This window comes from Kitasatospora sp. GAS1066B (assembly GCF_041262605.1).
In the GTDB taxonomy this organism is placed as follows: domain Bacteria; phylum Actinomycetota; class Actinomycetes; order Streptomycetales; family Streptomycetaceae; genus Kitasatospora.
The window spans coordinates 57,672-171,500 of the sequence record NZ_JBGCCO010000011.1 but is presented as its reverse complement, the minus strand read 5'-3'; the positions used below and the strand labels follow the sequence as shown (position 1 = coordinate 171,500).

General features: G+C 71.6%; 104 protein-coding genes, 1 pseudogene and 1 riboswitch (2 of these 106 running past the window's edge). Of the genes and pseudogenes, 64 read left to right on the top strand and 41 right to left on the bottom strand.

Annotated features, from left to right (window positions below; translation table 11 throughout):
- From ABH937_RS14980 to ABH937_RS14970, 3 genes and pseudogenes are all read left to right on the top strand, one after another.
- A protein-coding gene (locus tag ABH937_RS14980) for a helix-turn-helix transcriptional regulator (RefSeq protein ID WP_280687438.1) crosses the window boundary here: on the top strand, positions 1-830 show its 3' portion. 409 nt of this gene lie to the left of the window's left edge; the window shows 830 of its 1,239 coding nt (coding positions 410-1,239); its start codon lies off the left edge, out of view; it ends in the stop codon at positions 828-830.
- 67 nt (positions 831-897) lie between these two features.
- Complete coding sequence (locus ABH937_RS14975) at positions 898-1,395, top strand: NUDIX hydrolase (RefSeq protein WP_280687439.1); 498 nt, start codon at positions 898-900, stop codon at positions 1,393-1,395.
- Between the two features lie 24 nt (positions 1,396-1,419).
- A pseudogene (locus ABH937_RS14970) lies at positions 1,420-1,968 on the top strand (GntR family transcriptional regulator); the annotation flags it as partial.
- Between the two features lie 83 nt (positions 1,969-2,051).
- Here the strand turns inward: ABH937_RS14970 and ABH937_RS14965 are convergent.
- From ABH937_RS14965 to ABH937_RS14955, 3 genes are all read right to left on the bottom strand, one after another.
- Positions 2,052-3,116 carry a serine protease gene (locus ABH937_RS14965; RefSeq protein ID WP_280687440.1) on the bottom strand — a complete coding sequence of 355 codons (1,065 nt, stop codon included), beginning with the start codon at positions 3,114-3,116 and terminating at the stop codon, positions 2,052-2,054.
- A gap of 236 nt (positions 3,117-3,352) precedes the next feature.
- On the bottom strand, positions 3,353-4,831 hold the full coding sequence (locus tag ABH937_RS14960) for an MFS transporter (RefSeq protein ID WP_280688000.1): 1,479 nt from the start codon (positions 4,829-4,831) through the stop codon (positions 3,353-3,355).
- Positions 4,832-5,052: 221 nt separating this feature from the next.
- Positions 5,053-6,798, bottom strand: coding sequence for a DUF885 domain-containing protein (locus ABH937_RS14955; protein ID WP_370218421.1), 1,746 nt, complete (start codon positions 6,796-6,798; stop codon positions 5,053-5,055).
- Between the two features lie 142 nt (positions 6,799-6,940).
- Here ABH937_RS14955 and ABH937_RS14950 point away from each other — a divergent pair, with 142 nt between their 5' ends.
- Complete coding sequence (locus tag ABH937_RS14950; RefSeq protein ID WP_280687442.1) at positions 6,941-7,726, top strand: TetR/AcrR family transcriptional regulator; 786 nt, start codon at positions 6,941-6,943, stop codon at positions 7,724-7,726.
- A 34-nt stretch (positions 7,727-7,760) separates the two neighbouring features.
- Here ABH937_RS14950 and ABH937_RS14945 read toward each other — a convergent pair whose 3' ends face one another.
- From ABH937_RS14945 to ABH937_RS14935, 3 genes are all read right to left on the bottom strand, one after another.
- Positions 7,761-8,612 (bottom strand): fumarylacetoacetate hydrolase family protein, encoded by an 852-nt coding sequence (locus ABH937_RS14945; protein WP_370218420.1) that lies wholly within the window; start codon positions 8,610-8,612, stop codon positions 7,761-7,763.
- 156 nt (positions 8,613-8,768) lie between these two features.
- Complete coding sequence (locus tag ABH937_RS14940) at positions 8,769-9,974, bottom strand: serine/threonine-protein kinase (RefSeq protein WP_280687444.1); 1,206 nt, start codon at positions 9,972-9,974, stop codon at positions 8,769-8,771.
- A 20-nt stretch (positions 9,975-9,994) separates the two neighbouring features.
- Positions 9,995-11,182 carry a serine/threonine-protein kinase gene (locus ABH937_RS14935; protein WP_280687445.1) on the bottom strand — a complete coding sequence of 396 codons (1,188 nt, stop codon included), beginning with the start codon at positions 11,180-11,182 and terminating at the stop codon, positions 9,995-9,997.
- 162 nt (positions 11,183-11,344) lie between these two features.
- Here ABH937_RS14935 and ABH937_RS14930 point away from each other — a divergent pair, with 162 nt between their 5' ends.
- Positions 11,345-13,627, top strand: coding sequence for an FdhF/YdeP family oxidoreductase (locus ABH937_RS14930; protein ID WP_370218418.1), 2,283 nt, complete (start codon positions 11,345-11,347; stop codon positions 13,625-13,627).
- Positions 13,628-13,699: 72 nt separating this feature from the next.
- Here ABH937_RS14930 and ABH937_RS14925 read toward each other — a convergent pair whose 3' ends face one another.
- Positions 13,700-15,277 (bottom strand): C40 family peptidase, encoded by a 1,578-nt coding sequence (locus tag ABH937_RS14925; RefSeq protein WP_370218417.1) that lies wholly within the window; start codon positions 15,275-15,277, stop codon positions 13,700-13,702.
- Between the two features lie 348 nt (positions 15,278-15,625).
- On the opposite strand from ABH937_RS14925, the gene ABH937_RS14920 reads away from it, so the two are divergent.
- Complete coding sequence (locus tag ABH937_RS14920; protein WP_370218416.1) at positions 15,626-16,813, top strand: anion permease; 1,188 nt, start codon at positions 15,626-15,628, stop codon at positions 16,811-16,813.
- Positions 16,814-16,824: 11 nt separating this feature from the next.
- Positions 16,825-17,049 carry a hypothetical protein gene (locus tag ABH937_RS14915; RefSeq protein ID WP_370218415.1) on the top strand — a complete coding sequence of 75 codons (225 nt, stop codon included), beginning with the start codon at positions 16,825-16,827 and terminating at the stop codon, positions 17,047-17,049.
- Positions 17,050-17,159: 110 nt separating this feature from the next.
- On the opposite strand, the gene ABH937_RS14910 is transcribed toward ABH937_RS14915, so the two are convergent.
- Complete coding sequence (locus tag ABH937_RS14910) at positions 17,160-18,851, bottom strand: MDR family MFS transporter (RefSeq protein ID WP_370218414.1); 1,692 nt, start codon at positions 18,849-18,851, stop codon at positions 17,160-17,162.
- Between the two features lie 126 nt (positions 18,852-18,977).
- Positions 18,978-19,457 carry a MarR family winged helix-turn-helix transcriptional regulator gene (locus ABH937_RS14905; protein ID WP_280687451.1) on the bottom strand — a complete coding sequence of 160 codons (480 nt, stop codon included), beginning with the start codon at positions 19,455-19,457 and terminating at the stop codon, positions 18,978-18,980.
- A gap of 179 nt (positions 19,458-19,636) precedes the next feature.
- Between ABH937_RS14905 and ABH937_RS14900 the strand changes: the two genes are divergently transcribed.
- Positions 19,637-20,095: a hypothetical protein gene (locus ABH937_RS14900; RefSeq protein WP_370218413.1), complete on the top strand. Its 459-nt coding sequence runs from the start codon at positions 19,637-19,639 to the stop codon at positions 20,093-20,095.
- Positions 20,096-20,103: 8 nt separating this feature from the next.
- On the opposite strand, the gene ABH937_RS14895 is transcribed toward ABH937_RS14900, so the two are convergent.
- The 3 genes from ABH937_RS14895 to ABH937_RS14885 form a co-directional block, all read right to left on the bottom strand.
- Positions 20,104-20,631 carry a GtrA family protein gene (locus ABH937_RS14895; RefSeq protein WP_280687452.1) on the bottom strand — a complete coding sequence of 176 codons (528 nt, stop codon included), beginning with the start codon at positions 20,629-20,631 and terminating at the stop codon, positions 20,104-20,106.
- A 147-nt stretch (positions 20,632-20,778) separates the two neighbouring features.
- Complete coding sequence (gene lon, locus ABH937_RS14890; protein WP_370218412.1) at positions 20,779-23,190, bottom strand: endopeptidase La; 2,412 nt, start codon at positions 23,188-23,190, stop codon at positions 20,779-20,781.
- A gap of 191 nt (positions 23,191-23,381) precedes the next feature.
- Entirely contained in the window at positions 23,382-24,164 is a 783-nt protein-coding gene (locus ABH937_RS14885; RefSeq protein ID WP_370218411.1) for a rhomboid-like protein, read from the bottom strand.
- A gap of 495 nt (positions 24,165-24,659) precedes the next feature.
- On the opposite strand from ABH937_RS14885, the gene ABH937_RS14880 reads away from it, so the two are divergent.
- From ABH937_RS14880 to ABH937_RS14855, 6 genes are all read left to right on the top strand, one after another.
- On the top strand, positions 24,660-25,391 hold the full coding sequence (locus tag ABH937_RS14880; RefSeq protein WP_280687456.1) for a response regulator transcription factor: 732 nt from the start codon (positions 24,660-24,662) through the stop codon (positions 25,389-25,391).
- A gap of 140 nt (positions 25,392-25,531) precedes the next feature.
- Positions 25,532-26,620 (top strand): HAMP domain-containing sensor histidine kinase, encoded by a 1,089-nt coding sequence (locus ABH937_RS14875; RefSeq protein WP_280687458.1) that lies wholly within the window; start codon positions 25,532-25,534, stop codon positions 26,618-26,620.
- Positions 26,621-26,978: 358 nt separating this feature from the next.
- Positions 26,979-30,743, top strand: coding sequence for a multifunctional oxoglutarate decarboxylase/oxoglutarate dehydrogenase thiamine pyrophosphate-binding subunit/dihydrolipoyllysine-residue succinyltransferase subunit (locus tag ABH937_RS14870; RefSeq protein WP_280687459.1), 3,765 nt, complete (start codon positions 26,979-26,981; stop codon positions 30,741-30,743).
- 113 nt (positions 30,744-30,856) lie between these two features.
- Entirely contained in the window at positions 30,857-31,036 is a 180-nt protein-coding gene (locus ABH937_RS14865) for a DUF6104 family protein (protein ID WP_280687460.1), read from the top strand.
- Between the two features lie 208 nt (positions 31,037-31,244).
- Positions 31,245-32,231 (top strand): DUF4097 domain-containing protein, encoded by a 987-nt coding sequence (locus ABH937_RS14860; protein ID WP_370218409.1) that lies wholly within the window; start codon positions 31,245-31,247, stop codon positions 32,229-32,231.
- Complete coding sequence (locus ABH937_RS14855; RefSeq protein ID WP_370218407.1) at positions 32,228-33,229, top strand: PadR family transcriptional regulator; 1,002 nt, start codon at positions 32,228-32,230, stop codon at positions 33,227-33,229. Before ABH937_RS14860 ends, ABH937_RS14855 begins: the two co-directional genes overlap by 4 nt.
- 69 nt (positions 33,230-33,298) lie before the next feature.
- Here the strand turns inward: ABH937_RS14855 and ABH937_RS14850 are convergent, their stop codons facing one another.
- Both ABH937_RS14850 and ABH937_RS14845 read right to left on the bottom strand, forming a co-directional pair.
- Positions 33,299-34,261, bottom strand: a complete 963-nt coding sequence (locus tag ABH937_RS14850) for a zinc-binding dehydrogenase (RefSeq protein ID WP_280687466.1) — start codon at positions 34,259-34,261, stop codon at positions 33,299-33,301.
- Positions 34,262-34,368: 107 nt separating this feature from the next.
- Positions 34,369-35,565 (bottom strand): NADP-dependent malic enzyme, encoded by a 1,197-nt coding sequence (locus ABH937_RS14845; protein ID WP_280687467.1) that lies wholly within the window; start codon positions 35,563-35,565, stop codon positions 34,369-34,371.
- 553 nt (positions 35,566-36,118) lie between these two features.
- On the opposite strand from ABH937_RS14845, the gene ABH937_RS14840 reads away from it, so the two are divergent.
- The 5 genes from ABH937_RS14840 to ABH937_RS14820 all read left to right on the top strand — a co-directional run bounded on the left by ABH937_RS14840 (position 36,119) and on the right by ABH937_RS14820 (position 40,754).
- Positions 36,119-37,021, top strand: a complete 903-nt coding sequence (locus ABH937_RS14840) for an ABC transporter substrate-binding protein (RefSeq protein WP_280687468.1) — start codon at positions 36,119-36,121, stop codon at positions 37,019-37,021.
- Between the two features lie 268 nt (positions 37,022-37,289).
- Positions 37,290-38,207: an ABC transporter substrate-binding protein gene (locus tag ABH937_RS14835; RefSeq protein ID WP_370218406.1), complete on the top strand. Its 918-nt coding sequence runs from the start codon at positions 37,290-37,292 to the stop codon at positions 38,205-38,207.
- 36 nt (positions 38,208-38,243) lie between these two features.
- Complete coding sequence (locus tag ABH937_RS14830) at positions 38,244-39,218, top strand: amino acid ABC transporter permease (protein ID WP_280687472.1); 975 nt, start codon at positions 38,244-38,246, stop codon at positions 39,216-39,218.
- A gap of 32 nt (positions 39,219-39,250) precedes the next feature.
- On the top strand, positions 39,251-40,003 hold the full coding sequence (locus ABH937_RS14825) for an amino acid ABC transporter ATP-binding protein (RefSeq protein ID WP_280688002.1): 753 nt from the start codon (positions 39,251-39,253) through the stop codon (positions 40,001-40,003).
- Positions 40,004-40,148: 145 nt separating this feature from the next.
- Positions 40,149-40,754 carry a CGNR zinc finger domain-containing protein gene (locus tag ABH937_RS14820; RefSeq protein WP_280687474.1) on the top strand — a complete coding sequence of 202 codons (606 nt, stop codon included), beginning with the start codon at positions 40,149-40,151 and terminating at the stop codon, positions 40,752-40,754.
- Here ABH937_RS14820 and sodX read toward each other — a convergent pair.
- Positions 40,738-41,130: a nickel-type superoxide dismutase maturation protease gene (gene sodX, locus ABH937_RS14815; protein ID WP_280688003.1), complete on the bottom strand. Its 393-nt coding sequence runs from the start codon at positions 41,128-41,130 to the stop codon at positions 40,738-40,740. The genes ABH937_RS14820 and sodX overlap by 17 nt on opposite strands.
- A gap of 260 nt (positions 41,131-41,390) precedes the next feature.
- Between sodX and sodN the strand changes: the two genes are divergently transcribed.
- The 4 genes from sodN to ABH937_RS14795 all read left to right on the top strand — a co-directional run bounded on the left by sodN (position 41,391) and on the right by ABH937_RS14795 (position 44,246).
- The gene (gene sodN / locus ABH937_RS14810) at positions 41,391-41,786 is read left to right on the top strand and encodes a superoxide dismutase, Ni (RefSeq protein WP_280687477.1); all 396 of its coding nucleotides are present in this window, start codon (positions 41,391-41,393) and stop codon (positions 41,784-41,786) included.
- A gap of 89 nt (positions 41,787-41,875) precedes the next feature.
- Positions 41,876-42,352, top strand: coding sequence for a GNAT family N-acetyltransferase (locus ABH937_RS14805; protein WP_280687479.1), 477 nt, complete (start codon positions 41,876-41,878; stop codon positions 42,350-42,352).
- A gap of 215 nt (positions 42,353-42,567) precedes the next feature.
- Positions 42,568-42,999, top strand: coding sequence for an anti-sigma regulatory factor (locus tag ABH937_RS14800; protein ID WP_370145680.1), 432 nt, complete (start codon positions 42,568-42,570; stop codon positions 42,997-42,999).
- Positions 43,000-43,163: 164 nt separating this feature from the next.
- Positions 43,164-44,246 carry an RNA polymerase sigma factor SigF gene (locus ABH937_RS14795; RefSeq protein WP_370145678.1) on the top strand — a complete coding sequence of 361 codons (1,083 nt, stop codon included), beginning with the start codon at positions 43,164-43,166 and terminating at the stop codon, positions 44,244-44,246.
- 76 nt (positions 44,247-44,322) lie between these two features.
- On the opposite strand, the gene ABH937_RS14790 is transcribed toward ABH937_RS14795, so the two are convergent.
- On the bottom strand, positions 44,323-44,754 hold the full coding sequence (locus ABH937_RS14790) for a hypothetical protein (protein ID WP_280687481.1): 432 nt from the start codon (positions 44,752-44,754) through the stop codon (positions 44,323-44,325).
- A 51-nt stretch (positions 44,755-44,805) separates the two neighbouring features.
- On the opposite strand from ABH937_RS14790, the gene ABH937_RS14785 reads away from it, so the two are divergent.
- Both ABH937_RS14785 and ABH937_RS14780 read left to right on the top strand, forming a co-directional pair.
- Positions 44,806-45,777: a diacylglycerol kinase family protein gene (locus tag ABH937_RS14785; protein ID WP_280687482.1), complete on the top strand. Its 972-nt coding sequence runs from the start codon at positions 44,806-44,808 to the stop codon at positions 45,775-45,777.
- Positions 45,778-46,194: 417 nt separating this feature from the next.
- Positions 46,195-46,446, top strand: a complete 252-nt coding sequence (locus tag ABH937_RS14780; RefSeq protein WP_014138019.1) for a WhiB family transcriptional regulator — start codon at positions 46,195-46,197, stop codon at positions 46,444-46,446.
- A 494-nt stretch (positions 46,447-46,940) separates the two neighbouring features.
- Here the strand turns inward: ABH937_RS14780 and ABH937_RS14775 are convergent, their stop codons facing one another.
- The 7 genes from ABH937_RS14775 to ABH937_RS14745 form a co-directional block, all read right to left on the bottom strand.
- Positions 46,941-48,458 carry a sensor histidine kinase gene (locus tag ABH937_RS14775; protein WP_280687483.1) on the bottom strand — a complete coding sequence of 506 codons (1,518 nt, stop codon included), beginning with the start codon at positions 48,456-48,458 and terminating at the stop codon, positions 46,941-46,943.
- 309 nt (positions 48,459-48,767) lie between these two features.
- Positions 48,768-49,823, bottom strand: a complete 1,056-nt coding sequence (locus ABH937_RS14770) for an SIS domain-containing protein (RefSeq protein WP_280687485.1) — start codon at positions 49,821-49,823, stop codon at positions 48,768-48,770.
- A 71-nt stretch (positions 49,824-49,894) separates the two neighbouring features.
- On the bottom strand, positions 49,895-51,199 hold the full coding sequence (locus ABH937_RS14765; protein WP_370218403.1) for an extracellular solute-binding protein: 1,305 nt from the start codon (positions 51,197-51,199) through the stop codon (positions 49,895-49,897).
- 247 nt (positions 51,200-51,446) lie between these two features.
- Positions 51,447-53,021 (bottom strand): glycoside hydrolase family 3 protein, encoded by a 1,575-nt coding sequence (locus ABH937_RS14760; RefSeq protein ID WP_280687493.1) that lies wholly within the window; start codon positions 53,019-53,021, stop codon positions 51,447-51,449.
- A 9-nt stretch (positions 53,022-53,030) separates the two neighbouring features.
- Positions 53,031-53,870: a carbohydrate ABC transporter permease gene (locus ABH937_RS14755; protein WP_280687495.1), complete on the bottom strand. Its 840-nt coding sequence runs from the start codon at positions 53,868-53,870 to the stop codon at positions 53,031-53,033.
- A complete protein-coding gene (locus ABH937_RS14750; protein WP_280687497.1) occupies positions 53,867-54,850 on the bottom strand; it encodes a sugar ABC transporter permease in 984 nt (327 codons plus the stop codon). Before ABH937_RS14750 ends, ABH937_RS14755 begins: the two co-directional genes overlap by 4 nt.
- Positions 54,851-54,953: 103 nt before the next feature.
- Positions 54,954-56,222 (bottom strand): extracellular solute-binding protein, encoded by a 1,269-nt coding sequence (locus ABH937_RS14745; protein WP_280687499.1) that lies wholly within the window; start codon positions 56,220-56,222, stop codon positions 54,954-54,956.
- 342 nt (positions 56,223-56,564) lie between these two features.
- Here ABH937_RS14745 and ABH937_RS14740 point away from each other — a divergent pair, with 342 nt between their 5' ends.
- The 3 genes from ABH937_RS14740 to ABH937_RS14730 all read left to right on the top strand — a co-directional run bounded on the left by ABH937_RS14740 (position 56,565) and on the right by ABH937_RS14730 (position 58,279).
- Positions 56,565-57,374 carry a GntR family transcriptional regulator gene (locus tag ABH937_RS14740; RefSeq protein WP_370145672.1) on the top strand — a complete coding sequence of 270 codons (810 nt, stop codon included), beginning with the start codon at positions 56,565-56,567 and terminating at the stop codon, positions 57,372-57,374.
- A gap of 130 nt (positions 57,375-57,504) precedes the next feature.
- A complete protein-coding gene (locus tag ABH937_RS14735; RefSeq protein ID WP_280687501.1) occupies positions 57,505-57,870 on the top strand; it encodes a hypothetical protein in 366 nt (121 codons plus the stop codon).
- Entirely contained in the window at positions 57,842-58,279 is a 438-nt protein-coding gene (locus ABH937_RS14730) for a DNA-binding protein (protein ID WP_280687503.1), read from the top strand. Before ABH937_RS14735 ends, ABH937_RS14730 begins: the two co-directional genes overlap by 29 nt.
- A gap of 18 nt (positions 58,280-58,297) precedes the next feature.
- Here the strand turns inward: ABH937_RS14730 and ABH937_RS14725 are convergent, their stop codons facing one another.
- Entirely contained in the window at positions 58,298-58,483 is a 186-nt protein-coding gene (locus tag ABH937_RS14725; protein WP_370218400.1) for a hypothetical protein, read from the bottom strand.
- 69 nt (positions 58,484-58,552) lie between these two features.
- Positions 58,553-58,798, bottom strand: a complete 246-nt coding sequence (locus ABH937_RS14720; protein ID WP_370218398.1) for a hypothetical protein — start codon at positions 58,796-58,798, stop codon at positions 58,553-58,555.
- 125 nt (positions 58,799-58,923) lie between these two features.
- Here ABH937_RS14720 and ABH937_RS14715 point away from each other — a divergent pair, with 125 nt between their 5' ends.
- The 6 genes from ABH937_RS14715 (at position 58,924) to ABH937_RS14690 (ending at position 62,306) form a co-directional block, all read left to right on the top strand.
- The gene (locus ABH937_RS14715; RefSeq protein ID WP_370218397.1) at positions 58,924-59,805 is read left to right on the top strand and encodes a Scr1 family TA system antitoxin-like transcriptional regulator; all 882 of its coding nucleotides are present in this window, start codon (positions 58,924-58,926) and stop codon (positions 59,803-59,805) included.
- Positions 59,802-60,011 carry a DUF397 domain-containing protein gene (locus ABH937_RS14710; protein WP_280687510.1) on the top strand — a complete coding sequence of 70 codons (210 nt, stop codon included), beginning with the start codon at positions 59,802-59,804 and terminating at the stop codon, positions 60,009-60,011. The genes ABH937_RS14715 and ABH937_RS14710 overlap by 4 nt, the downstream gene beginning before the upstream one ends.
- A gap of 76 nt (positions 60,012-60,087) precedes the next feature.
- Positions 60,088-60,549, top strand: coding sequence for a DUF6879 family protein (locus tag ABH937_RS14705; RefSeq protein WP_370218395.1), 462 nt, complete (start codon positions 60,088-60,090; stop codon positions 60,547-60,549).
- Positions 60,550-60,685: 136 nt separating this feature from the next.
- Positions 60,686-60,928 (top strand): hypothetical protein, encoded by a 243-nt coding sequence (locus ABH937_RS14700; protein WP_280687513.1) that lies wholly within the window; start codon positions 60,686-60,688, stop codon positions 60,926-60,928.
- Entirely contained in the window at positions 60,900-61,424 is a 525-nt protein-coding gene (locus ABH937_RS14695) for a DUF6879 family protein (RefSeq protein ID WP_280687515.1), read from the top strand. The genes ABH937_RS14700 and ABH937_RS14695 overlap by 29 nt, the downstream gene beginning before the upstream one ends.
- Positions 61,425-61,454: 30 nt before the next feature.
- Positions 61,455-62,306: a helix-turn-helix transcriptional regulator gene (locus ABH937_RS14690; RefSeq protein WP_280687517.1), complete on the top strand. Its 852-nt coding sequence runs from the start codon at positions 61,455-61,457 to the stop codon at positions 62,304-62,306.
- Here the strand turns inward: ABH937_RS14690 and ABH937_RS14685 are convergent.
- Positions 62,299-62,496: a hypothetical protein gene (locus tag ABH937_RS14685; protein ID WP_280687519.1), complete on the bottom strand. Its 198-nt coding sequence runs from the start codon at positions 62,494-62,496 to the stop codon at positions 62,299-62,301. The two genes, ABH937_RS14690 and ABH937_RS14685, sit on opposite strands and share 8 nt — an antisense overlap.
- A gap of 197 nt (positions 62,497-62,693) precedes the next feature.
- On the opposite strand from ABH937_RS14685, the gene ABH937_RS14680 reads away from it, so the two are divergent.
- Positions 62,694-63,266, top strand: coding sequence for a hypothetical protein (locus ABH937_RS14680; RefSeq protein ID WP_370218393.1), 573 nt, complete (start codon positions 62,694-62,696; stop codon positions 63,264-63,266).
- A gap of 55 nt (positions 63,267-63,321) precedes the next feature.
- On the opposite strand, the gene ABH937_RS14675 is transcribed toward ABH937_RS14680, so the two are convergent.
- The 3 genes from ABH937_RS14675 to ABH937_RS14665 all read right to left on the bottom strand — a co-directional run bounded on the left by ABH937_RS14675 (position 63,322) and on the right by ABH937_RS14665 (position 67,621).
- Positions 63,322-64,305 carry a DUF6801 domain-containing protein gene (locus ABH937_RS14675; protein ID WP_370218392.1) on the bottom strand — a complete coding sequence of 328 codons (984 nt, stop codon included), beginning with the start codon at positions 64,303-64,305 and terminating at the stop codon, positions 63,322-63,324.
- Between the two features lie 50 nt (positions 64,306-64,355).
- Positions 64,356-67,109 (bottom strand): NACHT domain-containing protein, encoded by a 2,754-nt coding sequence (locus tag ABH937_RS14670; protein WP_370218390.1) that lies wholly within the window; start codon positions 67,107-67,109, stop codon positions 64,356-64,358.
- Between the two features lie 119 nt (positions 67,110-67,228).
- Positions 67,229-67,621: a hypothetical protein gene (locus ABH937_RS14665; protein WP_370218388.1), complete on the bottom strand. Its 393-nt coding sequence runs from the start codon at positions 67,619-67,621 to the stop codon at positions 67,229-67,231.
- A 458-nt stretch (positions 67,622-68,079) separates the two neighbouring features.
- Between ABH937_RS14665 and ABH937_RS14660 the strand changes: the two genes are divergently transcribed.
- From ABH937_RS14660 to ABH937_RS14620, 9 genes are all read left to right on the top strand, one after another.
- The gene (locus ABH937_RS14660) at positions 68,080-69,138 is read left to right on the top strand and encodes a phytanoyl-CoA dioxygenase family protein (RefSeq protein WP_370218387.1); all 1,059 of its coding nucleotides are present in this window, start codon (positions 68,080-68,082) and stop codon (positions 69,136-69,138) included.
- Positions 69,120-70,421, top strand: coding sequence for a DUF6271 family protein (locus ABH937_RS14655; protein WP_370218386.1), 1,302 nt, complete (start codon positions 69,120-69,122; stop codon positions 70,419-70,421). The genes ABH937_RS14660 and ABH937_RS14655 overlap by 19 nt, the downstream gene beginning before the upstream one ends.
- On the top strand, positions 70,414-71,631 hold the full coding sequence (locus ABH937_RS14650; RefSeq protein ID WP_370218384.1) for a type III PLP-dependent enzyme: 1,218 nt from the start codon (positions 70,414-70,416) through the stop codon (positions 71,629-71,631). Before ABH937_RS14655 ends, ABH937_RS14650 begins: the two co-directional genes overlap by 8 nt.
- Positions 71,628-72,188, top strand: a complete 561-nt coding sequence (locus tag ABH937_RS14645; protein WP_370218383.1) for a GNAT family N-acetyltransferase — start codon at positions 71,628-71,630, stop codon at positions 72,186-72,188. Before ABH937_RS14650 ends, ABH937_RS14645 begins: the two co-directional genes overlap by 4 nt.
- A gap of 5 nt (positions 72,189-72,193) precedes the next feature.
- Positions 72,194-73,390, top strand: coding sequence for an MFS transporter (locus ABH937_RS14640; protein ID WP_370218452.1), 1,197 nt, complete (start codon positions 72,194-72,196; stop codon positions 73,388-73,390).
- 154 nt (positions 73,391-73,544) lie between these two features.
- Positions 73,545-73,823: a DUF3311 domain-containing protein gene (locus ABH937_RS14635; RefSeq protein ID WP_280687534.1), complete on the top strand. Its 279-nt coding sequence runs from the start codon at positions 73,545-73,547 to the stop codon at positions 73,821-73,823.
- The gene (gene mctP / locus ABH937_RS14630) at positions 73,820-75,451 is read left to right on the top strand and encodes a monocarboxylate uptake permease MctP (RefSeq protein WP_280687535.1); all 1,632 of its coding nucleotides are present in this window, start codon (positions 73,820-73,822) and stop codon (positions 75,449-75,451) included. The genes ABH937_RS14635 and mctP overlap by 4 nt, the downstream gene beginning before the upstream one ends.
- A gap of 187 nt (positions 75,452-75,638) precedes the next feature.
- Positions 75,639-76,421 (top strand): histidine phosphatase family protein, encoded by a 783-nt coding sequence (locus ABH937_RS14625; RefSeq protein WP_370218382.1) that lies wholly within the window; start codon positions 75,639-75,641, stop codon positions 76,419-76,421.
- A gap of 195 nt (positions 76,422-76,616) precedes the next feature.
- Entirely contained in the window at positions 76,617-78,311 is a 1,695-nt protein-coding gene (locus tag ABH937_RS14620) for a ricin-type beta-trefoil lectin domain protein (protein WP_370218380.1), read from the top strand.
- 61 nt (positions 78,312-78,372) lie between these two features.
- Here ABH937_RS14620 and ABH937_RS14615 read toward each other — a convergent pair whose 3' ends face one another.
- Positions 78,373-79,089 (bottom strand): TetR/AcrR family transcriptional regulator, encoded by a 717-nt coding sequence (locus ABH937_RS14615; RefSeq protein ID WP_370218378.1) that lies wholly within the window; start codon positions 79,087-79,089, stop codon positions 78,373-78,375.
- 114 nt (positions 79,090-79,203) lie between these two features.
- Between ABH937_RS14615 and ABH937_RS14610 the strand changes: the two genes are divergently transcribed.
- From ABH937_RS14610 to ABH937_RS14560, 11 genes are all read left to right on the top strand, one after another.
- A complete protein-coding gene (locus ABH937_RS14610; RefSeq protein WP_370218376.1) occupies positions 79,204-79,716 on the top strand; it encodes a GNAT family N-acetyltransferase in 513 nt (170 codons plus the stop codon).
- 193 nt (positions 79,717-79,909) lie between these two features.
- Positions 79,910-81,148: a LamG domain-containing protein gene (locus tag ABH937_RS14605; RefSeq protein WP_370218375.1), complete on the top strand. Its 1,239-nt coding sequence runs from the start codon at positions 79,910-79,912 to the stop codon at positions 81,146-81,148.
- Between the two features lie 342 nt (positions 81,149-81,490).
- A complete protein-coding gene (locus ABH937_RS14600) occupies positions 81,491-82,399 on the top strand; it encodes a glycosyltransferase family 2 protein (RefSeq protein ID WP_280687546.1) in 909 nt (302 codons plus the stop codon).
- Positions 82,396-83,067: a hypothetical protein gene (locus ABH937_RS14595; RefSeq protein ID WP_370218374.1), complete on the top strand. Its 672-nt coding sequence runs from the start codon at positions 82,396-82,398 to the stop codon at positions 83,065-83,067. Before ABH937_RS14600 ends, ABH937_RS14595 begins: the two co-directional genes overlap by 4 nt.
- 17 nt (positions 83,068-83,084) lie before the next feature.
- A complete protein-coding gene (locus ABH937_RS14590; protein WP_370218372.1) occupies positions 83,085-84,248 on the top strand; it encodes a glycosyltransferase family 4 protein in 1,164 nt (387 codons plus the stop codon).
- Positions 84,245-86,731, top strand: coding sequence for a hypothetical protein (locus tag ABH937_RS14585; protein ID WP_370218370.1), 2,487 nt, complete (start codon positions 84,245-84,247; stop codon positions 86,729-86,731). Before ABH937_RS14590 ends, ABH937_RS14585 begins: the two co-directional genes overlap by 4 nt.
- A complete protein-coding gene (locus ABH937_RS14580) occupies positions 86,728-87,924 on the top strand; it encodes a glycosyltransferase family 4 protein (protein WP_370218369.1) in 1,197 nt (398 codons plus the stop codon). Before ABH937_RS14585 ends, ABH937_RS14580 begins: the two co-directional genes overlap by 4 nt.
- Positions 87,917-89,209 (top strand): lipopolysaccharide biosynthesis protein, encoded by a 1,293-nt coding sequence (locus ABH937_RS14575; RefSeq protein WP_280687554.1) that lies wholly within the window; start codon positions 87,917-87,919, stop codon positions 89,207-89,209. Before ABH937_RS14580 ends, ABH937_RS14575 begins: the two co-directional genes overlap by 8 nt.
- Entirely contained in the window at positions 89,206-90,408 is a 1,203-nt protein-coding gene (locus tag ABH937_RS14570) for a glycosyltransferase family 4 protein (RefSeq protein WP_370218367.1), read from the top strand. Before ABH937_RS14575 ends, ABH937_RS14570 begins: the two co-directional genes overlap by 4 nt.
- Positions 90,405-91,715, top strand: coding sequence for a polysaccharide pyruvyl transferase family protein (locus ABH937_RS14565; RefSeq protein ID WP_370218366.1), 1,311 nt, complete (start codon positions 90,405-90,407; stop codon positions 91,713-91,715). Before ABH937_RS14570 ends, ABH937_RS14565 begins: the two co-directional genes overlap by 4 nt.
- Positions 91,715-92,875 carry a glycosyltransferase family 4 protein gene (locus tag ABH937_RS14560; protein ID WP_370218365.1) on the top strand — a complete coding sequence of 387 codons (1,161 nt, stop codon included), beginning with the start codon at positions 91,715-91,717 and terminating at the stop codon, positions 92,873-92,875. The genes ABH937_RS14565 and ABH937_RS14560 overlap by 1 nt, the downstream gene beginning before the upstream one ends.
- On the opposite strand, the gene ABH937_RS14555 is transcribed toward ABH937_RS14560, so the two are convergent.
- Positions 92,845-94,077 carry a cellulase family glycosylhydrolase gene (locus tag ABH937_RS14555; RefSeq protein ID WP_370218364.1) on the bottom strand — a complete coding sequence of 411 codons (1,233 nt, stop codon included), beginning with the start codon at positions 94,075-94,077 and terminating at the stop codon, positions 92,845-92,847. The genes ABH937_RS14560 and ABH937_RS14555 overlap by 31 nt on opposite strands.
- A gap of 202 nt (positions 94,078-94,279) precedes the next feature.
- Positions 94,280-94,355: riboswitch (cobalamin riboswitch) on the top strand.
- 182 nt (positions 94,356-94,537) lie between these two features.
- Between ABH937_RS14555 and ABH937_RS14550 the strand changes: the two genes are divergently transcribed.
- A complete protein-coding gene (locus tag ABH937_RS14550; RefSeq protein ID WP_370145659.1) occupies positions 94,538-96,949 on the top strand; it encodes a ribonucleoside-diphosphate reductase subunit alpha in 2,412 nt (803 codons plus the stop codon).
- Positions 96,946-97,965 (top strand): ribonucleotide-diphosphate reductase subunit beta, encoded by a 1,020-nt coding sequence (locus tag ABH937_RS14545; RefSeq protein WP_280687564.1) that lies wholly within the window; start codon positions 96,946-96,948, stop codon positions 97,963-97,965. The genes ABH937_RS14550 and ABH937_RS14545 overlap by 4 nt, the downstream gene beginning before the upstream one ends.
- 82 nt (positions 97,966-98,047) lie before the next feature.
- Here the strand turns inward: ABH937_RS14545 and def are convergent, their stop codons facing one another.
- From def to ABH937_RS14505, 8 genes are all read right to left on the bottom strand, one after another.
- Positions 98,048-98,701: a peptide deformylase gene (def, locus tag ABH937_RS14540; RefSeq protein ID WP_280687566.1), complete on the bottom strand. Its 654-nt coding sequence runs from the start codon at positions 98,699-98,701 to the stop codon at positions 98,048-98,050.
- Between the two features lie 52 nt (positions 98,702-98,753).
- Positions 98,754-99,740 (bottom strand): hypothetical protein, encoded by a 987-nt coding sequence (locus ABH937_RS14535; protein ID WP_280687567.1) that lies wholly within the window; start codon positions 99,738-99,740, stop codon positions 98,754-98,756.
- A gap of 241 nt (positions 99,741-99,981) precedes the next feature.
- Positions 99,982-101,553 (bottom strand): HD domain-containing phosphohydrolase, encoded by a 1,572-nt coding sequence (locus ABH937_RS14530; RefSeq protein WP_280687568.1) that lies wholly within the window; start codon positions 101,551-101,553, stop codon positions 99,982-99,984.
- On the bottom strand, positions 101,550-103,037 hold the full coding sequence (locus tag ABH937_RS14525) for an HD-GYP domain-containing protein (protein ID WP_280687570.1): 1,488 nt from the start codon (positions 103,035-103,037) through the stop codon (positions 101,550-101,552). Before ABH937_RS14525 ends, ABH937_RS14530 begins: the two co-directional genes overlap by 4 nt.
- A gap of 264 nt (positions 103,038-103,301) precedes the next feature.
- Complete coding sequence (rsrA, locus tag ABH937_RS14520) at positions 103,302-103,658, bottom strand: mycothiol system anti-sigma-R factor (protein ID WP_280687571.1); 357 nt, start codon at positions 103,656-103,658, stop codon at positions 103,302-103,304.
- Positions 103,655-104,305 (bottom strand): sigma-70 family RNA polymerase sigma factor, encoded by a 651-nt coding sequence (locus tag ABH937_RS14515; RefSeq protein ID WP_266300795.1) that lies wholly within the window; start codon positions 104,303-104,305, stop codon positions 103,655-103,657. The genes rsrA and ABH937_RS14515 overlap by 4 nt, the downstream gene beginning before the upstream one ends.
- A 434-nt stretch (positions 104,306-104,739) precedes the next feature.
- The gene (locus ABH937_RS14510; protein WP_370218450.1) at positions 104,740-105,363 is read right to left on the bottom strand and encodes an alpha/beta family hydrolase; all 624 of its coding nucleotides are present in this window, start codon (positions 105,361-105,363) and stop codon (positions 104,740-104,742) included.
- Between the two features lie 59 nt (positions 105,364-105,422).
- The gene (locus ABH937_RS14505) at positions 105,423-106,175 is read right to left on the bottom strand and encodes an SOS response-associated peptidase (protein ID WP_370218363.1); all 753 of its coding nucleotides are present in this window, start codon (positions 106,173-106,175) and stop codon (positions 105,423-105,425) included.
- A 205-nt stretch (positions 106,176-106,380) separates the two neighbouring features.
- On the opposite strand from ABH937_RS14505, the gene ABH937_RS14500 reads away from it, so the two are divergent.
- The 6 genes from ABH937_RS14500 (at position 106,381) to hisN (ending at position 111,460) form a co-directional block, all read left to right on the top strand.
- Positions 106,381-107,088 (top strand): M50 family metallopeptidase, encoded by a 708-nt coding sequence (locus tag ABH937_RS14500; protein ID WP_280687574.1) that lies wholly within the window; start codon positions 106,381-106,383, stop codon positions 107,086-107,088.
- 82 nt (positions 107,089-107,170) lie between these two features.
- Positions 107,171-108,502, top strand: a complete 1,332-nt coding sequence (gene aroA, locus ABH937_RS14495; protein WP_280687575.1) for a 3-phosphoshikimate 1-carboxyvinyltransferase — start codon at positions 107,171-107,173, stop codon at positions 108,500-108,502.
- Between the two features lie 16 nt (positions 108,503-108,518).
- Entirely contained in the window at positions 108,519-109,574 is a 1,056-nt protein-coding gene (rsgA, locus tag ABH937_RS14490) for a ribosome small subunit-dependent GTPase A (RefSeq protein WP_280687577.1), read from the top strand.
- 86 nt (positions 109,575-109,660) lie between these two features.
- Positions 109,661-109,984, top strand: a complete 324-nt coding sequence (locus tag ABH937_RS14485; protein ID WP_370218361.1) for a multidrug efflux SMR transporter — start codon at positions 109,661-109,663, stop codon at positions 109,982-109,984.
- 61 nt (positions 109,985-110,045) lie between these two features.
- The gene (locus tag ABH937_RS14480; protein WP_280687582.1) at positions 110,046-110,591 is read left to right on the top strand and encodes a Uma2 family endonuclease; all 546 of its coding nucleotides are present in this window, start codon (positions 110,046-110,048) and stop codon (positions 110,589-110,591) included.
- A 71-nt stretch (positions 110,592-110,662) separates the two neighbouring features.
- Positions 110,663-111,460: a histidinol-phosphatase gene (gene hisN / locus ABH937_RS14475; protein WP_280687584.1), complete on the top strand. Its 798-nt coding sequence runs from the start codon at positions 110,663-110,665 to the stop codon at positions 111,458-111,460.
- 108 nt (positions 111,461-111,568) lie between these two features.
- Here hisN and ABH937_RS14470 read toward each other — a convergent pair whose 3' ends face one another.
- Positions 111,569-113,050 carry a catalase gene (locus tag ABH937_RS14470; protein ID WP_370218360.1) on the bottom strand — a complete coding sequence of 494 codons (1,482 nt, stop codon included), beginning with the start codon at positions 113,048-113,050 and terminating at the stop codon, positions 111,569-111,571.
- A gap of 100 nt (positions 113,051-113,150) precedes the next feature.
- Here ABH937_RS14470 and ABH937_RS14465 point away from each other — a divergent pair, with 100 nt between their 5' ends.
- Positions 113,151-113,570, top strand: a complete 420-nt coding sequence (locus ABH937_RS14465; protein ID WP_280687588.1) for a Fur family transcriptional regulator — start codon at positions 113,151-113,153, stop codon at positions 113,568-113,570.
- A gap of 7 nt (positions 113,571-113,577) precedes the next feature.
- Here the strand turns inward: ABH937_RS14465 and ABH937_RS14460 are convergent, their stop codons facing one another.
- Positions 113,578-113,829, bottom strand: the end of a protein-coding gene (locus ABH937_RS14460; protein ID WP_370218358.1) for a tetratricopeptide repeat protein. 1,704 nt of this gene lie beyond the right edge of the window; the window shows 252 of its 1,956 coding nt (coding positions 1,705-1,956); the start codon falls outside the window, past its right edge; the stop codon is at positions 113,578-113,580.

The window sequence follows — 113,829 nt, the reverse complement described above, 5'->3', positions numbered from 1 at the left end:
GCTTCGCCGAGCTGAGCGTCACCGTCGGGGCACTGCTCCCCCAGATCGAGCACGCAGTCCGCACTGCTCCTGCTGAGGAACGGCCTGAGCTCTGGCTGCTGCTCAGCCGGACCTACCAGGCTCTGTCGGCCGCTTTCGCCCGTCAGGACGAAGGCGACGCTGCTTGGGTCGCGGCCGACCGCGCGATTCGGGCCGCCGAGCAAGCCGGCCAGCCACTTCAGGTTTTCGCAAGCGTCTCCCGGCTGGCGCAGGCCTTCGTACGGCTGCGGCGCCTGGATCAAGCCGAGCGTGTGGCGACCACCGGGGTCAGTGCGCTACTTCGGTTGGGTGACAGCGCGGAACCCGAAGCTCTCTCCTTGCTGGGCGCTCTGCAACTGGTCCTGGCCCTCACCCATGCCCGCGCTGGGGAACGCGGCAAGGCCCGCGAAGCACTCGGGCTCGCCAGGCAGGTGGCACAACGCATCGGGGAGGACCGCAATGACTTCAACACGGAGTTCGGCCCGACGAACGTCGAGATCCAGGCCGTAGCCCTCGCGGTGGAACTCGGTGATGCCGGTGAGGCCATCGAAATCGGACTGCGGATCGATCCCGGTGATCTGTCCGTCGAGCGTCGAGCCCGCCTGTTCCTGGACATCGGACGCGCGTACGCGCAGCGGCGTCAGAGCAGCGAGGCCCTCGCATGCCTGCTGAAGGCCGAGGAGATCGCCCCCGAGCTGATCCGCACTCATACGGTTGCCCGGACCACGGTTCGAGAACTTCTCCTGCTCACCGGTCAAACCGCTCCCCCGGAGCTTGTCGCGTTGGCTGAGCGTGCGGACGCACAGCCCTAGCCACGTAGGAGCTCTGCTGAGCCAAGGGCATCGCCGTAGCTCTGCGCCATCTCCTAGGCTCCTGTAGATGAGCAGCAGTCCTCCGCAGACCCCGTCAACGCCCCTCCACTCCGTTTCGGTGGCCGGTGCCGTCGTCCGCGAGGACGGCCGGGTCCTGGTGATCCGGCGGGCGGACAACGGAATGTGGGAACCACCGGGCGGGGTGCTCGAACTCGGCGAGACGGTGGAGGACGGCGTACGTCGCGAGGTGTTCGAGGAGACGGGCGTCGAGGTCAGCGTCGAACGCCTGACCGGCGTCTACAAGAACATGGTCCGGGGTGTGGTCGCGCTGGTCTTCCGCTGTCGCCCGGAGGGTGGCACGGCGAGGACGTCCGAGGAGTCGACGGCCGTGCGGTGGTTCACGGCCGAGGAGGTGCACAGGCACCTGAACGAGGTCTACGGCGTTCGCCTGCTCGACGCGTTGGCAGCCTCCGGTTCAGTCGCTCCCTGCATCCGCGCCCACGACGGGCATGAGCTGATCGATGTGCGGCAGAGCGGCCCTGACGGTTCGTCAGCCGTACGATGAAGGGCCGGGCCGGTTCAGCCCTACGGGGTGTTCGTCCGAGACTTCCGGCCGTTGCGGCGTCGGAGCATCCAGCGCCTGACCGAGGGCCAGCGGGGATCGGGCCGGTCGATCTGGTGGGCGGACATCGAGAACCGCACGCTGGTCGTCGACCAGGTCGCGGTCTCCGAGCAGGCGGCGCCGGAACTGATCGCCGGCGTGCTGGGCCTGGAGCCGGGTGAGCCGACCTGTGTCCGGCATCGGCGCTTCGTGCTCGACGGCAAGCCGGTCCTGCTCTCCACCTCGTACCTGCCCGCCTCGCTGGTCACGGGTACCGCGATCACGCAGCCGGACACCGGCCCGGGCGGCAGCTACGCCCGCCTCGCCGAGATCGGCGCGAAGCCGGTGCACTTCCGCGAGGAGATCCGCTCCCGGATGCCCACCCAGGAGGAGAGCGCCCAGCTGGAGTTGGGTGCGGGCACGCCTGTGGTCCTGGTCTGCCGCACCGCGTATGCCTCAGGAGGACGGGCGGTCGAGGTCAATGAAATGGTGCTCGACGCGGCGTCCTATGTGCTGGAGTACGACTTCGACGCGTGAGGTCCACCCTGGTGGCGCGCACGCTCCTGGTAGACGCGAAGGCCCGGGTCAGGTGACCCGGGCCTTCGGGCAGCACGCACCGCTCACCCCGAGGACGAGACCGCCAGCTGGTACAGGTTGCCGATCGTCGAGTCGAAGTACGCGCTGTACGAGATGTCCGGCGAGTTGCCGCCCTGCTGGTAGCCGCCGATGATGCCGATCAGGTTGCCGTCGGCGGTGTTGATCCAGGGACCGCCGCTGGTGCCGCTGGGGTAGGCGGGGCAGGCGATCTCGCGTTGGTAGGTGGACTGCTGGGTGGTGGCGTTGGAGCAGAGGATGGGGGCGTCGCTGCTGTTGGGGTAGCCGTAGAGGCGGACGGTGGCGGTGAAGGACTCGTTGAGGCCGAGCGGGTTGCCGCCGACCACGTCCTGGATCTGCTTGCCGTTGAGGGGGGCGACCTCGAGGAAGGCGAAGTCCTGGTCGGGGTCCTGGCTCTGGTTCCAGCCGTTGGTGGTGTAGAGCTGGGTGACCTGCCAGACGCCGTAGGGGGTCTGGCCGTTGCGGAAGGCGGGGGCGAAGACCAGGCCGTTGGTGTTGCCCACGCAGTGGGCGGCGGTGACCAGCAGGTTGCGGGTGGCGCTCTGCACCACGCTCGCCGTGCAGAAGTGGTTGCCGTCGGTGGCGCTGCCGCTGAACAGCGCGCCGACCCGGTCGGTCTCGGGGCCGGCGGGGGCCGTGGCCGTGGTGGGCGTGGCACGGTCGGTGGCGGTGTCGGCGGGGGACGGGGTGTCCGAGGCGGTCGGGCTGGGGGTGGGCGTCGGGGTCGGGGTCGGCACCGGGGTGGGTGTGGGAGTGGGCGACGGGGACGGCGTCGGCGTGTTCAGCGGCGGCAGCTGGGCCAGCGGCGCGGTCGCGGTGGACTTCGGGCCCGCCGGGGCGGCGGCGGACGGTGCCGGCGTGGGCGTGGGCGTGCCGGGCTTGGTGCCCTTGAGGTCCTTGACCTTGCCGGCGGTGGTCGCGGCCCGCGGTGAGGCGATCGCTCGCGCGGTGACCAGGCTGACGCACGCGACGGCGACCAGCACGGCGAGGGCGAGCGAGACGCCCAGGAGCATCGGACGGTTGACGGGACGGTGCTGCTGCCTGCGGAGGTCACGCTGCTGACTGGTCATCAGGACGGTGCTCCTGCCCGCTATCGGCGGCCTGGGGGCCGGCTGGTCGACACCCTCGGTGGGGCGCCTCGACTACCTGACGACTATCTCCCGCCTGGTTGGAAACGCGATGATGCTCGGCTGAGAGGCGTCTGAGAATCCACCAGGCGGCGGACGTCCGACGACCAGGCAACATCATGGCGGACGGTTCGTGGCGAGAGAAGCCCCAGCTGGGAGCGGATCCCGTGAGGAAATCGTCAGGCCGCCGCCCGGACCGCCGCCTCGGTGTCCTCGCCCGCCTCCGGCTCCGGGGCCGGCCGGTGGTTGATCATGAAGAAGGCCAGTACCGCGGCGAAGATCAGGATGCCGAACGCGACCGTGGTGGCCACCGTGTAGCCGTGCACGCTGGCGGTGGCCTGGACCAGTTTGTTCCCGGCGTCCTTGCCGACCAGGTAGGCGGTGGTGACGCTGGCGGCGATGGTGTTGAGCAGCGCGGTCCCGATCGAGCCGCCGACCTGCTGGGCGGAGTTGATGGTGGCCGAGGCCGCACCGGTCTCGCGTGGCGCCACGCCCAGGGTCGCCAGGCTCATCGACGGCATGAAGACCAGGCCCATGCCGACGCCGAGCAGGATCTCGGCGGGCAGCACCGTGGTCGCGAACGCGCTGCCCACCTTGAGCTGGGTGAGCCAGGCCATCCCGCCCGCGGCCAGCAGCAGGCCGGGCACGACCAGGTTGCGTGACGGCACCCGGTTCATCAGCCGGGCGGCGAAGCCGGCGGAGCTCGTGACGATCGCGGCGGTCATCGGCAGGAACGCGACGCCGGTCTTCAACGGCGAGTAGCCCTTGATCACCTGCAGGTAGTAGGTGAGGAAGAGGAAGAGGCCGAAGAGTCCGACCACGGCCAGGCCGACCGAGAGCGCGGCGCCACCCCGGTTGCGATCCTTGACGATGTGCATCGGCAGCAACGGATGGTCGGTGCGCTGCTCCGCGAGAACGAAGACGGCGAGCAGTGCGGCGCCGCCGAGCAGGCAGGCCAGGACCAGCGAGTCGCCCCAGCCGCGCGACTCGGCCTCCGAGGTGCCGTAGACGATGGCCAGCAACCCGCCGCAGCCGAGGAACGCGCCTGGCAGGTCGAGTGGGATCCGGGAGCCCTTGGCGATGAAGTCGCGGTGCAGCAGGCGCGACGCGCCCACGGCCGTGGCCAGCGCGATCGGCACGTTGACGAACAGGCACCAGCGCCAGTTCAGGTACTCGGTCAGCAGCCCGCCGGCGATGAAGCCGATCGCGCTGCCACCACCGGCGATCGCACCGAAGATGCCGAACGCGGTGGCGCGTTCCTTGGCCTCGGTGAAGGTGGTGGAGAGCAGCCCGAGTGCCGAGGGCGCGAGCAGCGCGCCGAAGGCTCCCTGGAGGGCGCGGGCGGCGAAGAGCATCGTGCCCGACGCCGCCGCGCCACCCAGGGCGGAGGCGGCGGCGAACCCGAGCAGTCCGATGATGAAGGTGCGCTTGCGGCCGTAGAGGTCCCCGATCCGTCCGCCGAGCAGCAGCAGTCCGCCGAAGGCCAGGGTGTACGCGGTGATCACCCACTGCCGGTCGGCGTTGGAGATACCGAGGTCGCGCTGGGCGGTCGGCAGCGCGATGTTCACGATCGTGATGTCGAGCACGATCATCAGCTGAGCGACGGCTATCACGGCCAGCGCCCGCCAGCGGCGGGGGTCCGGCACCGGAACGGCCATGGCAGGTTGCGCGGACACGGGAGGAGCCTTCCGGACGGGGGTGCCGTCGGCGTGCGCGGACGGCACTTCTCTCCAGCGAAGCTCGCGGTCGGGGGCAGGGCAAGCAGAAAAGGGGGTAAAGACGGATAAAAAGGGATGTTTTGTGCAAGCTTTAACAGTGCGCAAGCTGTAACAGCCGGCCGGGGCCCCGCAGGTGCGGTGGACGCGGGGCCCCGCCAACCTCACAGCTCGGCGAGCACCGCCGCCAGGTCGTCCAGCCCGAGCGAGCCCTGGGAGAGCGCCGCCATGTGCCAGGCCTTGAGGTCGAACTCCTCGCCGCGCGCCTCGTGCGCCGCCCGCGCCGCCGCCCGGCCGCGCAGCCAGGCCCGCTCGCCGAGCTTGTAGCCGATCGCCTGCCCCGGCATGCCGAGGTAGCGGACCAGCTCGCTGTCCAGCATCTCCTCGCCCAGCCCGCAGTACCGGCCGAAGAACTCGCGACCCAGCTCCGGGGTCATCAGCTCACCGGGGTGGAACGGCGCGTCGGCCGGGAACTCCAGGCCGACGTGCATGCCGATGTCCAGGATCACCCGCAGCGCCCGCAGCATCTGGGCGTTCAGGTAGCCGAGCCGGTGGCCGGGGTCGGTCAGGTAGCCGAGCTCGTCCATCAGCCGCTCGGCATAGAGCGCCCAGCCCTCCATGTTGGCGCTCACCCCGCCCAGGCTGACCTGGTAGGTGGAGAGGCTGCCCGCCACGTAGTTCCACTGGGCGAGCTGCAGGTGGTGGCCGGGGACGCCCTCGTGGTACCAGGTGCTGACCAGGTCCCAGATCGGGAAGCTGTCGCGGCCCATCACCGGCAGCCAGGTCTGGCCGGGGCGGCTGAAGTCCAGCGAGGGGGCCGAGTAGTAGGGGGCGCTGGCGGTGCCAGCCGGGGCGAGCTTGGACTCGACCCGGGTGATCGGCTCGGCCAGGTCGAAGTGGGCGCCCTGCAGATCGCGGATCGCCTGGTCCATCAGGCCCTGAAGGTACTCGCGGGCCGCCTCGGCACCCTCGATCGCGGGGCCTTCGGTCTCCAGCCAGCGCATCGCCTCCATCGGCGTGCCGCCGGGCAGCACCTTCTCGGCCTCGACCCGCATCTGCTCGGCGATGTCCTGGAACTCGGTCCAGGCCCACCGGTAGGCCTCGTCCAGGTCCAGGTCCGCGCCGTTCCACAGCCGCGCGAAGCGCAGGTAGCGCTCGCGGCCGACGGCGTCCGGAGTACCGGCGGCGGCCGGGGTGTAGACCTCGGCCAGCCAGTCGCGCAGCACGGCCAGCTCGGCGGAGGCGGCGACCGCATGGCCGGTCAGCTCGGCCCGCAGGCCCTCGGGGGCCGGGGTGACCAGGGCGCCGAACCAGCCGGCCGCCCGGCTCGCCTCGTCGGCCGCCGGGTCGGCGGCCAGCCACTCGGCGAGCTGGCCGATCACCGTCTCGACCTGCTGCGGCCCGGCCGTCAGGCCGCGCTCCAGGCCCTCGGCCAGGGCGGCCCGGTACTGCTGGACGGCCAGCGGGAAGCGGGCCAGCCGTCGCCCGAGCCGGGCCCAGTCGTCCTCGGTCTCGGTGGGCAGCAGGGTGAAGACCTCGCGGGTGTTGTGCAGCGGCGAGCCGAGGTTGCGCAGCGCGCGCAGGTCCTCGCCGGCCTCGTGCACCGCCAGCTCGGCGGTCAACCGCTCGCGCAGCAGCCGGGCGCAGCGGCGCTCGGCCTCGGGGTCGGTGGCCGTGGCGAGCAGCTCGGCGGCCTCCGCCAGGTCGAGCTCGGCCAGCGTGCGGCGGGCCAGCTCTGCGGTGGCGGCGTGGCCGGCCGGGGAGAGGTCGGGGAGGCGGTCGTCCTCCGGGTTGAGGCCGAGGTAGACCGCGGTCAGCGGGTCGAGGTCGGCGAGTGCCTGGACGTACGCGTCCGCGATGGTGCGCGGCGTGCGGACGTCGACGGCGGCAAGAGTCGGTTCGGAAGCCATCCGGCCATCCTTTCGCAGCCCGGACGCTTTGCAACAGGCTTTCCGCACCCGGGTCGCGAGATCGACGACGGGAGCCGGCCCGCACGATCCCGGCCCACCGCGCGGGGTTCCACCGGCGCTGTCGCGCACTACGCTGACCGCCATGAAAGCCACCGAGCCGGCCGCGCCCAGCCCTTCGCCCGCCCCTGGTTCGGCCCGGGTCGCGGCCGACGGCCCCGCCGAGCGACCCCGGCGGGCCGGCTACCGGCGGCTGCCGGTCCAGCAGCGCCGCGAGCAGCTGATCGCCGTGGCACTGGAGCTGTTCAGCACCCGCCCGCCGGACGAGGTGAGCCTGGACGACGTGGCCGAGGCCTCCGGCGCCTCCCGGCCGCTGGTCTACCGCTACTTCGCGGGCGGCAAGCAGCAGCTCTACGAGGCGGCGCTGAGCAGCGCGGCCGAGGAGCTGATCAGCCGCTTCACGGTCCCGCCGCGCGGCACCCCGACCGAGCAGCTGGGCGCCGTGCTGGACGGCTACTTCTCCTTCGTCGCCGAGCACGACGCCGGCTACGGCGCGCTGCTGCGCGGTGGCTCGGTGGTGGAGACCGCGCGGACCAGCGCGATCGTGGACAAGGTGCGCCGTGCCGCGCTCCGGCGCACCCTGCGCTACATGGGCGTGGGCGAACCCGGGCCCCGGCTCACCCTGCTGGTGCGCTCCTGGATCTCGGTGGTGGAGGCCTCCTCGCTCAGCTGGCTGGACGAGGGCCGGCAGATCCCGCCCACCCAGCTGCGCGACTGGCTGGTGGACGAGTTCGTGGCGATGACCGCGGCCACCGCCGCGCACGACCCGCAGAGCGCCGAGGTGCTGACCGGGCTGCTGGCGCTGGAGGCGCCGGACGGGCGCGCCGCCGCGCTGCTGGCCCGTCTCGGCACGCTGCGCACCGGTCGCTGACGGTCCGTCAGGACGACTGCGCGGCGGCGACCCGTCAGGCCTTGCCGAGCACCTGCCGCTGCCGCCCCAGCCCGGTGACCGCCAGCTCCATCACGTCACCGGGCTGCAGGAACGCGGTGCCCGGGTGCCCCATGGTGACGCCCGCCGGGGTGCCGGTGGTGACCACGTCACCGGGCTCCAGCACCATGAACTGGCTGATGTACCGCAGCACCGGGTAGATCGGGAAGATCATCTGCGCGGTCTGCCCGTCCTGCCGCAGCTCGCCGTTGACCCAGAGCTGGAGCTCCAGCGCCTGCGGGTCGCCGACCTCCTCCGGGGTGACCAGGTAGGGGCCCAGCGGGTTGAAGGTCTCGCAGCACTTGCCCTTGTCCCACTGGCCGCCGCGCTCCAGCTGGAAGGCGCGCTCGGTGACGTCGTTGGAGATGGTGTACCCGGCGATCACCGCCGCCGCCTCCTCGTCCGTCTCCAGGTAGCGGGCGGTCCGCCCGATCACCACGGCCAGCTCGACCTCGTAGTCGGTCTTGGTGGCGCCACGCGGCACCAGCACCTCGTCGTCCGGGCCGACCACGGTGTTGCTGGCCTTGAGGAAGAGCACCGGCTCGGCCGGGATCGCCGCGCCCGCCTCGGCTGCGTGGTCGCGGTAGTTCAGGCCGACGCAGACCACCTTGCCCGGGCGGACGACCGGCGCGCCGATCCGCTGCCCCGCGATGTCGACCACGGGCAGCTCACCCTGCGCCACCGCGGCGGCCAGCTCGGTCACGTCCAGTCCGGACAGGAACGCCCCGTCGAGGTCGGGGGTACGCCCCGAGAGGTCGTACGCGGTGCCGTCCTGGCCGAGCACGACCGGGCGCTCGGCGCCCGGGGGGCCAACACGGAGGAGCTTCATCTGCCCATCACCACCTGTGGTGTCGCATCTGCGCGCAGCGGGCCGCACACCCGCTTCGCCTATGCGTCCGAGGTATATCAACATTTTGTGGAACGGAGCCAGGGGGCGGTCGTCGGCCAGTTCCTATCAATTCCACCAAACGCCCGGGGGGTCGAATCAGCTGCCCGTACGGTTGACACCGGTGAGCAGCGCCGCGAGCAGTCCGGCCGGGCAGGGGTGCTCGGGGACGGGGGTGCGGGCCAGCCGGCGCTGGATGTCCTCGACGTCCGGGTGGCCCTCGCCGAGTGCAGCGGTGGCGTGCGGGAGCAGCTCGTCCAGCAGGCAGTACGCCTGGTCGTGTGCGCCGACCCGGGCGAGCAGCACGGCGAAGTCGTGGCAGCCGCGCACCGTACGGCCGTTGTCCGGGCCGAAGGCGAGGGCGAACTGCTCGATCAGCGGCCGCAGCCGCTTCAGCCCGTCGGCGGCCCGGCCCTCGCCGGCGGCCTGGAAGGCGGCGTCCGCCTGCCGGCGCAGGTCCCGCACGGCCTCGGCGGCCGCCGCCAGCCGGCGGCCCACCTCCCCCGCGCCGGTCGGCCGCTCGGCGGGGTCCTTGGCCAGCAGTTCGAGCAGCAGCCGGGCCAGGTCCCGGGGCAGCGCGGTCGGCCGCGGGGGCGGCTCGTCCACGTGCTGGACCATCAGCGCGTAGGTGCCGGAGGCGCTGAACGGGCGGACACCGGTGAAGAGTTCGTAGAGCACGCAGCCCAGCGCGTAGAGGTCGCTGCGCACCGTGCCCGGCTCGCCGCGCCAGCGCTCGGGGGCCAGGTAGGGCGCGCTGCCGATCACCGCGCCGGCCGTGGTCAGGCCGCCCTCCTTGTTGTCGCCGATCTGCGCGATCCCGAAGTCCAGCACCTTGAGCAGCTGCCGGTCGGGGCCGGTGAACATGATGTTCTCCGGCTTGATGTCGCGGTGGATCACGTCGGCCGCGTGGGCGGCGGCGAGCGCGGCGCACAGCTGGCGGCCCCACTCCAGCGCCTGCGGCAGCTCGGGACGGGAGGTGGCCAGCACCTGCTTCAGGGTCAGGCCGTTGAGCAGCTCCATCACCAGGTAGCGGTAGCTCTCGCCGCCCTCGGCGGCCTCGCCCTGGTCGAAGATCAGCACCACGTTCTGGTGCACAAGACGGGCCAGCACCGCCATCTCGCGGCCGAACCTGGCCCGGTCGGTGGCGGCTTCCGGGTCGTACTGGCCGGGCTCGTGGCGCAGCGTCTTGACCGCCACCTGCCGCCCGACCACCTGGTCGTAGGCCTCCCAGACCACCCCGAAGCCGCCCCGGCCCAGCTCGCCGACCAGTCGGTAGCGCTCCCCCAGCAGATCGCCGGCTCTCATGTCTCCCCCTACTTCGGCTGTCAGTAGACGGGGAGGCCGAGCAGCATCGCCAACTCGCCGGGGCGGGCGATGCCGCGCCTGCGCTCCAGGTCGCGGCTGTAGGACCAGAGGTCTCGGGTCGCCTTCGCCACGTCCTCGTCCCCCGGTCCCAAGGTGGCGGTCATCAGCGGCACCAGCTCGCCCAACAGGCCTACCGCTCCAGCGATATCGTCAGCCATCCCCCGCCAGATGGCAAGGTCATAGGCGACCTGCAGGGTCTGCGGACGGGTCTGCCCGAGCGTGCGGGCCGCGTGGGACACCAGTACGGTCAACTGGCGTACCGCCTCGGCACTCTGGCCCGCCTCGCCGTAGGCCCAGGCCTGGTCGACCTGGGCCCGGATCAGCTCCTCGGGGCCGGGCCCGACCGGGCCCTGGTAGCCGGCCGCCACCGCGCCCAGCCGGGCTCCGGCCTCGGCGGCGTCCGCCGGGCGGGCGGCGGGGTCCTTGGCCAGCAGGCTGAGCACCACCTCGTCCAGGCCGCCCGGCAGGTCGGTGCGGAACTGGCCCAGGTGGGGGACCGCGTCGTTCAGGTGACGGTGCATCAACTCCGGTACCGAGGCGCCCAGATAGGGCGGGCGCCCGGCGCAGAGTTCGAACAGCGCGCAGCCCAGCGCGTAGAGGTCCGCCCGACCGTCGGCCGGGGCCTGGCGCCACTGCTCGGGCGCCAGGTACGGGGCGTTGCCGGTCTCGGTGGCCGGGGCCAGGTGGGCGGTGCCGAAGCCGAGCAGCTTGATCCGGCCCTGGTCCGTAAGGAAGAGCCGGCTCGGCTTGAGCCCCCAGTGCACCACACCGGCCGCGTGCGCGGCCTTCAGGCCGAGGCAGGCCTGTTGGGCCCAGATCAGGATGTGCCCGAGGTCGGCGGGCCCGGCCGCGATCACGGTGTCCAGGGTGCGGCCGCTGAGCAGCTCCAGGACCAGCGCGCGGTCGGCGCGGTGCTCCACCTCGACCAGGTGCGGGTGGCCGAGCCGGCCGGCCCGCTCGGCCTCGTCCAGGAACCGCTCGACGGCGGCCGGCGGTGCGGGCGACTGCGGCGGCACCAGGTGGACGGCGACCCGGTGGCCGTCCGATCGGTCGAGCGCCTCCCAGCGCGACCCGGTGACCGACCGACCCAGCTCGCGCAGCAACTGGTAGCGGCCGTCGACCAGCGGCGGCGGCTGGAGATCTGACATGCGGATCAGCCTATCGGGCCGCTGACCCGGTTGACCCTGAGTCGACCGAGCCGGCTGAGGAAGGCCCCACCTCGACCGCACCTGCCTCCACCGGCCAGGGTGCGAGGATGGTGGCCGGGCTGACGACGGCGTGGCCCGGATCCCCGTTGGAGGTGGGCGACGATGGCCAAGCAGGCCCCGCAGAGCGACCCGGCGCAGGACGCCCCCAAGGTGGGCGCCCCGCAGCGCGCGGCCGCCGGACTGACCGCCGTGCGGCAGAGCCTGAAGCTGGCCCATGAGCAGATGGGCCCGGCCCGCACCCTGGCCACCCTGGCCAAGGTCAACCAGCAGGGCGGCTTCGACTGCCCCGGCTGTGCCTGGCCCGAGCCGGACAAGCCGCACACCGCCGAGTTCTGCGAGAACGGCGCCAAGGCGGTCGCCGAGGAGGCCACCGAGCGCCGGATCACCCGCGCCTTCTTCGCCGAGCACTCGGTGGCCGAGCTGGCCGGGCGCTCCGGCTACTGGCTGGGCCAGCAGGGCCGGCTCACCGAGCCGATGCTGCTGGCCGAGGACGCCACCCACTACGCCCCGATCGGCTGGGACGAAGCCTTCGCGATCATCGCCGAGGAGCTCGAGGCGCTGGCGACCCCCGACGGCGCCGCCTTCTACACCTCGGGCCGGACCAGCAACGAGGCCGCCTTCAGCTACCAGCTGTTCGCCCGCAAGCTGGGCACCAACAACCTGCCGGACTGCTCCAACATGTGCCACGAGTCCTCCGGCTCGGCGCTGGTGGAGACCCTCGGGGTGGGCAAGGGCAGCGTCAGCCTGAAGGACCTCTACCAGGCCGACCTGATCATCGTGGCCGGGCAGAACCCGGGCACCAACCACCCCCGGATGCTCTCCGCGCTGGAGCGGGCCAAGCGGGCCGGCGCCACCATCGTCAGCGTCAACCCGCTGCCCGAGGCCGGCCTGGAGCGGTTCAAGAACCCGCAGCACGCGCGCGGCCTGGTCGGCGGCGGCACCAAGCTGACCGACCTGTTCCTGCAGATCAGGCTCGGTGGCGACCTGGCGCTGTTCCGCGCGCTCAACCAGCTGATCCTGGCCGCCGACAGCGGCGTGGACCGGGACTTCGTCGCCGAGCACTGCCACGGCTTCGACGAGTTCGCCGCCGAGGCGAAGTCGACGGACCGTCAGCAGGTGCTCGCCGCAACCGGGTTGCCCTGGGAGCAGATCGAGCAGCTGGCCGAACTCGTACTGAAGTCGAAGAAGGTCATCGTCTGCTGGGCGATGGGCCTGACCCAGCACCGGCACTCGGTGCCGACCATCCGCGAGGTGGTCAACTTCCTGCTGCTGCGCGGCAATATGGGACGTCCCGGGGCCGGCGTCTGTCCGGTGCGCGGGCACAGCAACGTCCAGGGCGACCGCACCATGGGCATCTTCGAGCGGCCCGCCGCCGCCTTCCTGGACGCGCTGGAGCGGGAGTTCGGCTTCGAGCCGCCGCGCGAGCACGGCTTCGACGCGGTCGAGTCGATCCGGGCGATGCGCGACGGGCGGGTCAAGGTCTTCTTCGCGATGGGCGGCAACTTCGTCGCGGCCACCCCGGACACCGAGGTCACCGAGGCCGCGATGCGGCAGTGCCGGCTGACCGTGCAGGTCTCCACCAAGCTGAACCGCTCGCACCTGGTGACCGGCCGCCGGGCGCTGATCCTGCCCACCCTGGGCCGCACCGACCGGGACCACACCGAGGCGGGCGGCCAGTTCGTCACCGTCGAGGACTCGATGGGCATGGTGCACTCCTCGCAGGGCCGGCTGCGCCCGCCGGCGCCCGGCATCCTCTCCGAGGTCGCGATCGTCTGCCGGCTGGCCCGCGCGGTGCTCGGCCCCGCCGACCCGACGCCGTGGGAGGAGTTCGCCACCTCCTACGACACCGTCCGCGACCGGATCGCCCGGGTGGTGCCGGGCTTCGCCGACTTCAACACCAGGGTCCGGGCGCCCGGCGGCTTCGCGCTGCCGCACGGTCCGCGCGACAGCCGGACCTTCCCCACCGCCACCGGCAAGGCCAACTTCACCGTCAACACGATGACCGCCCCCGAGGTGCCCGCCGGCCGGCTGCTGTTGCAGACGCTGCGCTCGCACGACCAGTACAACACCACGATCTACGGCCTGGACGACCGCTACCGGGGCATCACCGGCGGGCGCCGGGTGGTGCTGGTCAACCCGCTGGACGCGGCCGAGCTGGGCCTGACCGAGGGCGGCTACGTCGACCTGGTCAGCGAGTGGCGGGACGGGGTGGCCCGGCGGGCGCCGCACTTCAAGGTGGTGCACTACCCGGTGGCGCGCGGCGGGGCGGCGGCCTACTACCCGGAGACCAACGTGCTGATCCCGCTGGACTCCACGGCGGAGATCAGCAACACGCCGACCTCCAAGGCCGTGGTGATCCGCTTCGAGCCGGATTCCGGCGTCTGAGAGCGGCCGGCCCGAGTCCCGATCCCGATCCGCCGGCGGCCCGAACTTCCAGGGGCCGCCGGCGGATCGGGCTCACGGCGTGGTGCTGGTGGACCCGGACGGGCTCGGCGGGACCGAGGACGACGGCGAGGTGCCCGAAGGCGAGCCGTTCGGGGCGGACGGCGAGGGCGAGCCGCTCGGCGGGACCGAGGCGCTGCCCGAGGCACTGGCCGTCGGCAGCGGCGAACCCGAGGCGGCACCGGAGGCGGACGCCGGGGCGCTGCCCGATCCCGAAGCGGACGGCGAGGGCGGGCCGGTGGGCACCGCCGAGGGCGGGATCACCGGCGGCGCGGGCGGGCCGATCGGCAGCACCGGCAGCAGCGAGGGCAGCGGCGGTTCGCTCGGCAGCCCGGGCACCGCGGCCTGCGAGGGCGCCGCGAGCGGCGTCACCGTCTCCGCCTGCTGCAACGTGGCGGGCACCTTCCAGGCGCCACCCCTGTCGTCCGAGGCGTCCTGCGGGTCGGGCCGCACCGCGCCCAGGATCGGCGCCATGCCGATCGGCGAGACCCGGACGAACGCACCGGTGTGCGGAGCCTGCACGACCAGCCCGCCGCCGATGTACATCGCCACGTGCTCGGCGCTGCTGTAGTAGATCAGCAGGTCGCCGGGGCGCAGCTGGTTCAGCGGGACGTGCTGCAGTTGGGCCCACTGCTCCTGGCTGGTGCGCGGGATCTGGACGCCCGCACTCAGCCAGGCCTGCGAGGTGAGGCCGGAGCAGTCGAAGGAGGCGGGTCCGACGCCGCCCCACAGGTACGGCTTGCCGAGCTGCGCGAGCGCGAAGGCGACCGCCTGCCGGCCGGCCGCCGAGGGGGTGCGCTCACCCTGGCCGAGCGCACCGCTGGCCAGGAAGGCCAGTTGGGCCTGGTCGACCTGGTTCTGCTCCAGCTGCTGCAGCTCGGTCTGCTGGGCGCCGGTGAGCGAGGAGACCAGCTGCTCGACGGTGGCCAGCTGGCCGGCGATCTCGGCCTTGTTCTGGTCCTGCTGGGTGAGCAGCGACTTGGTGCCGTTGGCCGCGTCGGTGGACTGCTTCCTCAGCTGCTCCAGCGCCGCCTGGTCGCCCTTGAGCTGGGCGACGAAGGTGGCCTGCGAGCGGCTCGCGGCGGAGAGCAGCGCGGCGAGGTGGGCGGCCTGGTACGGGTCGTTGGTCAGCAGCAGCTCGCCGAGGCCGGAGACGTCGCCGTTGCGGTACTGCTCGGAGGCCAGTTCGGCGGCGACGTCGACGCCCTGGTCGACCAGCTTCTGCTGGGCGTCGATCTTGGCGTTGACCGCGGCCACGCCGCTCTGCTGGGCGGCCAGTTGCTGGGCGGTGGCGTTGTACTGCTCGGTGGCCGCCTCGGCGTTCTGGTAGAGCAGGTGGATCTTGTCGAGCAGCGGGCCGAGGGTGGCCTCGGCGGCGGCCAGCGGGTCGCCGCCAGCGGCCGCGCCGGACGGTACGGCGCCGGGGGCGGTCGGCGTCGCGGTGGCCGAGGGCGACGGCATGGGGGCGGCGAAGGCCGTCTGGGCGGCCATCGGCAGCGCGAGCGCGGCCACCGCCAGCACCGCACCGCAGCGCAGCGCGGCCCGCAGCCATGGCTGCGTCCCGACCAGTCGTTCACGGCTCACAGCCCGCATCGGCTCGCCTCCCCCTCGTTCGATGACTCCCCCGGCACCGCCGCCGGCAGGCCCTTGCCGATCCTGCCACGCGAACGGCCGGATCCGGCAGGGTGCCTCGAAGCATCTGATGAATTCTCAGCTGACAGGCCGTCGTGACACAGATCTCACGAATCCGACCCCAAACCGGACGTTGTTCGCATAAGACCAGGCCAAGACACCTGAGAGACTCGTGGAGGCCAAGTGCAGGACATGAACGGACCCGGAAATCCCGGTCTAGTTAACCTCCCGTTCACTCGACCTCCCTACGGTCGCGCTGAACACAGCTGACGAAAACAACAGTCCGACTACTACGACGATTGTTTGGTAATGGAACACATCACGTTCCTGGTCGCGGTGGTGATCGTCACCGCTCTTGCCTTCGACTTCACCAACGGCTTCCACGACACCGCCAACGCGATGGCCACCTCCATCGCCACCGGCGCGCTGCGACCCAAGGTCGCCGTCGGCATCTCCGCGGTCCTCAACTTCGCGGGCGCCTTCCTCTCGGTGAAGGTCGCGAGCACCATCTCGGGCGGGATCGTCAATGAGAAGGCGGGCATCCACCCGTCGGTGATCTTCGCGGCACTGGCCGGTGCCATCCTCTGGAACCTGGTGACCTGGCTGCGCGGCCTGCCCTCCAGTTCCTCGCACGCGCTGTACGGCGGCCTGATCGGCGCCACCGTCGTGGGCGTCGGGCTCGACGGCGTCAACTTCAGCACCGTGGTCACCAAGATCCTCATCCCGGCCGTCGCCTCCCCGATCGTGGCCGGCCTGGCCGCCTGGGGCGCCACCAAGGTCGCCTACCTGATCACCCGGCGCGGCGGCGAGAAGACCACCACCAAGGGCTTCAAGATCGGCCAGATGTTCTCCGCCTCGCTGGTCTCGCTGGCCCACGGCACCAACGACGCCCAGAAGACCATGGGCATCATCACCCTGACCCTGGTCTCGGTCGGCGCGCTGCCCAAGCACGCGCTGCCCCCCACCTGGGTGATCGCCAGCGCCGGCCTGGCCATCGCGCTCGGCACCTACATGGGCGGCTGGCGGATCATCCGCAGCATGGGCAAGGGTCTGACGGACGTCCAGGCACCGCAGGGCTTCGCCGCCGAGGCCGCAACGACCGCGGTGATCCTGACCTCCTCGCACATGGGCTACGGCCTCTCCACCACCCAGGTGGTCTCCGGCGGCATCATGGGCGCGGGCCTCGGCGGCCCGAAGGCCCAGGTGCACTGGAGCATGGCCCGCCGCATGGTCTACACCTGGGGCCTGACGCTGCCCGCCGCCGCCGTGGTGGCCGGTGCCGCCGCCTTCGTGGCCGACCAGGGCACCTGGGGCGTCGTGCTGGTCGGTGCCGCCCTGGTGGCCGGCTCGGGCACGATGTGGCTGCTCTCCCGCCGCCAGCCGGTGACCGCGAGCAACGTCAACGAGGTCCCGGAGCTCACCGACGTCACGCCGGTCCCCGTTCCCGGCAGCGCCGCCTCGCCCGCCACCACCCCGACCACCACCGTCGCCGCCTGAGGGGCTCTGCCATGCACATCAACTGGAGCGCCCTGGCCGACACCGCCGGCGTCAGCTTCGTGGTCACCGTCGCCGTGGTCGCGGCCTTCGCCCTCGGGGTGCTGGCCCTGGGCCGGCGGGAGGCCGCTGTCGAGGCCGGATCGGGCCGCGGCACCGCCGCACTGGCCAGTGCCGGCGTCTGCTTCGCCGCCTGCGCGGCGGCGGTCGGCTACGGACTCACCCTGATCGCGGGCTGAGACCGGCCTGACCTGGACAGGCAGCGCGAACGGCGAAGGCCGCGAGGTGGATGTCCACCTCGCGGCCTTCGCCGTTGCCCGCCCCCGTGGCGAACCGGGCGCGCTCCGCGCTACACCGACTCGCCGACCGAGGGGTCGGCCACCGGCTCCGGCTGGACGGCCTGGAGGCCATCGGTGGCGTGGGCAGCGTGGGCGGCGTGAGCGCCGTGGGAAGCGTGGGCGCCGTGGCCGGCCTGCGCGGCGTGGGCGGTGCGCAGCGGTACCTCGCGGATGAACAGCACCACCAGGAAGGCCACCGCCGCGAACGGCGCGGCGACCAGGAAGACCGTGCCCACCCCGTGCCCGAAGGCGTCGGTGACCAGCGGGACCAGCGGCGCGGGCAGCGCGTGCAGGTCCGGCAGGTCACCGCCGCCCAGCGCGCTCGCCCCGGCCGCCGGGATGTGGGCGGCCAGCAGATTCTGGGTCAGGTAGTGGGTGACCCGGGTGCCGAGCAGTGCGCCCAGGGCCGAGACGCCCATCGCGCCGCCCATGGTGCGGAAGAAGGTCACCGTCGAGCTGGCGGTGCCCAGTTCCTTGGCGGGGACCGTGTTCTGCACCGCCAGCACCAGGTTCTGCGAGGTCAGGCCGAGGCCGATGCCGGTGGCGGCCATGTAGAGCGAGAGCACGCCGTAGTTCGTGTCGGCGCGGGCGGTGCCGAGCAGGAAGAAGCCGAGGGCGAGCAGGAAGGTGCCGGCCACCAGGTAGCGCTTCCACTTGCCGTGCTTGGTGATCAGCCGGCCCGCGATGGCGGAGGCGAGCGCCAGGCCGAGGATCATCGGCAGCGTCAGGATGCCCGCCATGGTCGGCGTCTTCCCCTTGGCCAGCTGGAAGTACTGGCTGAGGAAGGTGGTGGCGCCGTACATCCCGATGCCGACGAAGGTGCTGGCCACCGCGGCCAGGCTCACGGTGCGGTGGCGGAACAGGCCCAGCGGCATGATCGGCTCCGCCGCCCGACGCTCGGTCAGGACGAAGAGCAGCACCAGCAGCAGCCCGCCGCCGACCATCAGCGCGGTCTGCCAGGAGCCCCAGGCGTAGTTCTTGCCGGCCAGCGTGACCCAGACCATCAGCAGGCTGACCGCGCCGGCGATCAGGATCGCGCCGAGATAGTCGATCTTCGCCTTCCGCTTGACCACCGGCAGGTGCAGGGTGCGCTGCAGCACGATGATGGCGATCACCGAGAACGGGATGCCGACGTAGAAGCACCAGCGCCAGCCCAGCCAGTGGGTGTCCACGATGACCCCGCCGATCAGCGGCCCGCCGATGGTGGCCAGCGCGAAGACGGCACCGAAGTAGCCGCTGTAGCGGCCTCGTTCGCGCGGCGGGACCATCGCCGCCAGGCAGATCTGCCCTAGTGCCACCACGCCGCCGGCGCCCAGGCCCTGCAGCACCCGGCAGCCGATCAGCTCGGCGGTGTTCTGCGAGAGGCCGGCCAGGGTGGAGGAGACGATGTAGATCACCAGCGCCAGCTGGACCAGCAGCTTCTTGCTCACCAGGTCGGAGAGCTTGCCCCAGATCGGGGTGGAGGCGGTGAGCGAGAGCAGCGCCGCGGTGATCACCCAGGTGTAGGCGGACTCGCCGCCGTGCAGGTCGTTGAGGATGGTCGGCAGCGCATTGGAGACGATGGTCGAGGAGAGCACCGCGACGAAGAGGCCGAGCAGCAGCCCGGAGAGCGCTTCGAGGATCTCACGGTGCGTCATCGGGCGGTCGGGGGCGGCGGCACCGTGGTGATGGTGCTGCGGGTGCGCCGGCTGGCTGCTGGTCATGAAGGTCCTTAGAAATCGTTGCCTAAGGCAACCATAAGCTTCGATAGTTGACCTAGGCAACCTTCTCTGTGGACGTTGACGCGGACTGCGGCCCGGACCTTGGCCCGGACGTCGGCACTCGCTCGGCTACTCGTCCCAGTCCTCACGCCGGCTCACGCTGGCCACCGTCTCGTTGAACCGCGCCAGCAGGTGGACGAACTGGTCGAGTTCGGCCGGATCCCAGCTGGCGAGCATGGCGCGGAACGAGGCGATCCGGTACTCGTGCGCCCGCAGGAAACGCCGGGCGCCGTCCTCGGTGAGCGAGACCAGCGAGACCCGCCCGTCCAGCGGATCGGACTCGCGCGCCACCAGGCCGAGTTCCTCCAGCGCCTTGATCTGCCGGCTGATCGTCGCCTTGCCGACCCCGAAGTGCGCGCCGACATCGGTCACCCGGACCTGCCCCGCTTCGCTGAGGTGGGCGAGCAGGCTGTAGGCCAGGCCCTCCAGCTTGGGATGCACCATCCGCGACATCTCGGCGGACCTGGCCCGCCCGCGGCGGAACATCACCGCGACCTCGCGCTCCACCGCGCGGAAGACCGCTTCACTGCCCGTCAGATCCTCGACCACACCAACCCGCCGCTCTGCCGCAGAGCGCCGCCCGCCGACGCGTGATCAGTATCCACCAGCCCCGGCGCGGGAGGGACTACCCCAAATGCCTCGAATGGCAGGAAGAAACGGTCATGCTGTGATCTGCCATTTGCATCGCTTTCGAGCTTTCGAGCTTTCGAGAGTCGCTTCCGATCGCGGTGCTGGCGCTCTACTCGATCGCGGCCGGACTCGGCGGCGTGCTGATCGCCGGGCCGATCCTGAACGCGCTGCCCGGCAGCGTCGCCGCGCTCTGGGGCGTGGGCAGCCTGGTGGTCTTCGCGGTCGGCACCATCACGATGGCGCTGGAGTGCCTCTTCGACGTGGTCGGCATCGGGCTCGCGGTGCTGGTCTTCGTGGTGCTCGGCAACCCGAGCGCGGGCGGGGTCTTCCCGCCGCCGCTGCTGCCGCCGTTCTGGCGGGCGATCGGCGCCTGGCTGCCGAACGGCGCGGGGACCAGCGCCACCCGCTCGATCGCCTACCTGGGCGCCACCAGGCTCACCATGCCGCTGCTGGTCCTCGCGGTCTGGGCGGTGGTCGGAGTGGTCGTCTCGCTACTCGCGGTGCACAGCAGGGCCCGGGGCGGCCGGCCGGTGGTCGCCCCGCCGGAGCGGGGCTGACGCTTTCCTCAGTGCACCCGTGACGGCTCGGTGGCCGAGTCCGATACCGCCGAGTCGTCACGGGTGTTGGTGAAGACGAACTTCTTCATCGCCCAGTAACGGAAGCCCATCGCCACCAGGGTCCCGATGATCATCCCGCTCAGGAAGTCGGAGACCTCCTGGGTGAACTTGCTCACGTGCGGCGTGTGCAGGTCGAACAGATAGCGGCTGATCAGCAGCGGGAGGTCGTTGACCCCGACCGCCACGGCACTCACCGCGAAGAAGGGGATCACCTCCTTGTGGCTGCCCTCCGAACGGAACGACCACTGGCGGTTCAGGATGTACGAGAACACCGTCGCGACACCCGTTGCGATCGTCAGTGCGACGACCGGCTTGTTCTGGCAGACGGTGAGCTTGAGCCCGTAGTTGATCAGCAGCGTCAGCAGGAAGCACGAGCCACCCACCACGAGGAACTTCACCAGGCTGCGGTGCTGCACCACGAAGGGGCGCAGCGGCCCCGGCACCTTGGCCAGAGCTTTCTGTGTTCGCGACGGCATTGGCGCAGTGTCGCACGAGAGTCCTCACAAGCCCGTCACCCGACTCCCCGGAACGGACGAACCCGGGGCCCACCCGAGCCCCGTCGCAGCCCGCCGAAGCGCCCGACGGACCGTCAGGTCCGCCGGGCGCCAAGGCAGTTCACCGCGTCACGCGGCCGCCACCAACACGTCGGCCGACTCCAGGGCCAGCGCCAGCACCTCGCGGACGTCCGCCACCGGGTGCACGGTCAGCCGCTCCAGCACCTCGGCCGGGACCTCGTCGAGGTCGGGCTCGTTGCGCTTGGGGATGATCACCGTGGTGATCCCGGCCCGGTCGGCGGCGAGCAGCTTCTGCTTCACCCCGCCGATCGGCAGCACCCGGCCGGTCAGCGAGACCTCGCCGGTCATCGCGACATCCGTGCGGACCTTGCGCCCGGAGAGCAGCGAGGCCAGCGCCGTGGTCATCGTGATGCCCGCGCTCGGTCCGTCCTTGGGGACGGCGCCCGCCGGCACGTGCAGGTGGATGCCGCGCTCCCGCAGACCGGTGACCGGCAGCTCCAGCTCCGCACCGCGCGAGCGCAGGTAGGAGAGGGCGATGTGGGCCGACTCCTTCATCACGTCGCCCAGCTGGCCGGTCAGGGTCAGGCCGGTCGAGCCGGTCTCGGCGTCGGCCAGCGAGGCCTCGATGTAGAGGACGTCGCCACCCGCGCCCGTGACGGCCAGGCCGGTCGCCACGCCGGGCACCGCGGTGCGCCGCTCGGCCGGCTCCTGGGCCGACTCGGGCGTGTGGTGCGGGCGGCCGATCAGCCCGCGCAGGTCCTCGGCGCCGATCGCGGCGGGCAGCTCGCGCTCGCCCAGCTCGGTCTGCGAGGCGACCTTGCGCAGGATCCGGGCCACCGCGCGCTCCAGGTTCCGCACCCCGGCCTCCCGGGTGTACTCCCCCGCGAGCCTGCGCAGCGCCGACTCGTCCACCGAGACCTCCTCGGCGGTCAGACCCGCGCGCTGCAGCTGCCGCGGCAGCAGGTGGTCGCGGGCGATGACCACCTTCTCGTCCTCGGTGTAGCCGTCGAGGCGGACCAGCTCCATCCGGTCGAGCAGCGGCTCGGGGATGGCCTCCAGCACGTTGGCGGTGGCCAGGAAGACCACGTCGGACAGGTCCAGCTCGACCTCCAGGTAGTGGTCCCGGAAGGTGTGGTTCTGCGCCGGGTCCAGCACCTCCAGCAGGGCGGCGGCCGGGTCTCCTCGGTAGTCCGAGCCGACCTTGTCGATCTCGTCCAGCAGGACCACCGGGTTCATCGAGCCGGCCTCCTTGATGGCCCGCACGATCCGGCCGGGCAGCGCGCCGACGTAGGTGCGCCGGTGGCCGCGGATCTCGGCCTCGTCGCGCACGCCGCCGAGCGCGACCCGGACGAAGTCGCGGCCCATCGCCCGGGCCACCGACTCGCCGAGCGAGGTCTTGCCGACGCCGGGCGGGCCGACCAGCGCCAGCACCGCGCCGCCGCGGCGGCCGCCGACCAGGCTCAGGCCCTGGTCGGCCCGGCGCTTGCGGACCGCCAGGTACTCGACGATCCGGTCCTTCACATCGGCCAGGCCCGCGTGGTCGGCGTCCAGCACGGCGCGGGCGCCGGCGATGTCGTAGCCGTCCTCGCTGCGGTTGTTCCAGGGCAGCTCCAGCACGGTGTCCAGCCAGGTGCGGATCCAGCTGCCCTCGGGCGACTGGTCCGAACTGCGCTCCAGCTTGTCGACCTCCTTGAGGGCGGCCTCGCGCACCTTCTCGGGCAGGTCGGCGGCCTCGACCCGGGCCCGGTAGTCGCCCTCCTCGTCGGCGGCCTCGCCGTTCAGCTCGGCCAGCTCCTTGCGCACCGCCTCCAACTGCCGGCGGAGCAGGAACTCCTTCTGCTGCTTGGCCACGCCCTCCTCGACGTCCTTGCGGATGCTGTCGTTGACCTCCTCCTCGGCGAGGTGGTCGCGCAGCAGCTGCAGGGCGTACTCGAGGCGGGCCAGCTGGTCGGCCTCGAGCAGCACCTTGAGCTTCTGCTCGGCGGTGGCGAAGGGCGCGTACCCGATGTTGTCGGCCAGCTCGCCGACGCCCTCGATCGCGGCCACCCGGTCGACGATCTGCCAGGCGCCGCGCTTGCGCAGCCACTCGGTGGAGAGCGCCTTGTACTCCTTCACCAGCTCGGCGGCGCGGCCGGCCGGCGGCAACTCGATCGAGGACTCCTTGAACGGCGTGGTCTCCACCCAGAGCGCGGCGCCCGGCCCGGTGGTGCCGGCGCCGATCCGCACCCGGCGGACGGCCCGGACCAGCGCGGCCGGCTCGCCGTCGGCCAGCCGGCCGACCTGCTCGACGGTGGCGAGGGTGCCGGCCGCGGCGTACGAGCCGTCCAGCCGCGGCACCAGCAGGACCTGCGGCTTGCCCGCGACACCACTCACCGACGCCCGCGCGGCGGCCCTGGCGGCCTCCACGGCGGCGCGCACCTCGGTGTCCTTGAGGTCCAGCGGCACCACCATGCCGGGCAGCACGACCTCGTCGTCGAGGGGCAGCACGGGCAGAGTGAGCGAAGCGGACGTCGATGCCATGATCTCTCCCCAGTCAGTGAACTTGAGTCGACATGACTAAGGCTTCCTCGGAGCCGAATGTTCCCGGGGCCCTGTTCGCTCTGAGCGATCAACGAAATGCCCCCTCGGGAGGACCCGAGGGGGCACACGGCGGAACCGGCCGGCGAAGGGACCGGAGGAGATGGGACCGGAGGAGATGGGAAACGACGGCGCTACACGCGCTCCAGGGCCGGCTCGGCGGCCCGGCGCGGCAGTCGGCGCGGCAGGCCCCGCACGGGCGAACCGCGCCCGGGCCGCCGTGGTCGCCGCAGCACGCCCCACAGCGCCACCCCGGTGAGCAGCGCGGTCGGATGGCCGACCGCGGTGATCAGGTCCTGGTCGGTGATGATCTGGTGCGCCACCAGCAGCACCGCGCCGCCCAGCGTCAGGTACCGCCCGCGCACCGACAGCAGCCCGGCCAGCGCCCCCAGGCTGGCCAGCACGCCGTAGCTGACGCCGATGTCCAGCTCGTCCAGGATGCTCGGCCCGACCTTCCCGGTGGCCACCGCGATCGCCACCACGGCCTGGGAGAGCAGCGTGCCCACCACGTGCCCGGCCGCGAAGACGCCGGCGGCCCGCAGCGGACCGACCCGCCGTTCCAGCGGGGCGACGGTGAACGCGAAGGCCCACAGGTAGGGCATCCAGACCGGCCCGGCGACCCAGAGCCCGCTCATCAGCAGCGAGCGCAGGGGGGTGTGCAGCAGGTGGTGGCCGTCCGTGCTGGACATGGTCTGCAACTGGTGCACCAGGTCCTGGTTGGCGAACTGGGCGAAGACCGTGGTCCCGGCCAGCACCACCAGGTAGCCGCACGCGAAGGGGTTGCGCCGGGGCGTCGGCAGCCGGTTCAGCACCCAGCGCAGCGGCACCGAGCGCAGGCCGAACCGCAGGCCGGTCAGGGGCGTCACCGCGGCGGGGCGTGCACCGCTCCGGGCCGCGTTCGCCGTCGCGTCCGCCATGGCGCCTCCGTCCCTCGGTCCGTGCTCGCTGCGCGTGCACACCGTGCCATCATCCGTCCGTTTCGTCCACGGTATGCGGCATCCCTGAGAAGACGCTGAGTACCGGGTCACGGTCCCTGTCAGGGCAGTTCAGAAGTTGGTCTGGACCAAAAGTCGGCTGGGTCGGACCGGGACCCGCGCGCGGATTCGTGCATACTCACCGTTACCGTGAGACGACATGGACGGGTAAGGTAGCGGCCCGTGCTTGGTCCCCGGGGCGCGCGCTTCGGCCTGTGCTCCGGAAATCTGCGGTCCACCTGCCGGTGCTCGCCGGGTGTCCGTACGCTGCGAGGTATGCATGTCGGGCCGGTGGTCGGGAAGCCGCGGCCCACCCGCGCTAGGCGGAGCCCGGGGCGTCAAATCAGCACGCGAAATTAACGACGGAACAAGACTACGAGCGGTGCCCGCCACTCCCACAGGTGGCGGCCCGCAGGCCCTGGGGGCGGTGGCGTGACCGTGACAGAGATTCAACAGGACACCAGCAGCAGCGGTGTGATTGCCCAGCGACGGGTACTCGTGGTGGAGGATGAACCCACCATCGCCGAGTCCATCGCGGCCCGACTGGGCGCGGAGGGCTTCAAGGTCGCCGTGGCGCACGACGGCCCCGGCGCGGTGGACGGATTCCACACCTGGCAGCCCGATCTAGTGGTGCTCGACATCATGCTGCCCGGCTTCGACGGACTGGAGGTCTGCCGTCGGATCCAGGCGCAGCGCCCGGTCCCGGTGCTGATGCTGACGGCCCGCGACGACGAGACCGACCTGCTGGTCGGCCTGGGCGTCGGCGCCGACGACTACATGACCAAGCCCTTCTCGATGCGCGAACTGGCGGCCCGGGTCAACGTGCTGCTGCGCCGGGTCGAGCGGGCCCAGCAGGCCGCCAGAACTCCGGCGCTGGGCAGCCTGCGCTTCGGCGAACTGGAGATCGACCACGTGCAGCGCCGGGTCCGGCTCGCCTCCGGCGACGTCCACCTGACGCCCACCGAGTTCGACCTGCTGGCCTGCCTGGCCGCCCAGCCGCGCGCCGTGCTGACCCGCGAGCAGCTGCTGGCCGAGGTCTGGGACTGGACCGACGCCTCCGGCACCCGGACGGTGGACAGCCACGTCAAGGCGCTGCGCCGGAAGATCGGCGCGACCTGGATCCGCACCGTGCACGGCGTGGGCTACGCGCTCGAGGCGCCGGTGGGGTGATGCGCGTCCAGTCCGGTGACTGGGGAGCCGCGGGGGCCACGGGGGCACAGGAGTACGGGGATCAAGTACCGATGAACACCTCACCACGGGCTCGCACCGAGCCCGATCCACCGGCGCGCCCGCAACGGTGGCCCGGACGGATGGCCGCGCGGATCTGGCTGGACATCCGGCCGCTCGACCCGGTCCGCTCGATCAAGGGCAAGCTGGCCCTGCTGGTCATCGTGTCGGTGGTGGTCGCCACCGGCCTGGTGGTGATCGCGATCCGCTCGGAGACCCAGATCCGGGTGATCATGGCCTTCTCGATGATCGCCTCGCTCCTCTTCATGCAGCTGCTGGCGCACACCCTGACCGCCCCGCTGCGCGAGATGACCGTGGCGGCCCGGGCGATGGCCGGCGGCGACTACAGCCGCCGGGTGACCACCGGGTCGCGGGACGAGATCGGCGAACTGGCGGTGACCTTCAACAAGATGGCCGCCGATCTGGAGGCCGCCGACCGGCACCGGCGCGAGCTGGTGGCGAACGTCTCACACGAGCTGCGCACGCCGATCGCCGCACTGCAGGCGGTGCTGGAGAACATGGTGGACGGCGTGGTGCCGCCCGAGCAGGGCACGCTGGGCGCCGCGCTGGAGCAGACCGAGCGGCTCGGCCGGCTGGTCTCGCACCTGCTGGACCTGTCCAAGCTGGACGACGGCGTGGTCCCGCTGGACGCCCGCGAGTTCGAGGTGGCCCCGTTCCTGGCCGGCGTGCTGCGCGGGCTGACGGTGGACGGCGCCACGGCCGGCGGCGCCTGGAGCCGGCGCGACGACGTGCGGCTGCGGATCGACGTGCAGCCGCAGGCGCTGACCGCGCTGGCCGACCCGGAGCGGCTGCACCAGGTGGTCGCCAACCTGGTGGACAACGCCTGCAAGCACTCGCCGGCCGGCGGCACCGTGACGGTGCGGGCCCGGACCGGTGACGCGCCGCTGGCGCTGCTGCTGGAGGTGGAGGACCAGGGTCCCGGGATACCGGCGCAGGACCGCACCCGGGTGTTCGACCGGTTCAGCCGCGCCGGCACCCCGACCGCCCAGGGCCCCGGCAGCGACGGCGGCACCGGCCTGGGGCTGGCCATCGCCCGCTGGGCGGTGGACCTGCACGGCGGGCGGATCGAGGTCGCCGACGCCTCGGGCGGCTGCCTGATCCAGGTCGCGCTGCCGGGCAGCGCCGCGGTCGTCCCGCACCCCCGATTGTGAACCGAGCGGGCCCGGGCACCGCACCTGGGCCACACACCGAACCGCCACACCCTGTCCAGCTCGGCCAGCTTTGTCACAGAACTGGGACAATCCGGTAATCGACAGCCCTAGATCGGTCACAATCGGTCGATCTAGGGACATTTTGCCCGATTTAGCGCCGTTACGACGGGCGATCGAAGCCGCCCGTTTCCCTCTTTTGGCGGCTTTCTAACGTCTTTTTCCAGCCAATGTGGCCTACGGCACTGTGATCTGGGCGACGCCGACCCCCAGGGGACTGCGCGATGACTGGTCAGGGGCGTAGCCTTAATCCCCGCTGTCCAAACATCCCAAAAGGAAGCGGAAGAGGGCGGTTGCCGCCGTGTCGCCACACCCTGAAACCCCCAGCTCGGCAAGCACCACTGGCTTCGGCCCCAATGAGTGGCTCGTCGACGAGATCTACCAGCAGTACCTCCAGGACCCCAACTCGGTCGACCGAGCCTGGTGGGACTTTTTCGCCGACTACAAGCCCGGTACCGAGGTGACCCCAGTGACCCAGGCCGCGACCCAGGCCGGCCCCGCGCCGACCACCGTTGCTGCCCCTGCCCATGCTGCTCCCGCTCCTGCGGTTGCGCCTGCCCCCGTCGCCGCCCCGGCAGCCCCGGCCCCCGTTGTGGTCGCGCCTGCCGCCGCCGCGCCGCCGGCAGCCGCCCCAGCAGCGCCGCCGGCCCCCAAGGCCGCCGCAGCGAGCGCAGCGCCCTCGGCCCCCGCGGCCGAGCGCACCGGGCCCGAGCTCGTCCCGCTGCGTGGCCCGGCCAAGGCCGTGGCCACCAACATGGACGCCTCGCTGGAGGTGCCGACCGCCACCAGCGTGCGCGCGGTGCCGGCCAAGCTGTTGATCGACAACCGCATCGTCATCAACAACCACCTGCAGCGCGCCCGAGGCGGCAAGGTCTCCTTCACCCACCTGATCGGCTACGCGCTGGTGCAGGCCCTGAAGGCGACCCCGGGCATGAACCACAGCTACGCCGTGAAGGACGGCAAGTCCTTCCTGGTGAAGCCGGACCACATCAACCTGGGTCTGGCCATCGACCTGGTGAAGCCGAACGGCGACCGCCAGCTGGTCGTCGCGGCCATCAAGAAGGCCGAGACGCTGGACTTCTTCGGCTTCTGGCAGGCCTACGAGGACATCGTCCGCCGGGCCCGTGCCAACAAGCTGACGATGGACGACTTCACCGGTGTGACGGTCTCGCTGACCAACCCGGGCGGCATCGGCACCGTGCACTCGGTGCCGCGCCTGATGCAGGGTCAGGGCACCATCCTCGGTGTCGGTGCGATGGAGTACCCGGCAGAGTTCCAGGGCTCCAACCCGGGCACCCTGGCCCGGCTCGGCGTCTCCAAGATCATGACGCTCACCTCGACCTATGACCACCGGGTCATCCAGGGCGCGGCGTCCGGCGAGTTCCTGCGCTCGATCCACCAGCTGCTGCTGGGCGAGCACGGCTTCTACGACGAGGTCTTCGAGTCGCTGCGGATCCCGTACGAGCCGGTCCGCTGGGCCACCGACGTCGCCACCACGCACGAGGACGACGTCAACAAGACCGCCCGCGTCATGGAGCTGATCCACTCCTACCGGGTCCGCGGCCACCTGATGGCCGACACCGACCCGCTGGAGTACAAGCAGCGCAAGCACCCCGACCTGGACGTGGTCGAGCACGGCCTGACCCTCTGGGACCTGGAGCGCGAGTTCGCCGTCGGCGGCTTCGGCGGCCAGAAGATGATGAAGCTGCGCGACGTCCTCGGGCTGCTGCGCAACACCTACTGCCGCACCGTCGGCATCGAGTACATGCACATCCAGGACCCCAAGCAGCGCAAGTGGCTGCAGGAGCACCTGGAGAAGCCGTACACGAAGCCGGAGCGCGAGGAGCAGCTGCGCATCCTGCGCCGGCTGAACTCGGCGGAGGCCTTCGAGACCTTCCTGCAGACCAAGTACGTCGGCCAGAAGCGCTTCTCGCTGGAGGGCGGCGAGTCGCTGATCCCGCTGCTCGACGCGACCATCGACTCGGCCGCCGAGCACCGCCTGGACGAGGCCGTGATCGGCATGGCCCACCGCGGCCGCCTCAACGTGCTGGCCAACATCGTCGGCAAGCCGTACGGCAAGATCTTCGGCGAGTTCGAGGGCAACCTCGACCCCAAGTCGATGCACGGCTCCGGCGACGTCAAGTACCACCTGGGCTCCGAGGGCACCTTCGCCGGCATGGACGGCGAGACGATCAAGGTCTCGCTGGCCGCCAACCCCTCCCACCTGGAGACGGTCGACCCGATCGTCGAGGGCATCGCCCGCGCCAAGCAGGACGTCCTGGACCAGGGCGGCACCACCTTCCCGGTGCTGCCGATCCAGATCCACGGCGACGCGGCCTTCGCGGGCCAGGGCGTGGTCGCGGAGACCCTGAACATGTCGCAGCTGCGCGGCTACCGCACCGGCGGCACCGTGCACATCGTGGTGAACAACCAGGTCGGCTTCACCGCCGCCCCGGCCTCCAGCCGCTCCTCGATGTACTGCACCGACGTTGCCCGGATGATCGAGGCCCCGATCTTCCACGTGAACGGCGACGACCCGGAGGCCGTGGTCCGCGTCGCGCGCCTGGCCTTCGAGTTCCGCCAGACGTTCCACAAGGACGTCGTGATCGACCTCATCTGCTACCGCCGCCGCGGTCACAACGAGGCCGACAACCCGTCGTTCACCCAGCCGCTGATGTACGACCTGATCGACAAGAAGCGCTCGGTGCGCAAGCTCTACACCGAGGGCCTGATCGGTCGCGGCGACATCACGATGGAAGAGGCGGAGTCCGCGCTCCAGGACTTCCAGGGCCAGCTGGAGAAGGTCTTCGCGGAGGTCCGCGACGCGGCCTCGGCGCAGGCCGGCGCGCCGGGTGGCAAGCCGGTGGCCGACTTCCCGGTGAACGTGCGGACCGGCATCTCCCAGGAGATGGTCAAGCGGATCGCCGCCTCGCAGGTCAACCTGCCGGACTGGCTCACCGTCCACCCGCGACTGCTGCCGCAGCTGCAGCGCCGCGCCGCCTCGATCGAGGACGGCACCATCGACTGGGCCACCGGCGAGACCCTCGCCATCGGCTCGCTGCTGATGGAGGGTCACCCGGTCCGGCTGGCCGGCCAGGACAGCCGCCGTGGCACCTTCGGCCAGCGCCACGCGGTGCTGATCGACCGGGTCACCGGCGAGGACTACACCCCGCTGCTGTACCTGACCGAGGACCAGGCCCGCTACACCGTCTACGACAGCCTGCTGTCGGAGTACGCGGCGATGGGCTTCGAGTACGGCTACTCGCTGACCCGCCCGAACGCGCTGGTCATGTGGGAGGCGCAGTTCGGCGACTTCGTCAACGGCGCGCAGACCGTGGTCGACGAGTACATCGCCTCGGCCGAGCAGAAGTGGGGCCAGCACTCCGGTGTCACCCTGCTGCTGCCGCACGGCTACGAGGGCCAGGGGCCGGACCACTCGTCCGCGCGTCCCGAGCGCTTCCTGCAGCTGTGCGCCGAGAACAACATGACGGTCGCGATGCCGACCCTGCCGTCGAACTACTTCCACCTGCTGCGCTGGCAGGTGCACAACCCGCACCACAAGCCGCTGGTCGTCTTCACCCCGAAGTCGATGCTGCGTCTGAAGGCCGCGGCCAGTGCGGCGGAGGAGTTCACCACCGGCTCGTTCCGCCCGGTGATCGGCGACACCACGGTCGACCCGAAGAACGTGCGCAAGGTGGTCATCACCGCGGGCAAGTTCTACTACGACGTGGCCGCGGCCCGCACCGAGCGCGGCGTCACCGACACCGCGATCGTCCGGGTCGAGCGCCTCTACCCGCTGCCGATCGCCGAGCTCCAGGAGGAGCTGGCGCGCTACGGCGAGGACGTCCAGTTCATCTGGGCCCAGGAGGAGCCGGCCAACCAGGGCGCCTGGCCGTTCATCGCGATGAACCTGGTCGACCACCTGGACGTGGTGATCGGTCGCAAGGCCAGCGGCGGCCGACTGCGCCGGGTGGCCCGCCAGTCCGCCTCGGCCCCGGCCGTGGGCTCGGCCAAGCGGCACGCCGCCGAGCAGCAGGGGCTGATCGACGAGGTCTTCAGCCTCTGACGTCGGCTCAGCAGCACCCCCGGAAGGGCCCGGTCCGCGCGCGGACCGGGCCCTTCCGGCCGCCTATCCTGGCCCGTGAGCACCACCCGACCCATCTCAAACCGGAGCGCACCGTGTACTTCACCGACCGCGGCATCGAGGAGTTGGAGAGCCGGCGCGGCGACGAGGAGGTCACCTTCGAGTGGCTGGCCGAACGCCTGCGCGAGTTCGTGGACCTCAACCCCGACTTCGAGGTTCCCGTCGAGCGGCTGGCCACCTGGCTGGCCCGGCTGGACGATGAGGACGAGGACTGAGCAGACCGGACACTCCGGCCGCGCGACACGCAGCAGGGCCCGGCAGGCAACCGCCTGCCGGGCCCTGCTGCGTTCTCGGCACGGAGAAGTACTTGACTTCGCCGCCACGCGATATATCGTGTGTCTTGGAAGACGCGATACATCGCGACTCGCCGGATCGTCGCCCCTCCAGGGTACGACGGCGGCCGCCAGACGGGAGGACGAACAGATGAGCCAGTGGACAGTCAGCGAACCCGACCGGATCACGCTCGACGAGGCGGTGCGGGCGTTGGAGGTGCGGATCATCGGCGGCGCGGTCAACGTGGTCGCCGCCGAGGGTCCGGCCCGGCTCGAGGTGACCGAGCTGGACGGCGAACCGCTGCAGGTCACGCTGACCGACGGCGTGCTGACCGTGACCTACCCCGACCTGAGCTGGAGCGACTTCGGCGACCGGGAGCGGTTCAAGTCGGTCGACTCGGTCAAGGGCATCCTGGACTCGCTCTTCCGCAAGCGCCGGGCCCGGGCCGTGGTCTCGCTGACCGTGCCGGCCGACGCCGAGGTCAAGGTCGGCACCGTCTCCGCCGAGGCCACCGTCTCCGGCGTGCGCGGCGGCACCTCGGTGGGCGGGGTGGCCGGCAGCACCACGCTGGTGGGCCTGGCCGGGCGGATCGAGGCCAAGTCGGTCTCCGGCGACATCGACGCCCTGTCGGTCTCCGGCGACCTGCTGGTCAAGACCGTCTCCGGCGGACTGACCGTCATCTCCGGCACCCCCGCCTCGCTGCACGCCAGCACGGTCGGCGGCGGCGTCACCCTGGACCTGGCCGGCACCGGCTCGGCCGACGTGCGGATCAACACGGTCAACGGGGACGTCGCGGTCCGCCTGCCGCAGCCGGCCGACACCACGGTCGAGGCGGGCAGCACCAACGGCCAGTTCGCCACCGCCTTCGAGGAGTTGACGGTCGGCGGCAGCTGGGGCGCGAAGAAGCTCACCGGCAAGCTCGGCGCCGGCACCGGCCGGCTCCAGGTGACCACGGTCTCCGGGGCGATCTCGGTGCTGCGCCGCCCGGAGCCCGAGGACGAGGGGCCCAACCTGGTCAAGGAGCTGACCGCCCCCATTGACGAGGCCGACGAGGCCGACGAGGCCGACGAGGCCGCCGAACAGGCCACGACCGGCCCGACCGATGCGACCGACGAACCGAAGGGTGAGCAGGCATGAGCAGCGTCTTCGCGCACGGCCGGCTGCGGCTCTACCTGCTGAAGCTGCTCGACGAGTCGCCGCGGCACGGCTACGAGGTGATCCGCCTGCTGGAGGGACGCTTCCACGGGCTCTACGCGCCGTCCGCCGGCACCGTCTACCCGCGACTGGCCAAGCTTGAGCAGGAGGGGCTCGTGGAGCACAGCACCGAAGGCGGCCGCAAGGTCTACCGGATCACCGAGGCGGGCCGCCAGGAACTGACGGATCGTCAGGACGACCTGGCGGAGCTGGAGGTGGAGATCAGCGACTCGGTCGCGCAGCTGGCCGGGGCGATCCGGGAGGACGTCCGGGACTCCGCCAAGGACCTGCGCGAGCAGCTGCGCGACGCGGCTCGCAGCGCGCCCAAGGCGGCCGACCCGGCTGCCGCCTGGCGCGGCGCGACGGCGGGCGGCGACTCGGGCTGGCAGCGCACCAAGGAGGAGTTCTCCGAGTTCAAGGCCCAGGCCAAGCGGGCCAAGGAGCAGGAGCGGGCTGCCAAGGAGCAGGCCAAGAAGGCCAAGGAAGAGGCCCGCAAGGCCCGCGAACAGTCCCAGGCGGTCCGGCAGGCGGCCCAGCAGGAGGCCCTGCGGATCAAGCGCAAGGTCGAGCAGCAGGTCCGCGAGCACGTGAGCAAGGGCGACTGGCCGACCGGCCTGGCCGAGGGCCTCTCCGAGCTGACCCGGGGTCTGGCGGGCCTGGCCGACCCGTCCCGCTGGGGCGACACGGCGGCGGCCGGCTCGGCCGCCAAGGTCGACCTGGGCAAGGACGCCCCGAGCGACCTGCCCGACTGGGCCCGCACCGAGCCCGACGCCGACCCGGCCCGTGAACTGGACCGGCTGCTGGACCGGTTCCGCGACCAGGTCCGCGACGCCGCCAGGGACGCGGCCCGAGACAGCGGCCGACTGACGGCCGATCAGCTGGCCGAGGCCCAGTCGGTGCTGGCCGGCGCCGCCGAACGCCTGCGCCGCCTGCTCGGCTGATCCGCTGATCGGGCATCAACTGGTGGCCCGTTGCCCGCGCCCCGGCGCGCGCAACGGGCCACGCGCCGTTCAGGGCTCCAGTACGACCTTCCCGAAGACCTCGCCCTTGGCCAGGCGCGCGAAGCCGTCGCGCGCCTCGGTCAGCGGCAGGACCGAGTCGATCACCGGGCGCACGCCCGCGTGCGCACAGAGCGCGAGCAGGCCGGCGAGCTCCTCCTTGGTCCCCATGGTCGAGCCGACCACCTTGAGCTCCAGGAAGAAGATCCGGTTCAGCTCCGCCGACTTGGGGCTCGGGCCCGAGGTGGCACCGGAGATCACGATGGTCCCGCCGGGCCGCAGCGACTTCACCGAGTGCGACCAGGTGGCCGCCCCGACCGTCTCCATGACCGCGGCCACCCGCTCGGGCAGCCGCGCGCCGCTCTCGAAGGCCGCGTCCGCGCCGAGTTCCACGGCCCGGGCCCGCTTGGCCTCGTCCCGCCCGGTCACCCAGACCCGCAGCCCCGCGGCCTTGCCCAGCACGATCAGCGCGGTGGCCACCCCGCCGCCCGCGCCCTGCACCAGCACGGTGTCACCGGGCTTGACCCCGGCGTTGGTGAAGAGCATCCGGTAGGCGGTCAGCCAGGCCGTCGGCAGGCAGGCCGCCTCGGCGAAGGAGAGTTCGGCCGGCTTGGGCAGCAGGTTCCAGGTCGGCACCGCCACCCGCTGGGCGAAGGTGCCCTGGTAGCGCTCGGTCAGGATGGAGCGCGGCTCGTCCGGCCCGACCCCGTGGCCGCTCTGGCCGATCACCGAGTGGATCACCACCTCGTTGCCCTGCTCGTCGATCCCGGCCGCGTCGCAGCCCAGGATCATCGGCAGCCGCTCGGCGGGCAGGCCCACCCCGCGCAGCGACCAGAGGTCGTGGTGGTTGAGGGTGGCGGCCTTGACGGTCACCACGCTCCAGCCGGGCCGGGCCTCGGGCTCGGGCAACTCCCCCAGCTCCAGGGCACTCAACGGGTCGTCAGCATCGATGCGGGCTGCGTAGGCGGCGAACATGGACCGGACACTAGCCAAGAACGGCCGCGGCCCGGAACCACGCGAGGGTGTGACCTCCACCGCGTGTTCCGGGCCGACCGGTCCGACCAGTCCGTGCTGTCGGCGGATCAGATCCGCGCGACGCCCTCGCGCCGGGCCGCCTCGGCGACCGCCTTGGTGACCGCCGGCGCCACCCGGGCGTCGAACGGCGAGGGGATCACCTTCTGCGCCGTCAGCTCGTCGGCCACCACGGCGGCCAGCGCCTGCGCGGCGGCGAGCTTCATGCCCTCGGTGATCCGCGAGGCCCGCACCTGCAGCGCACCGGCGAAGATGCCGGGGAAGGCCAGCACGTTGTTGATCTGGTTCGGGAAGTCCGAGCGCCCGGTGGCCACCACGGCCGCGTACTTGTGCGCGACCTCCGGGTGGATCTCCGGGTTCGGGTTGGCCATCGCGAAGATGAAGCAGTCCTCGGCCATGGTGGCCACCGCCTCCTCCGGCACGGTGCCGCCGGAGACGCCGATGAAGACGTCCGCCCCGGCCAGCGCCTCGGCCAGGGTGCCCTTGAGCCCGGTCTTGTTGGTGAGCTCGGCGATCTCGGCCTTGACGTCGGTCAGGTCGCCGCGACCCTGGTACACCACGCCACGCCGGTCGCAGACCGAGACGTCGCCGATCCCGGCCGCCACCAGCATCTTGGCGATCGCGATACCCGCCGCACCGGCGCCGGAGATGACCGCGCGCAGCGAACCGATCTCCCGACCGGTCACCTTGGCGGCGTTCCACAGCGCGGCGGTGGTGACGATCGCGGTGCCGTGCTGGTCGTCGTGGAAGATCGGGATGTCCAGCGCGTCCTGCAGCCGGCGCTCGATCTCGAAGCAGCGGGGGGCGGAGATGTCCTCCAGGTTGACGCCGCCGAAGGACGGGGCGAGCCGGACCACGGTCTCCACGATCTCGTCCACGCCCGTGCAGTCCAGCGCGATCGGGACCGCGTCCACGCCGCCGAACTGCTTGAAGAGGATCGCCTTGCCCTCCATCACGGGCAGCGAGGCCTGCGGGCCGATGTCACCGAGGCCGAGCACGGCGGTGCCGTCGGTGACCACCGCGACCGTGTTGGCCTTCCAGGTGTAGTCGTTGACCAGTTCGGGCCGCTCGGCGATGGCGGTGCAGACCCGCGCGACCCCGGGGGTGTAGGCCAGGGACAGGTCGTCCGCGTCGCGCACCGGAACCGTGGCGCGCACCTCCATCTTGCCGCCGCGGTGAAGCGCGAACACGGCGTCGACCGGATCGTCGGTGTCCTCGGTACGAGGGTGGATGATCTCCGCTGCCACGATGACCTCTTCGTCATTGATCAGCGAGGGCGCGTGGTGCGACGGCGTCGAACGGGCACGTCGAACGGCGGCCTCGAGTGAGGGTTTTGATGAGCCTGCGCTGGTGCTTTCCGGCAGAGCCTAGGACGGGGCGACGGCACCGCACCTGTGCCATCGTCTCTCGTCACGCACTGTTCACCAGCCATGGTGATTCGTCACGCACTATCCGCAGGGGTGAACAGGAGGGCCCGGAGGGGAGCTGGTGCGTCGGCTACGGAGTCGGCGTCATGACTTCCGGTCCTGCGCACCCCGGCCCTGTCGCGGGCCGGCGGGTCTCTGTTCGGTACCGGGGATCACCCGATAGCAGATTCTGACACACCCGGCGCTCGGTCCGGCAGACGGGGATGGCAGGATCACCCTCCCCGCCCCCCAATCGGCAACCTCGACGGACACCGGCCGCGCACCCCTTCACCTGCGGCCACCTGGGCATACCGAGGTCGCGCTGCACACCCCAGCAGCCCCGCCGTGGCGGACCTCACTCGCTCTTCCCTCCCTCAGGAAGTCCAGTCCAGCCATGCGCAACCGCACACTCGTACCCGCACTCGCTGTGAGCGTCCTGCTACTCACCGCCTGCGCCTCGATACCCACCGCCCCCGTGGTCACCGGCCCCGGCCTGCTGGCCCAGCTGCCGAAGGAGCTGCGCACCGCGGGCGTGCTCCGGGTCGGTTCGAACCTCAACTACGCCCCGGTCGACTTCAAGGACCCCGGCACCAACCAGCCCAGCGGGCTCGACATCGACCTCATCGATGCACTCGGCAACTACCTGGGTCTGCGGATCCAGCTCGTCGACGAGCCGTTCGCCCAGCTCATCCCCGATGTCCAGAGCAACAGGCTCGACCTGGCGGTGTCCGCCGTGATCGACACCCCGGACCGCCAGCTGGGTACCGACGACACCGGCGCGCGGAGCAATCCGGGCGTCGACTTCGTCGACTACTTCCTCACCGGCACCTCGATCCTGGTGAAGGCGGGCAACCCGCTCGGCATCGTCACCCTGGACAACCTCTGCGGGCGCACCATCGCCCTGCAGAGCGGCACCATCCAGGCCGAGATCGCCGCCCGCCAGGTGCCCGCCTGCCAGAAGGCCGGCAAGTCGCTGAAGATCGACCAGTTCGCCACCGACGCGCAGGCCCTGGCCGAGGTGGACTCCGGCGTGGCGGCGGCCGACCTCAACGACTACCCGGTCGCCGCCTACAACACCGAGCCCGACCACGGCGGCGGCCGGTACCAGGTGGTCGGCGCGATGATGCAGACCAGCCTCTACGGAATCACCGTCAACAAGTCGGACACCGCGCTGCGCGACGTGCTGGCCAAGGCCCTGGACCAGCTGATCCGCAACGGCGGTTACGACCAGATCCTGACCAAGTGGAACGCCCGGGACGGCGCCGTGCCCAGTTCCACCGAGAACGGCGGTTTCTGAGCCGCCCGCTGAGCCGCCGTCGGCACCGGCCGGGTGCCGCGGTCGGCTCCCGCCCGGGCGCATCACCGGGCGGGAGCCGACCCGCGATGAGAACCTGGCAGGAAAAGCACGGCGGAGCGATCACGTTACGCATTTTTGATCTCAATAGTGCTCCGCTCAACAGTTCGGTGATGGCAGGATTCCCCCACCACCTCGGCGGAGGGTGGTCCACCCGAGCAGACCCGTACCGCGGCCCATCGGCATCACCTCTCACCAGGAGGCTCCCCCCATGCGCACCCGCACCCGTCGCTCCAACACCGCTGCCCTCGGGGCGCTTCTCATCACCGGCACGCTGGTCGTCACCGGTTGCAGCAGTAGCAGCAAGAGCACCTCGAGCGGTTCTTCGGCGATACCCACCCCCAGCGCCGTCGCCTCGCTCGCCGCCCAGGTCCCCGCCGGCATCAAGTCCAGCGGCCAGCTCGTGGTCGCCGCGGACGCCTCGTACGCGCCCAACGAGTTCAAGGACGCCAACGGCAACATCGTCGGGATGGACGTCGACCTGGCCAAGGCCATCGCGCAGACGCTGGGTCTGACCGCCAACGTGCAGAACTCCGACTTCACCTCGATCATCCCGGGCATCACCTCGAACAAGTACAACCTCGGCATGAGCTCCTTCACCGACACCAAGGAGCGCGAGGGCACCGTCGACATGGTGACCTACTTCTCGGCCGGCACCAGCACGGCGGTCAAGGCGGGCAACCCGCAGAAGGTGGACCCCAACGACCTGTGCGGCAAGAAGGTCGCCGTGCAGACCGGCACCACCCAGGCCGACGAGATCAAGAACGTCCTCAACCCCGCCTGCAGCAAGGCCGGCAAGCCGACCATCCCGAACAACGGCGACCAGTTCGACCTGCAGACCGACGTCACCCAGGCGGTGGTCTCGGGCCGCGACGACGTGATGCTCGCCGACTCGCCGGTGGTCGACTACGCGGTCAAGCAGACCAACGGCCAGCTGGAGACGATCGGCTCGGTCTCCGACACCGCCCCCTACGGGATCGTGGTCGCCAAGGGCTCGCCGCTGGGCCCGGCCGTCCAGGGCGCCGTCACCGAGCTGATGGCGAACGGCACCTACAAGGCCATCCTCGAGAAGTGGGGCGTGCAGGCCGGCGCCGTCAACCAGTCGGTCATCAACGGTGCCACCAGCTGACCCGGTTCCCCCGACTCAATCCCCTGAGGCCACGCTGTGAACGCAACAGAGAAGGGGGCGGCGGAACCAGGACGGCCTGAGGCCATCAAGGCCGTCCCGGTCCGCCACCCCGGACGTTGGGCCGGAGCCATCGTCGTCGCGGTCCTCGCGGCGATGCTGATCCACGCCCTGATCGAGAACCCCGCCTTCGAGTGGCACGTGGTCGGCCAGACCCTGTTCAACTCGCAGATCCTGCACGGTGTCCGGGTCACCCTGGAGCTGACCGTGCTGTCGATGCTGATGGGCGTGGTCGGCGGCGTGCTGCTCGCGGTGATGCGGCTCTCGCCCAATCCACTGCTCTCCACCGTCGCCTGGATCTACATCTGGGTCTTCCGCGGCACACCGGTGCTGGTGCAGCTGGTGTTCTGGAACTTCCTGGGCGCGATCTGGGTCAAGCTGTCGATCGGCATCCCGTTCGGCCCGGAGTTCTGGTCCGGCACCACCAACACGCTGATCCCGGTCTTCACCGCCGCGCTGCTGGGCCTGGGCCTGAACGAGGCGGCCTACATGGCCGAGATCGTCCGCGGCGGGATCCAGTCGGTGGACGAGGGCCAGACCGAGGCGGCCCACGCGCTCGGCATGAGCCAGACCACCGCACTGCGCCGGATCGTGCTGCCCCAGGCGATGCGGGTGATCATCCCGCCGACCGGCAACGAGACCATCTCGATGCTGAAGACCACCTCACTGGTCCAGGTCATCTCCTTGCAGGAGCTGTTCACGGCCGGCCACGACATCTACTCGCGCACGTTCCAGACCATCCCGGTGCTGATCGCGGTGAGCATCTGGTACCTGTTCATGACCTCCGTGCTGACCGTCGGGCAGTACTACGTTGAGAGGTACTACGCCCGCGGCGCCAACCGGGTGCTGCCGCCCACCCCGCTCCAGCGACTGCGGCGGCTGATCGCCGGAAAGCCCACCCCGGGCACCAAGTCCGACGTGGTACCGGGACTTGAGGGAGGTGGTCACGTATGACCGAGCAGAGCGACGCACCGGCCGGCGATGCCATGGTGCGGGCCGAGGGCGTGCACAAGTCGTACGGCCTGGTCGAGGTGCTCAAGGGGATCGACCTCCAGGTCCGCCCGCGCGAGGTGTTCTGCCTGGTCGGCCCGTCCGGCTCGGGCAAGTCGACCTTCCTGCGCTGCATCAACCACCTGGAGAAGATCAACGCGGGCCGGCTCTGGGTGGACGGCGAGCTGGTGGGCTACCGCCAGAAGGGCGAGAAGCTCTACGAGCTCAGGGACCGCGAGGTGGCCGTCAAACGCCGCGACATCGGCATGGTCTTCCAGCGCTTCAACCTGTTCCCGCACATGACCGCCGTGGAGAACGTGATGGAGGCGCCGGTCCAGGTCAAGAAGCGGAGCAAGGGCGAGGCCAGGGACCAGGCGATGGCGCTGCTGGAGCGGGTCGGGATGGCCGACAAGGCCAGGAACTACCCCTCCCAGCTCTCCGGCGGCCAGCAGCAGCGGGTGGCGATCGCCCGGGCACTGGCGATGCAGCCCAAGCTGATGCTCTTCGACGAGCCCACCTCGGCGCTCGACCCCGAGCTGGTCGGCGAGGTGCTGGACGTGATGCGCGGGCTGGCCGAGGAGGGCATGACGATGATCGTGGTCACCCACGAGATGGGCTTCGCCCGTGAGGTGGGCGACGCGCTGGTCTTCATGGACGACGGGGTGGTGGTCGAGTCGGGCAGCCCGCGCGAGGTGCTCGCCAATCCACGGCACGAGCGCACCAAGGCCTTCCTGTCCAAGGTGCTCTGAGGCCGGCCCCAGCCGTGGTCGCGGCAGGTCAGGGCGCCGGTCCCGGTCGGGGCCGGCGCCCTGGGCTGTCGGCCCGTACGCGTTCCCGGCAAAAGGTAATAGGCTTCAAGCAGACTACCCATTACGCGCTGCGGAGGATTTCCCGGTGGAGCTCGCCCTGTACGCCGACTACGCGGTCCGGCTGGTCAACAGCGAGGAGCCGGAGCGCGGCACCGACGCGCTGGTCAGCGTGGACGCGGTGCGCGCGCTCTTCGGCAGCCCGACCTCACGCGGTGCGCGGCTGACCGAGGCCGCCGACCTGCCCCGGCTGCGGGCGGTGCGCGGCCGGCTGCGCGCGGTCTTCGAGGCCGCTGCGGCCGGCGACGAGGTGCGCGGGGTCGATCTGCTGAACGAACTGATGATCGAGTACCCGGTCAGCCCGCTGGTCTCCGGGCACGACTACCTGGACGAGAGCGGCCGGCCGCGCTGGCACCTGCACCTGGCGGACAACGCGGCCAGCGCCACCGCCGCCTTCACCGCGGTGGCCTGCATGGGCCTGGCGATCCACCTCACCGAGCTGGGCGCGGACCGGCTCGGCATCTGCCAGGCCGCGCCGTGCCGCAACGCCTATCTGGACACCTCGACCAACCGCTCGCGCCGGTACTGCTCGGACCGCTGCGCGACCCGGGCCAACGTGGCGGCCTACCGGGCGCGCAAGCGGCAGGAGGCCGCAGCCGCAGCCGAGGCGGCCACCGCTACAGCTCGGGGCTGAGCCGCCGGAACACCCCGAACCGGGCCGCCAGGCCCGGCCAGCGGCCCAGCGGCCGGGTGCAGAGCAGCCGCTCCAGCCAGCCGGCCGGAGCCAGCCAGACCGGGTTCGGGGAGAGCCGCAGCAGCACCCGGCCGAGCACCAGATCGTCGGGTACCGCGCCGTACTCCCGGCTGTCGTTCTCCACGAACTGGTTGTCGGAGAGCAGCCACCAGCCCTTGGCCCGCCGCTCGGTGGCCCGTTTCACCACCAGCAGGTCCTGGCGCAGCGGGTGACGGACCAGCACCACCGCGCCGGGCCGCACCCGGGCGCCGTACCGCACCAGCAGCCGGTCGCCGTGGTACAGGGTGGGCACCATCGAAGGCCCGGCCACGTCCATCAGCCCCAACGGCAGCAAGCCGCCTCCCGTACGCTCCGCAGGTTCTGGGCCCGCGTCAGTGCCCCGTCGCCGCATCGCCGTACCTCCTTGTCGCGCCCGCCGGCTCCCGTCCTCGGGACCAGCATCCCGCATCGTCAACGTGTGCCCGATATCGACCGGTTCCGACTCAACCTTTTGCCCTAGGTCCCCGTCCCGACCGAGAGATCCGGGGGGTCGCGGGGTAGTCTCGGCCCGGGAAGACGATCTAAGGAAGGACTCCCATGTTCTCTCGTCTGTTTGCACCGCGGGTCACCGCTCACGCCCACTGCGACCTGCCCTGCGGTGTCTACGACCCCGCCCAGGCCCGCATCGAGGCCGAGTCGGTGAAGGGTACTCAGGAGAAGTACCAGGCCAACGAGGACGCCCACTTCCGCGCGCGCGCCATCATCATCAAGGAGCAGCGCGCCGAGGCCGTCAAGCACCACCTGTCGGTGCTGTGGAGCGACTACTTCAAGGCCCCGCACTTCGAGAAGTACCCGGAGCTGCACAAGCTCTTCAACGACGCCCTGAAGGCCGCCTCGGCCGCCAAGGCCTCGACCGACCCGGCCACCGGCCAGACCCTGCTGGACTACATCGCCCAGATCGACAAGATCTTCTGGGAGACCAAGCAGGCCTGAACCCGGCCCGGGTCAAGCTGACGCCGATGCCCTTCGCTCTTTCGAGCGAAGGGCATCGGTCGTGACCGGAGCCAAGTACCCTCGGAGGCATGATCAGAGCCGCCGTCGCCGAGGACGTCCCGACCATCATCGAACTGATCCGCGAACTGGCGGACTACGAGAAGGCCCTGGACCAGGCCAGAGCCACCGAGGAGCAGCTGCGCGAGGCGCTGTTCGGCGAGCACCCGGCGGTCTTCGCACTGATCGCCGAGGACGACCGGACGGCCGAGACGGTCGGCTTCGCGCTCTGGTTCCGCAACTTCTCCACCTGGACCGGCAGTCACGGGATCTACCTGGAGGACCTCTACGTGCGCCCCGAGGCGCGCGGCGGCGGTCACGGCAAGGCCCTGCTGACCGAGCTGGCCCGGATCGCGGTGGAGCGCGGCTACGGGCGCCTCGAGTGGTCGGTGCTGGACTGGAACGAGCCGTCGATCGGCTTCTACAAGTCGCTCCACGCCGAACCGATGGACGAGTGGACGGTGTTCCGGCTGACCGGCGAGCCGCTGGCGGAGCTGGGAAAGCGCTGACGACCTGCGGCGAATCCGGTCACAGGTCGCGACATCCATCGGCCGATCGCGGTAACGTCTCGGCGGACGGCCCGCGTCCGGCACCGCCCGACTGGGTAGGACTGGGACGTACCGCACCACCCCTCAAGACAGTTGGGGCGAAGCAGTTGAGCCAAGCAACAGAACGTGCCGAGGCCCTCGGGTCACCAGCACAGCGCGTCACCCAGGAGGTGAGGGTGTCCCAGATCGACGGCGCTGCCGAGTCGCGGGACGAAACGGCCGCCAAGGACTTCGTGGAGGTCCGACTGCCCGCCCAGGGCGCTTACCTCTCGGTCCTGCGGACGGCCACGGCCGGCCTCGCGGCCCGGCTGGACTTCACCCTGGACGAGATCGAGGACCTACGGATCGCAGTCGACGAGGCCTGCGCCATCCTGCTCCAGCAGGCGGTGCCGGGTTCGGTGCTGACCTGCGAGTTCCGGCTGGTCGGCGACGCGCTGCGGGTCACCGTCTCGGCGCCGACCACGGACGGCCGGGCGCCCGAGCGCGACACCTTCGCCTGGACGGTGCTCTCCGCGCTGGCCGGCGAGGTGGAGTCCTCGGTGGCCGAGGACCGGACGGTCAGCATCAGCCTGCACAAGAAGCGCGGCGGGACGATCCTCCAGCCGTGATCCGGCCACCCGGCCTGACCCGCGCAGGGCACCGGTGGGGCACTGCCACGACCCCTCCGGGGGCGGGGGCGTTCCCGCTCCGGGGCCCGATCGCGGTACAACCAATGTGATGGCCCGGCCGCGCCGGCGGCCCGGGCGCTCCCGGAACGGAACGGGGGATCGCCGTGAGTGATCTGGATCGCAACTCTGCCGTCGGGCCGCTGCCCGTGGACGGCCGACCCGCGGACGAGGTGTCCGCCGGCGGCCGGGCCACGGCCGGCCGGCCGGCCGTGCGTCGCACCGTGCCCGCCCCCGCCTCTCCCTACGACGCGCACCCGAAGGACGCCCAACGGATGAGCCAGCCGACCGACCCGACGCCGGAGCCGACGGCCGGGCCACGCCCGCCGGCCGACGAGACCGGCCCCGTGGGCGAAGAGGCGGCCGAGGAGGCGCTGGCCGCCGAGGTGGTGCGGGCCGCGCTACCCGTCCAGGGGACCGGTCACCGCAGCGCCGCACCGGACCGGGAGGCGGCGCGCGCGCTCTTCGTGCGCCTGGCCGCGCTCCCGGAAGGCTCCACCGAGCGGGTGGAGCTGCGCAACCAGCTGGTCCGGATGCACATCCCGCTGGTCGAACACCTGGCCCGGCGGTTCCGCAACCGCGGCGAGCCGCTGGACGACCTGACCCAGGTGGCCACCATCGGCCTGATCAAGTCGGTGGACCGGTTCGACCACGAGCGCGGGGTGGAGTTCTCCACCTACGCCACCCCGACCATCGTGGGCGAGATCAAGCGGCACTTCCGGGACAAGGGCTGGGCGGTGCGGGTGCCGCGTCGGCTGCAGGAACTGCGGCTCTCGCTGACCACCGCGACCAGCGAGCTCTCCCAGCGGCACGGCCGCTCCCCCACGGTGCACGAGCTGGCCGAGCACCTCGGGATCTCCGAGGAGGACGTGCTGGAGGGCCTGGAGTCGGCCAACGCCTACTCCACCCTCTCGCTGGACGTGCCGGACAGCGACGACGAGTCGCCGGCCGTGGCGGACACGCTGGGCGCCACCGACGAGGCGCTGGAGGGGGTGGAGTACCGCGAGTCGCTGAAGCCGCTGCTGGCCCAACTCCCGCAGCGCGAGCAGAAGATCCTGGTGCTCCGGTTCTTCCGCAACATGACGCAGTCTCAGATCGCCGCCGAGGTGGGCATCTCGCAGATGCACGTCTCGCGGCTGCTCGCCCGCACCCTGGCCCAGCTGCGGGACAAGCTGCTGGTCGAGGAGTAGGACCAGAGGTACGAAGCGGCCCGCCGCCCGGTCAGCACCGGGCGGCGGGCCGCGCTCGCTTCCCCCTGCGGGGCGATCAGCTCTCGGGCTGGTAGAGCAGCGCGGTGACCCGCGGGTGGAGCGTGGTCACCAGGCCCGCCAGGCCGGCCAGGCCGACCAGCGCGCCCACCGCCGGCATCATGCCGCCGCTCTGGAACATGTAGTACGCCACCGGCAGGCAGGTGGAGTGGGTCAGCACCGCCGGGCTGCGACCCCAGCGGCGCAGCCGGAGCAGCGCCCAGGAGGCGAACAGCGGCAGCAGCCCGAGCAGCAGGATCACCGAGCCGCCGTACTCGACCAGGCCCTGGTTCCTGGTGGTCTCCACCAGCCCGGCCACGATCATGTAGCCCCCCCAGGCGGTCAGTGCGGCGCCCTCGGCGGCGGTCAGCGCGACGGCGGCGAGCAGGGCGCCCGGGCGGGCCGACGCGGAGCTGTCGGCGGGGGCGGCGGAGGAGGTTTCTGCGGTCACTCCAGCAGGGTAGCCGCCGCCCCGCGAGCGGTGAGCCGTAGGCTGAACCTCATGCGCGCGCTCCTGGTCGTGAACCCGAAAGCCACCACCACCAGTGGCCGGACCAGGGATGTGCTCACCCACGCGCTGCGCAGCGATCTCAAGCTGGAGGTCGCGGTCACCGGCTACCGCGGCCACGCCCGCGACCTGGCCCGCGAGGCGGCGGCGGACGGCACGGTGGACCTGGTGGTCGCGCTCGGCGGCGACGGCACCGTCAACGAGGTGGTCAACGGACTGCTCGCGCACGGACCCGGCGAACGGGTGCCCCGGCTGGCCGTGGTGCCCGGCGGCAGCACCAATGTGTTCGCCCGCGCGCTGGGCCTGCCCAACCATCCGGTGGAGGCCACCGGGCAGCTGCTGGACGCCCTGGAGAACCGCCGGGAGCGGGCCATCTCACTCGGCAAGGCGATGTCCGAGGGGCTGCCGGACCGCTGGTTCACCTTCACCGCCGGCCTCGGCTTCGACGCGGGGGTGGTCGGCCGGGTGGAGGACCAGCGCCGGTCGGGGCGCAAGTCCACGCACGCGCTCTACGTCCGCGAAGCGCTCCGGCACTACGTCACCGAGCGTCACCATCGCAGGAGCGGCCCCGTCACCCTGGAAATCCCGGGCCGCGCACCGCAGCCGGGACTGGTGATGACCATAGTGTCGAACACCTCGCCGTGGACTTTCCTGGGTAATCGCCCGGTGTTGCCCTCGCCGTCGGCTTCCTTCGAAACCGACCTTGACATCTTCGGGATCACTCGAATGACGGCGTTCGGAACCGCTCGTACGGTCCGTCAGATTCTGCGGCCGCACACTCCTTCGGAGCAATCCCAGAACGACGCCGGGCCGACCGGGAAGCACCTCGTCTCCTATCACGACGTCAGACACTTCACCTTGGTTTCACAGGAACCGGCCCCATTTCAGGTCGACGGGGACCACCTTGGAGAGAGGAGTCGCGTCAGTTTCACAGGCGTACGACGGGCACTGCGTGTGATTGTGTGACCAGAAGGGGGTCCCGCCCTTCTTCTCGAACGCGCTAGCCCCCTTCACCCCATAGAAGTACGGCCTGTGAGGTAGGCGACACCGAAGAATCAAAAATTCCTCCTCGAAGGGGGTTGTATCCGAGCCCGAGGTTTGCGAACCTCTACATGGCGATCGGGACGCGTCGCAGCGAGACAAGCGAGGCGGCCCCCTTGAGCATCTCCTGGCACCTACGTGCTGCTGGGGGCCCTCGAGGTGAGTAGTACCTGCTGAGCAGTACCTCAGGATGCGCCCGAACCCCCCTTCTGCACAGACTGCCGGGCCGCAAAGGCCTTAGGTCCCTTTTGCCGTTGTGGGATTCGTGAAAGCGTTCACATTCACAAGCCATCGATAGTGTCGGCCGGGCCACCGCCTGCCGGCAGGAGGAGTTGGACGACCATGGACTGGCGCCACCGCGCTGTCTGCCGCGAAGAGGACCCGGAGCTGTTCTTCCCGATCGGGAACACCGGTCCTGCTCTGCTGCAGATCGAGGAAGCCAAGGCCGTGTGCCGCCGCTGTCCCGTCATGGAGCAGTGTCTGCAGTGGGCCCTCGAGACCGGCCAGGACGCCGGCGTCTGGGGTGGCATGAGCGAGGACGAGCGTCGTGCGATGAAGCGCCGCGCCGCCCGCAACCGCGCCCGCACTGCCTGAGCGAGCGCCTCGCGCACCGCTCAGCCGACGCACGGCAGCTGACGCACGACCGATCAACAGTACGACCGTTCAAGAGTACGACCGTTCAACAGCGTTGCCGATCAACAGCGTTGCTGGACAGAAGCATTGCCGATCAACACATGATCACAGGCTTCGACCGCCACTCCGTCGAAGCCTTCCGCAGGAGCCGTCACGCATCGGGAATCCGATCGGCGTGGCGACCCCGACACCTTGCCCCCGCTAGGTCCGGACACTTGATACTGTTCACGCAGAGCAATATCGTGGACCTGGGACGCTCACCGTACGCAGTTTGACGGGACGGGCGACCTGGCAGTGACCGACGCACACCGCAAGGTGTCGCGCACCACAGAGCCCCCGTTCCGGCCGACTCCCCCCGACGGCCGGAACGGGTTGAGAGGCCCTGTCGACCCTCCCCCCCGGTCGACAGGGCCTCGTTTCGTTTCCCCCGCCTGCGGTCCGGCCGGCGCATCCGGTCAGCGGACCGGGATCTCCAGCACCACCTTGGTGCCGCCGCCGGGCGCCGCCACCATGTCGAAGGTGCCGCCCAACTCGCCGCCGGCCAGGGTGCGCACGATCTGCAGCCCGAGGTTGCCGCCCTCCTGCGGGTCGAAGCCCTCGGGCATCCCGCGCCCGTCGTCCTGCACGGTGATCAGCAGGTACTCCTCCGGCTTCGCTCCCCCGTTCCAACTGTCCGACCAGCCCATCCCGGTGGCCGGCGCCCGCCCGCGCAGCGCGCTGACCGAGAGGTTGCCGGCCGCCTTGGGACCGAACGCGTGCTCCAGCGCGTTCTGCAGCAGTTCGGTGAGGACCATCGCCAGTGGGGTGGCCACCTCGGCGGAGAGGATGCCGAAGCTGCCGCTGCGCCGGGTGGTCACCTGGCCGTCCTGGGACAGCTCCATCACCATCGCCAGCACCCGGTCGGCGATCTCGTCGAAAGCCACCTGCTCGTCCAGCGTCTGGGAGAGCGTTTCGTGCACGATCGCGATCGAGCCGACCCGGCGCACCGCCTCGTCCAGCGCGGCCCGGGCCGAGTCGTCGCCCATCCGGCGGGACTGCAGCCGCAGCAGCGCGGCCACCGTCTGCAGGTTGTTCTTCACCCGGTGGTGGATCTCCCGGATGGTGGCGTCCTTGGTCATCAGCTCCCGCTCGCGGCGGCGCAGTTCGGTGACGTCCCGGGCCAGCACCAGCGAACCGGTGTGCACGCCCTTGGGCTTGAGCGGGATCGCGCGCAGCGTCACCACTCCGCCCTGGGCCTCCACCTCGGTCTGCCGGGGCGCCCACCCGCTGGCCAGCTTGACCAGCGCCTCGTGCACCGCGCCGCGCGATGGTGGCGCCAACTCGGCGGTGGTGCTGCCGAGGTGACCGCCGACCAGGTCGGTGGTCAGGCCCAGCCGGTGGTAGGCGGAGAGCGCGTTGGGGCTGGCGTAGGTGACGATGCCGTCGGCGTCCAGCCGGATCAGGCCGTCGCCGACCCGGGGAGCCGCGTCCATGTCGACCTGCTCGCCGGCGTACGGGAAGGTGCCGGCCGCGATCATCTGGGCCAGGTCCGAGGCGCTCTGCAGGTAGGTGAGCTCCAGCCGGCTCGGCGTGCGCACGGTGAGCAGGTTGGTGTTGCGGGCGATCACGCCGAGCACCCGGCCCTCGCGCCGGACCGGGATCGACTCGACCCGCACCGGCACCTCCTCGCGCCACTCCGGGTCGCCCTCACGCACGATCCGCCCCTCGTCGAAGGCGGCGTCCAGCAGCGGGCGACGGCCACGCGGGACCAGGTGGCCGACCATGTCGTCCTGGTAGGAGGTGGGCCCGGTGTTGGGGCGCATCTGGGCCACCGAGACGTACCGGATGCCGTCCCAGGTGGGGATCCACAGCACCAGGTCGGCGAAGGAGAGGTCGGAGAGCAGCTGCCACTCCGAGACCAGCAGGTGGAGCCACTCCACATCGGCACCGGTGAGGGTGGTGTGGCGGCGGACGAGTTCGTTCAACGAGGGCACAGGGCGAGGGTAGCCCGCCGGACGGCCGGGACCACGGCTTGTCCAGACCAATGCCCGGCGACTCCTGGACATTCCAGATTGGTCTAGTCCACAATGGAAGGGCACCAAGGAGAGGCCACTCGCGCACACTGCCCTGACCGCGCGCGGCCGCTCCCCGGTCGGCCGCCGCACTACCGGGACCCCGCACAGTTCCGGGAGCGCACGAGGCGGCCGACGACAGCTCCGGGCTGCGGTGCCGCACAGGCTGAGGGTCCTGTGTCGGCGCCGTGGCCCGTAGTGCTTTCCGCGCGCGACCGCCGCCCTGCCGGGTCAGCGGGTCTCGGTGACCTTGGCCAGCGCGCGCGGGGCGTCCGGGTCCTGGCCGCGGGCGATGGTGATCTCGTAGGCGAGCTGTTGCAACGGCAGGATCTCCAGGATCGGCTGGACCTCCTCCGGCACCCCGGCGGGCAGCGCGAAGCCGGCCGAGGCCGCGTCCACCTGGTCCTGCTGGCCGACCACCACCAGGTCCGCGCCCCGGCCGCGCAGCCGGTCCAGCACGGGCTGCAGCGCCTCGCCGCCCTTGCCGTCCGGCACGATGGCGATCACCGGCGAGACGTTGTCCACCATCGCCAGCGGCCCGTGCAGCAGGTCCGCGCCGGAGAACGGGGTGACCGGGATGTAGGTGGTCTCCATCAGCTTCAGCGCCGCCTCGCGCGCGGTCGGGTAGCCGTAGCCGCGCGAGGTGATCACCAGCCGCTGGGCGAACCGGTAGCGCTCGGCCAGCGCCTTCACCTCGGCGTGGCGGGCCAGCACCCCCGCCGCCAGCTGCGGCAGTCCCTTGGCGGCGGCGAAGTCGTCGCCCCGCAGGCCCTGCACGAGGAGGTAGAGGGCGAGCAGCTCGGCGGTGTACGTCTTGGTGGCCGGCAGCGCCTTCTCCGGTCCGGCCAGCACGTCGATGTGGAACTCGGAGACCTCGGCGAGCGGCGAGGCGGCGTTGTTGGTCACCGCCAGGGTGATCGCGCCGGCCTCCCGGGCGGCCTTGGTGGAGGCGAGCAGGTCGGGCGAGCCGCCGGACTGGCTGACCGTGATCACCAGCACGTCGCGCAGGTCCGGCTTGGCACCGTAGGCGGTGGTGGTGGACATCGAGGTGAGCCCGGCCGGCTTGCCGAGCAGCACCTCGATCAGGTACTTGGCGTAGAGCGCCGCGTTGTCGGAGGTGCCGCGCGCGGTCAGCAGCACGAAGCGCGGCTCGCGGGCGGCGATCTCGGCGGCGATCTCCTGGATCCGGGCGGCGCCCTCGTCGAGGATGCGCTGCAGCACCGCCGGCTGCTCGGCCATCTCGGCCGCCATGATCTTCCCGGGAAGGTGCGACTGCTGGTCGGACATCAGGAGAGCCTCCGGTGCCTGGCTGGTGCGACGGTCGCGGACACCTACGAATCCCGATCCTATGAGAGGCCCTAGGACTGGTTGTTGATCAACTGGTTGATCTGCGCGTCGGCGGCCTTGGTCGCCTGGTCCACCGACTGCCCGGCCAGGATCGCGTTCAGCATGTCCACCAGGATGTTCTTCTTCTCGATCGCCGCCCACCCCGGCGCCACTGGGGTGAACCAGGCGTCCGGCACCGCGTTGGCGGCGGCCGCGGTCTGCGGGTTGGACTTCAGCGGGTCCAGCTGGTCGAGGTTGTTCGGCAGGATGTTCTTGCTCGCCAGCACGGCCTCGGACTTGGCGCTGGTGAAGAGCTTGATCCAGGCCTTGGCCGCGTCGGTGACCTGCGACTTGGCGGTGATCGCGAGGTCCGAGCCGCCGATGAAGCTGGGCAGCGGCTTGCCGTTCGGGCCGGGGAAGATCGCGGGCTGGAGGCTGTCCTTGAGCGCCGGATCGCCGGCCGGCGGGGTGGCGGCGCTGGTCGCCTCCCAGCCGTTGCCGTAGATCACCCCGGCCTCCTGCTTGCCCAGCACGTCGGACTGGTGCAGCTCATTGGCCGTCAGATCGCCGTGGTTGTAGCGCTTCACCAGGTCGACGAAGTGCTGGATGCCCTGCTGCGCCCTGGAGTCCTCCAGGGTGCCGTGCCAGTTGCCGGCGGAGTCGAAGCGGGCGATCGTGCCGCCGTACGCGGCGACGTAGGACATCGCGGCGTACCAGTACGGGCCCGGCAGGTAGAGCGCGGAGAAGGACTTGTCGTCCTTGTGCGCCGCCTGGATCCTGTCCAGGGCCGCGGTGAGGTCGGACTCCGTGGTGGGGAAGGTCGCGCTGCCGGTGGCCTGCTGGAACATCGCGGTGTTGTAGATGCCGACCCGGGCGCCCGCGTAGTACGGCACGCAGTAGAGCTTCTCGTTGTAACCGCAGGTGTTCTCCAGGCCCGGGATCCAGCTGTCCGAGTTCTCGAAGTCGGACTTGTCCACCTGCGCCAGCGAGCCGTTCAGGATGTACTTCATGGTCTCGGTGTTGCCCAGTTCGACCACGTCCGGCGCGTTTCCCCGGCCGAGTGCGGCGTCCAGGTTCTGCACCTTGTTCGACCAACTCTGGTAACTCAGTTTGAGGGTGACGTTCGGATAGGCGGCGCCGAACTCGTCGTCGACCTGCTGCACCAGGTCCGGCCAGCTGGTCTGCGCGTCGCTCATCAGCCAGACGGTGAGGGTGCCGCTGACCGCCTTGGGGTCGGCGGACCGCTTGGCCTGCGGCCCGCCGTTCCCACCGCAGGCGGCCAGGCCCACGACGAGCGCGGTGACGACGGACGCGGCCAGCAGCTGACGGCGCTTCACATGATCCTCCGAGTGGTTCAGACCAGATTGCTGAGCCTGGCCTAGACCAATGGGGGCTGTCAACGCATTCCGGAGTTCTTTCGGGACGCCGTTGCGCATTCGTGTCTTAATGCTTGCTTAAGGCATGACAATTGATGGACGATCAGTCCGAGAAGTCCGAAAAACTCCTGCCGGAGAAAACACAGCGAGGCCCGGTGAAGGAGAATTCCTCCACGGGGCCTCGCTGTTGAGCGGCCGTCAGAAAGATCTACTCGGGCACCTCGGCCGCACGCACCGTCGGCTGGCCGGTGAGCACCTCGACGGCGGCCAGGCCGCAGACCCGGGCCGCACCGTGGGTGGCGATGTGCAGCGCGCCGACCGGGGCGGCCTGCGGCACTCCCATCTCCACCACCAGGGCGTCCGGACGGGCCGCCAGCACGCCGTGCACCGCGGCGGCCATCCAGGCGTGGCGGTGCAGGTCGCGCACCACCAGCACCAGCCGGCGGTCCGCGGCCTCCCGCAGCACCGCGGCGACCAGCTCGTCCAGCTGCCCCTCGGCGGCCACGTCGGCCGGCGAGACGCTGCGCACCCGGGTGCCCGGGAAGCGCTCGGCCAGCATCCCGGCCACGCCCCACGGGGTCACGTCGCCCACCGCGATGTTGGGCTCGGGCGAGAAGGAGGCGACGTACGGACGGTCCGTCACCGGCACGAACGGCTGCGCCGGATCGGCCGTCACCAGCAGCGCCCGGCGCGCGGCCCGCAGGCCGATCGACAGGTCCGGCTCGGTCGGCGCCCCCTGCGCTGAAATCCGAGCCCAGCTGCCCAGCTCGCGGACCCGCGCGGCGGCGTCGGCGAGCCGCTCCTCGGGCAGCCGGCCCGCGCGCACCGCCCCCACGATCGCGTCCCGCAGGGCCAGCACGGTCTCCTCATCGGCCAGCCCGCCGCCGACGCAGATCGCGTCGGCGCCGGCGGCCAGCGCCAGCACCGTCCCCTCCTCGATGCCGTACGTGTTCGCGATCGCGCCCATCTCGATCGCGTCGGTGACGATCAGGCCCGTGTAGCCGAGCCCGCCGTCCTGCGGGCGGCCGCGCAGCAGGCCGCCCAGCACGGCCTTGCTGAGCGTGGCCGGGTAGACCGGGTCCACCGCCGGGAGCATGATGTGGGCGCTCATCAGGGCCTTGGCCCCGGCCTCGACCGCGGCCCGGAACGGCACCAGGTCGCGCGAGCGCAGCAGGTCCTCGTCCACGCCGATCATCGGCAGGCCGTGGTGCGAGTCGATGGCCGTGTCGCCGTGGCCGGGGAAGTGCTTGGCGCAGGCCGCCACGCCGGCCGACTGCAGGCCCTGGACCCAGGCCGCGGTGTGCCGTGCGCACAGCTCGGGGTCCGCGCCGAACGAGCGCACTCCGATGATCGGATTGCCCGGGTTGGAGTTGACGTCCGCCGAGGGCGCCCAGTTGTAGTTGATGCCGCACTCGGCCAGCGCGCGGCCCAGCTCGCGGGCCACGTCCCGGGTCAGCGCCGGGTCGTCGATCTCGCCCAGGGCCAGGTTGCCCGGCCACGAGGAGCCGGAGCCGACCTCCAGGCGGGTGACGTCCCCGCCCTCCTCGTCGATCGCGATCAGCAGGTCGGGGTTCTCCTGGCGCAACTGGGCGGTCAGCGCCGCCAGCTGGGCCTGGTCGGTGACGTTGCGGCCGAAGAGCGCCACCGAGCCCAGGCCGGCCGCCAGGTGGCGGCGGACCCAGTCGGGCGGGGCGGTGGTGCCCTCGAAGCCGGGCTGCAGGACGGTCAGTGCGTCACGGTGCAGCTGGTCGCTGTCCGGAATGCTCGGAATCAGGATGCTCACGGCGGTCGGTCAGCCCTTCACTGCGCCGGCGGTCAGACCACCGACAGCCTTGCGTTGGAGGATCAGGAAGATGAGCAGTACCGGGATGGCGAACATGGTGGAGGCGGCCATGGTGGCGCCCCAGTCGTCGCCGAAGGTGCTCTGGAAGGAGGTCAACCAGAGCGGCAGGGTCTGCGCGCTGCCGGGACCGGTGGACTTGTTCAGGATCAGCACCAGCGGGAGCTCGTTCCACGCGGTGATGAAGCCGAACAGCGAGGTGGCCATCAGGCCCGGGGCCAGCAGCGGGAAGACCACCTTGACGAAGGCCTGGGCGCGGGTGCAGCCGTCCACCATGGCCGACTCCTCCAACTCCTTGGGCACGGCGGCCATGAAGCCGCGCAGCGTCCAGATCGTGAAGGGCAGCACCATCATCATGTAGAAGAGCACCAGCGGGACCAGGCTGTTCAGCATGGACTGGTCCCGGACGATCATGTAGACCGAGATCGTCATGACCTCCCAGGGCGCCATCTGGGCCATCATGATCACCAGTACGAAAGCCTTGCGGCCGCGGAACTTCATCCGCGAGATCGCGAACGAGGCCAGCGTGGCGATCACCAGCGAGCCGAGCACCGCGCCCAGCGTGGCGATGAAGCTGTTGCCGACCATCTCCCAGAACTGGGCGGCGCCGCTCGCCGTGGTGAAGTGCTCCAGGGTGCCGCCGAGCGGCAGGAAGACCGGGGTCTTGCTGATGATGTCGGAGTTCTGCTTGAACGCCGTGGTCACCATCCAGTAGACCGGGAAGGCGAAGAAGACGAAGAGGACGACCGCGACGATGTTGGCCCAGCTGCGTCCGATGAGCGAGCGCCTCACAGCTCGTCCTCCTGCTTCAGAATGATCCGGAAGTAGTACGCCATCAGCACGGCCAGCATCAGGATGGTCAGCACGGCGATCGCCGATCCCATGCCGTAGTGCGAGTTCCCGCTGCCCTCGATGTAGGCGTAGACGGGCAGCGTCTCGGTCAGCCGCTCCGGCCCGCCGTTGTTGATGGCCAGGACCTGGGTGAAGCACTTGAACACCCAGATGACCTCGAGGAAGGTCGTGCCGAGGAAGAACGGCTTCAGGCTGGGGAAGACCACCTTGGTGAAGATCTTGACCGAGCCGGCGCCGTCCAGCCGGGCCGCCTCGTAGAGCTCGTTGGGGATCGTGGTCAGCGCCGCGTACATGTTGAAGGCGACGAACGGGATCGAACCCCAGACGATCAGCAGCACGATCACGAAGAAGGTGGAGAGCTGGCTGCTGTACCAGTTGTAGGTGGCCATGCTGTGCCAACCGAGCTGGTTCAGGAACCAGTTGACCACGCCGTACCGCGAGTCGAAGAGCCAGGTGAAGACGGTGGTCTGGGCCACGATCGGCATCGCCCAGGCGAGCACCAGGCCGATCTGCAGGAAGAGCCGCATCTTCGAGCCGAGCCGGTTCAGCAGCAGCCCGACCAGGGTGCCGCCGACCATGATCAGCACCACGTTGACCGCGGTGAAGGCGATCGAGCGGCCGGTGGTGTGCCAGAACTCGGCGCTGGTGAGCAGCTGCTTGTAGTTGTCGAACCCGTTCCACTCCGTGGTGTGCTGCACCAGCTGACGGCGGTTCAGGTTCTGGAAGGAGAGCAGCACGGTCTTGACCAGCGGCCAGCCGAGCAGCGCCAGGGTGGCCACGATGGCCGGCAGCAGCAGGAGGTAGGGCGCGATGCGGCTCAGCAGGCTCGGACCGGCGGCCGGTCTACGACTCTTCGGGGGCTGTTGCGCCCCGCTCCTCCCAGGGGAGTTCACCCGCACCGGTTCCGACTGAACAGCCATTTCTCTCTTCCTCACGCCTGGCCGGACTGGGTGGCCGTGAAACAGGGGTACGGCGCCGCCCACCGGCTCCGTCAGGGGAGCCGGTGAGCGACGCCGCTCGGTACTACTGCTTCTGGCCCAGCAGGGTGGTGATCTGGTCGTCGTACTTCTTGGCCGTCGAGTCGTAGTCCGCGCCCTGGAGGACGGCGGTCATGAACTCCTTGATCGGAGACGGCGGGTTCTCGACGCTCGTCCAGTTCGCCAGGTTCGGCGTGGTGGCACCGTTGGCCGAGGCCGCGATGGCAGCCTGCGCGAACGGGGTGGTGGCCAGCGAGTTCAGCGAGGTCTTGTTCGGGATCAGGCCCGAAGAGGCCATCATGCTCTCGTACTTGTCCGACAGCATGATCTTCAGCAGGCCCTTGGCCAGGTCGGGGTTCTTGGTGTCCTGGGCGACCGCCAGGTTGGAACCGCCGAGGAAGACGCCGGACGGCTTGTCCGCGGTCTTGCCGGGGAGCGGGAAGTAGCCCACGTTGTCGGCCGGCATGTCCTTGGCGGCCGGCGCCTCCCAGCCGAGGCCGATCATCGCGCCCACGTCGCCCTTGGAGAAGACGTCGGTCTGCGGCGGGGTGGCCTCGTCCTTGTCCTTGGGCGCGGTGGAGTAGCTCTGCAGCTTCGTGTAGGTGCCGAAGGCGTCCTTGGCCTCCGCCGACTCCAGGTTGCCGGCCCAGGCCGAGCCGTTCTGCTTGGCGATCTGGCCGCCCTCGCCGGCGATCAGGCCGAAGTAGGTGTACCACTCCTGGCCGGGCAGGTAGATCGGCTGGCTGACGCCCTGGGTGGCCTTCAGCTTGTCGAGGTCGGCGTAGAACTCGTCCAGCGTCTTCGGGGTGCCGGTGATGCCGGCCTTGGTCCACAGCGCCTTGTTGTAGATGACGACGCGGTTGCTGAAGTACCACGGGGCGGCGTACTGCTTGCCGTCGAGCACCGAGGAGGCGTTCAGGTTGGCGGCCCAGTCGCTGCCGCCGAGGTCGGCCTTGGCCGAGGTGAGGTCCATCAGGCCGCCGGTCGAGGCGTAGCCGGCGGTCTGGGTGTTGCCGACCTCCAGCACGTCGACCGAGTTGTCGGACAGGCCGGTGGTGATCTTCGCCCCGACGCCGTCCCACTTCTGGATCTGGATGTTGAGCTTGGCGCCCGGGAACTGGGTCGCGAAGTCGGCCTTCACGCCGTCCTGCCACGCCTGCGGGGCGGAACCGTCCATCAGCCACGCGGTGACGGTCTTGCCGTTGTAGTTGGCCGGCTTGCCCGCGCTGTCGCCCGACTTGCCGGACGAGCCGCAGGCCGCGACACCGACGACCATTGCCGCGACGCCGACCGCCGCGATGAGCTGACGCTTCACGCCATCCTCCTGAGGGATGCCCGGGTGCCCCCCATCGGTGGCCGGCGACATACCCCCGCATACCCCCGCGGAACGGGAGGAAGTGATGTCGCGAACCCTGAGATGGTCTGGGGATTCATGAGTTGGTCTGCAGTGGTGTAGACCAGATGCCTGGAGCTTGGCCTAGACCAATGGAGGTGTCAACGGGCCGACAAGCAATCGGGACGAGCCGTTATCAAGCCGACACCGCTCATCGTTCATCGCGTGATGCGCTCCCCGTCGCCCAGGCATACGTGCAACGATGTGTGCCGTTAACGAGGTAGTGGGGCCGAGGCGGCCTCGCGAGGACTGGAGAAGCGGCCAATGAGCAGCGACGGGGGCACCACGGCCCAGCTTCGGGCGGACGAGCCCAAGGCCGGCGAGCCGGACGCCCAAGGCCCGATGGGCGCCGACCCCGCGGCCGCGCGCGTGCCCAAGTACTACGGACTGAAGCGACACCTGCTCCAGCTCACCGAGACCCAGCCCGCCGGCACCCCGGTCCCCCCGGAGCGCGCGCTGGCCGCGCAGTTCGACACCTCGCGCACCACCGTCCGCCAGGCCCTTCAGGAGCTGGTGGTCGAAGGCCGGCTGGAGCGCATCCAGGGCAAGGGCACCTTCGTCGCCAAGCCCAAGGTCGCCCAGGCGCTGCAGCTCACCTCCTACACCGAGGACATGCGCGCCCAGGGCCTGGAGCCCACCTCCCGGCTGATCGAGGTCGGCTACATCACCGCCGACGAACACCTCGCCCCGCTGCTCGACATCAAGCCCGGCAGCCGCGTGCTGCGGATCGAGCGCCTGCGGCTGGCCAACGGCGACCCGATGGCGATCGAGGTCGCCCACCTCTCCGCCAAGCGCTTCCCGGCGCTGCGCCGCAACCTGGTCAAGCACAACTCGCTCTACGCGGCGCTGCGCGAGGTCTACGACGTGGTCGTGGCCGAGGCCGAGGAGACCATCGAGACCACCCTGGCCAACCCGCGCGAGGCCGGGCTGCTGGGCTCCGACCTCGGGCTGCCGATGCTGCAGCTGTCGCGGCACTCGTTCGATGCCGAGGGGGCGCCGGTGGAGTGGGTGCGGTCGATCTACCGGGGGGACCGGTACAAGTTCATCACGCGGCTGCAGCGGCCGAACAGCTGAGACCATTGGAGCCGCTGCGGCCCGACCCGGGCGGCAGCGGCAGGCTCGGCGCTACTGTGAGTTCACGGCCCCCGTGCGGGCCGCCTGCCGGGGAAGCACCCCGGACCGAGCGCACACAGAGGAGCATCCCGTGCTCGCTGAGATCCGTACCGCCGGCGAGGGCGTTCCGACGACCACCCACGATCTCGGGACCGACCAGGTGGAGATCGCGCTGATCGTCGGTCCAGACGTCCTGGAGACGCTGGACCACCTCTCCGGGGACCAGGACACCGCACAGTACGTCGCCGAGTTGGTGGCGGACGCCATCCGGAAGGCGACGCTGGCGAGGGTCGCCGAGGAGTACAAGGCCGCGTACGGTGCCCCGACCGATGAAGAGGAGCGCGAGTACGACGCGATGTTCCAGCGCGCCGCTCAACTCGGCGTAGGCTCGTCCCCTGACCGAGCGCAGCTCGAAGGGGACGCAGACCATGGCCGCGAAAAAGGCCACGCAGCTTGACACCTCATCAGTCGGAACGCTGTTCCTCGACAGCCAGGGACTGAGCCTGCTCATCACCACCAGGCAGGAGGGCCGAGATGTGCAACTGCTCGTCGCACAAGCCCAGGCCCGCGGACAACTGGTCGCCACCGCCGGCGTCGTCCTGGTGGAGGCGCACCGCCCTGGCGGCAGGGCATCGACGGCCCGTTGGAAACTCGCCGGCGTCAAGGTGATCGACACCGACCCGGAGATCATCGGCGAGGCCCGAGCTCTGGTGGACAGCACCGGGATACACGGCACGAAGTACACGATCGACGCGATCATCGCGGCCACCGCCAAGATCCGCTGCCCTCGGCCGGTCACCTTGGTGACGACCGACGACGATATGAAGGCGTTCGCCGAGGACTTCGCCGAGATCAGGAAGGTCTGACAGGTAGGTCCGAGCGGGTCACGACGGCTGGGTGCGCGCGTGGCGGGGGCAGGCGCAGTCGGGCCACTGGTCGAAGAGGCGGGACTGGAAGAAGCCGGGCTCGCCTCGGACGGTGCGCTTGGGGACGATGGTCACGCGCTTGCCGGTGCTGGTGATGCGGTAGACGTGGAGGGTCATGCGGCTGCCGCTGTTGCGCTTGCTCATGGGGTGCTTCGGTTCCTTTCGCACAGGGGGCGGTTGCTCTTATTCAATGGCGAGTGTTCGATGGCGCGATCAGCCGCCGGACTCGATTCCCCTGCGCATCACGTTCGTGAGCTTCACGACGACGTCCGGGCGGGCGGCGCCGAGGTCGATCAGGAAGCAGCCGGTCACCTCCCCCATCCGCCAGTTGACCCCGACACTGGGCAGCAGCACACCGGCCAGCGCGAGGGTGGCGAGGAAGTCGTCCAGGGCGTCGGCGGCCTCCTGGCGGGCGACGCGGAGCTCACGGGCGAGTGGGGAGGGGGAGGGAGAGGACATGGGGGTGTCGGTCCGTTCTGGAGTGCGCAGTGCGACTGTGCGGTGACTGTGTGATTCCAGGATCGGCACGTGGGCATATTCTCGCCAGGGCCGACATCCTGACGGATCTGACGAACCGTTGACGGATGCGACGAACACCCCTGGCAGGAAAGGGAAACGCCGTGGCGGGTCGAAAGAATGAGCTGGATCCGAGCGAGTCACCCGGAAGTCTGTTCGGTGGAATGCTGCGCCACTACCGGGAGTTGAGGGGGCTGTCGCAGCCTCAGCTGGCGGCGCGGATTCCGTGCGACGACAGCCTGGTGAGCCGGATCGAGAGCGGGACCCGGGCGCCGAAGGATGGGCTCGCGGAGCGGTGCGACGAGATCCTTGATACGGGCGGGGCGTTGACGTTCCTGATGCCGTACGTGAAGAAGCGGCTGGCCGCAGCGTTTCGGGAGGGGTTCATGGACTTTGTGGACGAAGAGGCCAGAGCCGTTGAGTTGAGGAACTTCGAGACCTCATGCATCCCGGGGCTGCTCCAGACTCCTGCCTATGCCCGCGCACTGCTCTCCACCGGGGCGCTCCTCCTCGACGACGCCCCGGACACGGCGGAGGAGACAATCGCTGTACGCCTCGACAGGCAGCGAATCCTCACCTCGGAGGCCCCAATCTTTGCGTTCTTCGTCATTGACGAGAGTGCGCTGCTGCGGCCGGTCGGTGGCCGAGAGGTGATGCGCGACCAGCTGGATCATCTGCTTGTGACTGCCGAGCTTCCGAACGTCGCGCTGCAGGTAGCGCCGATGTCATTGGGCGAGCGTTCTCCGATGTGGCAATCTCTCCATCTTCTGAACCTTCCTGACGGATCGGTAGTCGGATATAGCGAGTCTCTGCACGAGGGGTCGCTGGTGCGTGATCACGCGAAGGTCAGCCTCTGGCAGCGTCAGTATGCTCTCCTGCAGATCGCTTCCCTCTCACAGGAGGCGTCCCTGGACCTGATCCGCAAAGCCAGACAGGACATGTACTCATGAGCAACGAGCTGACCCTCGCCCGCTGGCGCAAGTCGAGTTACAGCGATAACCATGGCGCCTGTGTCGAAGTGGCCGACGGTCAGTTCACCGGCGTCGTCCCCGTCCGCGACTCCAAGGACCCGTCCGGCCCCGCGCTCGTCTTCCCCGCCACCTCCTTCGTCGCCTTCGTCGCAAGCCTGAAGTCCGGTGCCATCCACCCCGCCTGAGTCACCATGAGACCCTCGCGCGCCCCTTGACCGGCACACCCGCTCTGGGAGACGGTGATCGAAAAGGGGGCTGGCGATGGCACGGAACGTACCGGACTTCACCACGCTGCTGAGGGGCGCGCGGAGCACAGCTGTGCATCTGGAGATGCGTGACAGCTACAGCGCCACCGACGACCGCGAGTGCGATGTCCCGCTGGTCCGCGAGACCGTGGGCCGGGGCGTGATGCTGCGCCGCGCGCGGATCGTCTCCGAGCCGGTGACCGACTGCGTCCGGCGCGAGCACACCCGCACGCCCGCGCACCTCGCGGCGGGCGCGCTGGTCCGCTGGCTCCCGCGCCCCCGGGCGTCGACCATCGCGCTGCCGGGCAACGACTTCTGGCTGATCGACAACCGCCTGGTGCTCTTCCACTGGTTCACCGGCGACGGCGCCTGGGCCGGCCACAGCTTCACCGGGGACCCCGGTGCGGTGAAGCTCTGCGCATCGGCCTTCGCGGCGGTGTGGGAGCGGGGCGTCCCGCACGAGCAGTACGCCGTCTGATCCTGGCCACCCCGTCGCGATCGCGAGGAGCAACCAACCGGGCGCATACCGTTCCGCTCTGCGCTCTTGACCACCCCGCCGTCCGGACGGAATCTTCATGGAAGTCCGTCCAACCGAGTAGGCAGCGGAGGGCATCATGGCACTACGGTTCATCGCCAAGGACCCCGAGACCAACGGGCAGCACTGCCCCACGGTCTGGGTTGATGACGAGGCGCGGGAGTTCGTCATTCAAGGCTGGAAGGCAAGCGAGGCACTGGAAGCCCTCTGTCTGGCCGCTGGTCCGATCCCGGACGGAGAAGCGGTGGTAAGGCTGCCGATCCGCATGGTGGCGGCCATCAGGGAGGCTTGTGATGTCGCAGAGCGCTTGGTCGTTCACTGAGTTGGTGGCTCGCGCCCAGAAGAGCGCGGTGCACCTTGAGCTGCGGGACTCGTACGGTGTTGCTGAAGAGGCGTCGGAGTTTGCCGACTGGCTGACAGGCTGGCGTCCCGATCGCGAGAACCGTGCATCCTGGTGGAACGACTTCCACCAGCTCGTCAGTGACGCGGTCGGCCGGGGCGTCGAGTTCAAGCGCGCCCGGATCGTGTCAGAACCCGTGAGCGACTACATTCGCTACGAACACTCATGCACCTTCCAGAACCTTGCCGCCGGTGAACAGGTCCGTTGGCTGCCGCGTCGCCACGCCTCCGACCTGGCCCTGCCCGGCAACGACTTCTGGCTCTTCGACGAGCAGGTGGTGATGCTCAACCTCTTCACCGGCGACGGGGCCTTGGCGGGCGAAGAGGTGTCCGAGGACCCGGGCTTGGCCTCGCTGTGCTCGGCGGCGTTCGCGGCCGTCTGGGATCGTGCCGTACCGCACGACCGGTTCGAGGTGTGACGACAGCGCGAATACAGGACCTATCAGCTCATGCCCGGTCAGTCTCCATCGTCGAGCGTACAAGCCGCACGAAAAATGCTCGCCGAGCGACTTCGAGATCTGCTTCATGACTCGGGGCTGACCGGGCGTCAGCTGGCCGAGCTGGCCGGCTGGGCTCCATCCAAGTCGTCTCGCCTGATCAATGCCGTCACGCCACCGTCCGACGACGACATCCGGACGTGGTGTCGAATCTGCGGGGCAGATGATCAGGCCGCTGATCTGATCGCAGCCGCGCGCTCGGCTGACTCCATGTACGTCGAGTGGCGACGGGTCCAGCGCGCCGGAATGCGCCGGCTCCAGGAGTCGTATGTCCCGCTCTTCGCGCGCACCCGCAGATTTCGCGCCTACTGCTCCAACGTCGTGCCGGGGATGCTCCAGACATACGAATACGCTGCAGCACTGCTGTCGGCCATCTCCGAGTTTCACGGGACCCCCAACGACGTGCCCGAAGCCGCCAGAGCGCGGGTCGAGCGGTCCAGTGTCCTGTACGAGGGTGGACACACGTTCGCGCTGGTGATGGAGGAGGCAGCGCTTCGCCACCTGGTGGGCGATGCCCGGACGATGAAGAGCCAGCTCGCGTTCCTACTCGAGGCCACCAGGCTTCCGTCCGTCTCCCTCGGCGTGATCCCGTCAGGCTCGCTGCGGCGCATGTGGATGATCGAGACGTTCAGCATCTACGACGAGTCTCTGGCATCAGTCGAGTTGCTCACCGCTGCCGTCAACATCACCGCACCAACCGAGCTGGCCCAGTACTTGAAGGCGTTCCAGGAGCTGCAGAGTCTGGCCGTCTACGGTGCGGCCGCGCGAGCACTGATCAACTCGGCTCTCCAGGAGCTCAGGTGAGCCATGCCATCCCGTGTGAAATCTCGTGGAACTTCATAGCCGCGAAATTCGCGCGCTCCTTACGGTTCTGCTGATGGAGCTTCATCACCGCCATCGAGTGAGGGGTCATCAGCATGACCGTTCCGACCGACCGTCCGCCCGGTCCCATGCCGCCGCCGGGAAGCAAGCGCACCACCGAGACCTCGCCCACCGACTAGGAGGAACCATCGTGACCACCGAGATGAAGCACAAGGGCGACCACAAGTCGCCGCCGAAGCACCGGGGCAACCCGGCGCCGGAGCAGCCCACGCCGCCGTCCCCGCCGTCGGCCCCCTCGAAGTAGCACTTCCTGCGGTAGGCCTCTCGGGTAGTTTGCGAGGGGCCTACCCTCATTCCGGAGGAGAGCCCATGGGGAACCCGGACCGGCTCCACATCGCTTACACCATGCACCAGTTCGCCGATGAGACCTGGAGCGGACGCGCCGACAGGTGGACGGCGACGTTCTACACGCCGGGTGAGTCGCAGATCGGCACCGCCGTGATCACCCGCGTCCTCCCTGGTGTCACCCCCAACCCCCGTCTCGCACTGGAGGCCGATCCCGGTCTCCTCGACCGCATCCCTCGCGTCCTCTTCACCGATGAAGGTGAACTGGCCCCCGCCCTAGGCCAGATGGCCCCGGCGATGCTGCTCCTGCTGGAGTCCGTGGAGGTCAACGACAAGTGGCGCGGCACCGGCGTCGGCATGGCCCTCGCGGTCACCGCACTACGCAGGCTGGCGGTCCCGGGAACCGTCGCGGCCTGCTATCCGGCTCCGATCCACACGCATGGGCCGGACGAGCCGTGCAGCTTCACATCCGACGACCCGGAGGTGCGGCGGCCGGACGAAGAAGCCACGGCAGCGCTGCGGAAAGCCTGGGGACGGCACGGGTTCACCCACCTGTGCGAAGGGGTGTACGCCATGGCGCTGGACGGCAGAGCATGACCAATCTCCGGCACCGGCAGCATTGCTGACCGGACCCCCGGCGTCGCCTCCCGCCTCAGCCGCCGCCCGTGCGCCGGCGGTTCCTCCGCGACCAGCCGTAGCGGTACGCGACGGCGCTCGCGACCAGAGCGCCAACGGCCAGCAGGGTCAGGCCGAGGTCCATGGCGCTCGGGCCACCGGCCTTGGCCGTCGGGCTGTTCGTGAGGCTGGTCGAACCCGGCGGTGCGGCGGCGGCCGAACTGGGCGGGCTCCCCGAGTCGCTCGGGCTCGGGCTCGGGCTGTCGGACGCGGTCGAGGCCGCGGCGCTCGTCGGGCTCGCCGGGCTCGTCGGGTCCGGGGAGCCCGAGACGGGCGACCCCGAGGTGACCGTGCTGGGCGGAGTGCTCGGCCTGGTGGTGGGCGGGGCGGGTGTCCTCGTGGTGGGGGTGGGGGTAGGGCGCGCGGGGGTGGTGGGGCCGGGGGGTGGGGCCGGGGTCGTGATGTCGAAGGTCGCCACGAGGTTGTTCTGCCCGGCGTCCAGCGCGCACGGCACGTCGATCTTGCCCGGGAAGGTCAGGTTGCCGTTGGCGTCCTCCGGGACGAGGTGCAGGAGGATGCCGCCGATGGTGATCGTCCCGTGGCCCGGCTGGTTGAACGTGAGTGCGGGCGCGGTGCCGGCCGCCTTGATGTCGAAGGAACCGGCGGGCGGAATGGGGGTCTTGGGGATGGGGGCGGACACGGTGACGGCCATCGGGCCGCCTGGCACGGCCACGCTGACGTCGGCGTCCCCCGAGCCCTCGACGATCCGCACGCCGATGACGCTGAGCCCCTGGGCGACTCCGTCGCCCGCCGTCACCACCGCTTGGAAGGCGAAATTCGGGTTGGCCTGGCCCGCCGCGACCGAGTTCGGGACGTCCGAGTCGATCCTCATCGCGATGGACTGGCCGCCGATCACCGGGAACGTGCAGGTGTACGACAGCGTGAGGGAGACCGTCTGCGCGGCCGCGCTGCCGGCTCCGAGGCCTCCCACGATCGTGCCGGCGACTCCGACGACCGTCACGACCCCAAGGGCGATCCTGGCCCGTAACGTTCCCGTGCTGCGCCTGGAACTCATGATCCACCTTCCATCGGCTTCTCGCTGCGGCTCAGGTGCTCCTCGACCCGGGCGTGGCGGAACTGGTACACCGCGCCGGCCTGGCGCAGCACCCCCAAGTCGTGGGCGTCGTCCAGGAAGGCGACCAGTGCCCACGGCAGCCGCCCGGTCAGCGGCAACCAGATGCGGCACAGGGCCGCCCACTGGCCCCAGGCGGTCAGGACGAGCCCGTACCCGAGCCCGCCGGCGAACGCGCCCTCGAGCCCGAACACGAGCCCGAACTCGATCCCGCGCACCGGCCCGTGTGTGAGCCCGTAGACGAGCCCGGGCGCGGGGCCGAACACGACCGCCCACACGAGCAGCCGGGCCACCACGTTCCTGCGGTTGGTGTCCAGCACGTCGGTGGGCCGGACGGTGGACTCGGGCTCGATGGGAGCTTCCAGCAGGGTGATGAGCCCGATCGCGAGACCGGCCCCGAGACCGACCTCGGCCAGGAACACGAGCAGTTGCGCGAGCGGGCCCCCCAGACCGTCGTCGAGGCCGAGCGCGGCGACCAGGACCCGGTCGATGAGGGCCAGTCCGAGCGCCGCCGTGAGCCCGGCCCCCAGACCGATCGCGAACCCGCGCAGCACTCTGCCCGGGGCCTTGGCGGTCCCGCCGCCGATCCGCAGGCGGACCGGCGACGGCTTGAGGTCCTCCTGTCTGGACGCGAGCCAGTACGAGAGACCGCAGATCGTGCCGGCCGCCAGGCCGTGCAGGAGCCCGACCACGAGTCCTCGCACGAGCGCGAACCCGAGCCCGTGCGAGGTGGCGACCAGGTCCACGGGCAGGTTGCCGATCGCGGTCGTGACCCCGAAGGCCAGTGCCCCGAGGAACCCGATGAGGAGCGTGCGCGACAACAAGCTCATGGTGGTGCCCAGTTCCCACCAGGCCAGGTCGTGCTTCCTGCTCTGGGCGAGGTGCCGGGCAAGGTAGCGGAGCCAGTGTTCGGCCCGTTCGGGGTCCCAGTGCCGCCGCCGTCGCCGGCCGGGGCCGACCGGCAGGGGGCGGCGGTAGGCGGCGGGGACGAACGCGGCCAGCAGATGGCTCTGCACGTCGTCCGGGGTCGGAAACCGCTCGGTGTCCAGCAGGGCCTGCGGGTCGCGTCCGGCCGCGCCGCCGTAGACGATGCGGGCCAGCGTGACCATCAGCGCGGTGGTCAGCGCCAGGGCGAGGTTCTCCGCGCCCGGGCTGCGCGGCCGTTCGCTCAGCCGTGCCAGGACTGGTTCCCACGCGGTGCTGTGCAGGGCACCGTCCGCCGTCGGTCGGCCGGTGCGGCGCAGGTAGTCGGCGAAGTCACCCGAGGCGAGGGCGTCCAGCTGGATGCCGGCGGCGGCGCTGAGCACCTGCTCCGACGCGTCGTACTCCGTGGGGCGGCTGGTGAGCAGCAGCGGCCTGCTGCTGTCGTTGAGTACTTCGAGCGCCTTGCCGCGCAGTTTGGCGGCTATCTCGTCAAGCCCGTCGAGGACCGGCAGGATCCGGTCCGCGGCGACCAGGACGCGAGCCAGGCTCCTGCCGTCCTCGGCCGCAGCCGCCAGGCCGGGGTGGTCGCGCACCAGCTGGTCGCACATCCAGTCGTCCAGCGAGGTGGCGGTCGGGTCCCACGAACCGAAGCTGAAGATCACTGGTACCCGGTCGCCGCGATCAGCGTCCGGCAGTCGCAGCAGGCCGAGGACGAAGCGCAGGGCCAGCACGGTCTTGCCCGCCCCCGCCTCGCCGAGCACCACCAGCCGACCGGACGGGACGGACTTGTACACCGCCACGATCTCGTCGAACTGGTCGGCCAGTTCGAGGGGCGGTGGATCCATCCCGGGCGGCGCGTTGCGGATTGCGGCCCAGCTGTCGAAGCGACCGGTGCTCGCGTTCCGGAAGCGCACGGCCAGCGTGGCGGACGGAAGGTGCAGACGTCGCCGCTCCCACTCGGTGCTCCACTGCCGATACACCTGCTCCGCAAGGACGTTGGCCGCTTCCCGCAGCCAGGGCGGGCTGTCCGACGGTGGCTGCGGCGTGGGCTCGGCCAGGGCTTCGGCGGCGCCACCGGCCAGATACTGGGTGATCCGCCGCCCGCCGTAGCGCAGCGCCTCGGCCAGCCTGCCGTCATCAGTGGCAAGGTCTGCCGCTGCCCGCAGGTCGTCATCGCCGAACTCGTCCGGGACGGTGACGCAGCGCCCTGCCAGGAGTTCGCGGGCCTGGGCGTACTGGTCGGCGGCCGCGGGTGTGGGACGGGCGGTCAGCCGGCGGTGGTCCTCGGTCTGCAGCGTCCCGAGGACGAGCATCGGCCCGGGGGCCCTGGCCAGCAGGCGGCGCAGTTCTTCGCCGACCTGCTCGTCCGGGTCCGCGAGGAGGTAGCGCTGGGACTCGTTCAGCCAGATCACGGTGTACGGCGCCACCTGGTCCTGCCTGAGCGTGTCGAGGAGTTGCCCGGCGGACAGCGGGTGCCAGAGCCGCCACTTCGGCTCCGATCGCAGGGAGTCCAGCGACATCAGGAGCGCGCGCGTCTTTCCGCTGCCGGAGCCGCCGACCAGCACGCGCATGACGCCGCGGGTCCGCGCCTCCCGTACGGCGCTTGCCAGTTCCTCGTCGTGGTTGCGGCGTACGTACGGCGGCAGCACGCCGGTGGTGTCGCCGGCTGTGGTGGCGCGCTGCCGAACTCCGAGGTGCTCGACCGCGTACGCGTCCGTGACCGCGTCGAGCGGCACGCTCACCAGCTGCCCGCGCCGGTCACCGGTCACAGGCGGGGGGTAGATGGTGATCTGCGCATCACCGCCGACGGCGAAGCTGCCGCGGTCGGCGGTGATGCCGGTGCTTCGACCAGGGGCGGAGGGGCTCTGCGAGGCGGTGCCGGATTCGCTCAGCCCTGGGGCGAAGCCGGCTGCGAAGGGTTTGCCGCCTCTGGCTGCGCCGGGCCACCGAGGGTGACGTTGCCCGCGATCTTCACCGCGGCGACGGAGCCGTGCCGGGCGTCGATCGCCACGTTCCCGCCCACCGCCTGACCACCGTCTCCCGCCGACACCCCGCCGGCGGTGGGAACCTGGGCCTGGAGCTGCGTCAGCTGCTCCACTGCCCGCTCCAGGGCTTCGGCGAAGCCGGAGTCCTGCTCTGCCGCGTCTTCCAGCGCGAGCTGAACACGCTGCCGCGTGCGGTCACTTGGCTGTTCCTGGCCCGCTTCGGCTTCCTCGGTCAGCCTGTGCAGCGCCGAATCCTGCCCCAGTTTGTGGCTGACCAGCTCGTGGAGCCTGTCCATCCCCGCGTCCAGCCCCCGGTCGACCTCCGCGTCCGCCCGGCCAGCCACTCGCCTGGACTTGCGCACCGCCCAACCGAACAGATACCCGACCGCGATCTCTAACCCTGTCACTGTGCCCCCAGGATCGGAATTGACACTGCGTGATCACCGTACTCCGCTGCGGCGTCTCAACCCAATCCCCAGGTCACCACGGCGAGGGCCGGGCGCGATCGGAGTGACCTCCGCCTGCGGCTACCCGCCGGTTCCTGCGCCGCGTAGTCCCCCGATCACCCAAATTGGTCTGGACCATCAACCTGACGCCCGGTTAGGGTCCTTTGCAGACAGCACGCCTGGAACGCGGCTTCGCCCCCGGATCATCGACGGCCGACCGCAGCTACGCCATGCCTGGATCAGGCCGTCGGCCGGTCGGCCCCTTCCCCCTCAGCCACAGCACACGTTTCGAGCTCAGGAGTGACCGCATGCCGACGCCCGACGCCCGCCACCTGCACCGCGCCGCCTCCTCGACCCCCTACTTCAGCGCCGACACCGAGGCGTACCTCGCGCAGACCCCGCTGCGGGACCTCAAGAAGTCGCGGCCGCTGCGCGTCCTGTCCGAGGCGGACTTCGCGCACTGGCAGACCTACGGCTACGTCGTCGTCAAGGAGGCGATCCCCGCCGCCGCGGCACGGCGCCTGCTCGACTTCGCCTGGGAGTTCCAGGGACTCGACCCCGAGCGACCGGAGACCTGGTACGAGGAGCGGGAGTACCGGGACGACCTGGACCGGGAGTTGCACATCTACGGGTTCGTCGAGGCGTACCACCACCAGCTGATCTGGGACAGCCGCCAGTCGCGGCGCGTCTACGACGCGTTCGTGGACGTGTGGGACTGCGAGGAGCTGTGGGTGACGCTGGACCGGCTCAACCTGAACCCGCCGAACGTCGGGAACCGTGACCGCGCGCTGATCGCCCCCACGGACACGGGCTTCGACATCGAGCTGCACTGGGATGTCGACACCACGCTCGGCGTGCTGCCGCAGCGGGTGCAGGGGATCATCGCGCTGAACGACACCCGCCCGGACCACGGCGGCTTCCAGTGCGACCCCGAGCTGTTCCGGCGGTTCGAGGAGTGGAAGCTGCACCAGCCGGCCGACCGGGATCCGATCAGACCGGACGTGGACCGGAGCGAGTTCCCGGTGGTGCGACCGGAGTTGACGGCCGGTGACCTGCTGATCTGGAACGGCCTGCTGGCGCACGGCGTGGCCCGCAACAGCTCGGCGAGCGGGGTGCGTTCGGTGCAGTACCTCGCCATGATGCCCGCACTGGAGGAGGCCGAGGAGCTGCGCCGCTCCCGGATCGAGTCCTGGCGTGAGGTCAGCACGCCGACCTGGAACCGGACACTGGTCGGCGACGCGACGAAGCACGAGTCGCTGCGGTACGGCGCCGCCACGCTCAACGAGCTGGGCGAGAAGCTGCTGGGGCTGCGCTCCTGGCACGGCGAGAACGTCGAGGGAGACCCGGCATGCGCCGAATCTGCCTGACCCTGCCCACCAACCGGGCCTGCGTGGCCACGATTTCGGCGATCCACGAGGAAGCGCGGTACGCCGCCGAGCAGTTCGACGTCGAGGTGCACCTGCTGATCCTCGACTCCTCCGACGAGCGGACCTTCGCCGAGCACGCCAGGGTGGTCGCCGCGGCGGCACCGCTGCCGAACGTGCTCGTGCACCACCTGGACGAGGCGGCGCAGCGCGCGTTCCTGCAACGGGTGATCAAGGAGGCCGGGGTCGCCGAGCCCGAGCTGATCCTGGACCTGATGCTGCCGGCCGCCGTCTCCTACGGCGCCTGCACCAACCGGGCGTTCCTGATCGGCAGCGCGCTGGGCTGCGCGTCGGTGCACCGCCGCGACTCGGACAGCGACTACCAAGTACTGGACGGCGAGCGGATCTTCCCGATCCACCACGAGCTGCGCTCGCTCGGCAAGCGGGCGGGCGACGCCGCGGCCCAGGTGACCGAGAGCACCCTCGACCCGGCGCACGCGGACAAGCCGGTGGTGCTGGTGGGCAGTTCGTTCGTGGGTGAACTGTCGGTGGACATCAGTGAGATCCGCGAGCTGGACCCCGAGGTCTACCACGACGTGGTAAGCCTCTGGGCCCCGGCCGACTGGTCCGCGGCGCAGAAGCGGGCGCTGGTCGAGGAGTCCTTCACCGGCGCCGGCACCGAAGCGTTCACCCGCGACCACGCGACGCTGGCCGTGCTGGACCCGATGCGGGTGGACATGTGCAACGTCAGCTTCCAGCAGGTGCACGAGCGGGTGCCGCTGCCGCCGGCGACCGAGACGATCGGCAGCGACTACTTCCTGCTGCACCTGGTCCAGGACGCGAGGCTGCCCGGCGTGCTGCACAACCGCAACATCGTGAACTTCTACACCGGGGAACGGCGCACCGACGCCGGCTTCCTGGCCTACCAGCTGCGGTTCACCAAGTTCCTCCTGTCGATGCTCTACTTCAACGCCTGCTACGCCCGGATGGCGGCGGCCGGCGAGTCGCTGCTGGACGAGCAGCAGCAGGTCCGGGCCGGCACCGTCGCCGAGATCGTCCGGCAGAGCGCGGGCCTGGACCGGACGGAGAACATCCAGCGGCTGGAGCGGCTGGACCGCTGCTACCGGACCTTGGGGGGCCGGTACGCGGCGTTCGCCGACCTGCTCGCCGCCCGGCGCGGGCAACTGCTCGACGAGGCGCGGCTGGACATCGAGAACTTCGCTCTGCTGATCGACGCGTGGGCAGCGCTGGTGCGGGCGAGCAAGGCCACCGACGCTCATGCCTGAGATCGCCCATGCGAACGCCGCTGAGAACGCCCAGCTACGCGCCGCCCTGGCCGCCGCCACCGAGGACCAGCTGATCTTCGATCTCGCCGCGATCGAGCGGGGCTACGCCGCTCTGCTGCGCGAACTGCCCGGCATCGCCGTGCGGTTCGCCATGAAGGCCTGTCCGGTGGACGAGGTGCTCGACTGCCTGGCGGCCGCGGGGGCCGGCTTCGACGCGGCCAGTCCGGGCGAGATCGCCCAGGCCCTGGCCACCGGCGTGCCGGCCGACCGGATCCACTACGGCAACACCGTCAAGTCCGACCGGAACATCGCCGAGGCCCACCGCCTCGGGATCCGGGACTTCGCCACCGACAGCCTGGCGGACGTGGCCGCGATCGCCGAACACGCGCCCGGCGCCCGGGTGTTCTGCCGGCTGGCCACCACCGGGACCGGGGCGCTCTGGGGGCTGAGCCGGAAGTTCGGCGCCACGGCCGCCGACGCCGTCCAGGTGCTGGAGGCCGCACGGGCCGCCGGGCTGACGCCGGCGGGCCTGTCCGTCCACGTCGGCTCGCAGCAGATGACGGCCGACGCCTGGCGGGAGACCTTCGAGCTGCTCGCGGACGTGCTGGTGGCGCTGAACCGGCGCGGGATCCTGCCGGACCACGTCAACCTCGGCGGCGGGCTGCCCGCCAGCGGCTACCTCGACCGGCGCGGAGTGCCGCTCGATCCGCCGATGGACAAGATCTTCGCGGCGATCCGCGAGGGCATGCAGCAGCTCGCTGCGGTGTCGGCGGCCCCGCTGGACTTCCTGATGGAGCCGGGGCGCTACCTGGTCGCCGACCACGGCGCGATCAGAGCGCACGTCTACCGGCTCACGGTGCGCCGGCAGCCAGGTCCTGTCCGGGGCGGCGAGAGCCAGTACTGGCTCTACCTGAGCTGCGGGAAGTTCAACGGGCTGTTCGAGATGGACCAGTTGCGGTACCGGCTGGAATTCCCGTCGCACCCGGACGCCGACTACGTGCCGGCGGTCGTCGCGGGGCCGACCTGCGACAGTGACGACGCCTACTTTCCCGACGGGGACCCGGTTCAGGTGCCCAGGGCGGCGGCCTCCGGTGATCCGGTCTGGATCTTCTCCTGCGGCGCCTACGCGACCAGTTACATGACCCAGGGGTTCAACGGCTTCAGTCCGCTGCCGTACGGCTGGATCGACGGCGAGGGCGCGGCCGGATGAACGACGCGATCCTGATCCGGCGGATATCGGACGGCGACTGGGACGAGATCGCCGCGCTGGAGGCCGCGACCTACCGTGACAGCGGCCTGTCGGAGGGCCGGGCGGCGCTGGAGTCCCGGGGTCGGGTCTCGCCGGCCACCTGCTTCGCGCTGGACTGCGCGGGGCGGCTGGCGGGCTACCTGCTGGCGCTGCCCTACCCGCCTTTCCAGTACCCGGAGTTGAGCGGGCTGGAGTTGGCCGGGCTGGAGGAGACCGCCGTCCGGTCCCGCAACCTGCACCTGCACGATCTGGTCATCGCCGAGCGCCTTCGCGGTCGGGGGCTGGGCAGGCGGCTGCTGCACCGGCTCGCCGCGACCGCCGAGTCGCAGCTGTTCGAGCGGATCTCGCTGGTCGCCGTCGGCGGCGCCGACACCTTCTGGTCGGCGAACGGGTTCAGCGCCCACCCCGATGTCCAACTCCCGGTGAGTTACGGACCGGACGCGGTCTACATGTCGACAGCGGTTCCGGGCGACCGGGCCGAGCGGTCGAATTCGAAGCCGATCAACGAAGAGGGCTGATGCACGTGTTCCGCGTCCGCGATCCGTTCCGCCGGGCCCAGCTGGCGATTGCCGCGCTGTTCTGCTTCCTCGGGTTCCAGTACGGCACCTGGGCGTCGCGACTGCCCACCATCAAGGCCCACCTGGGCCTGAGCGCGGCGCAAGTGGGCCTGCTCCTGATGGCCACCGGCGTGGGCGCGGCGGCCTCCTTCCCGCTGGTGACGCTGCTGATGAAGCGGCTGGGCTCGCGGCGCCTGGCGGTCCTCTCAGCGCTCTGCCTGGGCGTGGTCCTGCTCGCGATGGCCGAGTTGCCGAACTATCCGGTCGCGCTGCTGGTGATGTGCTGCGACGGCGTGGCCGTCGGGGCGCTGAACGTGGCGATGAACGCGCAGGGTGCCGCACTGGAGGTCAGGTACCAGCGCACCGCGATGGCCAAGCTGCACGCGACCTTCAGCGCCGGGTCGCTGTGCGCCGCGCTGCTCGCCTCGGGCCTGACCGGTTTCGCCTCGGCGCTGGTGGCGCACTTCGGCGCGGCCGCCGTCCTGCTGCTCCTGCTGATCGGCTACGCCCGACCCGGACTGCTGGCGGAGGATCAGCAGCCCGCCACGGCTGAGGAGAAGAAGCCCCGCCGGGCCTGGAGCCTGCCCGCCAGGCTGACGCTCTGGATGGGCTGCGCCATGGCGTTCGGCACGGTGACCGAGGGCGCGATGAACGACTGGTCGGCGCTCTACCTGAAGGATGTCGCCGACGCGGCCTCGGCGCTGGCGCCGATGGGCATCGCGGTGGTCTCGGTGATGATGGTGCTGGCGCGGCTGTTCGCCGACGGCTGGCGCGAGCGCTGGGGCGACGGGCGGATCGTGCGGGCCGGCAGCGCGCTGGCCGGGGTCGGCCTGGCGCTCGCCCTGCTGGCCGGCGGGCTGGTGCCGGCGCTGCTCGGGTTCGCCTGCGTCGGGCTCGGCATCGCGGCCGTGACGCCCTGCGTGTACGTGGCCGCCGCGCGGCAGGGCGCGGGCGCGCTGGCGCTGGTCGCCGCGATGGGCACGGTGGGCCTGCTGGCCGGACCGGCGGTGATCGGGTTCATCGCCAACGGCAGCGGCCTGGTCTGGGGGATGGGCGCGGTGGCGGCCTCGGCGATCGTGGTCTCGCTCTGCGCCACCCGGATCCGCTGGCCGGCCCGCGCCGAGCAGCCGCCGGCACCGGCCGAGGCCGCGGCGGTCCACTGACCGAGATCGCGCGTTTTCCCAGTGACACGGAGGTGTCAGGTGCCCTACATTCCGGGTCAAGCCGATCACCATGGGCGTTGCTCGGCGTGCGCGCCAGCCGTCGGCCGGCGCGTTGCGGCGCCGCTGGGATCCCTGCCTGTGCCGGAGTCGCCCCATGTCCACCGAACCTGACGCGCCGCCAGCGCCTTCGGGCCAGCTGCCGGTCGTCACCCCCGCGCGCGTGCTGGCCGGGATCAGCCTGGCCGTCCCGGTCGTCGCGCTGCTCTGGGTCTCGTCGTACGCCTCGCTCACGCCGAGGCTCGGCGGGATCCCGTTCTTCTACTGGTACCAGATCCTCTGGATCCCGGTCTCGGCGCTCTTCACGGGCTCCGCCTACCTGCTGCTGAACCACGACGCGCGGCAGCGCAAGGCCGCCCGAGGAGGTGCGCGATGAACCACGGCGTGAACACGGTCGCCCTGGTGGTGTTCGTCTTCTTCTTCCTGCTGGTCACCGTGATGGGCTTCCTGGCCTCGCGCTGGCGGCGCACCGGCAACGAGCTGCATCTGCACGAATGGGGCCTGGGCGGCCGCAGCTTCGGGACCTGGGTCACCTGGTTCCTGCTCGGCGGCGACCTCTACACCGCGTACACCTTCATCGCGGTACCGGCGGCGATCTACGGCGCGGGGGCCTCGGGCTTCTTCGCGGTGCCGTACACGATCATCGCCTACCCGCTGGTCTTCCTCTTCCTGCCCCGGCTCTGGTCGGTCGCCCGGGTGCACGGGTACGTCACCCCGGCCGACTTCGTGCGCGGCCGGTACGGCTCGCGGGCGCTGTCGCTGGCCGTGGCGGTGACCGGGATCCTGGCGACCATGCCGTACATCGCGCTGCAACTGGTCGGCATCCAGGCGGTGCTGGACACCCTCGGGGTGGGCGGCGGGGCGAACGCCAACTGGTTCGTCAAGGACCTGCCGCTCTTCCTGGCCTTCGCGGTCCTGGCCGCCTACACCTACTCCTCCGGGCTGCGGGCGCCCGCGCTGATCGCCTTCGTCAAGGACATCCTGGTCTACATCGTGATCATCGTCGCGGTGATCTACCTGCCGATGCGCCTGGGCGGCTACGGGCACATCTTCGACGCGGCCGCGAAGAAGATGAGCACCGTCAATCCGGTCACCCACCAGCCGGTCGGCTCGATGGTCAGCGGCCCGAAGGCGCAGTGGGGGTACGCGACCCTGGCCCTCGGCTCGGCGCTGGCACTCTTCATGTACCCGCACACGGTCACCGGCGTGCTGGCCGCCAAGTCGCGCACCACCGTGCGCCGCAACATGGCGATCCTGCCCGCGTACTCGCTGATGCTCGGGCTGCTCGCGCTGCTCGGCTTCCTGGCCATCGCGGCCGGGGTGGGCAAGGGCGTCAAGGGCTACAACCCGCAGCTGGCGGTGCCGCAGCTGTTCGCCGGGCTGTTCCCCGACTGGTTCACCGGGGTGGCCTTCGCGGCGATCGGGATCGGCGCGCTGGTGCCGGCCGCGATCATGTCGATCGCGGCGGCGAACCTGTTCACCCGCAACATCTACAAGGAGTTCCTGCGGCCCGCCGCCACCCCCGAGCAGGAGACCAAGGTCGCCAAACTGGTCTCGCTGCTGGTGAAGGTCGGCGCGCTGGTCTTCGTGCTCGGGATGGACAAGCAGCTCGCGATCAACCTCCAGCTGCTGGGCGGGATCTGGATCCTGCAGACCTTCGTCTCGGTGGTCGCCGGGCTGTTCACCCGCTGGTTCCACCGCTGGGCGCTGCTGGCCGGCTGGCTGGTGGGCATGGTCTACGGAACCTGGAAGGCGTACGGCATCGCCTCGCCCGCGACCAAGCACTTCGGCGGGTCCAGCGCGACGATCCCGGGAATCGGCGAGATCGGCTACATCGGGCTGACCGCCTTCGTGCTCAACGTCCTGGTCTCGGTGGTGCTGACCCTGGTGTTCAAGGCGACCAAGACGCCCGAGGGCGTGGACGAGACCGCTGCGGCGGACTACAGCGCGGAGGAGGGCGACCCCGAGCTTTCCGGCGCGCCCCAGCCGGTCGCGGCGCATTAAGCGCCCCGTCGCGCGCCCTGTGATCGCGCCGTCACCTCGCTCAACACTGAGGAGGTGGCGGCGCGATCATAGGTATGGACAACCGGTGGTAGCCGCCTGCTGTGCGCCAGACCGGCCTCAGACAGACCCGAGGCAGGCCCGAGACACCGCCCCAGACGGGCTCTAGACACCAACGGGGAGCAACGCCATGCCAGAGCTGAGCACCATCCTCAACGGCCGCCCGCGGCAGGACACCCCCACGGCCGGCGCGGCGGCCGCCGCCGGGTCCACCGCCGCCCTCGCCCTGCCCTCCCTGCTGATCGCCACCCGGCACGGCGAGAGCACCGCCAACGTGGAGTTCCAGCTGGCCGAGGCCACCGGCGCGCTGGACGTGCCGATCACCTGCCGCGACGCCGACATCCCGCTCTCGATACGCGGGCAGTCCCAGGCCCAGGCGTTCGGCCGCTGGTGGGCCGAACTGCCCAGCGCCGACCGGCCGCGCACGGTGTGGTGCTCGCCCTACCTGCGCACCACCGAGACCGCGCGGATCGCGATCGCCCAGGCGGCCGGGCTCGGCGCGGTGCCGGTGGGGCTGGCAGTGCGCCAGGACGAGCGGCTGCGGGACCGGGAGCTGGGCGTCCTGGAGATGCTCACGGCGGCGGCGATCGAGAAGCGGCATCCCGAAGAGGCGGCCCGGCGGCGCAAGATGGGCGAGCTGTACTACCGGCCGCCGGGGGGCGAGAGCTGGTCGGACGTGGCGCTGCGGGTGCGCGACTGCTTGCGTGACCTCTGCGCGGAGGAGGCCGGGCGCCCGGTGCTGCTGGTGGCGCACGACACCGTGGTGGTGCTGCTGCGCTACGTGCTGGAGCGGCTCACCGAGCAGCGGCTGCCGGAGCTCGCGCCGGTGCTCAACTGCTCGGCCAGCGTGTGGCGTCCGGCGAACGGGCGGCTGCAGCCGGAGCTGTGGAACGCGACGGGGCACCTGGCGTAGGGGCGGAGCCGTCAGGGTGGCGGGGCCGGCGCCGAGCGCGCAGGGGCGGTGCGCGAAAGGGTGGCGGCCCAGCAGGGAAGTGCACAGGGAACTGCGCAGTCTTGCGCGTTTTGGCGACTCTCTTGACATGAATGAGCGTCAAGGATGCACTGGTTGCGCGCTTCCCCCCTGCCCCCACGCCCAGAAGGAGCCGCCATGCCCTCGGCACGTCGTGCCCTCGGCCAGCTCGTCACCGCCTGCGCCCTGCTCGCCCTCCCGCTGGCCGGCGCCGTCGCCCCCGCCTCGGCCGCTTCCACCGCTCCGGCCGCTGCGGCCGCTCCCGCTCTGGCCGCCACCCCGCCGATGGGCTGGAACGACTGGGCGCACTACCAGTGCGGGATCGACGAATCGACCATCACCGGCAACGCCGACGCGCTGGTGAGCAGCGGCCTGGCCGCCAAGGGCTACACCACCGTCACCGTGGACGACTGCTGGATGGCGAGCAGCCGCGACGGCAACGGCGCCCTGGTCGCCGACCCGGTCAAGTTCCCGCACGGGATGGCCTGGCTGGGCAGCTATCTGCACAGCCGGGGCCTGAAGTTCGGCATCTACGAGGACGCCGGCTCGAACACCTGCGGCGGCTACCCCGGCAGCGGGCAGCCGAACGGCGGCGGCGCGGACCACTTCGCGCAGGACGCCGCGACCTTCGCCGCCTGGGGCGTGGACTACCTCAAGCTGGACGGCTGCAACGTGTGGACGGCGCCCGGCCAGACCCAGGAGCAGGCCTACCGCCAGGCCTACGACGCCGAGGCGGCCGCGCTGGGCGCCAGCGGCCGGGCGATCACCTTCTCGGAGTCCGCGCCGGCCTACTTCCAGAGCGGCGAGTGGGGCAACCCGAGCTGGTTCTCGGTGCTCGGCTGGGTCGGCCAGGACGGCCAGCTCTGGCGCGAGGGCTATGACATCGCCACCTTCGACGCCAACAACCCGAGCGCCTCGCGCTGGAGTTCGGTGCTCTCCAACTACGGCTACAACCGCTGGATCGGCCGCTACGCCAAGCCCGGCAACTGGAACGACCCGGACTTCCTGATCGCCGGGGACGGCGGCCTGACCGCCGACGAATCCCGCAGCCAGGTCGCGCTCTGGTCGATGATGGCCGCGCCGATGATCCTCTCCTCGGACGTCGCCAACCTCTCCCCCGCCGCACTGGCCGCGCTCGGCAACACCGACCTGGTCGCCGTCGACCAGGACAGCGCAGGCAAGCAGGCCGGCGTGGTCTCCACGGACGGCAACACCGACGTGCTGGCCCGGCCGCTGGCGAACGGCGACCGCGCGGTGGCCGTGCTCAACCGCACCGGCAGCGCCCGTTCGGTCAGCACCACGCTGGCCTCGGTCGGCCTGCCCGACTGCACGGTGAGCGCCAAGGACCTGTGGACCGGGGCGAGTTCGACCACCTCCTCGGCGCTCACCGCCACCGTCCCCGCGCACGGCACCGCGATCTGGCGGCTCACCCCGCACGGCTGCGCGGCCCCCGTGCCCACCGGCCAGTTGACCGGCAACGGCGCCAAGTGCGCCGACGACTCGGGAAGTTCGACGACGGACGGCAACCCGGTGATCCTCTACGGCTGCACCGGCAACCCGAACCAGCGCTGGACGCTGAACACCGACGGGAGCATCACCACGCTCGGCAAGTGCCTGACGGCTGCCGGCAGTTCGGCCGGCTCCTGGGTGACGCTGAGCGGCTGCGGCGCGAGTGGCCAGCAGTGGACCGCGCAGTCGGACGGCACGCTGGTGGCCGCGAGTTCCGGGCTCTGCCTGGACGTCCACGGCGGCGGCACGGCGGACAGCACCCGACTGGACGTCTGGACCTGCGGCGACCACCAGGCGAACCAAGCCTGGTCCCTGCCGGTCTGACGGTTCGTCTGGGCACTGCCGCCACCCGCGCCCGGGGCGGATGGCGGCGGTGCCCGGCGGGTCAGGCCTGTGGTGGCAGGCCGAGGAAGTCGGCCAGCTGCTCGACCGCCTGTGCGAAGAACGCGTCGTTCGACTCCAGCATGCCGTCCAGCTGCCCGAAGAGCTCGAAACCGACCAGCCCGCACAGCTGCGTCCAGGCGCTCACCGCCCGGGCCGCCACGCCCTGCGGCAGCTCCGGCGCCTGCTGGGCGGCCAACCGGGCCAGCGGCGCGGAGAGCGCCGGGGGCTGCGGGCCGCCGGCGGCCTGCGCCGGGCCTGGAGCGGTGGCACGGAGCACGCCGAGCACGGCGAGCGGGATCCGGGCCGCCGGCGCGAGGGCCTCCGCAGGCGCCTGGTAGCCGGGCACCGGGCTGCCGTAGAGCAGCGCGTACTCGTGCGGGCGCGCCCTGGCCCAGTCGCGCAGCGCCGAGCAGTACGCCCGCCAGCGGACCCGGGAGTCACCGCCGGGAACCCCACCACCCACCACCGCCACCGCGCGCTCGACCGCCTCGGCCAGCTCGCTCCGGGCGTCCGCGATCAGCGCGGTCAGCAGCTCGTCCCGGCTCGGGAAGTACCGGTAGAGCGCCGAGGAGGCCATCCCGAGCTCCCGCGCGACGGCTCGCAGCGAGAGCCGCTGGGCACCGTCCCGCGCCAGCTGGCGCCGCGCCTCGCGCTTGATCTCCCTGGTGAGTTCCGCCCGCGCCCGCTCCCGGGCCCCTCGAATCGCCGCAGCCGCCATGCCGCCCAGCCTGCCAGGCCACCGGCGAGCACACCGCTCTCGCCCCGGCCCGGCGCGGCGGCCGCCCGGCACCCGTGCTGCCGGCTCCGAGCCGGATCTTGGCACACTGGTTCGATGGACATCCTCATCCGCACCGCGACCGCAGCAGATCTCGACCCCGCGGGCGCGCTGACCGTCGAGGCCTTCGTCGGCGATGGCCACACCCAGCCCGGCACCCCGTACGTCCCGCTGCTCGCCGACGCCCACCGCCGCGCCGCCGAAGCCGAACTGCTGGTCGCCGTCGACCCCGCCGACCTCTCCGCCGGCCCCACCGGACGGGTCCTCGGCTGCGTCACCTTCGCCGTCGGCGGCACCGAATGGGCCGACATCGCCACCCCCGAGGAGGGCGAGATACGGATGCTGGCCGCCTCCCCCGCCGCCCGCGGCCGCGGCGTCGGCGAGGCCCTGGTCCGCACCTGCGTCCAGCGCAGCCTCGACCTCGGCCTGACCGGGATGGCCTTCTCCACCCGCCCCGGCATGAAGGCCGCCCACCGCATCTACGAGCGGGTCGGCTTCCGGCGCGCCCCGGAGCGGGACTGGTACCCGCGGCCGGAGATCGAACTGTGGGTGTACAGCCTGTCCTTCTGACCGTCGGTCGAACGACGGAGTCGGTCCCCCCGTCCGCGTTCCCGCCGAGCCGGCGGCCGCCGGCGGTGCGGACGACGGACCGTGCCCCGGGGCTGCGTTGACACCCGCCACCGCCGGCCCCGGCGGAGCCGTGCGGAACAGAGTTCGGCCCTAACGATTGGGGCCGCGCGGATCATGTTCTAGCATCCGGTCTATGACTGACGGCACGGAACACCGGGGAGAGTCCGCCGCCCCCGCCCAGCAGCCCGCGTTCCCCTCGCAGGAGCGGGGGACGGACGCGGCCGGGACAGCACCGGGCGCACCCGGTGCGTACGGCTACCCGCAGCCCCCGACCCTGCCGGAGGCCCAGCCGCCCTACGGCTACCCGCAGCCCGGCAACCCCTACGCGCAGCAGCAACCCGCGCAGGCCGGCCCCGCGGCTCCCGCCGGCGCCCAGCAGCCGGCGCCCACTCCGTTCCCGGCGCCCGCGTTCGCCGCGCAGCCGCAGCCCGGGCCGCCGCCGGCCCAGAACTCCCTGCTGCCCGCCGGGCAGGCCCCGGACTGGGAGGCGATGGCCAGCCGGAACGAGAGCCAGGCCCGGCGCAAGCGACGGATGCTGACGATCGGCATCGTGGTGGTCGCCTGCGTGCTCGGCGTCGGCGCCGGCACTCTGGTGATCAGCGGTCTGGGCAAGGGCGGTGGCAAGCCGAAGGTCGTCGCGACCGGTGCCGCTTCCCCCTCGGCGCACTCCAACTCCACGCTGCCGGCCAGCTCGCCGACCGTGCCCGGCCAGCCGAACCTGCTCGCCGACCACTCCGGCCAGGCCAACGTGGCGCTCGGTCCGGACTCCCAGGTGAACCAGGTCACCGGCGGCTACGCGGTGCGGTTCAAGGCCGACAGCAACTCCTTCGCGCAGTCCGCCAACCAGGTGGTGGACGTGACCCGGAGCTTCAGCGTCTCGGCCTGGGTGGAGAACGAGGCGGCCGACGGTCCGCGGATCGCGATCAGCCAGGGTGACGGGGTGTCGTACTCCTTCGAACTCGGACTCGACGCGGCGAACGGCCAGAAGAGCTGGGTCTTCCGGGTCCAGACCGCCGACGGCGGCAACGACAGCAGCGCGGTGCAGGCTTCGTCGGCGAGCGCCTCCGCAGTCGGCCAGTGGTCGCTGCTGACCGGCGTCTACGACGCCAACCTGCACAGCATCACGCTCTACGTCAACGGGCAGCCTGCCCAGACCACTCCGCTCCCGGGCGCCGGCGCGGTCTGGGCCGGTCCCGGTCCGCTGCAGTTGGGGCGCAGCCGCGAGCACGCCCAGTGGGGCAGCATGTGGGCCGGTGTGATCGGCCACATCCTGGTCTGGGACCAGGCGCTGAGCCCGACCCAGGTGGCGGACCTGAAGAACGGCGGCACCGGCCAGTCCGCGAAGCCGATCGCCTCCTGGCTGGTCGGCTGAGCCGCACGGCCTTCGGGCAGCCGGCCGACCGCGGTCGCCCGGCTGCCCGGCCGTCAGCGGTCGGCCGAGCAGGCGTCGGCGAGCGCCCGGGAAATCAACGGCTGCCGCCGGTCGCCGCACGGCGCACCATGTCTGAGGCCTGGTCAGCCCGCTGATCGCCCGACGATCCCGCCGGCGGATGGGGTTGACAGATGATCGGGACATAAGCATGGGCTAAAGTGACGGTCCGCGGGGGCCGCAATCACCTGCCGTGACAGCAGTCGCACCAGGGCCACCCGCAGACCATCGGGGCACAGCCACACTGCCGCCCCATCCGCAGCAGCCGCATACCGGGGGCCTTTCGTGAACACGCTGTCGATCGTCATACCAGCGCTCAACGAGGCCCCCAACCTGGCCACGGTGATGGCCTCCGTGCCGGTCGACGCGCTCGCCGAGGCCGGCTGGCAGACCGAGATCCTGGTGGTCGACAACGCCTCCACCGACGACACCGCCGAGGTGGCCCGCTCCCTCGGGGCCCGGGTGGTCTCGCAGCCCGCCCGCGGCTACGGCAACGCCTACCTGGCCGGGTTCACGGCCGCCAGCGGCGACGTGATCGCCACCGGGGACGCCGACTGCACCTACCCGTTCGACGCGCTACCGCAGTTGCTGCGGACCCTGGTCGAGCAGGACGTCGAGTTCCTGACCACCGATCGACTGGGCCGGGAGAACCGCGAGGCGATGAAGCGCTCGCACACCATGGCGAACCACGCGCTCAGCGCGCTGAGCCGGCTGCTCTTCCGCAACGGGCTGCGCGACTCGCAGTCCGGCATGTGGATCTTCCGGCGGCACGTCTGGCACGGACTCGACGTCCGCTCCACCGGAATGGCCTTCTCCCAGGAGATCAAGAACGCCGCCACCCGTGCCGGCTACCGCTTCCTGGAGGTGCCGATCGAGTACCGCCAGCGCGGTGGCGAGGTGAAGCTGAACGCGCTGCCGGACGGCGTGGCGAACCTGCGCCAGCTCTTCGAGCACCGCTTCCGCCGGTCGACCCAGCCTGGTGCTGAGCAGCCTGGTGCGGAGCAGCCGATTCCGGAGCAGCGCGGCGCGGAGCAGCGCGATGTGGCGCGGCCGGACGCGGAGCAGTCGGATCCGGAGCAGCCGAGCGTGGAGCAGTCGGGTCCGGAGCAGCCCGGCGCCGAGCAGTCCGGCGCAGGCCGGCCGGATCAAGGGCAGGTCGCGCTTCCGACGCAGCGTAAGTTCGAGTCGGTATGAGCAGAGGACGGGATGAACCGGGCAAAGCGGCAGCGGCGGAGCGACCAGCCGCGCGAGCGTCCGTCGACGCCGACCCCGATCAGCCCGACGGCGCCACCGCGCAGGCTCGGGAGCTGGACCCGGAGCAGGCCGAGGCCCCCGACGAGGACCAGGCCGAGGATCAGGCCCCCGAGTCGCCCACGCCCCGCCCCGCCCGGGGTTCGGCCTCCCGCCGGGGACGCCGGCGGCGGGGGGCGGGCCCGCGCACCAAGGTCGCCGCCGCGCTGCTGGCCGTGCTCGCGCTGGTCGGTCTGGGCGGCTGGCTCTGGTCGGTCCCCACCCTGCGCTCCCAGGTGCTCGACTCCTTCACCGAGCGCGGCAGCTCCTTCACCGAGCTCTACTTCACCACGGACCCCACCATCCAGGGCGCCACCGTGGTGGTGCCGATCACGGTGACCGACCACGGCACGGGCGCCCGGTCCTATCAACTGAAGGTGACGCTAGAATCCCCGAACGGTTCGGCTTCGGCCACCGACACGGTGAGCCTGGTACCGAAGGACGGCACCCCGGTGCCAGTCGTCGTCCGCCTGCAGACGAATGACGCTGCGGCCATGGTGCGGGTCGACCTGCTGGGCCATCCGCAGACCCTGCACTTCCACTTCGGGAAGCAGCCGACCGCCAACCCCTGAGCCCTGGAACCTCCCTGATGCGCACGATCCTGCAGGTCACCCCCTACTACCCGCCCCACCTGGGCGGGTTGGAGCGCGTGGTGCAGCACCTGGCGCACGAGCTGGCACCGCGGCACCGGGTGCGGGTGGTCACCACCACGCTCGGGGCGGGCGGCTCCGGGCGGCTCGCCACGGCGGACGGCGTGACGGTCCGCCGGCACCGCGCCCTCGAGCTGGCGCACACCCCGCTGGCCCCCGGCCTGCCCGGTTCCCTGCTGCGCGCACCCCGCTCGGCCGTGCTGCACCTGCACTGCGCGCACGCCTTGCTGCCGGAGCTGGTCGCGCTGACCGCCCGGCTGCGCGGGCAGCGCTACCTGCTCCACTTCCACCTGGACGTCGATGCCTCGGGGCCGCTCGGCCGGTTGCTGCCGCTCTACAAGAAGCACCTCTTCGGCCGGGTGCTGCGTGGCGCGGCCGCGGTGGCGGTACTGACCGAGGCCCAGGGCGAGTTCGTCCGCGCGACCTACCGGGTCCCCGCCGAGCGGATCTTCGTCGTGCCCAACGGGGTGGGCGAGGAGTACTTCATGGCCCCCCGCCCGGCCTCCCGCGCGGAGCACGGCGAGCCGCTGCGGCTGCTCTTCGTCGGGCGGCTGGGCGCGCAGAAGAACGTCGCCCGGCTGCTGACCGCGCTGAGCCTGGTGCGCGAGCCGGTGCGGCTGCGCGTCGCCGGGGACGGCGAGTTGCGCGGGCAGCTGGTCGAGCAGGCGGCCCGGCTCGGGCTGGGCGAACGGGTGGAGTTCGCCGGCGGGCTGCTCGGCGCCGAGTTGCTGGACGCCTACGCCCGGGCGGACGCCTTCGTGCTGCCCTCCGACAAGGAGGGCATGCCGCTGGCCGTGCTGGAGGCGATGGCCGCGGCGCTGCCGGTGCTGGCCACCGAAGTGCCCGGGAGCGCGGAACTGGTGCGCGGCGTCGGCCTGCTGGCCGCCCCGGAGCCGGCCGCGCTGGCCGCCGCGATCGACCGGCTGGCCGGCGATGCCGAGCTGCGGGCGCAGTTGGCCGAGCGCAGCGCCGAGACGGCGCGGCGGTACTCCTGGGCTGCGGTGGCCGAGCGGGTCGAGCAGGTCTACGACGCGGTCTTCGGCATGGCGACACCGACCAGCCCCACACCGACCAGCACAGCGCCGACCGGGGCGGCCGGATGAGCGCCCTCGGCACCCGCGCCGCGAAGTCCGCGCCGCCCGCCACGGGCACCCCGAGCGGACGGAGCACGCCCACCCGCTCCGGCAGCCGGCGCCGCGCGCTGCCGGGCCCGCTGACCGGCCGGCTCGGCGGCCCGCCGAGCGAGCTGCTGCGCGGCCGCCCAGCCCTGCTGCTCTCCGTCGGACTCGCCTGCGTGCTCGAGCAGCTGTCCGGCACGCCCGGACTGCTCCGCACCCTGGCCGGGTTGTGGCTGCTCTTCGGCGCCCCGACCGCGCTCTGGCGCGGAACGGCAGCCAAGGCGGTCTCCGGACGCGACGCGAACCTGCTGCTCGCCGTCGGCCTGGCGGTCATCACCGACCTGGTCACCGCCCTCGGCGTCAATACGCTGCTCCCCCGGTTCGGCGACGCCCACCCGCTCACCCGCACCGCGCTGACCGGCGCCACCACGCTGGTGCTGATCGTGCTAGGCACCGTGCTGCCCGAGGAACCACGGGCCCAGGCGCCACCACGCCGGCTCGTCGAGCGGCTGGCCGCGTTGCCGACCGGACGACGGCCACCCGGCCTGCTCCCGGTGGCGGGCCTGGGCGCGCTCACCCTGCTGCTCTCCGTCGCCGGCCCGATCCGGCTCAACAACGGCCACCGCGGCACCGTCAGCGTGCTCGCCCTGGTCGCCATCGCGGCCCTGCTGCTCCTGCTGCTGCTCCGCCGCCGGCGCTATTCGCCGGCGGTGCTGCAGAGCGGCCTGTTCGTCGCCGCAGCCGGCCTGCTGCTGCTGAACTCGCTGCGCGGCTGGTACCTGACCGGGCACGACATCCAGCGCGAGTACGAGTACTTCCGGCTCACCCTGGGCGGCTCGCTGTGGAACGTCTCCACCTACCCGGACGCCTACAACGCCTGTCTGAGCATCACCCTGCTACCGGTCAGCGTGGTGCGCCTGACCTCGATCCAGGACATCTACGTCTTCAAGTTCGTGCTGCCGGTGCTCTTCGCGCTGACCCCGGTGATGGTCTTCCGCTCGGTGCGCAACGTCGCGCCGCAGCTGGTGGCCCTGCTGTCGGCGCTGTACTTCATGGCGTTCCCGACCTTCTTCACCGACATGACCTTCCTCGGCCGCCAGGAGGTCGCCTTCGTCCTGCTCGGCTGCGCGCTGCTGGTGCTCACCGACGCCGGACGCCCGCTGCGCGCCCGGCGGATCGCCTTCTGCGTGCTGCTCGGCGGCATCGTGCTGTCGCACTACTCGACCACCTACGTGGTGGTCGCGGTCCTCGGCATCGCCGTCGGCACCGACCTGCTCTGGCGGCTGATCAGCCGGCTGGCCGAGCGGCGCGGGCGGCGCCGACGGCCCCGGATCGTGGGCGGGCCGCACGCCAGGTCCTTCATCACCTGGTGGATGGTGCTGCTGCCCGCCGCGGCGGCGCTGCTCTGGGCCGGCCCGGTGACCCACACCAGCGGCCAGCTGCACAACACCCTGAGCGCCGCCTACCAGCAGCTCACCCACCTCGGGGGCGGCGGCGGCAAGAGCGGCTCATCGGACACCCGGTACAGCCTCTTCGGCGGCAACCAGGTCAGCCCGCAGCAGCGGCTGGCCGCCTACCAGCAGCAGACGATCACGCAGACCGCGCAGCAGCGGGCAGCCGGCGCCTACCTGCCGCTGAAGACCGTCGAGGCCTACCCAGTCACCGCCATCGCGCCGCCGAACCTGCCGCTGACCTGGGCCGGGCAGGCGTTGAAGGCCACCGGCCTCGACGTGGTCGGCCTGAACGGGATGCTGCGCCAGGGCGCCGCCACGCTGCTCCAACTCCTCCTGCTGCTCGGGGTGGTGGTGACGCTGCGGGCCCGGCGCCGGGGATTTCGGCCGCTGCGCGACCAGATCACCCTGACGGCCGGCGCGCTCGGGGTGATCGCCCTGCTCACCGTGGTCCCGCAACTCTCGGTCGACTACAGCGTGCTGCGCGCCTTCCAGCAGGGCCTGTTCTTCTTCGCCCCGTTCATCGCGGCCGGCACGCTCTGGGTGGTCCGGTTCGCCGGACGGCGGGCGGTACCGATCGCCTGCGCCCTGGTCCTCGGGCTCTTCCTGGACCTGACCGGCGTGGTGCCGCAGCTGCTCGGCGGCTATCCGGCGCAGCTGCAGCTCAACAACGCGGGCCAGTACTACGACATCTACTACCCGACCACCGAGGAGCGGCTGGCCGCCTACCGGCTGGAGCAGGACATCGCCGACCAGAAGCCGGTGCCGGTGGTCCAGGCCGAGTCCTACACCTTCGGGCGGCTGCAGACCCTGATCACCGGTCCGGCGATCGGCGACGTCTTCCCGACCGAGCTGGGCACCAATCCGTACGTCCTGTTGGGCAGCACCACGGTCCGCAGCGGCGAGGTGACCTTCTCCTACCAGGGCGACCTGGTCACCTACCGCTACCCGAAGGGCCTGCTCGACTCCACCAAGAACGAGATCTACAGCAGCGAAGGGGCGGAGATCTACAAATGAGGCCGTACCGGGTTCTGCTGGTCAGCCACTACTACCCGCCGCACCTGGGCGGGATCGAGAACGTGGTCCGCCAGGAAGCGCTGCACCTGGCCGCGCGGGGCGTCGAGGTCACCGTGCTGACCAGCGGCGAGCGCGCCGAGGTCGGCACGGCGGACGGCGTGCGGGTGGTCCGGGTGGCCGCCTGGAACGGCATCGAGCAGCGGGCCGGGGTGCCCTTCCCGGTGCTCTCCCCCGCCTTGCTGAGCGCCGCGCTGCGCTGGGCCCGCTGGGCGGACGTCGTCCACCTGCACGACTGCCTCTACCTGACCAGCTGGGCCGCCGGAGCGGCCGCCGCGCTGACCCGCACGCCGCACCTGCTGACCCAGCACGTCGCCCTGGTCGAGCACCCCTCGCCGCTGGTCCGCGGCGTGCAGCGGGTGGTGTACGCGGTGGCAGGCCGGGCACTGCTGCGCCGGGCCCGGCGGGTGCTGACCCTGAACGCCTCGGTGGCCGACTTCGTCCGCGGCTACGGCGCGCGGCCCGAACGGGTCGGGCACCTGCCGAACGGCGTGGACACCGCGCTGTTCCGCCCGGCCGGCTCGGCCGCCGAACAGGCCGCCGCCCGGGCCCGGTTCGGCCTGCCCGCCGAGGGGGTGCTGGTGCTCTTCGCCGGGCGGCTGGTCCCGAAGAAGGGGTACCAGCTGCTGCTCGACGCGCACGACCCGGCGGCGGGCTACCAGTTGGTCTTCGCGGGGGACGGCGACGCCGCCGCGCTGCGCGGCCGGGCCGGCGTGCACCACCTGGGCACCCTGGCACCCGAGGCGCTGGCCGAGGCCTACCGCGCCTGCGACGTCTTCGCGCTGCCGTCCACCGCCGAGGGCTTCCCGCTCACCGTGCAGGAGGCGATGGCCTCCGGGCTGCCGGTCCTCACCACGGACGACCCCGGCTACGCGCCGTACGAGCTGGACCGCACGCAGGTGCGGCTGCTGCCCCGCCAGCGGGACGCGCTGCGCGCCGCGCTCGCCGAGCTGGCCGCGGACGAGCAGCTGCGCGCCCGGATGGGCCGCTGGTCCCGCGAGCACGCGGCCGCGGCCTTCGGCTGGCCGCAGCATGCCGAGCGGCTGCTGACCCACTACCAGGACGGCCCCCACCCCGACGACCAGCACCCCGACGACCAGCACCCGGGCAGCCAGGACCAGGCCGGCCGTGGCTAAACACCGGGGCAAGCACGCCCGGCCGCCGGACCAGGTGTACCGCAGCTCGTTCTTCCTGCTCTCCGCGACGGTCACCACCGCCGCGCTCGGCTTCGTCTTCTGGGTGCTGGTGGCCCGCCTCTACTCGCCCTCACAGGTGGGCCTGGCCACCTCGCTGATCTCGGCGACCTCGCTGATCTCGTACCTGAGCCTGTTCGGCCTGAACAGCACGCTGATCCGGTTCCCGGCCCCGCCCGAAGCCCGCAACGCCCAGGTCAGCCAGTCGATCGCGCTGGTCGCACTGGTCGCCGCCGTCGTCGGCACCGGCTACCTGCTGGGGCTGCCGCTGTACGGCCCGAAGCTGCTCTTCGTGCGCGAACACCTGGTCCAGGCCGTGGTCTTCGTGCTCTTCTGCGTCTGCTCCGCGATCAACCTGCTGACCGACTCGGTCTTCATCAGCGCCCGACTGCCGCAGTACAACGTGCTGGTGGACGGCCTGCTGCAGGGGCTGGCCAAGCTCGCGCTGCCGATCGCGCTGACCGGGTTCGGGGTCTTCGGCATCTTCGGCTCGACCGGCGGCGGCTACCTGGTGGCGGTGGCCGCCTCGATCCTGCTGATGCGGCGCAAGCTGGGCTTCCGCCTGGACCTGCGGGCCCGCGGCACCCGGCTGCGCGAACAGTTGGGCTTCTCGGTCGCCAACTACCTGTCCAGCCTGCTCAACCTGGCCCCGCAGCTGGCGATCCCGCTGATCGTGCTGCAGCGGCTGGGCGAGGCGGCGGCCGGCTACTACTACGTGGCCTTCCAGATCGCCAGCCTGCTCAACGCGGTCTCCTTCTCGGTCGGCGAGGCGGTCTTCGCCGAGGCCTCCAACGACCCCGCGCGGATCAAGGTCCTGCTGCGCCGCTCCGCCGTGATCATGGCGGGCGCCCAGCTGCCGGCCGCGGCGGCGGTGGCCGGCGCCGGCGGGCTGCTGCTGGCCCTGTTCGGCGGCGAGTACACCGCCCGGGCCCGGCCGTTGCTGCTCGTCTTCGCCCTCGCCGCGCTCGCCGTGGCACTGAACACCTGGACCAGCTTCGCGCTCAAGCTGACCCGGCAGATGGGAGCCCTGGTGCTGAGCAACACCGTCTACGCGGTCGTCGCGATCGGCCTCGCGGTGCTCTGGGCCCCGCGCGGCCTGCCCTGGCTCGGCTGGTCCTGGGCGGCCGGGAACCTGGTCTCCGGACTGGTCGCGCTGGTCGCGCTGCTGGGCAGGCGGCGCGCCCGGCAGAGCGCCGCGCAGCCGGCGGCGCAGGCGGTGGCGCTGTGAGGATCCTGCAGATCGTCAACCTCGGTTTCGAGGCGGGCGGTGCCGAGAAGAGCGTGCGGCTGATCACCGAGGGCCTGACCGGACGCGGCCACCAGGTGCGGGTGATCGCCACCGACCTGCTGGCCGACGGCCAACAGCTCTTCGCCGACGAACTGGTCCCGGGTATCGCCGGCCACCCGGTGCGCCGGCTGCTGGCCAAGGCCTGGTACCGGAGCGGCTACCAGCAGGTGCGGCGGACCGTCGAGGAGTTCCGCCCCGACTGCGTGCACCTGCACACCATCGGCGAGTTCAGTCCCTCGGTGCTCTCCGCCACCCGCGGCGTGCCGCGGCTGCTCACCGTGCACGGCCCCGAGGACTGGACCCTGCGGCTGCTGCGCTGGAACCTGCCGAGCGCCGCCGCCGGCGGTCGGCTGAGCCCGGCGGACACCGCCCGCTACCTCTACCTGCGACTGCTCCAGCGGCCCGGCTACCTGCCCCGACTGCGCCGGCTGGACCGGGTCCTGGCGCCCAGCCGCCACTTCGCCGAGGCGGTGCGGCGCGATGTGGGCCGGGTACCGGTGCACGTGCTGCCCAACGGGATCGAGCCCGGCCCGGCGCCGGCCCCGCTCGGCGACCCCGAGCAGCTGGTCTTCGTCGGGCGGCTGGAGCCGGTCAAGGGCGTGCGGGTGCTGCTCGACGCCTTTCGGGAACTGATCAGGAATCACCCAGGCGCGCGCCTTACCATCGTGGGCGACGGATCGGCGCGGGCGGCTCTGCAGGCCGCGGCCGCCGACCTGGTCGCCGAGGGCAGCGTGGCCTTCACCGGCTGGCTGCCACCGGACGGGGTGCGCGAGCGGATCCGCACCGCCGCCGTGGTGGTGCTGCCCTCGCTCTGGCCGGAGAACTTCCCCACCGTGGCACTGGAGGCGCTGCAGTTGGGGCGCCCGCTGGTGGCCAGCGCGGTCGGTGGTCTACCCGAGCTGGTCGGGCCGGACAACGGCCTGCTGGTGCCGCCCGGCGACCCCGGCGCACTGGCCTCGGCCCTGGGCCGGCTGCTGGGCCGACCCGAGCTGCTGGCCGGCCTGGGCGCGGGCTCGGCGGCCCGAGCCGGGCGGTACGGGGTCGCGGAGTTCCTCGATGCCCTGGAGCGGCACTACCACGAGGTCAGCGGCAACACGGGCGAGCCCGCGACGAGAGGACAAGGGGAAGGCAGCGCATGAGAATCCTGGTCGTCAATGCCTTCCGGCGCGACAACCGAGGCGATGCGGCCCTGCTCAGCGTGCTGCTGTGCCAGCTCGCCGAGGCCTACCCCGGTGCTCTGATCGAGATCGCCGGCTTCGAGTCCCCGCGCCAGTGGCCCAGCTTCGACGGAGTCCCCAACCTGGGCTCGATCCGCCGGTACGTGGGTGACGAGGAGGTCCCCCGGGCCCGGCGGATCGGCCGCAAGCTGCTCGCCTGCGCACTGGCCGGGCTCGCCGCCCTGCCCGGCAGCGGATGGGCGCTGCGCGCGCTGGCCGGGATCCTGCCGACCGAGATCCGGGCCGAGGTGCGCGCGCTGGGCGCGGCCGACCTGGTGCTCGGGGTGGGCGGCGGCCACTTCAACGGACGGGCCGACCTGCCCAGCGACCTGAGCATCTTCTTCCTGGTGCTGCCGCTCTGGCTGGCCCGCCGGTTCCGGGTGCCGGTGATCCTGGCACCGCAGTCCTTCGGTCCGTTCCCCACCCGGGCACAGCGGCTGATGGTCCGGCACGCTCTCGCCTCGTGCCACCGTGTGGTGGCCCGCGAGTCGATCAGCGTGCACCGGCTCGCCGAGGTCGGGGTACCCGGCACCAACGTGGTGCGCGGCGTGGACAGCGCCTTCGCGTTCCGCGGCCGCTCGCGGCGCGACTGGCGCACCGCGCTGGCGATCGGACCGGCCACCCCGCTGGTCCTGGTGACGGCGCGGCAGTTCCTGCTCGGCGAGGCCCAGCACGGGTACGAGCGGGCGATGGCGACGGCGATCACCCACCTGCTCGACCGGGGCTGCGCCGTGGTGCTGGCCCCGCAGGTCACCTGCGCCTACCAGGACGACGACGACCGGATCGTCAACGCCCGGATCGCCGCACTGGCGGCCGACCCACGGTTGCGAGTGCTGGACGACGGCGAGTTGGACCACCACGAGATCTTCGCGCTCTACCAGGCCGCGGACTTCATCCTGGGCACCCGCTTCCACTCGGTGATCTTCGGGCTGATCGCCCAGGTCCCGTGCGCGGCGATCGAGTACGACCACAAGACCCGCGGCATCATGGCCGACCTGAGTCTGGAGCACTGGGTGCTCCCGATGGCCGAGGCCGACCCCGACGCCCTGATCGCGCTGCTCGACCGGCTGCTCGCCGAGGGCGCCGGCTACCGGCGCTACCTGGCCGCCGAGATACCCCGCTACGCGGCCCGGGCGGACGACTTCGTCGACCTGCTCCGTGCCGAACTGCCGCCCGCCGACCCGGTATCGGCCGGGTCGCCGGCCCAACCCCAGGAGGCGCTGGCGTGATGGACCGCCGGACCGTGGCCGTCGTGACGCCCTACTACCCGCCGAAGGTCGGCGGGGTGGAGAACTACGCGGCCCGGATCGCCCGCGCCCTGGCCGACTCCCCCGACCTGTGCCCCGTGGTGCTGACCAGCCGCCAGGGCGGCCTGCGCAGCACCGTGCGGATCGAGGACGGCGTGCGGGTGGTGCGGCTGGCCGCCTGGCTGCGGCTCTCCAACACCCCGCTCAGCCCGCTCTGGCCGCTCCAGCTGCGCCGCTGGCTGCGCCGCACCGGAGCCGAGCTGGTCAACGCCCACGCGCCGGTGCCGGGGTTGGGCGACCTCGCGGTCGCGGTGGCCGGGCGGCGACCCACCGTGCTGACCTACCACGCCGGTTCGATGCACAAGGGCGAGCCTGGCAGCGGCGTGGCCGACCGGCTGATCGGCTGGTACGAACGCCTGCTGCTGCCCCGGGTCTTCGCGCGTGCCACCAGGCTGGTCGCGGTCTCCCCGGTCTCGCTCGCGGCCGGGCACCCGCACGCGACGCAGATCACCCCCGGGGTGGACACCACCCGGTTCACCCCCGGGCCGGCCGCCTCGACCAGGGCACCGGTGGTGCTCTACGTGGGCCGGCTCGACCGCTCCTCGGCCTGGAAGGGCGTGGACGTCCTGCTGCACGCCTTCGCCCAGCTCACCGACGTCCCCGGGGCGCGGCTGCGGCTGGTCGGTGGCGGCGACGCGCTGCCCGACCTGCTCGCGCTGGCCGAGCGGCTGGGCATCGCCGACCGGGTCGTCGCCGAGGGCGAACTGGGCGGCACCGCGCTGGTGACGGCGATGCGCGAGGCCGCCGTGCTCACGCTGCCGTCCCGGACCGAGGCGGAGTCCTTCGGGATGGCCCTGGTCGAGGCGATGGCCTGCGCCACCCCGGTGGTCGGTTCGGCGGTCGGCGGCATCCCGCACGTGGTGACGGACCGTCACCACGGGCTGCTGGTGCCGCCCGGCGACCCGGCAGCACTGGCCGCCGCACTGAGCGAGCTGCTGACCGACGGCCCGCTCGCCGACCGGCTCGGTGCGGCCGGGCGGCGGCGCGCCGAGGAGTGCTACGACTGGGACGAGCTGACCGACCGCTACCTGGAGCTGTTCCGCACCGTCCTTCAGCCGCCCTGCGAGGACCCCTTCTCGTAGGCGCCGATCGCGTCCTTCAGGGCGCCCAGCGCCGGCTTGGGGCTGCCGTCGTAGCGGCGCAGTCCGTAGAACTCCGAGCGGTGCTGCTTGTCGGAGGCCTGCCCGGTGTCCTGGTCGGAGAACCAGAAGACGGCCGCCACATGGGGGTTGGCGGCGGCGGCGCGAATGGTGTCGGAAGCGATCGCGGCCTGGTACTGCTCGGTCACGTGGGTGGTCTGCGGGGTGATGTTCGTCCCGTCGGTGACGGTACCGGGGCCGTTGGTCGCAGCGCCCGTCTCGGTGATCCAGATCGGCATGTTCGGCGTGCCGTACGTGGTCAGGATCGCCACCAGGTTGCCCGGGGTGCTGCTGATGTCCTCCATCGCGGTGCCGAAGGAGGTCTTGGCGCTCGGCAGGTAGGGATAGGTGTACGGGTGGTAGCTGATCGCGTCGACCAGCTTGTTGGCGCCCAGCTTGCAGACCGCGGTGAGGAAGTCGCCCTGCGAGACGTAGCCGGTGTCCTGACCGGTGCTCACCGCCGCCAGCCCGCCGAGCAGGATGTAGGCCTTGGGGTCGGCCGCGCGCAGCGCCTTGCTGGTGTCGGCGAGCAACTGGGTGTACGCGGCCGGGTCCGGGGCCGGGGCCCAGAACGGGATGTTCGGCTCGTTCCAGACCTCCCAGGTGTGGATGCCCTGCGGCGCGTACCGCTTGGCGGCCGCCGTGGCGAAGGCGGCGAACACGGCCGGGTTGGCCGGCGGGCAGGAGTTGTCGTCCGTACAGCCCGCCTTGCGGGCCCACTTCGGCGTGTAGCCGATGGTGGGCAGCACCTCCAGCCCGCGGGCCTTGGCGGCGCTGAGCACCCGGTCGAACCGCTGCCACTCGTAGGTCTTCGAGCTGTCCGGCTGGATGTCGTCCCAGGACAGGTCGACCCGGACCCACTTGGCCCCGGTGTCCACCGCGTCGCCCAGGCCGGTGGCCAGGCCCGGGTCGTCCTTCCAGGTGAGCGTGTCCCCGTAGGAGATGCCGATCCGCAGCGGCTTGCCCGGGTCCCCCGCCTGGCTCGGCGGCGCCGAGGCGGCGGCGTCCGGCGCCGGCTTGGCGGTGGCCCGGACGGAGGGTGAGGCCGGGGTGGCGGTGCCGGCCAGGACAGTCGCGACCGCCGATACGATGAACGCCACCACCGCTGCCAGCAGGCGCTGCCTTCTCCCCGTGTGCTTCACCATGCCGCACAGCCTAGACCGGCGGCATGAGTCCGCAGCCTCCCGGGGCGGGCCGCACCGCGCCCGCTCCAACGGCCGCAGCGGGCACGCCCGGTAGCTCCTCGGCGTCACCCGGTGTTCACCTCCACCTTGTGCACGACACTACATATGGGGCGCCTCGAAGGGGGCACCACTACATGTATGCTCACTCTCGCTGTCGACGCAGGGGAACCCGGTGCGAATCCGGGACTGCCCCGCAGCGGTGAGCGGCTGCCCCCGGGTGGTCCGCCAGTCCGAGTACCTGCCGACGGTGTGCCGCCCGGCCTCCCCGCAGAGGCCTTTCACGCACAGCTGTACCGTCCGGCCTCGCGGGCAGGCCAGGGTGACGACGCGCGCGCCGGAACGATTCGGCGTGCCCGTCTCCCCTGCCCGGCGCGCAGGCCACGGACGCCCCCAGTCCGCCGCCGCCCCAGGAGAGAGCGCCTTGACCGTCGCTGCCTCAGTTGCCCTGCCCTCACAGGGAAACGCCGATGCCGCCCAGACCGACCCCGGTACCGCGCTGCTCCGGCTGCTCACCGACCGAAGCGCCGACCTCCCCCAGGTGGACCCCGGCCACGTCGCCGCCGCCGCGCTGCGCGGCCGTCATGCCGGCTCGGACTTCGCCGAGTTGCGCGGGCTGGCCGTGGACGCCGCCGCCTCGATGATCGCCGAGGACCCCCAGTACTCGAAGCTGGCCGCCCGGCTGCTCGCCCAGGAGATCGCCGACGAGGCGAACGGCCAGGGCGCCACCTCGTTCACCGCCTCGATCGCCGTCGGCCACGCCGAGGGCCTGATCGGCGACACCACCGCCGCCTTCGTGGCCAAGCACGCCGCCGCACTGGACGCGCTGATCGACGAGCGGGGCGACGACCGTTTCGAGTACTTCGGCCTGCGCACCGTGCAGTCCCGCTACCTGCTGCGCCACCCGATCACCCGCAAGGTGGTGGAGCGCCCGCAGCACTTCCTGCTCCGGGTCGCCTGCGGCCTGGCGGTGGGCGACAGCGAGCAGTCGGTGGCCGAGGTGGCCGAGCTGTACAAGCTGATGAGCCGTCTGGAGTACCTGACCAGCTCGCCGACCCTGTTCAACTCCGGTACCCGGCACCCGCAGATGTCCAGCTGCTACCTGCTGGACTCGCCGCTGGACAACCTGGACTCGATCTACTCCCGGTACGCGCAGATCGCCCGGCTCTCCAAGCACGCCGGCGGCATCGGCCTGTCCTACAGCCGGATCCGCTCGCGCGGCAGCCTGATCCGCGGCACCAACGGCAAGTCCAACGGCATCGTGCCGTTCCTGCGCACCCTGGACTCCTCGGTCGCCGCCGTCAACCAGGGCGGCCGCCGCAAGGGCGCGGCCTGCGTCTACCTGGAGACCTGGCACGCGGACATCGAGGAGTTCCTCGAACTGCGGGACAGCACCGGCGAGGAGGCCCGCCGCACCCACAACCTCAACCTGGCGCACTGGATCCCGGACGAGTTCATGCGCCGGGTCAACGCCAACGAGGACTGGTCGCTCTTCTCCCCCGCCGACGTGCCCGAGCTGGTCGACCTGTGGGGCGCGGAGTTCGACGAGGCGTACCGCAAGGCCGAGCTGGCCGGCAAGGCCGTGCGCACCATCCCCGCGCAGACCCTGTACGCCCGCATGATGCGCACCCTGGCGCAGACCGGCAACGGCTGGATGACCTTCAAGGACGCCGCCAACCGCGCCGCCAACCAGACCGCGCTGCCCGGCCGCACGGTGCACTCCTCCAACCTGTGCACCGAGATCCTGGAGGTCACCGACGACTCGGAGACCGCGGTCTGCAACCTGGGCTCGGTCAACCTCGGTGCCCACGTGGCCGCCGGCGCCACCGCGGCCGACCTCGTGGACGCCATGGACTGGGAGCGGCTGGACGCCACCGTGCGCACCGCCGTGACCTTCCTGGACCGGGTGGTGGACATCAACTTCTACCCGACCACCGAGGCGGCCACCTCCAACTCCCGCTGGCGCCCGGTGGGTCTGGGCGTGATGGGCCTTCAGGACGTCTTCTTCCAGCTCGGCCTGGACTTCGACTCCGCCGAGGCCAAGCGGCTCTCCACGCTGATCGCCGAGCGGATCATGCTGACCGCCTACGAGCGCTCCAGCGAGCTGGCCGAGCAGTTCGGGCAGCACCCGGCCTACGCCGAGACCCGCGCGGCCCGCGGCCAGCTGCACATCGACCACTTCGCCGGCGCCGCCCCGCAGTGGACCGAGCGCTGGACGGCGCTGCGCGCCACCATCGCCCGCACCGGCCTGCGCAACTCGCTGCTGCTGGCGATCGCGCCGACCGCGACCATCGCCTCGATCGCCGGCGTCTACGAGTGCATCGAGCCGCAGGTCTCCAACCTCTTCAAGCGCGAGACCCTCTCCGGCGAGTTCCTCCAGGTCAACCCGTACCTGGTGCGCGAGTTGAAGGAGCTGGGCGTCTGGGACCAGCAGACCCGCGACGCGCTGCGCGAGGCCAACGGCTCGGTGCAGGAGCTCTCCTGGCTGCCGGCCGAGCTGCGCTCGCGCTACCGCACCGCCTGGGAGCTGCCGCAGCGCGCACTGATCGACCTGGCCGCGGCCCGCCAGCCGTACCTGGACCAGAGCCAGTCGCTGAACCTCTTCATGGCCGCCCCCACCATCGGCAAGCTCAGCTCGATGTACGCCTACGCCTGGAAGGTGGGGCTGAAGACCACCTACTACCTGCGTTCGCGCCCGGCCACCCGGATCGCCCAGGCCGCCTCCGGCGCCGCGCGCACCGCGGCGCCCCTGCCCGCTCCCACCATGAGCCAGGCCGAGCAGGACGCGATCGCCTGCTCCCTGGAGAACCCCGAGTCCTGCGAGGCCTGCCAGTGAGTACCCCAGCTCGCGAGAAGATGCTGCTCGACCCCGGCTTCGAGCTGACCCTGCGTCCGATGCGCTACCCGTCGTTCTACGACCGCTACCGCGACGCGATCAAGAACACCTGGACCGTCGAGGAGGTGGACCTGCACTCCGACGTCGCCGACCTGGCCAAGCTGAGCGAGGGCGAGCGCCACCTGATCGGCCGGCTGGTCGCCTTCTTCGCCACCGGGGACTCGATCGTCGCCAACAACGTGGTGCTGAGCCTCTACAAGCACATCAACTCGCCCGAGGCCCGGCTCTACCTGTCCCGGCAGCTGTTCGAGGAGGCCGTGCACGTCCAGTTCTACCTGACGCTGCTGGACACCTACCTGCCCGACCCGGACGACCGCGCGGCGGCCTTCGACGCGGTGGAGAACATCCCCTCCATCCACCAGAAGGCCCAGTTCTGCTTCAAGTACATGAACGCGGTCGACCACCTGGACTCGTTGCAGACCAAGGAGGACCGCCGGGCCTTCCTGCTCAACCTGATCTGCTTCGCCGCCTGTGTCGAGGGCCTCTTCTTCTACGGCGCCTTCGCCTACGTGTACTGGTTCCGCAGCCGCGGCCTGCTGCACGGCCTGGCCACCGGCACCAACTGGGTCTTCCGCGACGAGTCCATGCACATGGACTTCGCCTTCTCGGTGGTGGACACGGTCCGCGCGGAGGAGCCCGACCTCTTCGACGACGAGATGGCCGAGCAGGTCACCGCGATGCTGGAGGAGGCCGTCGAGGCCGAGCTGCAGTTCGCCCGCGACCTGTGCGGCGAGGGCCTGCCGGGCATGAACACCGAGTCCATGCGCCAGTACCTGGAGGCCGTCGCCGACCAGCGGCTGGCCCGCCTGGGCATGCCGATCCGCTACGGCTCGACCAACCCGTTCGGCTTCATGGAGCTGCAGAACGTCCAGGAGCTGACGAACTTCTTCGAGCGCCGGGTCTCCGCCTACCAGGTGGCCGTCGAGGGCTCGGTGGCCTTCGACGACGACTTCTGAGCCACCCGGGCCGCAGCGCCTGACGCGATCGCCCCGCCGGCAGCTGCCGGCGGGGCGATCGCGTTCAACGGCCGAGGGGCCGTCAGTCGTTGGGCACCGTCGCGTAGGTCGGGGTGCCCTCGGCCATCTGCCGCAGCGCGTCCTTGCGGTCACGCTTGGAGAGCCGGTCGATGTAGAGGTAGCCGTTCAGGTGGTCGGTCTCGTGCTGCAGGCAGCGGGCGAAGAAGCCGTTGCCCTCGACCCGGATCGGGTTGCCGTCCTTGTCCTGACCGGTCACCACCGCGTAGTCGGGGCGGGCCAGTTCGGCGTAGGCGGTGGGCACCGAGAGGCAGCCCTCGTTGCCGTCGTCCAGGGTGCGGCGGTCGACCGGGAGGTCCTCCAGCACCGGGTTGATCACGTGCCCGATGTGCCGGACGTTGTCGTCGTCCGGGCAGTCGTAGACGAACACCTTGGCGTCCACGCCGATCTGGTTGGCCGCCAGGCCGACGCCCGCGGCCGCGTACATCGACTGGAACATGTCGTCGATCAGCGCGGACAGCCCGCCGTCGAACTCGGTGACCACCTTGCACGCGCGGTGCAGCACCGGGTTGCCGACCACGGTGATCGGACGCGCGGTGCCCTTGGTGAGATCGGGCTCCTCGCCGATCACCTTGACCGGAGCCTGCTCGGCCGGCTCGGCCTGCGCGTGGTCATGACCGTGCTCGTGGTCGTGCGTGTGCTCGTGCTGCTCCGCCATCGATCTTCCGCTTCTGTGGGCCTGCTCAGGAACCCCACCAGCCTAGACCGCGTCAGCAGACCTCTTCCACGTCCCGGTAGGCACGGCTGGGCGGTGCTGCCGCCACCCAGCGGTCCAGCAACAACCGGACCAGGCCGGCCGGCGCCGCGATCCCGCACTCGCGCTCGGTCAACCAGGCCATGCCGCCGCTGCCCTGGCTGAGGTGGCTCAGGTGGCCCGGGTGCGCGGCGTCGCCGTCGTCGTGCGGGTCGTGGTGCGCGGTGCGGCCGTCGTCGGTGGCCATCCGGCTCTCCGAGCAGGCCCGGCAGAGCAGTCGCACCGAGGAGGTCCAGTCCTCGGCCGCGTAGCCGGCCTCGGCCACCAGCCGCTCCAGCGCGTCCCGGTCGGCCTCGGTGGCGGCCTGCAACAGCACCACGTAGGTGGGCACCGGGGAGGGTGCCCACAGTTCGATCTCGTCGAAGACGGGGTACGCGGTGCCGGCCGCGACCCGCTCGCCGTGCGGCGCACCGTCGTGCAGCACCACCTCGCCCCAGCGGCGGCCGGAGGAGGGCAGCGGGATGGAGAGCACCTCCACCCGGGCCGGGTCGAGCCGGCGGCCCCAGACCACCTCGGACTCGCCCTCCGGCGAGAGCCGCACCGGCGTGGTGCCCAGGTCCAGCTGGACCGGGGCGTCCGGCGCCGGACCGCTGCCGGGCACCCGCAGGCCGTAGGCCTGCCAGGCCCGGCGGGCCAGCGGCCAGTCCTGCAGCGCGGTGGCGGTGATCCCCAGGTTCCACCAGTCCGGCGCGCCCTGGTCGCGGTCGAGCAGCGCCACCGCGCGCAGGCCCGCCACTCTGGCCTGCTCCCAGTCCCGGCGGAACTTGTGCAGCAGGGCCAGGTTGAACCAGGAGTCGGAGAGCCACGGCTCCAGGTCGGCGGCCATCACCAGGAGTGCGCCGGCGTCCTCGTAACGCCCGTCGCCGATCAGCGTGAAGGCCCGGTCGGTCGTCTGCCGCCAGGTGGCGGACGGCCGATGCCGTGCCCGGTGGAAGATCTTCACGTTGCCCTGCCGCCTGTCCGCTCGGTTCTGCTGAGTCCTCTGAGAGCCTGACCGCTCCCGGCACTTCCTGCCGGGGACGGCCGACTCGCGTTCCGCACGGTGTGCTACCCGTTGCTGTGGTCGGGACCGAGGGGGCGGGTGGCCCCTGCTCGGGTGTTCCACGCTACGACCGCATCCAACCACGGCGGCGGCAGGGTGCGCTTCCCACGCAATCCATCACGCTGCGTCACCGACTGCCGGGTCACCCGCTCTCGGTCCGGGCCACCGCGCACGGCCCGCCACCGGCGGCCCGCACCCGCTCCAGCGCCGCGACCACCACCGGGTCATAGGTCCGCCCGCTCTGCGCGCGCAGCACGCGCAGCGCCGCCTCGCCCTGCTCCGCCGGTCCGGTGAGGTCCTCGTGGGCGTTGGCCACCCGGATGATCCGGGCGGCCAGCGGCAGGCTGCGGTCCGGTCGGCCGTCCGGGCCGAGCAGCGGGTCGGCCAGCCGGGCCACCTGCTCGGCGACCGGTCCCGGCGCCCCGGTGCAGCGGATCACCTCGCTGCCCAGCCTGGCGATCCGCTGCTGCTCGGGCTCGGGCAGCACGGCGGTGGCGCCGCCCCGGACCGGCTCGACCAGCGAGAGCTGACCGATGTCGTGCATCAGCGCGGCGTACTCCAGCAGGGCGAGATCATGGGTGCTCAGGCCCAGCTCGCGGCCGAGCGCACACGCCGTGTCCGCGACCCGGCGCGCGTGCCCCGGCGCCGTGTAGCCGGCCACCTCGGTGGCCTTGGCCAGGGTGGCGATGGTCTGCCCGTAGGTGGCCCGGACGGCGGCGGCCCGCCGGAACGAGGCCTGGGCGAGCAGCAACGGCAGGCAGAACACCGGCAACGCCCAGAGGCCGACCTCGCCGGCCGCCAGGCTGACCAGCATCCCGGTGGCGGCGATCGCCGAGCCGATCCCGGACAGCGCCCGGAGCTCCGCCTCCAGGGCGGGGCCGAACCGGCCGCCGCCGCGCCGCTGGCAGGTGGCCAGCACCACGTCGGCCAGGCCGGCGAGCGCGGCGACCAGCACCAGGAAGACGCCGTAGGCGGGGCCGGCCAGCGGGATCCGATCGAGCGCGCCGCTGTTGTAGAGCGGCTGGAAGAGGGTGGCGGCGAAGGCCACGGTGAGCAGCCGCCGGGCGGCGCCGTCGTAGCGGGTGACCGGGCCGTGGCCGGGCACCCGGCCCGGCAGCCGGGCGGACGCCCAGGCCGAGAATCGACCCGCTGAACGGGCAGGCGGCCGAGCGTGCCGCGGCTGCGGACGAACGGGCTCCGCCGGCGCACCACCCGGCTCCCGGACGGGCACCCGCGCCGCGCCCCGAAGCGGCCCGCCGACCGGTGTCCGCCGGGGGCGCGGCACGGCGCCCAGCGCGCGCTCCCGCTCACGCTCCGCGCGCCGTAACCGCCCGCCGCCGCGCACCAGGGCCCGGACCAGCGCCCCGAGGGCCAGCCCGCTTCCGGCCACGGCGACCACCTGGAGCACCCCGTGCCCGGTCGGCAGGCCACGCAGCGGGCCGAGCAGCGCGTAGGCCAGCCCGGCCGCGGCACCCAGCGGCGCCTGGCCCCCACTCCCACCCCCGCCGGCGTCGGCCACCCGGGCCGCCTCGCCGATCGCGATCAGGACACCGAAGGCCAGGGCAACTTGAGGGTCCGTCAGGCCGTGTGCGAGAACGGCGGCGAGGGCGCCGGCCAGCAGGAGCAGCGCCGCCGCCCGGACCAGTGAGGCCCCGCTCACCGCCCGGTCGGGAGCGGCGGCGAGCACCCGCCGCGTCCCGCCGGCCGCGCTCACCGCGCCGCCGTCCGGGGCGCCGGCTCCGGGACTCCGAGCGGGATGTCCGGCACGGCCTCATCGGCCACCGGGGCCGGCGGCAGCACCGGCTGCCAGCCGCACCGGTCCACCGCCGTGACCAGCGCCTCCACCATCAGCGGGTCGAACTGGCTGCCCGCGCAGCGGCGCAGCTCGGCCACCGCCTCCGACACCGGACGGCCGCGCCGGTAGGAGCGGGTGGAGGTCATCGAGTCGAAAGCGTCGGCCACCGCGATGATCCGGGCGAACTCGGGGATCCGGTCACCGGCCAGCCCATGCGGATAGCCGCGGCCGTCCATCCGCTCGTGGTGGTGCAGGATCGCGGCGTGCGCCTCCCCCAGGAAGTCGATGCCGCGCACCAGATCGTGCCCGTACTCGGGGTGCACCTCCACGGCCCGGCGCTCGGCGTCGGTCAGCGGACCGTTCCTGCGCAGCAGTTCGGTCGCCACGCCGAGCTTGCCGACATCGTGCAGGGTCCCCGCGAAATGCAGGGTGCGCAGCCGCTCACCGGTCATGCCGAGCTGACCGGCGATCAGCACCGAGGCCCGGCCGACCCGTTCGCTGTGGCCCCGGGTGTACGCGTCCTTGATCTCCACCGCCTGCACCAGCGCCTCCACGGTGGCCCGGTGCGCGGCCCGCTCACGGTGCCCCTGGGCGAAGACCCAGGCCGAGACCGAGAGCGGCAGCAGCGCGAGCAGCGCCGCGAAGGCGCCGTACGGGCCCTGCCAGAGCACCGCCACCATCAGGCCGCCGAGCGCGTGCACGAAGGCGGCGGGGCTGAGCACGCTGCGCGCGCCCCGGCGCAGCTCGGCCGGCGGGCAGCGCTCGGCCAGCAGCCGGATCCCGGCCACCAGCACCCCGTTGACCAGGCAGAACACCAGGACGGCGGCCAACGCCGGCAGCAGCGCCGCCGGGTAGCGGGAGCCGAACAGCAGCCGGGGACCGCCCAGCAGATGGAACAGGGCCGCGGCCGGCCAGGCCGCCAGCGCGAACTGCGCGGCGTTCCAGGCCCGGCGCAGCACCCGGGGGGCGGCCGTCGCACCGGTCAGCGCGGCGGGCAGGGCGACCAGCGCGGCGGCGGCCGGCGGCAGCATCAGCACCCCGGCGAAGAGCACCGGCAGGAAGGTGTGGGCACTCGGCCGGACCGGCTCCGGCCCCAGCCCGGCCCGCGGCCCACCGCCGCGGCCGAGCAGTCGGTGCAGCCCGCGGGCCAGCCGCAGGCAGGGGGTCGGCAGGCCCTGGGCCACCGACTCCCAGCAGGCGTGCAGGAAGGCGAGCAGCGCGACCTTGGGCCAGTCCACCGGGCCGCCCAGCCAGCCGGGCAGCCCGAGCCGGGCCGTCAGCCCGGGCAGCAGCGGCAGCGGCGCCAGCGCGGCCGCCCCGAGCACCAGCAGGACATAGCCGAAAGCCGCCGCGGGGAGCCGCGCCGGTGTCTGCTCAGGGAGCGCGCGGCCCCCGCGATCCACAGCGATCTCAGCCTCCCCAACTCGCCGACAGGCTCGTCTGAGGAGGATAGGGCTCCACCGCGGCGGCTGGGCCCGTCAGCGCTCGATACCCGCCGGAGCGCGGGACACGCTCACCCGATCGAGTGAGACAAGGGAACTGACGCCCTGTCACGACCGGGGAGTGGCGGCACCGCGCGGCAACAACCGTGGGGCCCGGGATCGCTCCCGGGCCCCACGCGAAGAACCACTCGACTGCCGAACCTCTCGATCGACTACTCGGCTCGACTACTCGGCCGGCGTCGCCGTCTGCGAGGCCGTCAGCACTCCGGCGTCCCCGTGCACGGGGGCGGCGGGGTCCAACTCGACCACCGGCTCGCCGCCGCGCTGCCCGGCCCGGATGCTGTCGATCCGGGCCAGCACCTTGCTGCGCAGATCCGACGGGGCGTCATCACACCCGCAGGACCGCTTGATCAAGGCCTTGATGGCCTGTTCGAGGCCGTACTTCTCCAGGCAGGGCGAGCACTCGTCGAAGTGCTCGCGCAGCTTGGCGCAGTCGCCCTCGGCCATCTCGTTGTCAAGGAACTCGTAGAGGTGGTCAAGCACCTCGCCGCAGTCCGTGGCGTGCGGACCTCCGCAGCTCATGAGCCCGTGCCTTTCGCCTCGCGCCCAGCCCCGCTGCCGGCCGGGACCAACCCGCGCTCGCGGGCGTAGTCCTCCAGCATGCCCCGCAGTTGGCGGCGGCCTCGGTGCAGCCGGGACATCACCGTACCGATGGGGGTCCCCATGATGTCGGCGATCTCCTTGTATGCAAAGCCCTCGACGTCCGCGAGGTAGACCGCGATGCGGAACTCCTCGGGAATCGCCTGGAGGGCGTCCTTCACGTCACTGTCCGGCAGGTGGTCGAGCGCCTGGGTCTCGGCCGAGCGCAGACCGGTCGACATGTGCGACTCGGCCCGGGCCAGCTGCCAGTCCTCGATCTCCTCGGCGGCGGTGCGCTGGGGCTCCCGCTGCTTCTTGCGGTACGAGTTGATGAAGGTGTTGGTCAGAATCCGGTAGAGCCAGGCCTTGAGATTGGTGCCCTCCCGGAACTGGTGGAAGGAGGCGTACGCCTTGGCGAAGGCCTCCTGCAGCAGGTCCTCGGCGTCGGCCGGGTTGCGGGTCATCCGCAGCGCGGCCGAGTACATCGGGTCCAGGTAGCCCAGCGCGTCCCGTTCGAAGCGCGCTCGGCGCGCCTCCTCGGTCTCCTCGGCGGACACCCGGAAGGTGTCCTCCCCGATCGCCTCTGCCAGCTCGTCACCGCTCGGCGGCTCCGTGGCGGACCACTCGGCAGCGGGCGGCTCGGCCGACTGCCCGGACCCGGTCTGCGGTTCGTCCCCGCCCAGGTCCATGTTCGGCTCGTCCTCGGTCGCGACGACCGGACCCACCTCCTCGCTGAATCGAGCACGGCTCACCGCGAGCCGACCCGGAACGGAGGATATCGGGCTCGCGGGCTTCTCGCCCGCGACCAGCCACTCCGACCATGGGAGGAAGGCACTCTGTGCGCTCTGCTCCTCGGGCCGCTCCGGGCACGCGATCGAACCCATGTGCGCCGCCTTTCCACCTGGGCACCACTGACGATGGCGTCAACCAACCTGCTCGCCCGCGCATTCCCGGCGCGCACGGATCCCCCGGACGCGCCACCGGGCCGGGTGCCGGCCCGCCCGGCCGCCGAGCCGTAGAGCGTTCAGTCCAGCGGCAGTCCGGCCAGCCAGTCGGCGACGGCCGCGCAGAGCAGTTCCAGCGCCGCCGGCTGCCCGAGCGGCGCCGACTTGGGCAGCGCGAAGCCGTGGTTCGCGTACGGGATCGGCACCGGGCGCCGCTCGGCCGGGAACTCCGCCGGCGTGCCGAAGCTGTCCCGCTCGCCCTGCACCACCAGCGTCGGCAGCCCGGTGCCGAGCAGCTCGGCCACCCGGGAGCGCTCCGGCCTGCCGGGCGGGTGCAGCGGGAAGGCGAGCGCCAGCACCGCCACGGCCCCGCTCGCCGCGCCGGTCCGGCAGGCCCCCCGGGCGCCCGCGCTGCGGCCGCCGACCACCAGCGGCAGGCCCTCGGCGGCCAGCCGCTCGGCGACCGGCAGCCAGCCGGCGTCCAGCGTCTTCGGCGCGGGGGCCAGCTTCTTGCCCGCCACCCGCCAGGGCTGCTCGACCAGCGCGACGGTGATGCCGTGCGCCGGCAGCGCGGCGGCCAGCGCCACCAGGTCCGGCGCCTCGATCCCGCCGCCCGCGCCGTGCCCGAGGCCGAGCACCGCCCGGGCCCGCCCGCGGGCCGGGTACCGGCTGATCCGCGCCGGGCCCGCCGGGGTGTCCACCATGCCGTGCTCGACCAGGCTGTGCTCGACCGCGCCGTGCTCGACGCTCCGCTCGACGGCCATCAGAACAGCGCCCCTTCGGACTCCGGGGTGGCCGGCTCGGTCAGCCCCGGGTGGTTGTTGCGGATGTTGCCGACCGCCGAGCCGACCGCGGTCGCCTTGAGCAGCCCGGGCGCCGGCGCCACCAGCAGCGAACGGGCGTGCTCGGCGTCGTCCAGCCCCGGATCCAGCCAGTCGTCGAAGGTCTCGCGCTGCAGGAAGAGCGGCATCCGCTCGTGGATCGGCGCCAGCAGCGGCTCGGCCTCGGTGGTCACGATGGTGCAGGTGACCAGCCAGCCTCGCGGATGGTCGGTCGGGACGGAGCGATCCCGCCAGAACTCGTACAGCCCGGCCAGCGCGAGCGGCGCGCCGTCCACCCGGCTGACGAAGAAGGGCTGCTTGCGCGGCTTGCCGCCGCTGACGCTCGGTATCGTCTGCCACTCGTAGTAGCCGTCCACCGGCAGCAGGCAGCGGCGGGAGGCGAAGGCCTGCCGGTACGCGGGCTTCTCGTGCACGGTGTCGGCCCGCGCGTTGATCATCTTGACCGCGGTCTCCGGCGATTTCGACCAGGCCGGCACCAGGCCCCAGCGCAGCTGCCGCAGCTGGCGCACCGGCTCGCGCTCGCTCTTGGGCACGCGCTCCAGGACGGCGAGGACCGGATCGGTCGGGGCCACGTTCCAACTGGGCGGCACGGTGTCGGCCGGGTCCCACCCGCTGACGTCGAAGAGCTCGACGATGTCCTCCGGCTTGGTGCTCGCCGCGAATCGACCACACATATCGCTAGCCTCCCACGTCCCGTCGGCCGCTGTTCCGGGTCGCCGCGCGGCGCCGCCGCACCGCCCGCGCGCCACCCGCGCACCACCGACTCATCCCCTGCTCATCACCGACTCACCGCCGACCCGGAACCGGCGGCTACCCCCTTGCGGTCCTCGCATGGGAGGCTGCTGGCTTCCTCAACACCCGGGCACGGCAAGGACGATCATGAACCACAGCATCAGCGAGGTCTGGCAGCGGGTCCTGGGCACCCAGCCGGACCCGCCGCACTGGCTGGTGTTCGGCTGCGCCGCGGCCGCGCTGCTGGCGATACTCCCGCACCCGCTGTGGCGGGTCAGCCGCAACGTGGTGACCATCGCGCACGAGGGCGGTCACGGCCTGGTGGCGCTGCTGACCGGGCGCCGGCTGGACAGCATCCGGCTGCACTCGGACACCTCGGGGCTGACCGTCTCCTCCGGGCGGCCGACCGGGCCCGGCATGATCCTCACCGCCGCCGCCGGCTACCTGGCCCCCTCGCTGCTCGGCCTGGGCGGCGCCGCGCTGCTGGCCGCCGGGCGGATCACCGCGCTGCTCTGGATCTCGATCCTGCTGCTCGCCGCCATGCTGATCATGATCAGGAACGCCTTCGGGCTGCTCTCGGTGGTGCTCACCGGCGGCGCCTTCTTCGCCGTCTCCTGGTACGGCAGCGCCCAGTTGCAGGCCACCTTCGCCTACCTGGGCGTCTGGTTCCTGCTGCTGGCCGGGGTGCGGCCGGTGATCGAGCTGCAGCGCAAGCGCCGGCTCGGCGGGGCCCGCGACTCCGATGCCGACCAGCTGGCCCGGCTGACCGGGGTGGGCGCGCTGCTCTGGGTCACGCTCTTCCTGGTGGTGGCGCTGGCCTGCCTGCTCGCGGGCGGCAGCCAGTTGCTGGGCTGAGGCGGTTGTCCACAGGACCTGAGTTGTCCACAGGACGAAACGGTGGCGAAGCCCTTTTCCGGCCCGCCCTTAAACTGACCGCATGACCGAGACCCCGTGGCCCGCCCCCGTCGCGACCACCGCAGTCGACGCGACCGTCACCATCCCCGGATCCAAGTCCGTCACCAACCGGGCGCTGGTCCTGGCCGCGCTGGCGGCCGAGCCGGGCTGGGTGCGGCGGCCGCTGCGCAGCCGCGACTCCCAGCTGATGGCGGACGGCCTGCGGGCCCTCGGCGTCGGCATCGAGGAGCAGGTCAACAACTCCTCGGGCGGCACCGGCGGCGGCGACGCCTGGCGGATCATCCCGGCCGGGCAGCTCAGCGGCCCGGCCCAGGTGGACGTGGGCAACGCAGGAACGGTCATGCGCTTCCTTCCGCCGCTGGCCGCCCTGGCCGACGGCCCGGTGCACTTCGACGGCGATCCGCGCAGCCACCAGCGCCCGCAGCACGGCGTGATCGAGTCGCTGCGCGCCCTCGGCGCCCGGATCGAGGACGGTGGCCGCGGCGGCTTCCCCCTCACCGTGCACGGCACCGGCGCGCTGGAGGGTGGCACCGTCGAGCTGGACGCCTCCGCCTCCTCCCAGTTCGTCAGCGCGCTGCTGCTCTCCGGCGCCCGCTACAACCAGGGGGTGGAGGTCCGCAACATCGGCGGGCCGGTCCCCTCGCTGCCGCACATCCGGATGACGGTCGACATGCTCCGGCTGGCCGGCGTCCAGGTGGACGCGCCGGAGGACGGCGGCGAGAAGGACGTCTGGCGGGTCACCCCCGGGGCGCTGCGCGGCCGCGACCTGGTGGTCGAGCCCGACCTGTCCAACGCCGCGCCGTTCTTCGCCGCCGCGCTGGTCACCGGCGGCCGGGTCACCGTCCGCGACTGGCCCAGGCACACCACCCAGCCGGGCGACCGGCTGCGCGAGATCTACACCCGGATGGGCGGCTCATGCCGCTTCACCGACGCGGGCCTGGAGTTCAGCGGCACCGGCGTGATCCACGGCATCGACGCCGATCTGCACGACGTCGGTGAGCTCACCCCTGTGATCGCCGCCCTCGCCGCGCTGGCCGACTCCGAGTCGCACCTGTCCGGCATCGCCCACCTGCGCCTGCACGAGACCGACCGGCTGGCCGCGCTGGCCAAGGAGATCAACGAGCTGGGCGGCGACGTCAGCGAGACCGAGGACGGCCTGCGGATCCGCCCGCGCACGCTGCACGGCGGCGTCTTCCACACCTACGAGGACCACCGGCTGGCCACCGCCGCGGCCGTGCTCGGCCTGGCCGTGACCGGCATCCAGGTGGAGAACGTGGCGACCACCGCCAAGACGCTGCCGGACTTCCCGGCGATGTGGAGCGAGTTGCTCGATCCCGCGACGGCGCGGGACTGAGCGGGAGTACAGCACCATGCGCCGCTACGGCAAAGACGCCGACGAGGACGACATCCGCAACCGCCCGGGCCGCAAGGGCTCCCGGCCCAGGACCAGGATCCGGCCCAAGCACGAGGACGCCGACGAGGCGATGATCCTCACCGTGGACCGGGGCCGGCTGACCTGCCTGGTCGATGCCGGGACCAAGCAGGAACGCGAGATCGTCGCGATGAAGTCCCGCGAGCTCGGCCGCAAGGGCGTGGTGGTCGGGGACATCGTCGGCGTGATCGGCGACCTCTCCGGCGAGCCGGACGCGCTGGCCCGGATCGTCCGGGTCGAGGAGCGCACCTCGGTACTGCGGCGCACCGCGGACGACGACGACCCGTACGAGCGGATCGTGGTGGCCAACGCCGACCAGCTGGCCATCGTCACCGCACTCGCCGACCCCGAGCCGCGCCCGCGGCTGATCGACCGCTGCCTGGTGGCGGCCTTCGACGCTGGCATGACGCCGCTGCTGGTGCTCACCAAGGCCGACCTGGCCTCGGCCGCCCCGCTGCTGGAGTCCTACGCCCCGCTCGGCATCGAGTACGTGGTGACCAGCCGCGAGGAGCTGGCGACCACCGGCGCGGAGGCGGTCCGGGAGCGGCTGCGCGGGCTCTCCACCGTCTTCATCGGCCACTCCGGCGTCGGCAAGACCACCCTGGTCAACGCCCTGGTGCCGCTGCACCAGCGGACCACCGGCCAGGTCAACGCGGTCACCGGGCGCGGTCGGCACACCACCGTCTCGGCCCTCGCGCTGCGGCTGCCCCCGCCCCCGGGGGTCAAGCCCGGCTCGAAGAAGGCGCTGGACCCGGGCTGGGTGATCGACACCCCCGGCTTCCGCTCCTTCGGCCTCTCGCACATCGACCCCTCCCGCGTCATCCACGCCTTCCCCGACCTGGAACCGGGCACCGTCGACTGCCCGCGCGCCTGCAGCCACGACGAGCCCGACTGCGCGCTGGACGCCTGGGTCGCGGACGGCCACGCCGATCAGGCCCGGCTCTACTCACTGCGCCGGCTGCTGTCCAGCAAGGAGGCCCACGAGGGCGACTGAGCGATCCGAGGTGGCGACGCCCCGGTGATTGGCGATCATTGAAAGGTCCGCCGAAGAAGGTCCGCCGATCGCCGAGGAGGGGCCTGATGGCATGGCTCATGGTGATCCTCGCCGGGCTGCTGGAGACCGGCTTCGCGATCAACCTGAAGCTCAGCCACGGCTTCACCCGGCTCGGCCCGACCATCGCCTTCGCGCTCTTCGCCCTGAGCAGTTTCGGCCTCCTCACCCTCTCGTTGAGGCACCTGCCGGTCGGCAGCGCCTACGCGGTCTGGACCGGCATCGGCGCGGCCGGCACCGCGGTCTACGGCATCGTCTGGATGGACGAGACCTCCTCCGCCCTCAAGCTGGTGTCGATCTCGTTGGTCATCGCGGGCGTGGTGGGCCTGCAACTGAGCGGGTCCGGGCATTGACTCCGGGGTGTCGGTGCGATGTGCCAGCATGGGAGCCAGCAACGGCTCTCAGGAGGTCTCGATGAGCGTCATCGACGAACGTGGCCACCGCATCCTCGATTCGATCGAGGTCCCCGAGGGCTACCGGGTGGAACTCATCAACGGGAACATCGTCGTGTCGCCATCCGGTACGCCCCTGCACTGGAAGATCCAGCTCGATCTGCTCCGGCAGTTCTCCCTGCGCTCGGGCTGGGAGGTCGCCGCCGAACAGACCATCAGGCACCCCGAGTACTCCGACGAACCTCAACCCGACTTCTTCGCCCTTCCCTCCGAGACCCCGGTCGATCTGAAGGGCAGTTACCCCGCCCAGCACATCTCCCTGGTGGCCGAAGTGCTGTCGAAGAGCACCAGGGGCACCGACCTGGTCGACAAGGTCGACCTCTACGCCCGCTTCGGTATCCCGTACTACCTGATCGTCGACCCGTTCAAGCGACTCTGCACCCTGCACTGCTTCGTGGAACTCGGCGCTTACACCGACGCGGTCACCCTCGACTTCGGCCGCGGGATCCATCTGCCCGAGCCTTTCGGCTTCACCCTCGACACCAGCGGCTTCCCCGTCTACGAGTAGCCGGCCGTCCTGACCGTCCGCCACGCGAGCCGAACTGTCGATTCACCGGGCGGCTCGCTACTGTTCGACCCATGGCCGACTACCACGATGATCTCCGCCTCGCCCATGTGCTCGCCGACTCGGCCGACTCGATCACTCTGGAGCGCTTCCGGGCGCTGGACCTGAAGATCGAGACCAAGCCCGACCTGACGCCGGTCAGCGACGCCGACAAGGCCGCCGAGGAGCACGTGCGCGGGGTGCTGCAGCGGGCCAGGCCGCGGGACGCGGTGCTGGGTGAGGAGTTCGGGCTGGCCGGGTCCGGGCCGCGGCGCTGGGTGATCGACCCGATCGACGGGACCAAGAACTACATCCGTGGCGTGCCGGTCTGGGCCACCCTGATCGCGCTGCTGGAGGAGGGCCCGGACGGCGAGCAGCAGCCGGTGGTGGGGATCGTCTCGGCGCCCGCGCTGCACCGGCGCTGGTGGGCGGCGAAGGGGCTGGGCGCCTACGCCGGGCGCAGCCTGGCCAAGGCCGGACGGATCAAGGTGTCTGGCGTCTCCCGGCTCGAGGACGCCTCGCTCTCCTACTCCTCGCTGAGCGGCTGGGAGGAGCGCGGCCGGCTCGACCCGTTCCTGGACCTGACCCGGGCCTGCTGGCGGACCCGCGCCTACGGGGACTTCTGGTCGTACATGATGCTCGCCGAGGGCGCGGTGGACATCGCTGCCGAGCCGGAGCTGAGCCTGTGGGACATGGCCGCCCCGTGCATCGTGGTGCAGGAGGCGGGCGGCCGGTTCACCGGCCTGGACGGCATCGACGGCCCGGGCGGCGCGGACGCGGTGGCCTCCAACGGGCTGCTGCACGACGAGGCGCTGCGGCGGCTGAGCGTCTGACACGACGTCAGTAGCGCACCGTCAGCACACCGTCAGCGCAGCGGACATGGGTGCGGGCCCCGACGACCAGTCAACTGATCGTCGGGGCCCGCCGTCATGGGGTGGGCGCTACCGCTGCTTGCGCAGCTCGCGCACCGCGGCCTCCAGGCGCTGACCGTAGTCGGCGTCGGCCTGGCGGAAGTTGTCGATCGCGCGCTCGACGATGTCCTCGCGGTCGGCGGAGACCTTGGCGATGAAGCCGGCCAGGTTCGCGATCAGCCGCTGCTTCTCGTCCTCGGAGAAGAGCCGGTAGAGGTTGCCGGCCTGGACGAAGTCGCTGTCCTCGCGGTGCGCGGGCGCCGCGTGGGTGCCGGTCGGGCCGCTGACCTCGGTGGCCGCCCAGAGCGGACGACCGGTCTCGACCGGACCGCCGAAGCTGTTCGGCTCGTAGTTCTTCTGGCGGCCGTGCCGGCCGTCGTAGAGGTGGCCGTCGCGGCTGTTGGTGCGCGCCTCGGTGGCGTGCGGGCGGTTCACCGGCAGGTGGTCGGCGTTGATGCCGACCCGGTAGCGGTGGGCGTCCGCGTAGGCGAACAGGCGGCCCTGCAGCATCTTGTCCGGGGAGGGCCCGATGCCCGGCACGAAGTGCGCGGGGGAGAAGATCGACTGCTCGACCTCGGCGAAGATGTTGTCGGGGTTGCGGTTGAGCTCCAGCTTGCCGATCTCGATCGGCGGGTAGTCCGCGTGCGGCCAGACCTTGGTCAGGTCGAACGGGTTGAAGCGGTAGTCCGCGGCGTCGGCGGCCGGCATGATCTGCACCTGCACGGTCCAGCTCGGGAACTCGCCGCGCTCGATCGCCTCGCGCAGGTCGCGCTGGTGGCTGTCCGGGTCCTCACCCGCGAGCTTGCCCGCCTCCTCGGCCGTCAGGTTCTTGATCCCCTGGTCGGTCTTGAAGTGGTACTTCACCCAGAAGTACTCGCCGGCCTCGTTCTGCCACTGGTAGGTGTGCGAGCCGTAGCCGTTCAGGTGCCGGTAGCTGGCCGGGATGCCGCGGTCGCCGAAGAGCCAGGTCACCTGGTGGGTCGACTCGGGCGACAGGCCCCAGAAGTCCCAGACGTTGTCCGCCTCCTGCGAGCCGGTGTACGGGTCGCGCTTCTGGGTGTGGATGAAGTCGGGGAACTTGCTGGCGTCCTGGATGAAGAAGACCGGCGTGTTGTTGCCGACGAGGTCGTAGTTGCCCTCCTCGGTGTAGAACTTCAGCGCGAAGCCGCGCGGGTCGCGCACCGCGTCGGCCGAGCCGAGGTTGCCCGCCACGGTCGAGAACCGCAGGAAGGTCTCGGTCTGCTTGCCCACCTCGGAGAGGAACTTCGCCCGGGTGTAGGGCGTGAGGTCCGCGGTCACCGTGAAGGTGCCGTAGGCCGCCGCACCGCGGGCGTGCACCACGCGCTCCGGGATCCGCTCGCGGTTGAAGTGCGCGAGCTTCTCGAACAGCTGCTGGTCCTGGATCAGCGAGGGGCCGCCTATGCCGGCGGTCTCGGTGTTCTGGTTGTCGGCAACGGGCGCGCCGGCCTCTGTGGTCAGGGTCGGCCGCAGCTCTTCGTGGGCAGCAGTCATGGAGCACCTCCGCGTCATCCGGTCGTGTGACTCGATCCTAACTTGGACTTTGTCTAAGTCAACACTGGATCCGAGTTCAGAACTTGCTATCGTTCCAGTCATGAGCGATCTCCTGACCCGTCTGCGCGAGCAGGGCTGGCGCCTCACCGCACAGCGGCGCGTGGTGGCCGAGGTCCTCGACGGCGAGCACGTCCACCTGACCGCGGACGAGGTGCACGCCCGCGCGGTCGACCGGCTGCCCGAGATCAGCCGCGCGACGGTCTACAACACGCTCGGCGAGCTGGTGCAGCTCGGCGAGGTGCTGGAGGTCAGCACGGACGGCCGGGCCAAGCGGTACGACCCCAACGCGCACCATGCCCACCAGCACCTGATCTGCTCCGTCTGCGGCACCATCCGGGACGTCCACCCGAGCGCCGACCCGCTGGCCGCACTGCCGGACGCGGAGCGGTTCGGTTTCGCCGTCTCGGGCGCCGAGATCACCTACCGCGGACTCTGCCCGGACTGCCGCGCCGCCACCTGACCCACCGTCAGGCGCTGAGCTCCGGGCGCAGCGCGTCCAGCAGCCGGGCCGCGCGCTCGGCCACCTCCGGCGGACCGTAGTCGGTCGCCCGCCGGCACCAGTTCTCGGCCTGCACCGGCTCACCGCGGCGCAGCGCCAGCAGCGCCAGGCGCAGCGCGGCCCGGCCGTGCCCGGCGTCGGCGGCCCTGGTGTACCAGAGCATCGCCTCCGCCTCGCGCTCCTGACGGGCCAACAGCAGGCCGAGGTTGAAGGCGGCGCT

Coding starts and splice junctions, on each gene's coding strand:
- ABH937_RS14695 (WP_280687515.1), top strand. CDS start 60,900: ATGTCGCAGAGCGCTTGGTCGTTCACTGAGTTGGTGGCTCGCGCCCAG.
- ABH937_RS14480 (WP_280687582.1), top strand. CDS start 110,046: ATGAGCGTCATCGACGAACGTGGCCACCGCATCCTCGATTCGATCGAG.
- sodN (WP_280687477.1), top strand. CDS start 41,391: ATGTTCTCTCGTCTGTTTGCACCGCGGGTCACCGCTCACGCCCACTGC.
- ABH937_RS14485 (WP_370218361.1), top strand. CDS start 109,661: ATGGCATGGCTCATGGTGATCCTCGCCGGGCTGCTGGAGACCGGCTTC.
- ABH937_RS14595 (WP_370218374.1), top strand. CDS start 82,396: ATGAGCAGAGGACGGGATGAACCGGGCAAAGCGGCAGCGGCGGAGCGA.
- ABH937_RS14715 (WP_370218397.1), top strand. CDS start 58,924: ATGCGACGAACACCCCTGGCAGGAAAGGGAAACGCCGTGGCGGGTCGA.
- ABH937_RS14610 (WP_370218376.1), top strand. CDS start 79,204: ATGGACATCCTCATCCGCACCGCGACCGCAGCAGATCTCGACCCCGCG.
- ABH937_RS14635 (WP_280687534.1), top strand. CDS start 73,545: ATGTCCACCGAACCTGACGCGCCGCCAGCGCCTTCGGGCCAGCTGCCG.
- ABH937_RS14590 (WP_370218372.1), top strand. CDS start 83,085: ATGCGCACGATCCTGCAGGTCACCCCCTACTACCCGCCCCACCTGGGC.
- ABH937_RS14500 (WP_280687574.1), top strand. CDS start 106,381: ATGAACCACAGCATCAGCGAGGTCTGGCAGCGGGTCCTGGGCACCCAG.
- ABH937_RS14915 (WP_370218415.1), top strand. CDS start 16,825: ATGCACATCAACTGGAGCGCCCTGGCCGACACCGCCGGCGTCAGCTTC.
- lon (WP_370218412.1), bottom strand. CDS start 23,190: ATGGCATCGACGTCCGCTTCGCTCACTCTGCCCGTGCTGCCCCTCGAC.
- ABH937_RS14805 (WP_280687479.1), top strand. CDS start 41,876: ATGATCAGAGCCGCCGTCGCCGAGGACGTCCCGACCATCATCGAACTG.
- hisN (WP_280687584.1), top strand. CDS start 110,663: ATGGCCGACTACCACGATGATCTCCGCCTCGCCCATGTGCTCGCCGAC.
- ABH937_RS14620 (WP_370218380.1), top strand. CDS start 76,617: ATGCCCTCGGCACGTCGTGCCCTCGGCCAGCTCGTCACCGCCTGCGCC.
- ABH937_RS14510 (WP_370218450.1), bottom strand. CDS start 105,363: ATGGTGGACACCCCGGCGGGCCCGGCGCGGATCAGCCGGTACCCGGCC.
- ABH937_RS14940 (WP_280687444.1), bottom strand. CDS start 9,974: ATGAGAGCCGGCGATCTGCTGGGGGAGCGCTACCGACTGGTCGGCGAG.
- ABH937_RS14555 (WP_370218364.1), bottom strand. CDS start 94,077: ATGGTGAAGCACACGGGGAGAAGGCAGCGCCTGCTGGCAGCGGTGGTG.
- ABH937_RS14955 (WP_370218421.1), bottom strand. CDS start 6,798: ATGGCTTCCGAACCGACTCTTGCCGCCGTCGACGTCCGCACGCCGCGC.
- ABH937_RS14965 (WP_280687440.1), bottom strand. CDS start 3,116: ATGACCAGTCAGCAGCGTGACCTCCGCAGGCAGCAGCACCGTCCCGTC.
- ABH937_RS14665 (WP_370218388.1), bottom strand. CDS start 67,621: ATGGACAGGCTCCACGAGCTGGTCAGCCACAAACTGGGGCAGGATTCG.
- ABH937_RS14505 (WP_370218363.1), bottom strand. CDS start 106,175: ATGTGTGGTCGATTCGCGGCGAGCACCAAGCCGGAGGACATCGTCGAG.
- ABH937_RS14855 (WP_370218407.1), top strand. CDS start 32,228: ATGAGCAGCGTCTTCGCGCACGGCCGGCTGCGGCTCTACCTGCTGAAG.
- ABH937_RS14750 (WP_280687497.1), bottom strand. CDS start 54,850: ATGGCTGTTCAGTCGGAACCGGTGCGGGTGAACTCCCCTGGGAGGAGC.
- aroA (WP_280687575.1), top strand. CDS start 107,171: ATGACCGAGACCCCGTGGCCCGCCCCCGTCGCGACCACCGCAGTCGAC.
- ABH937_RS14935 (WP_280687445.1), bottom strand. CDS start 11,182: ATGTCAGATCTCCAGCCGCCGCCGCTGGTCGACGGCCGCTACCAGTTG.
- ABH937_RS14655 (WP_370218386.1), top strand. CDS start 69,120: ATGCGCCGAATCTGCCTGACCCTGCCCACCAACCGGGCCTGCGTGGCC.
- ABH937_RS14780 (WP_014138019.1), top strand. CDS start 46,195: ATGGACTGGCGCCACCGCGCTGTCTGCCGCGAAGAGGACCCGGAGCTG.
- ABH937_RS14720 (WP_370218398.1), bottom strand. CDS start 58,798: ATGTCCTCTCCCTCCCCCTCCCCACTCGCCCGTGAGCTCCGCGTCGCC.
- ABH937_RS14945 (WP_370218420.1), bottom strand. CDS start 8,612: ATGAAGCTCCTCCGTGTTGGCCCCCCGGGCGCCGAGCGCCCGGTCGTG.
- ABH937_RS14625 (WP_370218382.1), top strand. CDS start 75,639: ATGCCAGAGCTGAGCACCATCCTCAACGGCCGCCCGCGGCAGGACACC.
- ABH937_RS14930 (WP_370218418.1), top strand. CDS start 11,345: ATGGCCAAGCAGGCCCCGCAGAGCGACCCGGCGCAGGACGCCCCCAAG.
- ABH937_RS14660 (WP_370218387.1), top strand. CDS start 68,080: ATGCCGACGCCCGACGCCCGCCACCTGCACCGCGCCGCCTCCTCGACC.
- ABH937_RS14740 (WP_370145672.1), top strand. CDS start 56,565: ATGAGCAGCGACGGGGGCACCACGGCCCAGCTTCGGGCGGACGAGCCC.
- ABH937_RS14860 (WP_370218409.1), top strand. CDS start 31,245: ATGAGCCAGTGGACAGTCAGCGAACCCGACCGGATCACGCTCGACGAG.
- ABH937_RS14585 (WP_370218370.1), top strand. CDS start 84,245: ATGAGCGCCCTCGGCACCCGCGCCGCGAAGTCCGCGCCGCCCGCCACG.
- ABH937_RS14850 (WP_280687466.1), bottom strand. CDS start 34,261: ATGTTCGCCGCCTACGCAGCCCGCATCGATGCTGACGACCCGTTGAGT.
- ABH937_RS14920 (WP_370218416.1), top strand. CDS start 15,626: ATGGAACACATCACGTTCCTGGTCGCGGTGGTGATCGTCACCGCTCTT.
- ABH937_RS14730 (WP_280687503.1), top strand. CDS start 57,842: ATGGCCGCGAAAAAGGCCACGCAGCTTGACACCTCATCAGTCGGAACG.
- ABH937_RS14645 (WP_370218383.1), top strand. CDS start 71,628: ATGAACGACGCGATCCTGATCCGGCGGATATCGGACGGCGACTGGGAC.
- ABH937_RS14565 (WP_370218366.1), top strand. CDS start 90,405: ATGAGAATCCTGGTCGTCAATGCCTTCCGGCGCGACAACCGAGGCGAT.
- ABH937_RS14615 (WP_370218378.1), bottom strand. CDS start 79,089: ATGGCGGCTGCGGCGATTCGAGGGGCCCGGGAGCGGGCGCGGGCGGAA.
- ABH937_RS14650 (WP_370218384.1), top strand. CDS start 70,414: ATGCCTGAGATCGCCCATGCGAACGCCGCTGAGAACGCCCAGCTACGC.
- rsrA (WP_280687571.1), bottom strand. CDS start 103,658: ATGAGCTGCGGAGGTCCGCACGCCACGGACTGCGGCGAGGTGCTTGAC.
- ABH937_RS14710 (WP_280687510.1), top strand. CDS start 59,802: ATGAGCAACGAGCTGACCCTCGCCCGCTGGCGCAAGTCGAGTTACAGC.
- ABH937_RS14960 (WP_280688000.1), bottom strand. CDS start 4,831: ATGGCCGTTCCGGTGCCGGACCCCCGCCGCTGGCGGGCGCTGGCCGTG.
- ABH937_RS14825 (WP_280688002.1), top strand. CDS start 39,251: ATGGTGCGGGCCGAGGGCGTGCACAAGTCGTACGGCCTGGTCGAGGTG.
- def (WP_280687566.1), bottom strand. CDS start 98,701: ATGGCGGAGCAGCACGAGCACACGCACGACCACGAGCACGGTCATGAC.
- ABH937_RS14580 (WP_370218369.1), top strand. CDS start 86,728: ATGAGGCCGTACCGGGTTCTGCTGGTCAGCCACTACTACCCGCCGCAC.
- ABH937_RS14605 (WP_370218375.1), top strand. CDS start 79,910: ATGACTGACGGCACGGAACACCGGGGAGAGTCCGCCGCCCCCGCCCAG.
- ABH937_RS14465 (WP_280687588.1), top strand. CDS start 113,151: ATGAGCGATCTCCTGACCCGTCTGCGCGAGCAGGGCTGGCGCCTCACC.
- ABH937_RS14840 (WP_280687468.1), top strand. CDS start 36,119: ATGCGCAACCGCACACTCGTACCCGCACTCGCTGTGAGCGTCCTGCTA.
- ABH937_RS14895 (WP_280687452.1), bottom strand. CDS start 20,631: ATGCCGTCGCGAACACAGAAAGCTCTGGCCAAGGTGCCGGGGCCGCTG.
- ABH937_RS14910 (WP_370218414.1), bottom strand. CDS start 18,851: ATGACCAGCAGCCAGCCGGCGCACCCGCAGCACCATCACCACGGTGCC.
- ABH937_RS14950 (WP_280687442.1), top strand. CDS start 6,941: ATGAAAGCCACCGAGCCGGCCGCGCCCAGCCCTTCGCCCGCCCCTGGT.
- ABH937_RS14470 (WP_370218360.1), bottom strand. CDS start 113,050: ATGACTGCTGCCCACGAAGAGCTGCGGCCGACCCTGACCACAGAGGCC.
- mctP (WP_280687535.1), top strand. CDS start 73,820: ATGAACCACGGCGTGAACACGGTCGCCCTGGTGGTGTTCGTCTTCTTC.
- ABH937_RS14690 (WP_280687517.1), top strand. CDS start 61,455: ATGCCCGGTCAGTCTCCATCGTCGAGCGTACAAGCCGCACGAAAAATG.
- ABH937_RS14885 (WP_370218411.1), bottom strand. CDS start 24,164: ATGGCGGACGCGACGGCGAACGCGGCCCGGAGCGGTGCACGCCCCGCC.
- ABH937_RS14560 (WP_370218365.1), top strand. CDS start 91,715: ATGGACCGCCGGACCGTGGCCGTCGTGACGCCCTACTACCCGCCGAAG.
- ABH937_RS14770 (WP_280687485.1), bottom strand. CDS start 49,823: ATGTCCGACCAGCAGTCGCACCTTCCCGGGAAGATCATGGCGGCCGAG.
- ABH937_RS14875 (WP_280687458.1), top strand. CDS start 25,532: ATGGCCGCGCGGATCTGGCTGGACATCCGGCCGCTCGACCCGGTCCGC.
- ABH937_RS14705 (WP_370218395.1), top strand. CDS start 60,088: ATGGCACGGAACGTACCGGACTTCACCACGCTGCTGAGGGGCGCGCGG.
- sodX (WP_280688003.1), bottom strand. CDS start 41,130: ATGGACGTGGCCGGGCCTTCGATGGTGCCCACCCTGTACCACGGCGAC.
- ABH937_RS14680 (WP_370218393.1), top strand. CDS start 62,694: ATGGGGAACCCGGACCGGCTCCACATCGCTTACACCATGCACCAGTTC.
- ABH937_RS14725 (WP_370218400.1), bottom strand. CDS start 58,483: ATGAGCAAGCGCAACAGCGGCAGCCGCATGACCCTCCACGTCTACCGC.
- ABH937_RS14975 (WP_280687439.1), top strand. CDS start 898: ATGAGCAGCAGTCCTCCGCAGACCCCGTCAACGCCCCTCCACTCCGTT.
- ABH937_RS14835 (WP_370218406.1), top strand. CDS start 37,290: ATGCGCACCCGCACCCGTCGCTCCAACACCGCTGCCCTCGGGGCGCTT.
- rsgA (WP_280687577.1), top strand. CDS start 108,519: ATGCGCCGCTACGGCAAAGACGCCGACGAGGACGACATCCGCAACCGC.
- ABH937_RS14785 (WP_280687482.1), top strand. CDS start 44,806: ATGCGCGCGCTCCTGGTCGTGAACCCGAAAGCCACCACCACCAGTGGC.
- ABH937_RS14700 (WP_280687513.1), top strand. CDS start 60,686: ATGGCACTACGGTTCATCGCCAAGGACCCCGAGACCAACGGGCAGCAC.
- ABH937_RS14925 (WP_370218417.1), bottom strand. CDS start 15,277: ATGCGGGCTGTGAGCCGTGAACGACTGGTCGGGACGCAGCCATGGCTG.